The organism is Paenibacillus sp. G34 (assembly GCF_056856875.1).
In genome coordinates this window covers 6,343,863-6,459,205 of record NZ_CM166469.1, presented here as the reverse complement: position 1 = coordinate 6,459,205, position 115,343 = coordinate 6,343,863, and the positions used below count along the sequence as shown (strand labels likewise).

91 protein-coding genes, 1 tRNA gene and 1 pseudogene (2 of these 93 cut by a window edge) are annotated in these 115,343 nt (G+C 44.7%); 84 read left to right on the top strand and 9 right to left on the bottom strand.

Features of this window, described 5'->3' with window-relative positions; all coding sequences use genetic code 11:
* The 7 genes from mnmG to AC1VYS_RS29005 form a co-directional block, all read left to right on the top strand.
* Nucleotides 1-1,030, top strand: partial view of a tRNA uridine-5-carboxymethylaminomethyl(34) synthesis enzyme MnmG gene (mnmG, locus tag AC1VYS_RS29035; RefSeq protein WP_441929754.1) — the 3' portion only. Its footprint begins 860 nt before the window's first position; the window shows 1,030 of its 1,890 coding nt (coding positions 861-1,890); its start codon lies beyond the left edge, outside the window; it ends in the stop codon at nt 1,028-1,030.
* Nucleotides 1,030-1,752 (top strand): 16S rRNA (guanine(527)-N(7))-methyltransferase RsmG, encoded by a 723-nt coding sequence (gene rsmG, locus AC1VYS_RS29030; protein WP_482912526.1) that lies wholly within the window; start codon nt 1,030-1,032, stop codon nt 1,750-1,752. Before mnmG ends, rsmG begins: the two co-directional genes overlap by 1 nt.
* A gap of 771 nt (nt 1,753-2,523) precedes the next feature.
* On the top strand, nt 2,524-3,342 hold the full coding sequence (gene noc, locus AC1VYS_RS29025; protein ID WP_482912525.1) for a nucleoid occlusion protein: 819 nt from the start codon (nt 2,524-2,526) through the stop codon (nt 3,340-3,342).
* Nucleotides 3,343-3,534: 192 nt separating this feature from the next.
* Nucleotides 3,535-4,296, top strand: a complete 762-nt coding sequence (locus AC1VYS_RS29020) for a ParA family protein (protein ID WP_441929757.1) — start codon at nt 3,535-3,537, stop codon at nt 4,294-4,296.
* Entirely contained in the window at nt 4,289-5,134 is an 846-nt protein-coding gene (locus AC1VYS_RS29015; RefSeq protein WP_482912524.1) for a ParB/RepB/Spo0J family partition protein, read from the top strand. The genes AC1VYS_RS29020 and AC1VYS_RS29015 overlap by 8 nt, the downstream gene beginning before the upstream one ends.
* 139 nt (nt 5,135-5,273) lie before the next feature.
* Nucleotides 5,274-6,428 (top strand): aminotransferase class V-fold PLP-dependent enzyme, encoded by a 1,155-nt coding sequence (locus tag AC1VYS_RS29010; protein ID WP_482912523.1) that lies wholly within the window; start codon nt 5,274-5,276, stop codon nt 6,426-6,428.
* Nucleotides 6,429-6,574: 146 nt separating this feature from the next.
* Entirely contained in the window at nt 6,575-7,075 is a 501-nt protein-coding gene (locus tag AC1VYS_RS29005) for a DUF4446 family protein (protein WP_090923593.1), read from the top strand.
* Here AC1VYS_RS29005 and yyaC read toward each other — a convergent pair.
* Nucleotides 7,050-7,655: a spore protease YyaC gene (gene yyaC / locus AC1VYS_RS29000; protein ID WP_482912522.1), complete on the bottom strand. Its 606-nt coding sequence runs from the start codon at nt 7,653-7,655 to the stop codon at nt 7,050-7,052. The two genes, AC1VYS_RS29005 and yyaC, sit on opposite strands and share 26 nt — an antisense overlap.
* A gap of 129 nt (nt 7,656-7,784) precedes the next feature.
* Here yyaC and AC1VYS_RS28995 point away from each other — a divergent pair, with 129 nt between their 5' ends.
* From AC1VYS_RS28995 to AC1VYS_RS28980, 4 genes are all read left to right on the top strand, one after another.
* A complete protein-coding gene (locus AC1VYS_RS28995; protein WP_441929819.1) occupies nt 7,785-8,036 on the top strand; it encodes a putative Se/S carrier protein in 252 nt (83 codons plus the stop codon).
* A gap of 12 nt (nt 8,037-8,048) precedes the next feature.
* Complete coding sequence (locus tag AC1VYS_RS28990; protein ID WP_482912521.1) at nt 8,049-8,993, top strand: mechanosensitive ion channel family protein; 945 nt, start codon at nt 8,049-8,051, stop codon at nt 8,991-8,993.
* Nucleotides 8,983-9,192, top strand: coding sequence for a DUF951 domain-containing protein (locus AC1VYS_RS28985; RefSeq protein ID WP_251508552.1), 210 nt, complete (start codon nt 8,983-8,985; stop codon nt 9,190-9,192). Before AC1VYS_RS28990 ends, AC1VYS_RS28985 begins: the two co-directional genes overlap by 11 nt.
* A 154-nt stretch (nt 9,193-9,346) precedes the next feature.
* Nucleotides 9,347-9,437: transfer RNA gene (locus AC1VYS_RS28980), tRNA-Ser, on the top strand.
* A 453-nt stretch (nt 9,438-9,890) separates the two neighbouring features.
* On the opposite strand, the gene AC1VYS_RS28975 is transcribed toward AC1VYS_RS28980, so the two are convergent.
* Nucleotides 9,891-10,085, bottom strand: a complete 195-nt coding sequence (locus AC1VYS_RS28975) for a YjzC family protein (RefSeq protein WP_342553557.1) — start codon at nt 10,083-10,085, stop codon at nt 9,891-9,893.
* A 215-nt stretch (nt 10,086-10,300) separates the two neighbouring features.
* Between AC1VYS_RS28975 and rpsF the strand changes: the two genes are divergently transcribed.
* The 28 genes from rpsF (at nt 10,301) to AC1VYS_RS28835 (ending at nt 43,572) form a co-directional block, all read left to right on the top strand.
* Nucleotides 10,301-10,594, top strand: coding sequence for a 30S ribosomal protein S6 (rpsF, locus tag AC1VYS_RS28970; protein WP_434748659.1), 294 nt, complete (start codon nt 10,301-10,303; stop codon nt 10,592-10,594).
* Between the two features lie 51 nt (nt 10,595-10,645).
* Nucleotides 10,646-11,131, top strand: coding sequence for a single-stranded DNA-binding protein (ssb, locus tag AC1VYS_RS28965; protein WP_090923588.1), 486 nt, complete (start codon nt 10,646-10,648; stop codon nt 11,129-11,131).
* Nucleotides 11,132-11,188: 57 nt separating this feature from the next.
* Complete coding sequence (rpsR, locus tag AC1VYS_RS28960) at nt 11,189-11,458, top strand: 30S ribosomal protein S18 (RefSeq protein WP_090923587.1); 270 nt, start codon at nt 11,189-11,191, stop codon at nt 11,456-11,458.
* A 250-nt stretch (nt 11,459-11,708) separates the two neighbouring features.
* The gene (locus tag AC1VYS_RS28955) at nt 11,709-12,302 is read left to right on the top strand and encodes a M15 family metallopeptidase (protein ID WP_482912520.1); all 594 of its coding nucleotides are present in this window, start codon (nt 11,709-11,711) and stop codon (nt 12,300-12,302) included.
* A 740-nt stretch (nt 12,303-13,042) separates the two neighbouring features.
* Nucleotides 13,043-14,041, top strand: coding sequence for an ABC transporter ATP-binding protein (locus AC1VYS_RS28950; RefSeq protein ID WP_482915159.1), 999 nt, complete (start codon nt 13,043-13,045; stop codon nt 14,039-14,041).
* A gap of 4 nt (nt 14,042-14,045) precedes the next feature.
* On the top strand, nt 14,046-14,978 hold the full coding sequence (locus AC1VYS_RS28945) for an ABC transporter ATP-binding protein (RefSeq protein WP_482912519.1): 933 nt from the start codon (nt 14,046-14,048) through the stop codon (nt 14,976-14,978).
* A gap of 7 nt (nt 14,979-14,985) precedes the next feature.
* On the top strand, nt 14,986-15,948 hold the full coding sequence (gene opp4B, locus AC1VYS_RS28940; protein ID WP_482912518.1) for an oligopeptide ABC transporter permease: 963 nt from the start codon (nt 14,986-14,988) through the stop codon (nt 15,946-15,948).
* A 28-nt stretch (nt 15,949-15,976) separates the two neighbouring features.
* Complete coding sequence (locus AC1VYS_RS28935) at nt 15,977-16,882, top strand: ABC transporter permease (protein ID WP_482912517.1); 906 nt, start codon at nt 15,977-15,979, stop codon at nt 16,880-16,882.
* A 19-nt stretch (nt 16,883-16,901) separates the two neighbouring features.
* Complete coding sequence (locus tag AC1VYS_RS28930; protein WP_482912516.1) at nt 16,902-18,728, top strand: oligopeptide ABC transporter substrate-binding protein; 1,827 nt, start codon at nt 16,902-16,904, stop codon at nt 18,726-18,728.
* A gap of 221 nt (nt 18,729-18,949) precedes the next feature.
* Nucleotides 18,950-19,846, top strand: coding sequence for a D-alanyl-D-alanine carboxypeptidase family protein (locus AC1VYS_RS28925; RefSeq protein WP_482934448.1), 897 nt, complete (start codon nt 18,950-18,952; stop codon nt 19,844-19,846).
* A gap of 111 nt (nt 19,847-19,957) precedes the next feature.
* Entirely contained in the window at nt 19,958-22,375 is a 2,418-nt protein-coding gene (locus AC1VYS_RS28920) for a S9 family peptidase (RefSeq protein WP_482915158.1), read from the top strand.
* Between the two features lie 276 nt (nt 22,376-22,651).
* Complete coding sequence (locus AC1VYS_RS28915) at nt 22,652-24,241, top strand: MFS transporter (protein ID WP_482912514.1); 1,590 nt, start codon at nt 22,652-22,654, stop codon at nt 24,239-24,241.
* 250 nt (nt 24,242-24,491) lie between these two features.
* Complete coding sequence (locus AC1VYS_RS28910) at nt 24,492-25,526, top strand: LCP family protein (protein ID WP_482912513.1); 1,035 nt, start codon at nt 24,492-24,494, stop codon at nt 25,524-25,526.
* 197 nt (nt 25,527-25,723) lie between these two features.
* The gene (locus AC1VYS_RS28905; protein WP_441929775.1) at nt 25,724-26,149 is read left to right on the top strand and encodes a CBS domain-containing protein; all 426 of its coding nucleotides are present in this window, start codon (nt 25,724-25,726) and stop codon (nt 26,147-26,149) included.
* A 203-nt stretch (nt 26,150-26,352) separates the two neighbouring features.
* A complete protein-coding gene (locus AC1VYS_RS28900; protein WP_090923575.1) occupies nt 26,353-26,655 on the top strand; it encodes a MazG-like family protein in 303 nt (100 codons plus the stop codon).
* A 5-nt stretch (nt 26,656-26,660) separates the two neighbouring features.
* A complete protein-coding gene (locus tag AC1VYS_RS28895; protein ID WP_482912512.1) occupies nt 26,661-27,572 on the top strand; it encodes a DUF2232 domain-containing protein in 912 nt (303 codons plus the stop codon).
* 11 nt (nt 27,573-27,583) lie between these two features.
* Nucleotides 27,584-29,581, top strand: coding sequence for a DHH family phosphoesterase (locus tag AC1VYS_RS28890; protein ID WP_482912511.1), 1,998 nt, complete (start codon nt 27,584-27,586; stop codon nt 29,579-29,581).
* The gene (rplI, locus tag AC1VYS_RS28885; protein ID WP_482912510.1) at nt 29,578-30,021 is read left to right on the top strand and encodes a 50S ribosomal protein L9; all 444 of its coding nucleotides are present in this window, start codon (nt 29,578-29,580) and stop codon (nt 30,019-30,021) included. Before AC1VYS_RS28890 ends, rplI begins: the two co-directional genes overlap by 4 nt.
* Before the next feature lies 1 nt (nt 30,022).
* Complete coding sequence (dnaB, locus tag AC1VYS_RS28880; RefSeq protein WP_434748673.1) at nt 30,023-31,384, top strand: replicative DNA helicase; 1,362 nt, start codon at nt 30,023-30,025, stop codon at nt 31,382-31,384.
* Between the two features lie 443 nt (nt 31,385-31,827).
* Nucleotides 31,828-33,114 (top strand): adenylosuccinate synthase, encoded by a 1,287-nt coding sequence (locus tag AC1VYS_RS28875; protein WP_482912509.1) that lies wholly within the window; start codon nt 31,828-31,830, stop codon nt 33,112-33,114.
* A 246-nt stretch (nt 33,115-33,360) separates the two neighbouring features.
* Nucleotides 33,361-34,017, top strand: a complete 657-nt coding sequence (locus AC1VYS_RS28870) for a hypothetical protein (protein WP_482912508.1) — start codon at nt 33,361-33,363, stop codon at nt 34,015-34,017.
* 404 nt (nt 34,018-34,421) lie between these two features.
* On the top strand, nt 34,422-35,177 hold the full coding sequence (locus tag AC1VYS_RS28865) for a class I SAM-dependent methyltransferase (protein ID WP_482915157.1): 756 nt from the start codon (nt 34,422-34,424) through the stop codon (nt 35,175-35,177).
* A gap of 480 nt (nt 35,178-35,657) precedes the next feature.
* Nucleotides 35,658-37,190 carry a peptidoglycan DD-metalloendopeptidase family protein gene (locus tag AC1VYS_RS28860; RefSeq protein ID WP_482912507.1) on the top strand — a complete coding sequence of 511 codons (1,533 nt, stop codon included), beginning with the start codon at nt 35,658-35,660 and terminating at the stop codon, nt 37,188-37,190.
* A 289-nt stretch (nt 37,191-37,479) separates the two neighbouring features.
* On the top strand, nt 37,480-38,202 hold the full coding sequence (gene yycF, locus AC1VYS_RS28855; RefSeq protein WP_221787661.1) for a response regulator YycF: 723 nt from the start codon (nt 37,480-37,482) through the stop codon (nt 38,200-38,202).
* Nucleotides 38,202-40,052: a cell wall metabolism sensor histidine kinase WalK gene (gene walK, locus AC1VYS_RS28850; protein ID WP_441929782.1), complete on the top strand. Its 1,851-nt coding sequence runs from the start codon at nt 38,202-38,204 to the stop codon at nt 40,050-40,052. Before yycF ends, walK begins: the two co-directional genes overlap by 1 nt.
* On the top strand, nt 40,036-41,316 hold the full coding sequence (locus tag AC1VYS_RS28845) for a YycH family regulatory protein (RefSeq protein WP_482912506.1): 1,281 nt from the start codon (nt 40,036-40,038) through the stop codon (nt 41,314-41,316). Before walK ends, AC1VYS_RS28845 begins: the two co-directional genes overlap by 17 nt.
* Before the next feature lie 699 nt (nt 41,317-42,015).
* Complete coding sequence (gene yycI, locus AC1VYS_RS28840; protein ID WP_482915156.1) at nt 42,016-42,759, top strand: two-component system regulatory protein YycI; 744 nt, start codon at nt 42,016-42,018, stop codon at nt 42,757-42,759.
* A gap of 6 nt (nt 42,760-42,765) precedes the next feature.
* Nucleotides 42,766-43,572, top strand: a complete 807-nt coding sequence (locus AC1VYS_RS28835; RefSeq protein WP_090923565.1) for an MBL fold metallo-hydrolase — start codon at nt 42,766-42,768, stop codon at nt 43,570-43,572.
* Here the strand turns inward: AC1VYS_RS28835 and AC1VYS_RS28830 are convergent.
* Entirely contained in the window at nt 43,541-43,753 is a 213-nt protein-coding gene (locus tag AC1VYS_RS28830; protein ID WP_090923564.1) for a hypothetical protein, read from the bottom strand. The two genes, AC1VYS_RS28835 and AC1VYS_RS28830, sit on opposite strands and share 32 nt — an antisense overlap.
* A gap of 424 nt (nt 43,754-44,177) precedes the next feature.
* On the opposite strand from AC1VYS_RS28830, the gene AC1VYS_RS28825 reads away from it, so the two are divergent.
* The 9 genes from AC1VYS_RS28825 (at nt 44,178) to pyrH (ending at nt 53,598) form a co-directional block, all read left to right on the top strand.
* Nucleotides 44,178-44,324, top strand: coding sequence for a hypothetical protein (locus AC1VYS_RS28825; protein WP_482912505.1), 147 nt, complete (start codon nt 44,178-44,180; stop codon nt 44,322-44,324).
* Nucleotides 44,325-44,346: 22 nt separating this feature from the next.
* On the top strand, nt 44,347-45,624 hold the full coding sequence (locus tag AC1VYS_RS28820; RefSeq protein WP_154890313.1) for a S1C family serine protease: 1,278 nt from the start codon (nt 44,347-44,349) through the stop codon (nt 45,622-45,624).
* A gap of 596 nt (nt 45,625-46,220) precedes the next feature.
* On the top strand, nt 46,221-46,742 hold the full coding sequence (locus AC1VYS_RS28815) for a hypothetical protein (protein ID WP_482912504.1): 522 nt from the start codon (nt 46,221-46,223) through the stop codon (nt 46,740-46,742).
* 722 nt (nt 46,743-47,464) lie between these two features.
* Nucleotides 47,465-47,632: a CxxH/CxxC protein gene (locus tag AC1VYS_RS28810; protein WP_090923561.1), complete on the top strand. Its 168-nt coding sequence runs from the start codon at nt 47,465-47,467 to the stop codon at nt 47,630-47,632.
* A gap of 186 nt (nt 47,633-47,818) precedes the next feature.
* On the top strand, nt 47,819-47,971 hold the full coding sequence (locus AC1VYS_RS28805; protein WP_482912503.1) for a hypothetical protein: 153 nt from the start codon (nt 47,819-47,821) through the stop codon (nt 47,969-47,971).
* Nucleotides 47,972-48,625: 654 nt separating this feature from the next.
* A complete protein-coding gene (gene rlmH, locus AC1VYS_RS28800) occupies nt 48,626-49,105 on the top strand; it encodes a 23S rRNA (pseudouridine(1915)-N(3))-methyltransferase RlmH (RefSeq protein WP_482912502.1) in 480 nt (159 codons plus the stop codon).
* Between the two features lie 583 nt (nt 49,106-49,688).
* Nucleotides 49,689-51,167 (top strand): AAA family ATPase, encoded by a 1,479-nt coding sequence (locus tag AC1VYS_RS28795; protein ID WP_482912501.1) that lies wholly within the window; start codon nt 49,689-49,691, stop codon nt 51,165-51,167.
* Between the two features lie 413 nt (nt 51,168-51,580).
* The gene (locus AC1VYS_RS28790) at nt 51,581-52,438 is read left to right on the top strand and encodes an AraC family transcriptional regulator (protein ID WP_482912500.1); all 858 of its coding nucleotides are present in this window, start codon (nt 51,581-51,583) and stop codon (nt 52,436-52,438) included.
* A gap of 422 nt (nt 52,439-52,860) precedes the next feature.
* The gene (gene pyrH / locus AC1VYS_RS28785; RefSeq protein ID WP_482912499.1) at nt 52,861-53,598 is read left to right on the top strand and encodes a UMP kinase; all 738 of its coding nucleotides are present in this window, start codon (nt 52,861-52,863) and stop codon (nt 53,596-53,598) included.
* A gap of 482 nt (nt 53,599-54,080) precedes the next feature.
* Here pyrH and AC1VYS_RS28780 read toward each other — a convergent pair whose 3' ends face one another.
* The 3 genes from AC1VYS_RS28780 to AC1VYS_RS28770 all read right to left on the bottom strand — a co-directional run bounded on the left by AC1VYS_RS28780 (nt 54,081) and on the right by AC1VYS_RS28770 (nt 57,824).
* Entirely contained in the window at nt 54,081-56,111 is a 2,031-nt protein-coding gene (locus AC1VYS_RS28780; RefSeq protein ID WP_482912498.1) for a hypothetical protein, read from the bottom strand.
* Between the two features lie 229 nt (nt 56,112-56,340).
* Nucleotides 56,341-56,793, bottom strand: coding sequence for a HEAT repeat domain-containing protein (locus AC1VYS_RS28775; protein ID WP_482912497.1), 453 nt, complete (start codon nt 56,791-56,793; stop codon nt 56,341-56,343).
* Between the two features lie 89 nt (nt 56,794-56,882).
* Nucleotides 56,883-57,824 carry a YndJ family transporter gene (locus AC1VYS_RS28770; RefSeq protein WP_482934447.1) on the bottom strand — a complete coding sequence of 314 codons (942 nt, stop codon included), beginning with the start codon at nt 57,822-57,824 and terminating at the stop codon, nt 56,883-56,885.
* Nucleotides 57,825-58,060: 236 nt separating this feature from the next.
* Between AC1VYS_RS28770 and AC1VYS_RS28765 the strand changes: the two genes are divergently transcribed.
* The 20 genes and pseudogenes from AC1VYS_RS28765 to AC1VYS_RS28670 all read left to right on the top strand — a co-directional run bounded on the left by AC1VYS_RS28765 (nt 58,061) and on the right by AC1VYS_RS28670 (nt 84,975).
* Nucleotides 58,061-58,438, top strand: coding sequence for an ArsR/SmtB family transcription factor (locus AC1VYS_RS28765; RefSeq protein ID WP_482915155.1), 378 nt, complete (start codon nt 58,061-58,063; stop codon nt 58,436-58,438).
* A 249-nt stretch (nt 58,439-58,687) separates the two neighbouring features.
* A complete protein-coding gene (locus AC1VYS_RS28760) occupies nt 58,688-60,427 on the top strand; it encodes an ABC-F family ATP-binding cassette domain-containing protein (RefSeq protein WP_482912495.1) in 1,740 nt (579 codons plus the stop codon).
* A 221-nt stretch (nt 60,428-60,648) separates the two neighbouring features.
* Nucleotides 60,649-61,734: a 5-methyltetrahydropteroyltriglutamate--homocysteine S-methyltransferase gene (locus AC1VYS_RS28755; protein WP_482912494.1), complete on the top strand. Its 1,086-nt coding sequence runs from the start codon at nt 60,649-60,651 to the stop codon at nt 61,732-61,734.
* 16 nt (nt 61,735-61,750) lie between these two features.
* The gene (locus tag AC1VYS_RS28750) at nt 61,751-63,241 is read left to right on the top strand and encodes an aldehyde dehydrogenase family protein (protein WP_482912493.1); all 1,491 of its coding nucleotides are present in this window, start codon (nt 61,751-61,753) and stop codon (nt 63,239-63,241) included.
* 334 nt (nt 63,242-63,575) lie between these two features.
* Nucleotides 63,576-69,623: a DUF7601 domain-containing protein gene (locus AC1VYS_RS28745; RefSeq protein WP_482912492.1), complete on the top strand. Its 6,048-nt coding sequence runs from the start codon at nt 63,576-63,578 to the stop codon at nt 69,621-69,623.
* A gap of 22 nt (nt 69,624-69,645) precedes the next feature.
* Nucleotides 69,646-70,422 (top strand): sortase domain-containing protein, encoded by a 777-nt coding sequence (locus tag AC1VYS_RS28740; RefSeq protein ID WP_482912491.1) that lies wholly within the window; start codon nt 69,646-69,648, stop codon nt 70,420-70,422.
* A 254-nt stretch (nt 70,423-70,676) separates the two neighbouring features.
* Nucleotides 70,677-72,452 carry a hypothetical protein gene (locus AC1VYS_RS28735; RefSeq protein WP_482912490.1) on the top strand — a complete coding sequence of 592 codons (1,776 nt, stop codon included), beginning with the start codon at nt 70,677-70,679 and terminating at the stop codon, nt 72,450-72,452.
* Nucleotides 72,453-72,788: 336 nt separating this feature from the next.
* A complete protein-coding gene (locus tag AC1VYS_RS28730; protein WP_482912489.1) occupies nt 72,789-74,294 on the top strand; it encodes a serine hydrolase domain-containing protein in 1,506 nt (501 codons plus the stop codon).
* Nucleotides 74,295-74,368: 74 nt separating this feature from the next.
* Nucleotides 74,369-74,983, top strand: a complete 615-nt coding sequence (locus AC1VYS_RS28725; RefSeq protein WP_482912488.1) for a hypothetical protein — start codon at nt 74,369-74,371, stop codon at nt 74,981-74,983.
* 363 nt (nt 74,984-75,346) lie between these two features.
* Nucleotides 75,347-75,748 (top strand): VOC family protein, encoded by a 402-nt coding sequence (locus AC1VYS_RS28720; protein WP_482912487.1) that lies wholly within the window; start codon nt 75,347-75,349, stop codon nt 75,746-75,748.
* Nucleotides 75,749-76,002: 254 nt separating this feature from the next.
* The gene (locus AC1VYS_RS28715) at nt 76,003-76,707 is read left to right on the top strand and encodes a hypothetical protein (protein ID WP_482912486.1); all 705 of its coding nucleotides are present in this window, start codon (nt 76,003-76,005) and stop codon (nt 76,705-76,707) included.
* An 11-nt stretch (nt 76,708-76,718) separates the two neighbouring features.
* A pseudogene (locus tag AC1VYS_RS28710) lies at nt 76,719-76,976 on the top strand (CD3324 family protein); the annotation flags it as partial.
* 618 nt (nt 76,977-77,594) lie between these two features.
* A complete protein-coding gene (locus AC1VYS_RS28705; protein ID WP_482912485.1) occupies nt 77,595-78,185 on the top strand; it encodes a TetR/AcrR family transcriptional regulator in 591 nt (196 codons plus the stop codon).
* A gap of 66 nt (nt 78,186-78,251) precedes the next feature.
* On the top strand, nt 78,252-78,812 hold the full coding sequence (locus AC1VYS_RS28700) for an NAD(P)H-dependent oxidoreductase (RefSeq protein ID WP_482912484.1): 561 nt from the start codon (nt 78,252-78,254) through the stop codon (nt 78,810-78,812).
* Nucleotides 78,813-78,836: 24 nt separating this feature from the next.
* Nucleotides 78,837-79,547: an SDR family oxidoreductase gene (locus AC1VYS_RS28695; protein ID WP_482912483.1), complete on the top strand. Its 711-nt coding sequence runs from the start codon at nt 78,837-78,839 to the stop codon at nt 79,545-79,547.
* Nucleotides 79,548-79,603: 56 nt separating this feature from the next.
* On the top strand, nt 79,604-80,011 hold the full coding sequence (locus AC1VYS_RS28690) for an SRPBCC family protein (protein WP_482912482.1): 408 nt from the start codon (nt 79,604-79,606) through the stop codon (nt 80,009-80,011).
* 186 nt (nt 80,012-80,197) lie between these two features.
* Nucleotides 80,198-81,031 carry a DUF6544 family protein gene (locus AC1VYS_RS28685; RefSeq protein WP_482912481.1) on the top strand — a complete coding sequence of 278 codons (834 nt, stop codon included), beginning with the start codon at nt 80,198-80,200 and terminating at the stop codon, nt 81,029-81,031.
* 183 nt (nt 81,032-81,214) lie between these two features.
* Complete coding sequence (locus AC1VYS_RS28680) at nt 81,215-82,807, top strand: helix-turn-helix domain-containing protein (protein ID WP_482912480.1); 1,593 nt, start codon at nt 81,215-81,217, stop codon at nt 82,805-82,807.
* Nucleotides 82,808-82,941: 134 nt separating this feature from the next.
* Complete coding sequence (locus AC1VYS_RS28675) at nt 82,942-83,922, top strand: ABC transporter substrate-binding protein (protein WP_482912479.1); 981 nt, start codon at nt 82,942-82,944, stop codon at nt 83,920-83,922.
* Complete coding sequence (locus AC1VYS_RS28670; RefSeq protein ID WP_482912478.1) at nt 83,923-84,975, top strand: NAD(P)/FAD-dependent oxidoreductase; 1,053 nt, start codon at nt 83,923-83,925, stop codon at nt 84,973-84,975.
* A 215-nt stretch (nt 84,976-85,190) separates the two neighbouring features.
* Here the strand turns inward: AC1VYS_RS28670 and AC1VYS_RS28665 are convergent, their stop codons facing one another.
* A complete protein-coding gene (locus tag AC1VYS_RS28665) occupies nt 85,191-85,952 on the bottom strand; it encodes a helix-turn-helix domain-containing protein (protein ID WP_482912477.1) in 762 nt (253 codons plus the stop codon).
* A 266-nt stretch (nt 85,953-86,218) separates the two neighbouring features.
* Between AC1VYS_RS28665 and AC1VYS_RS28660 the strand changes: the two genes are divergently transcribed.
* The 7 genes from AC1VYS_RS28660 (at nt 86,219) to AC1VYS_RS28630 (ending at nt 100,054) form a co-directional block, all read left to right on the top strand.
* Nucleotides 86,219-87,343 (top strand): BMP family ABC transporter substrate-binding protein, encoded by a 1,125-nt coding sequence (locus tag AC1VYS_RS28660; RefSeq protein ID WP_482912476.1) that lies wholly within the window; start codon nt 86,219-86,221, stop codon nt 87,341-87,343.
* Nucleotides 87,344-87,480: 137 nt separating this feature from the next.
* Complete coding sequence (locus AC1VYS_RS28655) at nt 87,481-89,046, top strand: ABC transporter ATP-binding protein (RefSeq protein WP_482912475.1); 1,566 nt, start codon at nt 87,481-87,483, stop codon at nt 89,044-89,046.
* Nucleotides 89,043-90,092 carry an ABC transporter permease gene (locus AC1VYS_RS28650; RefSeq protein WP_251508474.1) on the top strand — a complete coding sequence of 350 codons (1,050 nt, stop codon included), beginning with the start codon at nt 89,043-89,045 and terminating at the stop codon, nt 90,090-90,092. The genes AC1VYS_RS28655 and AC1VYS_RS28650 overlap by 4 nt, the downstream gene beginning before the upstream one ends.
* Nucleotides 90,085-91,020: an ABC transporter permease gene (locus AC1VYS_RS28645; RefSeq protein ID WP_123063838.1), complete on the top strand. Its 936-nt coding sequence runs from the start codon at nt 90,085-90,087 to the stop codon at nt 91,018-91,020. Before AC1VYS_RS28650 ends, AC1VYS_RS28645 begins: the two co-directional genes overlap by 8 nt.
* A 10-nt stretch (nt 91,021-91,030) precedes the next feature.
* The gene (locus tag AC1VYS_RS28640; protein ID WP_482912474.1) at nt 91,031-91,990 is read left to right on the top strand and encodes a nucleoside hydrolase; all 960 of its coding nucleotides are present in this window, start codon (nt 91,031-91,033) and stop codon (nt 91,988-91,990) included.
* 1 nt (nt 91,991) lies between these two features.
* On the top strand, nt 91,992-93,383 hold the full coding sequence (locus tag AC1VYS_RS28635) for an ADP-ribosylglycohydrolase family protein (RefSeq protein WP_482912473.1): 1,392 nt from the start codon (nt 91,992-91,994) through the stop codon (nt 93,381-93,383).
* Between the two features lie 365 nt (nt 93,384-93,748).
* Complete coding sequence (locus AC1VYS_RS28630; RefSeq protein WP_482912472.1) at nt 93,749-100,054, top strand: Ig-like domain-containing protein; 6,306 nt, start codon at nt 93,749-93,751, stop codon at nt 100,052-100,054.
* A 165-nt stretch (nt 100,055-100,219) separates the two neighbouring features.
* Here AC1VYS_RS28630 and AC1VYS_RS28625 read toward each other — a convergent pair whose 3' ends face one another.
* Nucleotides 100,220-100,438, bottom strand: a complete 219-nt coding sequence (locus AC1VYS_RS28625; RefSeq protein WP_482912471.1) for a hypothetical protein — start codon at nt 100,436-100,438, stop codon at nt 100,220-100,222.
* Nucleotides 100,439-100,800: 362 nt separating this feature from the next.
* Between AC1VYS_RS28625 and AC1VYS_RS28620 the strand changes: the two genes are divergently transcribed.
* On the top strand, nt 100,801-102,930 hold the full coding sequence (locus tag AC1VYS_RS28620) for a 5'-nucleotidase C-terminal domain-containing protein (protein ID WP_482912470.1): 2,130 nt from the start codon (nt 100,801-100,803) through the stop codon (nt 102,928-102,930).
* Between the two features lie 208 nt (nt 102,931-103,138).
* Entirely contained in the window at nt 103,139-103,474 is a 336-nt protein-coding gene (locus AC1VYS_RS28615; RefSeq protein ID WP_482912469.1) for a hypothetical protein, read from the top strand.
* Between the two features lie 131 nt (nt 103,475-103,605).
* Here the strand turns inward: AC1VYS_RS28615 and AC1VYS_RS28610 are convergent, their stop codons facing one another.
* A complete protein-coding gene (locus AC1VYS_RS28610) occupies nt 103,606-104,334 on the bottom strand; it encodes a YheC/YheD family protein (RefSeq protein WP_482934540.1) in 729 nt (242 codons plus the stop codon).
* A 242-nt stretch (nt 104,335-104,576) separates the two neighbouring features.
* On the opposite strand from AC1VYS_RS28610, the gene AC1VYS_RS28605 reads away from it, so the two are divergent.
* From AC1VYS_RS28605 to AC1VYS_RS28575, 7 genes are all read left to right on the top strand, one after another.
* Nucleotides 104,577-105,845 (top strand): L-lactate MFS transporter, encoded by a 1,269-nt coding sequence (locus tag AC1VYS_RS28605; protein WP_482912467.1) that lies wholly within the window; start codon nt 104,577-104,579, stop codon nt 105,843-105,845.
* Between the two features lie 433 nt (nt 105,846-106,278).
* Nucleotides 106,279-107,325: a GtrA family protein gene (locus tag AC1VYS_RS28600; RefSeq protein ID WP_482934446.1), complete on the top strand. Its 1,047-nt coding sequence runs from the start codon at nt 106,279-106,281 to the stop codon at nt 107,323-107,325.
* On the top strand, nt 107,325-109,616 hold the full coding sequence (locus AC1VYS_RS28595; RefSeq protein WP_482912465.1) for a glycosyltransferase family 2 protein: 2,292 nt from the start codon (nt 107,325-107,327) through the stop codon (nt 109,614-109,616). Before AC1VYS_RS28600 ends, AC1VYS_RS28595 begins: the two co-directional genes overlap by 1 nt.
* 11 nt (nt 109,617-109,627) lie before the next feature.
* The gene (locus AC1VYS_RS28590) at nt 109,628-111,487 is read left to right on the top strand and encodes a hypothetical protein (RefSeq protein WP_482912464.1); all 1,860 of its coding nucleotides are present in this window, start codon (nt 109,628-109,630) and stop codon (nt 111,485-111,487) included.
* A 236-nt stretch (nt 111,488-111,723) separates the two neighbouring features.
* Nucleotides 111,724-112,269, top strand: a complete 546-nt coding sequence (locus AC1VYS_RS28585) for a 50S ribosomal protein L25 (RefSeq protein ID WP_482912463.1) — start codon at nt 111,724-111,726, stop codon at nt 112,267-112,269.
* Between the two features lie 176 nt (nt 112,270-112,445).
* On the top strand, nt 112,446-113,660 hold the full coding sequence (locus tag AC1VYS_RS28580) for an ATP-binding protein (protein ID WP_482912462.1): 1,215 nt from the start codon (nt 112,446-112,448) through the stop codon (nt 113,658-113,660).
* Between the two features lie 115 nt (nt 113,661-113,775).
* On the top strand, nt 113,776-115,343 hold the 5' portion of the coding sequence (locus tag AC1VYS_RS28575) for a sialidase family protein (RefSeq protein ID WP_482912461.1). It continues 364 nt past the right edge of the window; the window shows 1,568 of its 1,932 coding nt (coding positions 1-1,568); its start codon is at nt 113,776-113,778; the stop codon falls past the right edge of the window.

Here is a 115,343-nt window from a genome sequence, read left to right as displayed (position 1 = left end):
TAGCGATAAGCCAAAGCATCAAATTTTCCTGGAGCCCGAGGGTAAAAATACATCGGAGTATTACGTACAGGGTTTATCTACAAGTTTGCCAGAGGATGTACAACTGGCTGTTCTTCGTTCGATTCCGGGTATGGAAAAAGTGGAAATGATGCGTAACGGTTACGCAATTGAATACGATGCGATGGTTCCAACACAATTGTGGCCATCTTTGGAAACAAAACGTCTGCCAGGGCTGTTCACAGCGGGTCAGATTAATGGTACATCCGGGTATGAGGAAGCTGCTGGACAAGGGGTTATGGCTGGAATCAATGCAGCACGTAAAGTGCAGGGCAAAGAGGCTATTGTGCTTGATCGTTCCCAAGGTTACATTGGAGTACTCATTGATGATCTCGTGACTAAAGGTACTAATGAGCCTTACCGTTTGCTGACATCTCGTGCCGAGTATCGTTTGCTGCTCCGTCATGACAATGCAGATATGCGCCTTACGGAAATTGGTCATGACATTGGACTGATTACCGAGGATCGGTATGCATCTTTCCTGGATAAAAAGGCGAAAGTCGAGCAGGAGATTGCACGTTTGAAAGATGCAAAGGTACGTCCTGTTGAAGTTAATGCCAAACTGGAAGAGATTGGTTCTACACCGATCCAGGATGGAAGCACATTGCTGAACCTGATGCGTCGTCCGGAGATTGGATATGACTGGATTGAGCAAGTATCTCCTTCCGAGGTGGAATTGACTGCTGATATGAAGGAACAAGTCGAAATTCAAATTAAATATGCGGGTTATATTGAGAAGCAATTGATCCACGTGGAACGTTTGCTGAAAATGGAGAAAAAGAAAATTCCAGACACGATCGTATATGATGAGATTCATGGTCTTGCGATGGAAGCCAAGCAGAAGCTGGCGAAAATCCGACCAATCTCCATTGGTCAGGCGTCTCGTATTGCGGGTGTAACGCCTGCTGATATCTCTATCTTGCTTGTCTATCTTGAGCATTATAACCGCGTTACCGCAGCAAGGGGACAATAATGGACGATATTCAACAGCAGTTGCAGCTGCGCTTGAAAGAACATGGTTTAGAAGTAGGAGAACTTCAGCTGGAACAGTTCGAACTATATTATAAAGAACTTGTATCCTGGAATGAAAAAATGAATCTGACCGGTATTACAGATCGGGAGCAAGTGTATACGAAACACTTCTATGATTCAGTATCGTTAGCGTTCTATACAGATATGACAAAAGTAAATAAGCTTGCTGATATTGGTTCAGGAGCTGGGTTTCCAGGATTACCGCTGAAGATATGTTTTCCCCATATTCAGCTTACGATTATTGACTCATTAAATAAACGGATTGGTTTCTTGCAGCATGTAGTCGATACACTTGGTCTTGAACAGGTAGAGCTGATTCACGGTCGTGCTGAAGAGCTGGGACGTAAAGAAGGATACCGGGACAGCTATGATCTGGTTACTGCGCGTGCAGTAGCCAAGCTGGCGGTACTGAATGAGTTCTGCCTTCCTTTTGTACGTAAAAGCGGAATGTTCGCTGCGATGAAGGGCGGGGACCCACGGGATGAAATGAAGGAAGCGGAGTTTAGTTTTAATCAGTTAAAAGGACGGGTGAAGGCTGTTCATCCATTCCAACTGCCAGTGGAGGAATCGGAACGTCATATCATTTTGATTCAGAAATTTGATAAGACACCACATAAGTATCCTCGTAAACCAGGAACACCACTTAAAACGCCACTCGTGTAGAATTAGGGCATAAGGATAAAACAAAATAGTATGTTGAAATATAGAACAGCAATATACAAAGAGGATGTTTCACGTGAAACATCCTCTTTGATTTTTTCGTATATTTCCTCTATTAGCATGGATTTAATTAAGAATAAATCAGAATAGAGATGATCTATAAGATGCGTTAGCTAATGAAGTAAATGACTGTGTTGTTCCAATCGTTGAACGGAGAGGTCAAAAAAGCCTGCAAAGCGAAGCCAAAAGCTTTCTGAAAAAAAGGTGAATTGGAAGCATAGGCTTTTCGTTATCACCAGATTTGTTCTATTGAAAGGGAATCAAACAAATCTAGGAAAATAGCGATTCGAAATGTTTTGATGCTAGATTGTTTCATGTAGAAACCTTTAGTTCCACTGATATGCAATCAGAATAATCAGAATCATTTTGCTCCTTGCAAATAATAGAGCGTAAGGTTGGTATGATGCTTTATTCTTTCTTATTTTCCCGATCAATGTGAAAGAAAAGCAGGAAAATTTGCTGTCTCTAAAGAATAGGTAAACATAGGATTATGGTGAAAAAGATGATAGAATAGAAGTATCGGATTCTGCGTTAACAGTGATCATAGATTAAGTTCATATTAATAGATGGTGAAGTATTTGATGCTGCTACGCAGCAAGTCATACGAATGGCATAACTTATTTCAGGAACGATGGAAGTGTTGTCTCGCTTATGGAATAAGAAGCACCTGCTGATACGCGGGAGCTATTACGAAACTAGGTGGTAATCTACGGAATGAAAGAACAATTTTCGAAGTTGTTTGGTTTGGCGGAGCGCAATAACGGAGATGAGATTAAACAGGTCCCGGTTGATGAAATTGTGAGCAGTCCGTATCAACCCCGTACTATTTTTGATGATGATAAGATTGATGAGTTGTTGCAAACGATCAAAACACATGGTGTCATTCAACCCATTGTTGTTCGTGTTCGGAATGGATCATATGAGATTATTGCTGGGGAACGCCGCTGGCGTGCTGTTCGCAAACTGGGCCTTGAACACATCCCGGCCATCGTACGCGAATTCAACGATTCTCAAGCAGCATCCATTGCTTTGATTGAGAACTTGCAGCGTGAAGGTTTAACCTCTATTGAGGAAGCGGTTGCTTACCAAAAGTTGATTGATCTGCATCAATTGACACAGGAGAGCCTTGCTCAACGACTTGGCAAAAGCCAGTCTACCATTGCCAATAAGATTCGGTTGTTGCAACTTCCAGAAGGTGTGAAAGCAGCTTTGATGGAACGGAAGATATCCGAGCGCCATGCAAGGGCCTTGTTGTCCCTGGATACAGAAGAGTTGCAATTGAAATTGCTGGGCGAGATTATTGATAAGGAATTGAATGTAAAGCAGACCGAAGTTCGTGTTGCTTTTTATAAAGAAGCTTCCAAAATTAAAAAGTCCAAGCGGATATCTTTTACGAAAGATGTTAGGCTCGCACTTAATACGATTCGTCAGTCCATCGATATGGTAACAGGGTCAGGTATGGATATTAAAACTAAAGAAGCTGATCATGAGGATCATTACGAAATCGTTATTCATATTCCAAAACGCAAATAATTGAAGCTTATGGCGGCAATGGCCGCTTTTTCTGTCTATACAGTCAGTTTTGTCATGTGACGTGAAGGGAACAAATCGTTTTGCTAAAGAAACGGTAGTTGTTGTTCGTGTGGACGGGTGGTCGCCTGCTTAGTATTAACTGTAACTCACAACCTACAAGAAAAGACTCCTATTTTATTTGAGGTGAAGGTATTGTCTAAGATTATGGCCGTAGCAAATCAAAAGGGCGGTGTGGGGAAAACAACGACATCCGTTAACTTGGGTGCAGGACTTGCTTCACTTGGGAAAAAGGTACTGCTTGTCGATATTGACCCCCAAGGGAATACAACGAGTGGAGTCGGGATTAATAAAGCAGATGTGGCGAATTGTATATATGATGTTCTTATTAATGATGTGCCTCCCCAAGAAGCGATTGCAGAGACACAGATTGAGGGACTTCATATCATACCTGCAACGATCCAACTTGCCGGAGCCGAGATCGAATTGGTATCCACCATATCACGAGAAGTTCGCCTGAAAAAGGCACTTGCACTCGTGAGAAATAATTATGATTATATTCTGATTGATTGTCCGCCATCGCTCGGTATGTTGACAATCAACTCACTGACTGCCTCTGATTCCGTGATTATTCCGATTCAATGTGAGTATTATGCATTGGAGGGGTTAAGCCAATTGCTGAATACAGTCCGACTCGTACAAAAACATCTGAATACCTCTCTTCAGATTGAAGGTGTATTATTGACGATGTTTGATGCTCGTACGAATCTCGGCATTCAGGTTATCGAAGAAGTGAAGAAGTATTTTCAGCAAAAAGTGTATCAAACCATTATTCCGCGTAATGTACGACTTAGTGAGGCACCATCTCACGGGCAATCCATTATTACCTATGATCCCCGTTCCCGAGGAGCGGAAGTGTATTTAGAGCTCGCAAAGGAAGTGATTTCTTATGAGTAAGCGGCTTGGAAAAGGACTGGATGCCCTCATTCCTTCGCTTTCAATTAATGACGACGATAAAGTCGTAGAAATCCCGATTAGCCAACTGCGGGCTAACCCTTATCAGCCGCGTAAAGCATTTGATGAGGAAGCAATACATGAACTGGCGGAATCAATCCGGCAGCATGGTGTCATTCAACCTATTATCGTTCGCCCTGTACTTCGGGGATATGAGATTATTGCAGGCGAGCGCAGGTTCAGGGCATCACAGTATTGCGGTAACGCGACCGTTCCGGCTGTTGTTCGTACATTCAATGATCAACAGGTGATGGAAATTGCCTTGATCGAGAACCTGCAGCGTGAAAACCTGAATGCAATGGAAGTTGCAGTAGCCTATCAGGGCTTAATGGATCAATTCTCATTGACTCAGGAAGAGCTGTCTGTAAAGGTAGGCAAATCACGTTCCCATATAGCTAACTTCTTGCGACTGTTGGCTTTACCAGAGGAAGTAAAGGATTATGTTTCACGTGGAACATTGTCGATGGGCCATGCTAGAGCCATCGTGGGCGTGAAAGATGAAGTTCTGGTCAAGCAACTTGCTAAACAATCTATTGAACAGCAATGGAGTGTCCGTGAGCTGGAGGAAGCGGTTCAACAATTGGATCGTTCCAAAACAGGTGATAAGGCTAAAACGAAGCTTAAAAAGAAAGATCCTTTTATCGACACCTTGGAGGAATCACTGCGGGAACGGTTCAAAACGACAGTGAAAATCAAACATGGCCAGAAAGATAAAGGTAAAATAGAGCTCAACTACTACAGCAAACAGGATCTCGAACGGTTATTAGAACTGTTGCAATAACACCTTGGTTGGATCATTACAACACGCAGAGCTACTCATGTCATGACATATCGCCTCTGTGTCCTGGAGAAACGATATGTCATTCTTTGTTTGTGGGCAAACCCTGTAATTATTCCTTATAAGCAGAGGTGGTAGGAAGATGGAGAAACTAATCTATCTGGATCATGCAGCAACATCTTGGCCTAAACCACCTGCTGTTGGTGAGGCGATGATGAATGCCCTTGAATTTGCTGGTGCTAACCCGGGTAGGGGTAGTCATCGTATGGCTGTGCAAGCTAGCAGGGTTTTGTTTGAAACGAGAAAAGGGTTAGCAACTCTGTTTGGTATTAAAAATCCCAATGATATTGTATTTGGCTCCAATACGACCGAAGCTCTTAACCTTGCAATTCAAGGAGTTCTCCGAGACGGTGATCACGTCATAGCCACGATGGCTGAGCATAATTCAGTTCGACGTCCCTTGGAATTCCTTCGTAAACAGGGGCGGATTGAGGTTGATTATGTGCCCGTTACTGCTTCCGGAATTATGGATATGAAAAAGATGGAGCAGATGTTTCGGAAAAACACTCGTTTGGTTGTGTGCACACACAGCTCTAATCTGTTGGGTAGTATTATGCCAGTTGAAGAAATCTCACAACTATGCCGAAAATATCAGGCTCTATTACTGGTAGACGCTGCACAAAGCGCCGGAGTCATACCAGTTGATGTAGGACGACTAGGCATCGATCTGCTTGCTTTTCCAGGTCATAAGGGTTTACTGGGACCCCAAGGTACAGGCGGCTTGTATATCGCTCCTGAGCTTGATGTGCAACCTCTGCTTCATGGAGGTACTGGCAGCCAATCCGAAGCTGTTGAGCAGCCTAAAGTGCGTCCAGATCGCTATGAAGCAGGCACGCCTAATACGGTAGGGATAGCTGGATTGGGAGCAGGGGTGAAACATGTACTTGCTATGACACCCAATATAATCTACAAGCATGAATGGGAACTCTCACAGCATATAATGGACGGGTTATCATCCATTAAAGGCATTCAAATGTTGGGCCCAGCCATTGGACAACCACGAACAGGATTAGTATCCTATATAATTGAGGGATATGATTCAGCTCAGTTGGCATTTCAGTTGGATCGGAACTATGGTATTGCTGTCCGTTCAGGCTTCCACTGTACTCCACTTGCACATGAGGCTGCCGGTACAACGGCTACCGGAGCTGTTAGAGCAAGCGTAGGATACAATTCTACCCATGAAGAGGTCGATGAACTTATTCGGGCCATAACGGAGTTGACAGCAGTGAAGTAGGAGTTACAAAAAGTTTTCAACATTCTGTTATTTAAAATGGAAATATATGATTAATTCCTTGGATAACGGGTTGATTTATAATAAAAGCTAAGGACTACGGACAGACGTGAATCTGATCAAAAACATAGAGGGGTAGTTGCACTTACATGGCTGAATTAAATGAGCTGATTCTGGAACAGCTATTGTGGATTATTGGCGGATTGGCATTGCTTACGGTGATTTTACTGATCGTGAGTATTGCTCAAGGGGCAAAGTTACGGAAGTTTAAACGTAAATACGAAGCCATGATGGCTGGCAGTGGCGTGGAGGATCTGGAGTCTCTGCTAATCAATCTGAAGATTCAGATGGATAGCATTGAGGATGAACACAAGCTGCAAACGAATCAGTTGCAAACAGCATTGCAGAAGCTGGCTCGTATTCAGGGCAAGGTCGGTGTGAAAAGATATAACGCGTACGGAGAGCGTGGCAGCGACCTGAGCTTTTCGATAGCCATGATTAATGAAAGCCAGGACGGTATGATCCTTACCGGGTTATTTAACCGTGACGGTTCATATGTATATGCAAAACCTCTAAAAGGGGGAGAGTCAACGTATACACTTTCCCCAGAGGAAAAGGAAGCCATTACTCTGGCACAGCAAGCAGAGTAGACCGGGTATGCCACTCCCGAATTGCCGAATAGAGACTGCTTGCTATAATTTCAGACATCCGCATAACGAGACTTAGTCGTGTGTTCTGAAGCACAAAGTATTCCATAAAACCGCCGACGTTAACGATACCTGTCAGATGGATATCGCCGACCGGCGGTAATTCTTTATTCACCCCTGCGCCAGGTTTAAGCGGGCCGTTAACCACCTGAATGCAACCGACACTTGCGGATTGACCGAGACAGGCATCAATACCTATCACATATGGATTGTGATGGGTGTTGTAAATGTTGTGCAGTGTATCTTGCAGATTTACAGCATGAACAGGCTCATCCAATGTGCCATACAGATGGAACAGGGGGCTGTCCCATTTGGCGAGTGACGTCCCTACCAGCGGTCCGAGACAGTCACCTGTGGAGCGGTCTGTACCGATGCAGACAATCACTACATTTTGCAAGGAATGAGCTTTGTAGAGATGGAACATTAAACGATGTACAATGGCGGAGTGTACGCCTGGATCAGTGTGAGGAATTTTCAAACTGGTCATATCTTGCGACGAAAAGGAACGCGAAGTAGGATTCATAGGATCTATCCTTTCCCTTGGAATAGTAGTATCAGTATATGGAAAGGTAGAGTGTTTTATACTTCGCAAGGACAGGCTTTTTGCCTGAGAGCCGCTGATGGGTGAAAGGAGCAGGACATGGACGAATGGATGGACAATTGGATGCTGATTGCTTTTGATTCAACACAGCAGGCACTGCGCGCGGAGATGCTGCTGGAGTTTGCCGAGATCGAAATCGATCTGTTTCCAACACCTAAGGAGATTACGGCGGGATGTGCACTGTGCATTCAGTTTCCGAAAGAGGATCTGATGCGAGTACAGAAAATTATTCGTGATGAGTTTGTTGAGATTCGTGGCCTCTATTTCAAAACCGAAGACAGCTATGATAACATACCGATGTAGAGGGGTGATCAAATGTCATTTTATTTTGCCCAAGGAAGTACTTCTGGTAATGAAACGCCTCAACAGGCAGTGACTAACGCCATCCGTTGGACGGATCAAGTGTGGGCTAAAATTTCGGATACGGATATGTGGCTTAACATCATGTTCAGTTCGATTCGCATCCTCATTATTTTCATTATCAGCCGTATTGTGATTAAAGTGGTGTCCCGGGTTATTGATCGTTCGATGGCACGGAAGCAAGAAGGCAAAATACGTGTGAATCCGCGAAGGTTTATAACGATTGGTGAGTTGCTGAAAAATGCGACGTCGATAACATGTAATTTTATTATGATTCTGCTACTGTTATCGGAGATCAATGTTCAAGTTGGTCCACTGCTGGCCAGTGCCGGGGTCTTGGGACTCGCGATTGGTTTTGGCGCACAGGGATTGGTGAAGGATGTTATCACGGGATTTTTCATTATATTAGAGGATCAGTTCGCTGTAGGAGATGTGATTCAGACAGGGACGTTTAAAGGAACGGTTGAGGTTATCGGTCTACGAACAACCAAACTGGTAAGCTGGCAAGGGGAAGTACACATCATTCCGAATGGTACGATTGCAAGTGTGACTAACTATTCGATGTCTAATTCGCTCGCTGTAGTGGATATCCCGATGAAGGCTGATCTGACACTGGATGAGTCCGTACATTTGGTGAAGCAATCACTCGCAGGCATTGAAGAACGAGATCTGAATATTGTGAAGGTGCCGGATGTGCTAGGTATCCAGTCGATGTCCACTTCTGATTATGTCATTCGTGTGGTAGCAGAATGTATGCCGAACTCCAGGTCTTCGGTGGAGCGCCAAATTCAGGGAGATGTAAAGAAAATACTCGAGTACCATGAGAGAAGCAAACTGGCTGCATTGGAGCAGGCGGCTGCGATGGATAATAATGAGGGAGATGGTGCAGGTGGAGCGTAAAAGTTTCCAGCTTGGAGATATCGTACAGATGAAAAAGCAGCATCCCTGTGGAAGCAATGAGATGGAGATCATTCGTATGGGGATGGATATCCGGATCAAGTGTGTTGGCTGTAAGCATAGCGTGTTGATTCCCCGGGCCAAGTTTGAGAAAAACATGAAAAAAGTGCTTCGTTCGGTTGAAGAGGATGCGGAGTCCTGAGGATAAGGTAGAAGAGGAAAACAGATCCCCGGTTTGAGCCGCATGATTTATCCAGATAGGTGTGCTGAAATGTACTGGGGGAATAGCGTTTACATGCAGGCAGGGCATAGGTGTTGATTTCCTTCTACAAGCGTGATATAATCAATTTTGCTGCGGAAAGGTACCCAAGAGGCCCAAGGGGGCTGACTCGAAATCAGCTAGGCGTGTCACAGCGTGCGTGGGTTCGAATCCCACCCTTTCCGCCACTTCAGTCTTTATTGTTCAGTGAAAGATATAATGTACATAGCTCCATGGAATGGAGTTCTTATAAAAAATGGTTAAGGGGCTTCCCAATGGGGAAGTCCTTTTTCATGTGTAATTTACTCATATGGCATGTTATAAAAATAGTTGTCCAAAAGTAAACAAAAATAAAGAAGTAAAGAAACAAAGAGCCCCTAAGGGCTCTTTATCCGGCGGCACATGTTTAGTTAGATCACAATCATCAGTCGTAACGACAGAAACGCTGGCTGTACTGCTTGCAGCAATACCCGTGCTTCAGACAAAGGTCTTACACACCCACAAGCTTCTTATATTACGTGATGCATCCCCAACAGCGAAAAATCGGCTTCGTTGTCCAACGGAACCACACCTCTCTCGTGCACCGCCTGATTGTATTATGTGCTAACTGACGTTTTATATACGCGGTCATGAAAAAATATTTAGTGGACGCGTGCTTTGGTAAGCTTTTTCCACTTGCGGTTTTGATTGCTCGTTTCCGGAAAGGCTTCGCCTTTTTTCAAGGTTACTCGCTTGGGGTCATTAATCTCCGTGTGAAAACTTTTTTCTCCCACTTCAGTATACTCTCCATCGTTTGGCGCTTTGTCTCCCGGTTCAAACTCGGTTCTTTCGCCCATAATAAGCAGCCTCCTCCACAGAATGAGATCATTGTTACTTCTATAGTCTGTTCCAGCAGAGGGCTATTCATGTTAGAGATTATGTACCAATATGCACAGGGAACGTTTGCTTGCATTTCGTCAGCGTATTTGTTATATTAATATAGTTCGAGTTTGTGCTCGTTCCTTGCTCTCAACCTGGATTGAGGGCCAGAGTCCATAAGGAGGTGAAAATTATGCGCAAATATGAAGTGATGTACATTATTCGTCCTGACGTTGAGCAAGAAGTTGTTCAAGCTACAGTCGATAAATTCCAAGGCATCATCTCCAACGGCGGTGGTGAGATTACAGCTCACGACGTTATGGGTAAACGCCGTCTTGCGTATGAGATCAAGAAATTCCGTGATGGTGTTTATGTTCTGGTACACTTCACTGCTGAACCAGCAGTAGTTACTGAGCTTGAGCGTCTCATGAAGATTTCTGACGAAGTAATTCGTTATCTCATTACCAACGACGTTAAGTCTGCCTAAGACGATAACTCGTGATTATCGCACCAATACGCTCAGAAGGAGGGGATTACATTGTTGAACCGTGTCATTCTGATCGGCCGGTTAACCCGGGATCCTGAGTTGCGTTACACTCCAGCAGGAGTAGCCGTGACACAATTTACTTTGGCCGTAGACAGACCGTTTACAAGCCAAGGAGGAGAGCGGGAAGCAGATTTTATTCCGGTCGTAACCTGGAGACAGCTTGCTGAGACTTGTGCAAATTATTTGCGTAAAGGTCGTCTGGCTGCAGTCGAAGGACGCATTCAAGTACGGAACTACGAGAATAACGAAGGAAAGCGTGTATACGTGACCGAAGTCATTGCCGATAATGTTCGTTTCTTGGAGTCAGCTAACCGCGAAGGCGGTGGCGGCGGGGGACAACCTATGCGTGAAGAGCCTTCTTATGGAGGCGGCGGCGGACGTGCCAGCAATAATAATGCTGCGCGTAGCAACAATCAGGATCCTTTTTCCGATGACGGAAAACCGATTGATATATCGGATGATGATTTGCCATTTTAACGTGGGCCGATACTCCTTAGGAGATATGGGTTACATGATAGGAAAGGACTGAAAAGCATGGGCTTCAAGCAAAGAGAAGGCGGAGACGATAAAAGACCGGCACGTCGTGGTGGTCGCAACAAACGTCGTAAAGTGTGCTTCTTCACAGCGAACAAAATTACTCACATCGATTATAAAGATACGGACTTGCTTCGTAAATTTATCAGCGAACGTGGAAAAATTTTGCCACGCCGTGTAACAGGTACTAGCGCTAAATATCAACGCATGCTGACGATTGCAATCAAACGCTCCCGTCAAATCGCATTGCTGCCATACACAACTGAGTAGTCTTTACTCAGTTTGCATACAAGAGCAGTCGGCTTATAGCCGGCTGCTTTTTTATTTTTTCTATAAATGCTACGACTCATGATAAAAAAAACATGAAATTTAAAGGAAAATGAAAACGTATAATCATGTAGTTTTACAGAAGAAGCTTTCAAAGCTAAGATGAATTATAATAGAATGTAGTCTGCCATAGATGAGCCTATTCGTATAGCGAAGAAAGTGGTTCATCAATAGATTAGACCTGGGAGAGTATATGAATTCATCACAACGTAAAGAAAGACAGCGAAGGAAGAAAAGCTTAAGGAACTGGATAATCGCAACGATGATCCTATCGGTTGTATATGTATGGCTGCAACAAAAGGGAGACTTGGGAGAGCTATGGAAAGAAGAGACAATCCCTGAGCCTTTACCAATTACAGGTTTGCACCCGGTTGTTGCTGAAAGTGAAGGCGTATTAGTCCGGATGGCTGCCAGACGCGGCATAAATGTTGTGGTTACACACGGATACCGAAGTGAGGAAGAACAGGATACTCTGTTTGCTCAAGGACGATCGTCCTCTGGTAATATTGTTACGAATGCACGAGGTGGGGAATCTTATCATAACTATGGACTTGCCATTGATTTTGCATTGAGGACTCCGGACGGAGAGATTGTATGGGATATGGAGCGAGATGATAATGGCAATGGTAAATCAGATTGGATGGAAGTTGTTGATTTAGCGAAAGAACTGGGCTTTACCTGGGGTGGAGACTGGACTAATTTTCCGGACTATCCGCATTTGCAGATGGATTTTGGTTTAAGCATTCGTGACTTAAAGCGTGGTAAAAGACCCCCGGTTGAACCATAAAATGAATAGTATATATGCATATTTATGAATAATTATTAGAAAAGTCCTGCTTGTTGCAGGACTTTTTTCTTTCTTTTGTAAAATAAATGTTCAAAAGTGACAATTAACTCTTTACAGCAACAATTAAATAAAACTATACTATAATAACTAGATTTTTACGCACACCATACAAACCTTGAATAACTGTATATAAATCGGGTTTGTATGACTTCTTATATATATAAATTTTAAACGACATAATCCCCGTAAATATGACACGATATTCACACCAACTAACTTTTTCTCACGTTAATTAATATTGGAATTACACTTCATGTAATAGGCATGTTATATATGAATCTATAATGATTAATACAAAATACCTCTTATAATTATGAAACATACCCAAATAACCTTACGTTTTACGCAAAAACCTTGGCAAGTATAGCTTTTAAACATAACTATTACCCAGAACTGTAGTTTAGTAAACATTTATTCCAAAAATCTCAAAATAATGATTGACGTTAACTAAAATTACACGTATGATTACAGTAATTATTTGTATGTATAATTCCTGTAGGAATTATCAACATTAATTGACCAATGGTTTAAATTGAAGACTATAATCTTGATTCTGTTAACGATAAGGTATGTTGTATACACTTTTGTTCAATTTATTGAAGAACATGGAAATATACAGTGGATGCATTCTTCTACTTACGAATACAGTCTGCGGAAATAACGGGGTTAGGGTGATTGATTTGAATAATGAGCTATTGGAAGTCAGAGATTTAACGACATCATTCAGAATTGAAGATAATTATTATGCAGCAGTTGATCACGTTAATCTTAAGGTTAAGAAGAATGAAGTATTGGCAATTGTGGGCGAATCAGGATCAGGTAAAAGTGCGTTTGCATTTTCTCTAATGGGATTGCATAACAAAGCCAAAATCGAAGGCCAGATTCTCTACAAAGGGCAAGATATCGCGAACATCTCCCCTAACAAATTAAACAAACTACGCGGAAAAGAAATGGCCATGATCTTTCAGGATCCACTATCCGCACTTAACCCTCTAATGATCATAGGTGAACAGATCGAAGAGATTCTTACACTTCATCAACCGAGGCTGTCCTCCAAAGAAAAGAGAGACAAGGTTATTCACTTATTGAACCAGGTAGGGATTCCACGTCCCGAACAAATATATAAGCAATATCCCCACGAATTATCTGGTGGCATGAGACAGAGAATTGTCATCGCGATTGCGATTGCCAACAAACCAGAACTATTAATTGCCGATGAACCAACGACAGCACTCGATGTTACCATCCAGCTGCAGATCCTGGAGCTAATCCGAGACCTGAAGAAAGAGATTAATGCAGGTATTATCTTGATCACACACGATTTAGGTGTAGTGGCTGAGATGGCTGACCGCGTAGCTGTTATGTATGCAGGTGAAATTGTTGAAATTGCAGATATCGTCACGTTGATGAGCAATGCCAAGCATCCGTATACACGTTCATTGCTTAATTCCATTCCCACTCTCAGTGAAGAAAAATCTAAATTACATGTCATTCAAGGCATTGTGCCTTCTCTTAAAAATCTTCCTCGGCAGGGGTGCCGATTCAAGGCTCGTATTCCATGGATCAGTGAATCAGCTCATGAAGATAACCCGCAGATGCATGAAATTGCACCAGGACACTTTGTAAGGTGTACCTGCTATCAGCACTTTCATTTCCCTGATCAAGCGGAGGAGGAATAACATAATGGCACTACTTGAAGTAGAAGGACTCAAAATACACTTTCCGATTCGCGGAGGATTACTGAAACGGGAGATAAGCAGTGTCAAGGCTGTTGATGATGTCAGCTTCTCCATTGAGGAAGGCCAGACTTACGGGCTTGTTGGAGAATCCGGTTCGGGCAAGACAACAACAGGCAGAGCTGTGATTGGTCTGAATCATGTGACGGGTGGCAAAATTTTATTTAATGGCAGGGATTTGACCAAAGAACGACGCAAAGATCGCCAGCTTCAGCGGGATGTACAGATGATTTTCCAAGATCCTTACTCGTCTCTTAATCCGAAGAAGCGTGTTATGGACATCATTGCTGAGCCTCTCCGAAACTATGAGCGACTAACGGCAACAGAAGAGAAGAGACAGGTTGGTAACTTGCTAGAGAAGGTAGGATTAAGTCCGGAGTCTATCTACAAGTATCCGCATGAGTTTTCGGGAGGACAGCGCCAACGGATTGGAATTGCTCGTGCGATTGCACTCAAGCCAAAACTGATCATTGCTGATGAACCTGTATCTGCACTTGATGTGTCTGTACAAGCCCAAGTGCTCAACTTCATGCAGGAGATCCAGAAGGAACTGAATCTGACTTATTTGTTTATTAGTCATGATCTGGGCATTATTCGCCATATGTGCGACCAGATCGGAATTATGTATAAAGGTCGATATGTGGAACAAGGGACAACAGATGATATTTTTGAAAATCCCCAACATATCTATACTAAACGTCTTATTGCAGCGATTCCGGATATGGACCCGACCAAACGTGAGGAAATGATAGCTTTCCGACAGCAGATCAAATCCGAGTATGAAAACTCATACCGCAATTTCTTCGATGAGGAAGGGCTTGCTTATTCGCTCCAATCTATTTCCGATACTCACCGGGTAGCTTTACCTCAGAAAGGTTGAAAGCCATATGTGGAAAACTATTGTACGCCGAATATTTATAATGATTCCTCAAGTTATTTTGCTCAGTATTCTGGTCTTCCTGATGGCCAAAGCCATGCCAGGTGATGCATTAACGGGTTTGCTTGATCCAAGTATTGATCCCAAAGCGCTAGAAGAACAGCGTGTACGACTGGGGCTGAACAATCCATGGTACATACAGTACTGGGACTGGATCAGACATGCTGCAATGGGTGATTTCGGACAATCTTTCCGTTTCAAAATGCCAGTAACAGATCTTATTGGTCAACGAATTGCCAATACTTTCTGGCTTGCTTTGGCAACACTCATTCTTACGTATCTTATTGCTATTCCACTCGGTATTATCAGTGGTCGTTATAACGATACTTGGTCTGACCGTTTGATCACAGGATACACGTATCTGGGTTTTGCAGCACCGCTCTTTATTTTCGCTCTGTTCATGGTCTGGATTTTTGGTTTCCGTTTTGGCTGGTTCCCGACCGGGGGAAGTGTGGCTCCAGGGCTTACGCCAGGAACATTTGAATATGCCATAAGTAAGATACACCATTTGCTTCTGCCAGCCTTATCGATGGCGTTAATCTCCACCGTATCCACGGTACAATATTTACGCAGTGAGATTATTGATATCAAACACAAAGAATTTGTACTCACAGCAAGAGCCAAAGGTGCTTCGGAATCCCGGATCTACAACAGACATATTTTGCGAAACTCCCTGTTGCCGATTGCTGCATTTTTCGGGTATGAAATTACGGGGCTAATTGGCGGGACCATCTTCATTGAAAGTATATTCAGCTACCCAGGTATGGGACAGTTGTTCCTGAATTCCATCTTATTACGGGATTTCAGTGTAGTCACAGCGCTCGTATTATTATACGGAATTGCTACGATTCTAGGCTCACTGCTGTCTGATATTATTCTGGGATTGGTCGATCCGCGTATTCGCATTAAGTAAGAACTTGAAGATTTCGGGGTGAAAACAGATGAGCAAGGCCAATGATGTTGTTGTAACTTCACAGAAAGTTGATAAAAGTCCTTCCAGCTTAAATATCTTATGGCGAGAACTGGCCAGGGACAAACTAGCCCTCGTTTCACTCATATTTCTGGGGCTTGTCATCCTTCTTGTATATGGATCCTCTATGATTCTGAATCAGGACGACATTGTTAAAGTCGACTTGTTTGCACTATATGAGCCGCCATCCGCGCAATACTGGCTGGGAACAGACTATGGTGGTCGAGATGTATTCGGTCAGCTTGTCATTGGAACGAGAAACTCGTTAACCATTGGTATTTTAGTTACTATAATGACTGGATTCATCGGTATTCTGGTTGGTGTACTTTCGGGATATTTCGGCGGCATGATTGATAATATGTTCATGCGTGTGGTCGACTTTTTCATGATCCTGCCTTTCTTAATGATGGTTATCGCCTTTGTAACAGCTGTACCGAAATATAACATCGTTTCATTCTCGCTCATAATGACCGCCTTCCTATGGATGGGAATTGCCAGGTTGATTCGATCCAAGGCACTTCAGGAGGGCGAACTGGAGTATATTAAAGCATCCAAAACACTTGGATCTTCTCACTTTAAAATTATTGTATCTCAGCTTCTTCCTAATCTGAGTTCAATAATCATCGTTACGATGACATTGAACCTCGCAGCCAATATTGGACTTGAATCCGGGCTGTCTTTCCTGGGATTTGGTTTTCCGGAAAGTACACCAAGTCTTGGAACACTCGTAAGTTACGCACGTAATCCGCAAACCTTGGAATACAGATGGTGGATTTGGCTACCTGCATCATTACTGATCCTGGTATTGATGTTGAGTATAAATAATGTCGGACAGGCCTTGAAACGTGCGACGGATGCAAGACAAAGAAGAGGTTAAAAAAAGGGAGGAAAGGTTCATGAAAAAGGGATTATTTTCACGAGGACTATTTTTCACGATGATGCTGGTCTTTGTATTGGCGCTTGCGGCGTGCTCCGAGAAAGAGGCAGCTAATCCTGCACCGGGAGCAAAAACAGAAGAAGGAAAAACGGAGGAGAAACCCACAAAAGAAGAGGGCGTTTACTCCATTGAAGATTTCAGCAATGTCAAAACAAATGAAGGTACAGCTATTGAAGGTGGATCACTTACCTTTGGTCTCGTATCGGATACAGCTTTCGAAGGAACATTGAACTACAACTTCTACTCTGGTAACCCGGATGTACAAGTTCTGCAATGGTTTGACGAAGGTTTGCTGGCTTGGGATAAAGACTATGTCTACACCAATGATGGTGCTGCGACATACGAAACATCTGAAGATGGCAAAACGTTTACACTCACGATTCGTGACAATGTAAACTGGCATGATGGCAAGCCGGTAACGGCTGAAGATTTGCAGTTTGCTTATGAAGTTATTGGTAGCAAAGGCTATGATGGTCCGCGTTATGATTCCAACTTCACAAGTGTTGTAGGTATGGAAGATTTCCATGCTGGAAAAGCAAAAACAATCTCTGGTATTAAAGTGTTGAGCGACAAACAAATCAGCATTACGTATAAAGAAGCAACGCCATCCCTGCTGACAGGCGGCGTATGGACATATCCATTAGCGAAACATATCTTTGGTGGCATGGATGTAGCGAAAATGTCTTCTTCCAAAGAGGTACGTGAAAAACCAATCGGTTTTGGTCCGTTTAAAGTAGAGACCATTACTCCAGGTGAGTCTGTAACGTATGTTAAAAACGATGACTACTGGCGTGGAGCTCCAAAACTGGATAAAGTGACACTGAAAGTAATCAACCCGAAAACGGTTGTTCAAGAGCTGAAATCTGGTGGAGTAGATCTGGTAGATGCCTTCCCGACAGATCAGTATAAAGATAATGCTAACCTCTCCAATGTAGAATTCCTGGGTGCAATTGACCGTGCGTATACGTATATCGGCTTCAAGCTGGGAACGTGGGACGCTGAAAACAATAAAGTTAAATCCAATCCTGACGCAAAAATGGGCGATAAAAACCTGCGTAAAGCAATGTGGATGGCTGTAGATAATGACCAAGTAGGTAAACGTTTCTACAACGGTCTTCGCTGGAATGCAACAACATTGATTCCACCTTCTCACCCTGAATTCCATGATTCCAACAATCCAGGTGTGAAATATGATCCGGAAGCTGCAAAGAAATTGCTTGACGAAGCTGGCTACAAACTGGACGGAGAATTCCGCACGAAGCCAGACGGTTCACCGCTTGAAATCAACTTTATTTCCATGACAGGTGGCGACACTGCTGAGCCGCTCGCACGTTACTATGTTCAATCTTGGGCAGCAATCGGTCTGAAAGTAAACTTGGAAATGATCGAGTTTAACAACTTCTATGACCGTGTAGGTAACACAGGTAAAGATGATCCAAATGTAGATGTGTATCAAGCGGCTTGGGGTGTTGGTATTGACGTAGATCCATCAGGTCTGTATGGACGTGATGCACTCTATAACTTCCCGCGTTTCTCCAGTGAAGAGAATGACAAATTGCTGGCACGTGGTGTCTCTGCTGAAGCATTTGATGTAGATAAACGTAAAGAGATCTACAATGAATGGCAACAATACATGGTGGATGAAGTTCCAGTATTCCCAACGTTGTATCGTGCCGTGGTAGCTCCTGTTAACAAACGTGTAATGAATTATGCGATTGGTGATGGAACAGGCGTCTACCTGAGCGATCTGGCTGTAAATGCCGATAAACCAGTGGTTGCTCAGTAATCAATTAATCTCTTCATCTGACTTATGTTAAAGTGCCTTCCATTCAGAAAAAGGTTACTTTAAAATGATGATCGAAACATGGATTCCGACACTCTGGCATGGGGTGTATGGAGTCCATGTTTTTTTGTAACCAAAAAATAAAAAAAATTTAACTTTTTTTCAAAAAAGTGCAGACAAAATGCCTCTTCGCTTCGTCTATATAAGTAAGAGGTGATGAATCGATGAAAATATGGTGGAAACGGGCAGGAATGCTGTTCACTTTATTAATAATAATATATTTGGGAGTAAAACCGGACATGCTGGTTGGTAAACCAGGCATTAAAGCGGAATCGGCCGTTTTAATGGATATGAATTCGGAACAGGTACTCATGGAGTATAACGGCTCTGAGGAGATTGCTCCTGCAGGTGTCAGCAAGTTAATGACCGAGTTACTCGTGATGGAAGCCGCAATGAAAGGTGATATTCGTTGGGATGACCCAGTGAATGTAAGCCTGTATGCCAGCTCAGTTGGGGGCAATCAACTTGCGCTCAAACAGGGGGACCGATTCACTGTTCAGGAGCTATTCCAAGTGGTGGCAGTATACTCTGCTAATGATGCTGCAGTTGCTTTGGCAGAGCACATTAGCGGTTCAGAGCATCAATTTGTACAACGGATGAATCAGAAGGCAGCTGAGATAGGCTTGTCAGAGGATACCTATTTCACCAACTCCACAGGCCTAAGCGAGACTCTGCTCGGTCCTAACCGCCCGCAGGATATCCAAGGACAAACATTGATGACAGCAATGGATGCTTGCAAGCTTGCAAGGTATTTGCTCAACCATCACCCCGAGATTCTTAAGATCTCTAATCAAATGCAAGTGTCCTTGCACCAGAAAGGCATCTATATGAGCAATACAAACTGGATGTTGTCTTCAATTGGCGGTCCTTATGCTTATGATGGCAATGACGGATTAAAGACCGGGTATGATGAGGACAGCGGTTACCACTTCGTTGGAACAGCTGAGCGGGATGGCAAGCGGCTGATTTCAGTTGTGTTTGGGACGGATACACGAGAAGGTCGTTTCATTGAAACACGCAAGCTGATGAATTATGGGTTTTCGAACACGAAAATGAACTAGAATACTCCCCATGTCAAGGAAAGTTGCCGCTGTTGGAGTTTGGATAATTATAGTAAAATAGGATATGGATATCACGTAATTCACTTTTAAGGGGGAAATCTTTTGAACTCAATGAGTAAAAGAGTATATGCACTCACGCTGTCCATGGCAATGTCCATCGCTTTGATTCAGCCTGCGGTGCAGGCAGCCGAAGCGGTCAAACCTACGGCGGCAGTCTCGGAATCGATTGTTTCCAAAGCAACACAGACCCTGCAACAACTGGGATACATAGACGGTACCACGGACGGAATGAAAGAAGCAGCAACACCAATTACACGTGCAGAGGCTGCAATCATTTTGCAACGTGTGCTTGAACTGGATGCCCCGGCAACTCTAACAGGCTTTGCAGACGTTTCGGCAGATGATGCTGCCGCACCAGCCATCTATTCGTTGAAACAAGGCGGACTCATTCAAGGTAAAGCTACAGGTTATGCTCCAGATGCTCCGCTCACACGTGCCCAGATGGCCTCTTTGTTCACACGTGCATTTGAACTGAAAGATAATGGGATCCAGGTGGTTTATAGTGATGCTGACCAAATCCCGGCTGTACATGTGAATGATGCTGTTCGAGTTAAACAACATTTTATTATCGAAGGTAGTGCATTTCATGCGAAACAAGCAGTGACACATGGGGAATTTGCGAGTGCACTGTATCTTGCGCTGGGCCTTGATGTGAAGAAAGCAGGGCTCACACCGCTTGAGGACTTCTTCAAACAGCCTGCTCAGGCAGGTTTCCAAATGTCTCCAGATGGCAAACGTTTGGCTTACATGGAGCCGTGGAACGATCGGATGAACATCGTGGTTACGGCAAATGGTCAAGATAAGCCTGTACGTATTACAAGTGAAACGGATCGGAGTATTGCGGGGTTTGCATGGGCAACCAATGACAAACTGCTGTATTTCAAGGATGCGGCCGGAGATGAGAATTATCACCTGTATGTTACAGATATCGATGGCAAAAACAGCAAAGATCTGACGCCTTATCCAAACACAAGAGCTATGCTCGTCGATTCTTTGGAGAATATTCCAGATGAGATTTTGGTGAGCATGAATAAGCGTGATCCGAAAATTTTTGACGTATACCGTATCAATATCAAAACAGGTGAAGCAGTGCTTGCTGCCGAGAACCCGGGTAATATTACAGGCTGGATGACAGACCATGAAGGGAAAATCCGTGTGGCCGTATCCAGTGATGGCAATGTATCTTCCTTGATGTACCGTGAGGCCGAGAATCAGCCGTTCCAGCCACTGATCACAACGGATCTGGGAGATACTTTTGCCCCCTTCATGTTTACCAGCGACAACAAAAACATGTATGCCGTCTCTAATCTGGAGCAAGACAAAATGGCTATTGTGGAGTACAATCCAGCAACCAAGAAGGTGATCAAAACCCTTTTTGAAAACAAGGATGTGGATGTGAGCAATGTTATTCCTTCCAAGGAAAAAGGGAAGATCCTTGCAGTAGTCTATGAGACAGACAAGGTCAACTATGAGTATTTTGATAACAATTTCAAGACACTAATGCAAGATATCAAAGCCAAGGTACCTGGTAAAGAGGTCAGCATTGTAAGCACAAGTGATAATGGGCAGGTACTCTTTATTGCTTACAGTGACAAAGCGATGGGCACGTATTATTTCTACGATTCAAAAACAGGCAAACTCGATAAGCTGGCGGATACGGCTCCGTGGATTGACGAGACCAAAATGGCAGATATGAAACCAATTACATTCAAGTCTCGTGATGGTCTGGACATTCAGGGGTATCTAACGCTACCACAAGGTGCCAAAGCTTCTGAAATTCCACTGGTCGTTCTTCCGCATGGCGGACCGTGGGCCCGCGATTCATGGGGATATATTCCAGACGTTCAGTTTCTGGCGAGTCGTGGATATGCTGTACTGCAAGTGAATTTCCGAGGATCGACAGGTTACGGCAAGAAGTTCTTGGAGGCAGGTAATAAACAGTGGGGTAAAGCGATGCAGGATGATCTCACGGATGGTGTAAACTGGCTGGTAAAAGAAGGTACAGTTGATCCGAAACGAGTAGCGATCTATGGTGGTTCGTATGGAGGTTATGCAGCTCTGGCTGGCTTAGCCTTCACGCCTGATGTATATGCTGCCGGGATTAGCTATGTAGGTCCATCCAACATTTTTACACTACTTGACTCACTCCCGCCTTATTGGGAATCGATGCGCACTTTGTTTTATGAGCGTGTAGGTGATCCTGTGAAGGATAAAGAGCTGCTTACCGCAATCTCACCACTCTTCCATGTCGATCAGATGAAAGCACCATTATTGGTTGTTCAGGGTGCCAATGATCCGCGTGTCAAACAGGCAGAGTCTGATCAGATTGTCGAAGCGTTGCGTAAACGTGGAGTAGATGTACCTTATATGTTGAAAATGAATGAAGGTCATGGCTTCGCCAATGTGGAGAACCGACTGGATCTCTACCGTGCTATGGAGAAGTTCCTGAACCGTCATTTAATGCAGTAACAAGAGCTGAGGTTGTTCTCTGATTCCCATAGGGGATTGGGGCACAACCTCTTTTTTCGGATCAACAGACAGAGAAATTCATCATTAAAATGAAATGCCAATGTTATACATGGTAAGCATCTAAATATATTCATCAATTGACATATAGACTCGCTTTATTTTAAAATGACCAGTGAGTCATTACTATTCATTCGGGTTTATATAAATATCATTGTGAGCCGACAAATGTGTACCGACAAGAGGGAGAAACAAGATCAGACTTAGGAGGGACTTCGAATGCAAAAAGAAATGAAATGGCCATTGATTCTCTTTGCTGTAGGTGTATTTATGGCTGCACTGGATAACGGAATTATTACATCGTCGCTGACCACGTTAAATGCTTCGTTTGGTGTATCCCCAACGTGGGGTGCATGGACGATTACACTGTACACACTTGGACTTGCCATCAGCGTACCGATTGCGGGCAAGCTGTCGGACCGTTTTGGACGCAAGAAACTGTTTCTCATCGAGGTTGCTTTGTTTGGAATTGGATCACTTCTTGTTGCACTCAGTACTTCGTTTACATTTTTCCTGATTGCCAGAGTCATACAGGCACTTGGCGGTGGCGGGATATTCATCATTGCAAGCTCTTATGTACTTAGCAAATTTCCTGCTCAGCGGCAGGGTACCGCTCTTGGCCTTCTGGGAGGTATGAACGGCATTGCAGCTATTCTTGGACCCAATATCGGTGCGTTTATTCTTGATGTTACCGGGAACTGGCACTGGTTGTTTCTTATCAACGTACCGATTGCAATCTTGCTGTTCATTGCCGGCATCCGTTATATCCAGGAAGAACAGGAGCTCAGCCGGGCAGCTGTCGATTGGAGCGGTATAGCGGTCTTAACGTTGGGCGTACTGAGTCTGATGTACAGCTTCAGCAATCTGGACGGTGTAAATATGCTTCAAAGCTTGGCTTCACCGATGTTCTATAGCTTCTTTTTGGCGGGTGTAGCTGTGCTCGTGATCTTTTATTTTATGGAAAAAAGGTTGGAAGGGTCCGACCGTGAACCGGTCGTTTCCACAAAGTTGCTTGGCATTGCGTCCTTCCGCTGGACGTTGCTTATTGCCTTTTTCTCAGGTGCCATTCTGGCCTCCGTCATATTCATTCCAGGTTTTGTCGAGCAATATCTGGGTGTATCGAGCACAGCCTCTGGATATTGGTTTACGCCGCTTGCGCTGGCCTCGGGCATTGGAGCAGGTGGAGGGGGATACCTCGTTGACCGCAAAGGTCCGATCTGGACGTTATCTATGGCAGGCTTGCTCTCTGCGATCGGATTCCTATTGTTCCCGCTGTGGGTAGAGCATATCTGGCAGTTTGTCATTGCGAGTACCCTTGTCGGTATAGGTTTTGGCATGATGCTAGGTGCACCAGTCAACGTGCTGGTGACCGAACAGGCAGGTGAGAACAATAAAGGTATTGCGGTAGCAACAAGCTCCCTGTTCCGCCAGATGGCTATGGCTATTGCACCGACGATCTTTGCCGGATTTCTCGCACGTTCGTTTACTAACCTCGGTTCAAATATCCAATCAGGTTTGGCAGATCGGGGAATTGATATCCCGCCAGCCATGCTTGAGCAATATTCTTCTGGAGGAGCATCGGGAAATGATGTCTCCAGTCTGATGGCCGGATTGTCGAGGATTCCAGATGCAAATATACGAGAAACGTTGCTTCAGGCTGTACATCAAACGACAGGGCAAGGTTACAACGGGCTGTTCTGGTCGGCGGTTATTTTTAGCGTGCTGACGCTAGTCGTTGCCCTTGTGACTGGACGTCTTCGTCAAAAAGAGAAACAGCAGAATGCCGATGGGGCGCTAGGGTCATCGTAACATAAGGAGAAATACGAGAGTATCAGAAGAACAGTGAACCTTTTGTAACCAAAAAAGGAGTTGCTGTTCTTTTCAATTTAACCCGATTGTAACTTTTCACGATGCAGGAATGATTACAATAGAACGAGCATCAGCGGTACTCCAGCTCAACGAGAAATAAAAGTTTGGAGAACGGCGTGTCATCAGACGTCACCCAAGTTTAATGGGTAGTAAAGAATTTCAATTTCGAGAGTGAAGAAGGAATCGATGGATGAAAAGCAGAACTAAAGAAAAGAAGAAGAAAAGTCGCAAAGGCCTATATATAGCACTCATATCCCTTGTCGTTTTGATCATTGGCGGTTATGTTTTCCGTCAGCAGCTCGCTGTAGCCGCATTTGACCTGTTTCTGGCTGATACGGTGGAAGCACAGCTGACACATTCGTATGTGCCGCAGGAAGGCAATAAAACGCCTGATCCAACGGTATATCGCAAAGAACCATTCTCTGTGTTGCTTCTGGGCTCCGATAAACGAGACTATGAGAAGTCACGCGGACGTTCGGATGCAGTCATCTATGCTGTTATTCGCCCGAAGGAATCCCGAGTGCTGCTTGTATCTATTCCGCGTGACACATATGTACAGATCGTAGGAAGAGATGCGGATAAGGATGGGACGGATGATTACGACAAAATTGCGCATGCTTATGCCTTCGGCGGGGAGAATATGTCCATCAATACGGTGGAAAAGTTCCTTGATGCCGACGTAGGTTATTACGCAACGATTAACTTTCAGGGGATCAAAAAGGTGGTTGATGCCCTTGGGGGCATATCACTGCCAATTGATAAGGATATCGTGAACAAAGATCCAAATCATGAGCAGTTCACGATTAAAGGCGGCAAACCGATCTATGACGGACAGGAAGCACTTTATTACGTAAGATACCGTGAAGACAGTGATTTTAACCGTACGAATCGGCAGCAAATTTTCCTGAATGCTTTTGCAGACAAGATGTTGAATGTAAACCAGATCGCGAAGATCCCTGAGCTGTTTCAGATCATGGGGGATAATTTTCAGACCGACATGCAGCCTACTTTTATTATCGATCTGGCGAAGCAGGTTCTGACACAGGAGAAACCGCAGGTTTCCAGCTTCACGATTTTGAGCGAAGGTATGCGTAAAAACGGCATTTATTATGGCCGTGCAGATAAGAAAGATGTTGAATATGCCAAAGAACTGATTAAAAACTGGATGGATCAATCGACCCCAGCCGGTGAAGTCATGATTCCTGAGCGGCAAAAGATTGAATAGTTAACTCCATACAGATGGGTTGTCTTACACAACAATCAGCAGTACGTTTAATGAGCGGGCTGCTTTTTTTTCTTTGTGTGAGACTTTTCATTGTGTAAGAACTTCATCCTTTTGGAACATCCTTCGTTCTATAGCGTATAATATAAGTTGAGCGAGCATGTTGGAAGTAGAAATAAACAAGGAGGACATACAAGGGTATGAACATCGCATTTTTTTTGCTGCCCAAACAAGAGGTTACATGTGTGACGTCGGACTCTACACTGCGGCAAACGCTGGAACGGATGGAGTATCATCGGTTTACAGCAGTGCCTATTTTGAATAAGGAAGGCAAATATATTGGTACGGTTACAGAAGGCGATCTATTGTGGTATATGAAAAATGCGGAGGGAAAGATATCATTTGAAAACGCTTCAAAATTCCTGCTAAAAGATGTTCCGCTAAGGCTCGATATCAAGCCGGTATCTATTAATGCCAATATGGAGGACTTAATTAATCTGGCTAAGGTGCAGAATTTTGTGCCGGTCGTGGATGACATGGAGCGTTTTATCGGCATTGTGAGACGTAGTCAGATCATCGAATACTGTGAAGGAATTGTAGCCAAGGAGTCCATGAAGGCAAAATAAGTTGAACTCTTTTCAAAATGATGAACGGACAGGGATAATCACAGCGATTATTACTAATATATAAGAATAAGACGTGCGGGGCTCGGCATCGTACCTGACATGGAGTTTCGGAGATTTCTGCGCTTTTTGGGGTAATTTTGCCAGCCCCCTTTTTATGCTATAATCGAGAATAAAGCTTTTTCGGGGAGAGTGACTTTCGCCAAATGCCTAAAGAACTGGATGTAGCCAAGCGTGCTAAAGTGATTGAATGGCTGAAAACCGAAGTACTTGATCAGGTATCCCGATTATTCAAAGCATTATGGGAAGGCAGCACGATTCGAATCGGAGATAGTCTTGCCAGTTTAATGATGAGCAGTTACATATTGGGCCGAAGGCTCGGTATTCCGTTTAAGGATCTGGATGCACTGCTGGTTGAGAAGTTGAAAAAGCACAAACAGGAAGGTCACCAGCTTGAAGACTGGTACCAGGATATTTCCGCGCTCGAAGATCATATGCGTAAGAGGTGAATTTGTTGAAATTTAGCTTTAAATCAGCTGTCTGGAGTGTAGTACTTTTACTTCTGATACTTTCGCTGTTAACTCCGTTATCGGTACTCTCTATATTTTTTGTGATGATTCCGGGAGTTATTTTGTATGCCTCACTACCTGTAAGATCCTTTATTTTGCATCTTGCGCCTGTTGCTATTATTTTGGTTATGGTTCACCCGATTTATCTGTTATTTTTATTGATCTTAATATTGCCGGCCATCGTTATGGGGCACGCATATAAGAAACAAAAATCGGCATTGTTTGCTTTAATGACAGGTGCCGGAACGATGCTGGCTGAGTATCTGCTGTTACTTTTGATAGGAAGTCTGATTTTCCAATTCGATCTGTCCAGTTATATCAAAGATGTGGTTCAGTTAACTATTGAACCGCTCACTAATTCATCAAGTCAGATGATTAATGGATTTGTGTGGACCCCTGAGATGACTGAAGATGTTGCCAAACAAACCCAGTTAATGATCCCTTTTGCGCTGGTCGTTACATCGATGGTCATGGCATTCATTACACACATCATTGCTCGTCCAATTCTTAGTGTTATGGGCTTAAACGTATCCAAACTTCCACCTGCACGAGAATGGCGTATGCCACGTGCATTGATCTGGTATTATTTCCTCGCATTGATTATCGAGGTCGTATCCAGACAAAATGACGGATCATATTGGAAGATGATTGCGATGAACTTGTCACCATTAATTAATCTTGGTTTCATGATTCAGGCCATCGGTTTCTTCTTTTTCCTCTCATATACAAGAAAATGGAATCCGATTATCCCATTTTTATTGGGAGCGGCAGTGTTTTTCATTGGTCCACTTCGCATTGTCGGCATTATTGATCTGGCGTTCCCGATCCGTGAGGCAATATCGAAATCAAAACGATAGGGTGATGAGTCATGCCTAAATTTCTAAAGAAACGCTGGCACGGCTATTATACCGTATGGGCGTTCATACTGCTGTTGCTACTCGTGATGTTAGTTACTATCTATAACTGGACGCTTGGTTTGATTAGTCTGATACTGGCTTCGGCGCTGGGAATCGTCATGATCAAGGCAGAGCTCGTTTTCCGACGCGAGCTTAACGACTACATTAATGGTCTTACCATTCGTATTAAACGTATGGAGGGCGAGGCAGTCAGCATGCTTCCATTCGGAATTGTGCTGTACAGCGAAGACCGTACAGTAGAGTGGCATAACCGCTTTGTTGCGGAGATGTTTCATGAGAAGACCGTAGTCGGGAATTCACTGCTTAACCTGTTTCCCCATCTTCCCCAACCGAAGGAGAAGAAGGATAAGGATGGATCGAAAGAGCCTTCACCCAAGGAATTTCATGATGAGTTTCAACTGGATGATCGGTATTACGGCGTGATCCACAATCCGCAGGAGCGGTATGTATATGTGTATGAGATCACGGAGTTAGCTATACTTCGGGATAAATATGAGAACGAACGTATCGCGTTGGGTATTCTCGTCTTGGACAATCTGGATGAGGCTGCTCAAGGTATGGATGACCAGCAACGTACAGCGCTTATCGCACGAGTCGCCAGTGAGATTACAGCTTGGGCGAAGCAGTATGGAGTTTATCTCCGTCGTCTGTCATCGGATCGTTACTTGATGATGCTTAATCACAGGTCCCTGCAGGAGCTTGAGCAGAGTCGGTTTGTTATTCTGGACGAGGTTCGGGAGATGACAGCCGACCTGAAAGTGCCGATGACACTAAGTGTTGGACTTGCATCTGGTTCGGACAGTATCAGCGAGATGGGAGAACTGGCGCAATCAAGTTTGGATATGGCACTTGGACGCGGCGGGGATCAAGCAGCCGTGAAATCGGGCCAGCGCTTGTCCTTTTACGGTGGAAAGTCGAATGCGGTGGAGAAGCGAACGCGTGTCAGAGCGCGAGTTATTGCTCATGCACTCCGTGACTTGATGCAGGAGAGTGATCGCGTACTCATCATGGGGCATAAAATGCCGGATATGGACGCCATCGGTGCATCCATTGGGGTGTGGAAGGCCGCAAGTCTGTACAATGTAGAGGCTCGCATTGTACTAGACGGGGTGAATCCCTCTATTGAACGGTTGATGGAACAGGTAAACAAGGACGAGAAGCTATCCAAAGCTTTGGTATCGCCAGAGATGGCCACGCAGATGATGACAGAACATACACTACTGGTAGTTGTGGATACCCATAAGGCATCGATGACGATGGAACCTAAGCTGGTGCAATCCGCAACGCGTGTGGTCGTGGTGGATCATCATCGCCGTGGTGAGGAATTTATTAATGATGCAGTATTGATCTATCTGGAGCCTTACGCGTCATCTGCCGCTGAACTTGTGACAGAACTTCTTCAATATATTCACGAAAAGGTACAGTTTACTCCGCTTGAAGCAACGGCTCTTCTTGCCGGTATAACGCTGGATACGAAGCATTTTGCACTGCATACCGGTTCCAGAACGTTTGAAGCAGCTGGCTTCCTTCGTCGTAGCGGTGCAGATACCATTATGGTCCAGAAGCTGATGAAAGAGGATCTGTCAGAATATATTGCTAAGGCAGAAATCATAAAGCATGCTAAAATGGTATATGGGAATATTGCGCTGGCGGTCACTGGCCCCGGCAACAAGATCTCACAGATGATGATCGCCCAAGTGGCGGACACATTGCTGAACATGACCGACGTGGTCGCTTCATTTGTCATCAGTGAGCGAACGGATGGATTGATTGGCATCAGTGCAAGATCACTGGGCCGCATGAATGTTCAGGTTGTTATGGAACGATTAGGTGGCGGCGGTCACTTAACCAATGCTGCCGTGCAGCTTGAAGGAACGCTGGGAGAAGCGGAGAAACGGCTGATGAACGTCCTGGCTGAAATCGAAAAGGAAGAGGGGTTATTCGAATGAAAGTCATTTTTATAAAAGATATGAAGGGTCAAGGCAAGAAGGGGCAAGTGAAGGAAGTATCTGAGGGTTATGCACAGAATTTTCTGTTGCCACGGGGAATTGTACGTCCGGCAACGGAGGGTAACATGAAGACACTGGACAATCAGAAGGCGGCTGAAGAAAGAGTTAAGCAGGAAGAGAAAGCCGAAGCTGAAGCACTTGCGAAGAAGCTGGAGGCAGAAGTAACGGAGCTCAAGGCTAAAGCGGGTGAGGGTGGCCGTCTGTTCGGTGCGATTACGAGCAAACAGATTGCGGAAGCTTTGTCCAAAAAGGGCCTGAAAATAGACAAGCGCAAAATTGAGCTGGATGATCCGATCCGTACGCTCGGTGTAACGCAAGTGACCGTCAAGGTTCACCCTGAAGTGAAGGCAACCTTGAAGGTACAGGTAACGGAGGAGTAAGATGGGCGGCGAAATGTTATTCGACCGGGTTCCCCCGCAGAACCTAGAGGCCGAACAGGCTGTACTGGGTGCAATCCTGTTGCAGGGCGAGGCTCTGATTACAGCGATGGAACGAGTGCAGACCGAGGATTTCTACGATAAGCCCCATCAATTGATCTATGAAGCGATGATTCAGCTGGGTGAGGAAAATCAACCGATTGACCTTGTCACACTGACTTCGCGACTGAAGGATAAAGGCGAGCTGGAGGACATCGGTGGTGTTAGCTACCTTGCCAAGCTTGCTCACGGTGTGCCTACAGCGGCCAACGTGGATTATTATGCACAGATTATCGAAGAGAAATCGATGCTTCGTCGTCTGATTCGTACAGCAACACAGATCGTGAGTGAAGGATACACAGGTGGCGAAGATGTCGCTGGTATGCTCGGTGAGGCTGAACGGCGCATTCTGGAAATTTCCAATAGACGCTCCAGCAGTGGTTTTATTGCGATCCAGGATGTACTCATGGAAGTATTCGATAAAGTCGAAACGTTGCATCAGAACCGGGGGACAACAACCGGGATTCCTTCCGGCTTTATCGATTTGGACAAGATGACAGCTGGATTCCAGCGCAGTGACTTGATCATCGTTGCGGCACGTCCATCCGTAGGTAAGACAGCCTTTGCCTTGAATATCGCTCAGAATGTAGGCATCCGGGCACAAGAAACAGTAGCGATCTTCAGTCTGGAGATGTCCGCTGCACAGCTCGTGCAACGGATGATCTGTGCGGAAGCCAATCTGGATGCCGGAGTTCTTCGTACAGGAGAATTCAAAGGGGATGAAGATTGGCAGAAGCTGACGATGGGCATCGCCGCTCTCAACGAAGCAAATATCTATATTGATGATACACCTGGTATCACGGTAGCCGATATCCGTGCCAAATGTCGTCGTTTGAAGAAGGAGAAGGGTCTGGGTATGATCCTGATCGACTACCTTCAATTGATCAGTGGACGTGGTAAAGCCGGAGAGAACCGTCAACAAGAGGTATCCGAGATCTCACGTACACTGAAGCAGATTGGCCGCGAACTGGAAGTTCCGGTTATTGCCTTGTCTCAGCTCAGCCGGGGTGTAGAGCAACGTCAGGATAAACGTCCGATGATGAGTGACTTGCGGGAATCGGGTTCGATCGAGCAAGATGCCGACATCGTAGCGTTTCTGTACCGGGATGACTATTATAACCAGGATACCGAGAAAAAAAATATTATCGAGATCATTATTGCCAAGCAGCGTAACGGTCCGGTAGGTACGGTGGAACTGGTCTTCCTGAAAAACTTTAATAAATTCGTCAATTACGAGAGGGCGCATAATGATGCCTTCGCGATGTAAGGGATAGACTGCGATACGATGAAAAGAGGTATGCAGGCTATCCGGTACAGCCAGTAATCGGAGAATAGCACAGTTAAATATCTGGATTTACAGCATATATAACGTGAATGAATAGCAAATGTAAAAGTACCGGTGAATGCAGTCAAGGTGAACAAGACTGGAATCACCGGTTTTTTACTGTGAATTCCGGCCATAATTCCGAACATTAAACAAATGCCATTTATAATTGTTCGCCATTTCATTTGACTTTGAAAAAGGGGACTGGTACACTAATATTGCTGCGTTAAAGCAGCGCAAACCTTCCCTTGAATGTAACGGAAGGACATTCTTTACTGTCCGTTAGCACGCTTCTCAGTCGGTTTATTGCGTAACATGCCTGCCGGGATAGAGGACGGACAGACCAATACAAAGGTGCGCAAGGCACCCACGGAGGTATGTTAACTATGTCAACGGTAGTTGTAGTGGGAACGCAATGGGGAGACGAAGGAAAAGGTAAAATCACGGATTATTTGGCGGAGAGCGCTGATGTGGTTGCTCGTTACCAAGGAGGTAACAATGCAGGCCATACGATCCTGATCGATAACAAAAAATATAAATTGACGATGATTCCATCGGGTATCTTTTACACAGACAAAGCTTGTGTGATTGGTAACGGTATGGTTATCAACCCGAAGGCACTTATCGAAGAAATTAATTATATTCATGATAACGGATTTACAACGAAAAACTTGTCCATCAGTGAGCGTGCACATATCATTTTGCCATATCATATGGTTCTGGATGCACTGGAGGAAGAGAGCAAAGGCCCGAACAAAATTGGTACAACGGGTAAAGGGATCGGCCCTTGTTACATGGACAAATCTGCTCGAATCGGTATCCGCATGGTAGATCTGCTGGATGCAGAAGACTTCGAACTGAAGCTGCGCCATTTGGTTAAAGAGAAAAATCGTGTGATTGAGCAGGTGTACCAAGGTACTCCGGTGGATGTCGAAGAGATTCTGAAGGATTACCTCGGCTATGCAGAAATTCTTCGTCCTTATGTGAAGGATACATCGGTTGTGCTGAATGATGCCATTGATGACAATAAAAAGGTATTGTTTGAAGGTGCGCAAGGTGTGATGCTGGATCTTGACCAAGGTACGTATCCTTATGTGACTTCATCCAACCCGTCTGCTGGCGGTGTATGTATCGGTTCCGGTGTTGGCCCGGCGCGTATTCAGCAGGTTATTGGCGTAGCTAAAGCATACACAACTCGTGTAGGTGACGGCCCGTTCCCGACCGAATTGCATGATGCGATTGGCGACCAGATTCGTGAGACAGGTCATGAGTACGGAACCGTAACTGGACGTCCACGTCGTGTGGGCTGGTTTGACAGTGTGGTTGTTCGTCATGCTCGTCGTGTAAGTGGCATCACAGGGTTGTCCTTGAACTCTTTGGACGTTATGACAGGTCTGGATACCGTGAAAATCTGCACAGGTTACAAATTCCGTGGTGAAGTTATCACTCACTATCCGGCAAGCCTCAAAATGCTGGCTGAATGTGAAGCGGTATACGAAGAAATGCCAGGTTGGAGCGAAGACATTACAGGAGCGAAGAAGCTGGAAGATCTGCCAGTGAACACACAGAACTATGTAAAACGTGTATCTGAGCTGACAGGCATTCCGATCGCGATCTTCTCTGTAGGTCGTAACCGTGAGCAGACAAATCCGGTTCTGCCAATCTACGTATAACATGAGATTTGAATGATAGATATACCTCCAGTTGTTGCTAATCAGTGGCGACTGGAGGTTTTTTGTGTCTGTTTCGATATAATCCCGAGATTTCCGTCAATACTGGCTAACAGATATACGTTGAACGAATGATATGTATACGAGCATTACGATGCAAAGTATGCATGGATTCAATCTGTATAAAGTCGGTTATCCCCCAAAATCCACTTGGATAGGGGAGAGCAAATTGGAGGGAGAGAAACAGAGATGAAGGTGCTGATGTGGTTGGTCAAAATGGTGCTTATCGTGTTGCTGGTCAGTTCACTGACATTGCTTACGACAGGTCTAATTGTGCAATCGTATGCCAAGTCATTACTTGCCAGCTTTAATATACAGTGGGAAGGTCAGCCTATGGGTCTGATGGGCATGTTTCAGGGGGCCTTGGGTGGCAAGCAGGGCAAGCAGTCCAGTGAGGGAGATAAATCCGGGAATAAGCCTACAGATCAGCCAGCTGGGTCGGAAGAGGAAAAAGCTCCGGAGAATTCAATTTCGGTGATGGGCAATGGTACGAGTGAGGGGAATGCCGGAGTAGACAAAGGTAAGGAGGATACTCCAGAAGGATCGAATCCGGCCACAGAAAAGACGAACTCCGGAACATCGAGCAACAATGAAACGGGTAATGATACAATCGTTGTTACACCAGATGATATTACAGGCGCCAAAAACAAACTACCGACAGAGGAAAAAGAACGTATTTTCACTCTGTTGATGAACAAGCTACCGCAAAAGGAAATGCAGCAGATCTCAGGAGCGATGGAGGGTGGACTGACCGAGCAGGAGCTACGAGAGATTGAACAGGTTATCTCGAAATACCTCACGAGTGAAGAGTACGATGATTTGATGCAAGTGCTGCAGGCAGAATAAATAAGGGTTGTTGTGTGTTGTTAGCCCCGCATTCTCCAAGTGGTCGACAATCTAGAGTGGAGAAATGTTACATCCATGTTGAAATGCATGACTCATTTCCATATAATTGCATGAAATAGTAGAGAACGTACCTATCCAGGAGGAAGAGCATATGAGAATGAACCGTAAAGAACACGATATATAACAACAGAACCGCTCATTATTACAGGCTCCCAGGCCGCGGAGTCGTGGCCCTCCGTTCATGCCTTTGTACTAGAGGTACGCTGTACCGATATTGGTGAAGAGTATGAAAATGGACTATGGGAGGCCTAATCAATATGAATACATTTAATACTACAGGTTCTAATAATAAAACAAATACAACGAATACAACGTCAAGGATGTCGGCTGAACAGCTTGGTGAAATGAAGAAGCGGTTTGAACAAGGATTACAGGAAGCAGAACAGCCCTTCCGTGGTTGGGATTTTGGATATATTACGGGTAGCAAGCGAATGCAGAGTGGCGGGCTACCTTGGTCTTACGGCGAGATGGCACGGCGTTGCATGCAGGATTCGAAGCGGATGCTGGATATGGGTACAGGCGGTGGCGAGCTACTGTCGAGTTTACATCCTTTACCCTCATACACTTGTGCAACCGAAGGATACCCTCCAAACATAGCGGTTGCGAAGGAACGTCTGAGCCCTTTAGGTGTAGACGTGTATCCTGTAACGGATGATTCCCAGCTTCCTTTTGCAGAGGGGACATTTGATTTAATCCTCAATCGGCATGAATCGTATGATCCACGAGAAGTCCGGCGCGTGCTTTCAGATGGTGGAGTGTTCCTGACGCAGCAGGTAGGCTGGTCTGATTGCCGAGAGATTAACGATCGATTAGGCATTCCGATGCCATCTGATTATGCTGGATGGGAGCTGGATTTTGCGGCTGATCAATTGTTGAAAAGCGGGTTCCACATCTGGGAGCAGGATGAGTCTTCACCAGTCCAACGTTTCCATGATATTGGAGCATTGGTGTATTATCTAAAGACAATTCCTTGGCAGGTACCTGATTTTACAATAGACCGATTCCGCGAACCGTTATGGCAGATCCACCTGGAGATGGAGCAGCATGGATGCTGGGAAGTGCAGCAAAAACGATTTATCCTGGGTGCAGTCAAGAAATAAATGAAAGATAAATCGGAATGATGAGTCATTGAAAGTGTACCACAGCGAAAATAGAATAGAATTATTATCAAAATCCTTCATTAGAGTTGATCTGATGGAGGATTTCTTTTTGTATATACATGAAAAAAGAATGTAATTTAGTAGGTCTTAGAACCTAGTCCTAGATTGAGATAAAAAGTACATAGTATACCTGGAGTTGAGGCATAATGGGTGATGGAACAAACGCTCTAATCAATGGATATATCAGGAAATCCAGATAGGACGCGGCTTTGTGATGTGAGGATAAAAGTTGAAATGACTGTAAAACCTGTGTTAAAGTATACGGGTGTGATAAAAGGTTAAAATTTTGACACTTTTACGAGCACAGCTAAAGTCCTGCTTTTACAATAATGATAACATTGAGCTTACTTGCATAAGACTCACCTGAAGGTGATGTCTGATAGAACATGCGGATTAAGAAATGCTGAAAAGGAGAGAATCATGAAAGGTTTCAGAGGCAAACGCCAACCGGATCAACACCGGGTACACGAACAATCCGGAGAACACCGGACGGCCGAAGACAAAAACAGCATGAGTATGTCCAACTTCAGTTCAAATAAGAAAAGAATTCTGTCATCGCGCAAATGGATCATTACCGCAACTTGTGGCATTCTGATTGCAGCATCGGTTGGATTCGGAGTGAAGCAATATGTGGCTTCCAATACGGTTCCTTATTATAAGGTTATAGTCAAAGGCACTGAAGTTGGAACCATTGCCAATGAGGCACAACTTCAGCAGTTGTTTGCGAAAAAAATCGAAGAATACCGGGAGAAGTATCCGGATGCAGAGATGGTGCTGAACACAGACGGGATCACAACGGAAACGGTACGGGCATATAAACCCGAAGTGAACAGCGAGCAAACGCTGGACAAACTGGGCAATATGTTAACGGCATATGCCAAAGGCGTAGAGCTTAAAGTGAACGGTGAAGTCGTCGGCATTGTGAAGGATCAGGAAACGGCAGACAAGATCCTGCAACAAGTACAGAGCAAATACATACCGGCATCGGCTGTGCGAAGCTCACTGAAAACCAAGTCGGTATCGGCTAATTCTTCTAAAAAAGATAACGGGCCAAGTACAACGCTAAAATCTGTAGACATCAAAGAAGATGTGACAACAGACACAGTGAAGGCGGACCCGAATAAAATATGGGATGTATCCGAGGCGGTTAAAGCTTTAACCGTTGGTAAAGACGCGCCTGTAACCTACGTGGTGCGTGAAGGAGATACGATCTCTTCCATCGCAGCCAAATATGAAATTACGCAAAGCGAGATTCGCAAACATAACCCGGGCATCAAGGAGACATCACTCCAGATTGGACAAGAGCTGACTCTGACTGTACCGAAGCCGGCGATTACTGTTAAATCTGTGGAACAAGTGGTAGAGCAGATTGAAGTGAAACCTCAGGTTGAGGTGCGCAAAAGTGCTGAGTTGAAGGCAGGTACGACGAAAGTGGTTCGTCCAGGCCAAAGCGGGTTGAAAAATATGCAGTATCGTATCACCAAAGAAAATGGCGAAGTCGTTCGTGAAGAATGGCTGGGTCAGGAAGTTCTCAAAACAGCCGTTACTGAGGTTGTACTGAGCGGAACCAAAGTAGTTGGCGAAGGTTCAGGACAGTTTGCATGGCCTATATCCAATGCAACGATGAGCAGTAGCTTCGGTCAACGTTGGGGGCGTCAGCACAAAGGTGTCGATCTGGTCGGTAATCGCGATGTGAAATCTGCAGATGAAGGTGTAGTTACTTTTGCAGGACAAAAGAGGGGATATGGGAATGTTATCATTATTAACCATCGCAACGGATATGAAACACTCTACGGTCACTTGAATAGCATCGGCGTTGATGTTGGCCAAGTGGTGGAGAAGGGTGACAGCATTGGTGTGATGGGCAATACCGGACGTTCCACAGGAACGCATCTGCATTTTGAGATTTTGAAAAATGGTTCAGCAGAAAATCCGATGACCTATCTGAATTAAGGATAGAGCAGGAGATTACGTATAGATACAAGGCACCGCTTGACGATGCTGAGATAAGACAAGGCCCGCTGTAAAGCTGGCCTTGTTTTTTGATGTGAAATATTTTTACAGGAAACGGCTTCCAAGAGGGGGATCGGGATGTGACGGTAGCTCAGGTATGTTAAACTAGAGAGTATAAATCGTTGATTATATTCAATGCACAACATGATATGGACTATAAGCAATAAAAATAGATTAGAGAGACAACGCCAGTGGCGGATTAAGCAGGATATAGGGGTGAATTCAGCCGATGCAGGGAAAGATTTTGGTGGTGGACGACGAGCAGCCCATCGCAGACATTTTGAAGTTTAATTTGGAAAAAGAGGGATACGAGGTCATCTGTGCGTTTGATGGTATTCGTGCGGTCGAACTGGCGTTATCCGAGAAACCGGATCTGATGCTTCTGGATCTGATGCTTCCGGGCAAGGACGGGATGGATGTGTGCCGCGAGGTGCGCGCTCATCTGGAGGTTCCGATTATTATGCTGACAGCCAAAGACGGGGAGATCGACAAAGTGCTCGGTCTGGAACTAGGCGCAGATGATTATGTGACCAAACCTTTTAGCACACGGGAGTTGCTCGCACGGGTTAAGGCTCAGATGCGCAGACAACAGAAACCTGCAGCGATTGTAGAAGCGCCGGAGGAAGAAGGAAAGCAGATATTGCGACTCTTTGATCTGGCTTTTGATATGGACATGTATACGGCATACAAGGGCGGGGAACCACTTGATCTGACGCACCGGGAGTATGAGCTGCTCTATTATATGGCCAAGCATTCAGGCAAGGTCATGACGCGCGAGCATCTGCTGCAAGCCGTATGGGGATACGAATATTTTGGAGATGTGCGTACAGTAGATGTGACGATCCGCAGGTTACGGGAGAAGATAGAAGAAAATCCGAGCAAACCGGAAACGATTCTGACTCGCCGGGGGCTTGGTTATCTCGTGCGTAGTGCCAAAAGCGTGGGGATATAATGGGCCGTTTCTCGCAATTTTCGTTCTTTCGAACGATTCAGGCGAAGTTAATTATTATTTATGTACTGCTGATCCTGATTGCGATGCAATTGATCGGCGTTTATTTTGTAAGTGCAATGAAGAACTCGCTTACCAGTAACTTTACGGAGGATTTGCAGGCACGGGCAGAAATGCTGTCAGTGTTGGTAGGCCAGACGATGGCTGGTGGAGAGGCAGAAGCTGGAGAGGACAAAACAGAGAGCCTGCGTGTCCTGGTTAACAATCTGTTTAACATCAACGGTGCCGAGATTCAGGTGCTGGATGCCAGCGGCAAGGTGCTTACCACCTCGCTAAGTTCACATTCCGATTATATTGGGCGAAAAAATACTCAGACTGTTGTCAGCCGTGCGTTACAAGGCATTCGGGATAATGAGGAATATATCGTAGACGAGGATAATGTTCGCAAAAAAGTCGTAGCTAAACCGGTATTATCCGGCAGCAAAATTATTGGTGCGGTCTACATCGCCGCTTCGATGAACGAACTGTACGCGACGATGGAGGGCATTAACAAGATTTTTATCTCGGGTATTCTGATTGCCCTCGTGTTAACCGCAGTGCTCGGTGTTATTCTGTCTCATACGATTACCCAGCCAATTAAGGAAGTGACAAGGCGGGCAACTGCGGTGGCAGAAGGAAACTTTGACCAGCAGACACCGGTTTTTGGCACAGATGAGATCGGACAACTCAGCCGTGCATTTAACTATATGACTAGCCGGCTGCGGGATGCCCTCTCTCAGAACGAAGAGGAGAAGGAGAAGCTGACATCCATTCTGACCAATATGAGTGATGGTGTTGTTGCGACGGATGAGTATGGCAAAGTCATTCTGGTCAACCGCCGTGCCAGCAGCATTCTCGGCATGCGTCCATCCGATATTGAAGGCAGGCATTTAGCCGTCCTGCTGGGTATTGATCCGGAAGATGCGGAAGCGCTGGCGAGTGGTTTTACCGGCTCAACGCTTCTCCAGATTGCTCCGGCAGGTCAGGAGGAGCCCGTCGTCATTCGCATGACGTTCACACCGGTTCATCGGCGTGAGCTGGGGATCACCGGCACGATTGCGGTGCTTCAGGATGTAACGGAGCAGGAGGAGCTTGAGGCCTCACGGCGTGAATTCGTGGCGAATGTATCACATGAGCTGCGCACACCGCTCACCACGATTAAAAGTTACGCGGAGGCACTGGATGACGGGGCATTGGAAGACCCGCAACTTGCGGAACGTTTTGTGGGTGTGATTCAGAATGAGACGGAGCGCATGATCCGTTTGGTAACGGATTTGTTGCACCTGTCCAGGCTGGATTCCAAGGAAGCTTTGTTGCGCAAGCAGCCTATTGATATTTTGGAGATGCTGGAAGAAGTGACGGATCGCTTCTCCTTCCAGATGCATCAGAAGGATATTCAATCTGTCCTATCTGTGGAGAATGATATTCCGGCAGTGCCCATGGATCGGGATCAGATTGATCAGGTTCTGGACAATGTGGTGTCCAATGCATTGAAATATACGCTGGAGGGCGGCACCATCACGATTGCAGCTCGGCGTAGCGATGAACATACGCTAGCGATCTCGGTATCCGATACAGGAATGGGCATTCCACAGCGTGATCTGGATCGTATATTTGAACGCTTTTATCGCGTTGACAAAGCACGCTCCCGCAGCATGGGGGGCACAGGGCTCGGATTGTCCATTGCCCGGGAAATTGTAAAAGCACATGATGGTAGCATCTCGCTGGAGTCTGAGGTAGATGTTGGCACAACGGTAACTTTTACATTGCCGATGCGTGATAAAGGGGGTGAGCACCTTGAAGGAACGGATTAAATCTCTGGTGCTTGCTTCGCTGGTTGCAGCCAGCCTGATTCAAAGTTACTTTTTGATCTACCGTTTGCCTGGGGGCGGTGACTCTGTTGTGACCTCCGAGACAAACTACGTGAAGACCGAGAATATGGGTCAGGAGCGTAATATTGAGGAGTTAATTTTTCCGGATCAGATGATTATTCATCTGGGTCAGGACAAACATACCGTGTTTTATCCTGGAAACACATTCTATCAGTTGATCTATTCCAGGTTAAAAGGCCGGACGTTCGAAGATTTCCAGCGCCGCAGTGTGCAGTCGGTGAACTGGGATCAGATTCGCAAGGAAAGTCCCGGCTTTGAGTTATCGTTTAAGGAAGGCATGCCGGTGACTTTATTGCAGCGCGTGATGCGTCTGGGCACGGATTCTCTTTTTCAGGGAGAGACCATCAACCGCATTGCTATATATACAACTCCGAATGAGACGAAGGCTCATGCACTGTTTTTCAGTGCGAAGGGAGATGTCGTCTATGAGGCTACACAGGCGGATTTAACAGTGCAGGATGTGAAGCAGCATGTCGACTTTGGGACGAGCTGGACACCGTATACGCTGATGTCAGGTGGATATTATATTCCCGTGCAGGCCCTGGATGCGATTGAGGCGAGTGTGCCGACAGGACAGTTCACGGTGGAGCAGATGCAGCGCAGTCTATTCACAGATCCAAGCATGACCCGGAACATTCGGGAAAAGGATGGCTCAGAGATCTATACCGACAGCAAACGTAGTCTGCAAGTGAAACAGGAGCAGCGCTGGATTAGCTATACAGACCCGGCAGCACCACCTGCGGGACAGAGTGATTCGTCCAAGGATGCCCTGTCTGCGGTTGATTTTGTCAATCAGCATGGCGGCTGGAAAGGGCGATCACGCATGATGCTGAGATCGGCTGACAACAAAACGCAGTTGCAGTTCCAGCAATATTACGGCAGTTTTCCAATTATGGATTTGATGCAGTTCCGCTTCGGCACAATCAACATGGAGATGCAACAAGAGACCGTGTCGAGTTATGAACGATCCTTGGAATATTTGAACGAAGGCACGGAAGCCAAAAAGTCGATCAAACTGCCTGGTGGGGATAAGCTGAAAAATCTGATTCGCAAAGTGGCGGGCGAAAACCGCAAAGTTGTGGACGTGTATCCGGCGTATCGTCCATCGGCGATAGAAGATGGGTTGAAGCTGATCCCGGTCTGGGTGATCCGCTTTGGCAACGGTGAGGAAACGACCGTGTCTTAATAGTAGGGACGTTTACGTAGTAGTGGAGACGCTAAAGGAGCGAGTGAAACTCTAACGATTATCAGAGACGTTAAATGTGAAGCAATGTCTAAGTGATAGCAATATCTGAAAGCAGCATTGGTATCATTAAAGCTTGTGGCTAACGGTGGATTGATATCCTCGGCTGGAAATGTGGGGGATCGTCCAATCCGGTGTCGCAAGCTCTCTCGAATTTGAGTAACCTTCTCTCAACAGGATTTGCGAAGTTCAGTGTAATGCTAACTGGGATAACCAGAGCTAGTGGTGCGGGTGAAATTCTAACGATCACCAGAGACGTTAAATGCCAGATTTATGGCGTGTTGAAAATCTAACGATCACCACAGACGCTATTTCAGTGAATTGGGCTAATTGTGGCTGAAAAGTCTGAATTTACACGAAATAAGGTTTCTCATGATCGTTAGAATTAAAATGAGCCTGAAATGGGGCGAATAAGCTCTGTGGTGATCGTTAGGCCTGAAGAGGCCACGGGTATAGAGGTAAGCAAGGCCAAACACAGGTTAAACAAGCTGAAACAAGTCTAGGTGGGCGAAACATGCGCTTAGCACCTGAACAAGAAGGCAAAACTTGTGACTGGCCATGGGTTATTAGGATACGAGGCTGTGTTGGGAATGTGAACGCAAGGTTCTATTAGATGATTACGTGAATAAGGAGGTGAATGTTCTGGATTGGGGACGGGCGAAAAATGTATTAATTTATGCATTTCTGCTGCTGAATCTGGTGCTGGGATATCAGATCTGGATGGATGCGCGCGAGACAGCTGGAGCCAATCTGGACTTCACCTCGCTTGCGGATAATACACAGCAGGCCATGGAAGAGAAGGGCATTCAGGTGCTGGCACCGATTCCAAATGAGACGCCGAAGCTGCCGAAGTTGTCCTATGAGTTCACCGAAGAGGACAAGTCGGGTGTTGAAGTGCAGCTGGAGGAGCCGGTGGACAGCAAGCTGATCTTCTCGCCAAGTGAGCTCACGGACGCGCTGGAGGCGGAGATTCCGCAAATCAGCACGTACCGGCTGGATCAGCTGATGGCGGAAGATGGGGCTTTTGTGCTCCACCCGCTGGTGGACGGCAAATGGCCGCTCTTTAACGTGAGTCTGGAACTGTTCTACAGCGATCAGAAAATCACGGGTTATCATCAGACTCCTGTGCGGATTACAACCGCCGAGGAGAGCGATCAGCAGGTACTTCCGGCGCCAAAGGCGCTGGGAACGCTGATCGAAAACTTTTTGCCAAACAATGCAATTGTGAAAGACATACAGCTGGGCTACTACGGGCAGTTGTTCAATTCAGATATACAGGTAGCGATGCCGGCATGGCGGTTCGTGCTGGAAAGTGGCGAAGTGTTGTACGTGCAGGGCATCAGTGGGGATGTATTTAGTCCCAAGTCAGATAAACCAGGGGAGTAATGCGTTATGGGGATATATTTTACGGTGTTATCCAGTGGTTCGACAGGTAATGCTACAGTCATTCAGCATGGGGGCACTTCACTCATGATTGATGCGGGTCTTAGCGCGAAGCGGCTGGAGGCATTGTTTCTGGAACGGGAGATTTCGGGAACGGAACTGGACGGCATTCTGGTGACACATGAACATTCGGATCATATTAAAGGACTAGGCGCGATGTCTCGGAAATATAATTTACCGATCTATGCAAATACGAATACGTGGGCGGCTTTGGAGAAGTCGGTCGGAGCGATTCCGGAGGAGAACCGGCGGATTTTTGAAACGGGTGAAAAGCATGATTTTGGCTCACTACGCGTGGAGTCCTTCGGCATTTCGCATGATGCGGCTGAACCGGTAGGTTATACGTTCGATGATGGGAGCGAGAAGCTGTCCGTGGCGACAGACCTCGGATATATGAGCGACAAGGTTCGCGATGCGATCTCGGACTCGGATGTGCTCGTGCTGGAGGCGAATCATGATGTCGAATTGCTGCGCATGGGGCGGTATCCGTGGAACACCAAGCGCCGGATTTTGAGTGACATCGGGCATTTGTCGAACGAAGCCGCAGGTGCGGCGCTTAGTGAACTGATGAACGGACGCATCAAGCGTACGTATCTGGCACATCTCAGCCGGGATCATAATATGATGGATTTGGCTAAAATGTCGGTGCGTGATGCGATGGAAAGCCGCGGTTGTTTCTATCGGGATCATGAGTTCAAGCTCTGTGATACGTATTATGATCGTCCTACACCATGGGATAGGGTGGGTGAGCCATAAAGCTGTCCAGTTCGGCGGCTTTGCGCTCCACTTCCTCGCGTGTGAGGATGCCTTTATCGATAAGCAGTTCAATGATAGTGCTGAGTGCCAGTGTGTTCCGGTAATGTTCTTCTTTGAGATCGGCCAGCTTGGCCGCCATATGAACTTCGTCCATAGCCGTGAGTGTTCGCGTGCGTTCCATTGTGGAATCCTCCTTCATTCTATGAAGCTTTGAATTGTTCTTTTACTATTATTGTAGTCAGGCTGGGTGAAAAACATTCCTCTTTTTGCCGCTAACATTCTCCTGGCAGGATGTGTATGCTGAAACTGTAGCTATTCTGTCTGGAACGTAGAATGAAAACGGACTGAAAAAGTTTAATGAATTCGAGAGATTAGCGCTTAGCGTATCCCCTTTTGTGGTGATAAATAGTATGAACCTTTATTGTTAAGGGAGTTATCGCGAAAATTTACGTTTATTTACGTAATTATGCAACTTTTTGGGATCTAAAGTGTTTAGTATATAAGGAGTAATATGATTTTGGCTGTTTTTGCGTAGGAAATGGAATCTCGAATCTCGCAATAGTCGAGAGCATGATTGATAGAACACGGGATGGAGTGCCATTCTGTTGTATATAAACGTCGGTTCCCGATTTGGTTCGGGAGGCGGCGGTGTGCAAGGCTATATTGTGAACATGCAACAAGCATGGGAAACGCGAAGTACCATCGGTCTTCCATGTGATAACTTGGGCGGCAGTCAGGGTCTTGATGCGTGACAACGAAGGGGAGAGGATCACGATGGGATTGTTTGGAGACGATTTTTATTCAACCAAGGTATCAAGACGCGCCGAACCTGAACAGAAAGGCAAACTTCAGATCATCCGCCCGGGAGGCGGAAAACGCGCACGTGATCGCTGGAGCAATCCGCGTAGATCACGCTCGGAATTCAGTTCTACCGTCAAGGTAGCTGTGATCAGTTCGGTGATTAGCTCCATCGTGACGGTTACGCTGTTCAGCTTCATCAGCCAGCCTGCAACGCAATTACCTCTGGCGAATGCGGCAGGTCAAGGTAGTGGAACTGCACAGACCGCACAGGTCGCTGATCCTTACGACCGCATCATCAACGCGGCGGCAGAAGTACGTCCTTCTGTTGTCAGCATCGTGAATCATAAAACAGGCAGTAGCCTGTCGATGGAAGATTCCGCGCTGGGGTCCGGGGTTATTTTTAAAAAAGAAGATGGCAAAGCCTACATTATGACCAATCACCACGTCGTGGAAGGTGCCAGTGATCTGGAGATCGTGACGGTCGACGGGGAAACACATAAAGCCAAACTGGTAGGTAAAGACCGGGTGAGTGACATCGCGGTACTGTCAACGGACGACAAAGGCCTCGGAGCGGCGGCAGAAATCGGTGATTCCAGCAAGTTGCAACGCGGCCAAACGGTACTGGCAATCGGTAATCCACTGGGTCTTGGCGGTACGCTGACATCGGGGATCGTTAGTTATACGGATCGGATTTTGCCCGTATCGATTAATCAGGATGGGGTATACGACTGGGAGCAAAACGTTATTCAGACGGATGCAGCCATTAATGAAGGAAACAGCGGCGGAGCACTGGTTGATCTGAACGGCAAGGTTGTAGGCATCAACACGATGAAAATTTCGGATACCGGCGTTGAGGGTCTCGGCTTCGCTATTCCGATGAACGAAGTGATGAAAACGGTGGATTCCCTTTTGCTGAACGGCAAAGTATCTCGTCCTTATCTTGGCGTGTACACCGTTGATCTGAGCAATCCATATGCTCCACTGGATGATGATCAGCGCAAGGACCTCAAACTGCCATCCCACGTGGATAGCGGTGTAGTCGTACTGGAAGCTTCCGGCCCGGCATCCGAGGCAGGCATGAAGCTGAACGATGTGATTACGGAATTTGATGGGCAAAAAATTACCTCCACGCTGGACCTGCGGAAATTCCTGTACGATAAGAAAAAGATCGGCGATTCAATAGAGGTCTCGTTCTATCGGGATGGCAAAGCGGAGAAAGTGTCTGTGAAGCTGACGGATAAGCCGGAGTAAGGCTTGCGGAGTTTATGAAGTTTGTGGGGCTGTGAGAGTGGGGTATGATGTGCAGATTGTTCACTGGAATGATCATATGTCATAGAACATGGTCATACTGATAAGGTGATCATGAGATAAGATGAGAGTAGAGAGAGTGATCAGAATATATCTGACCACTCTTTTTATGTTCATGGGGCATGAGGTAGAAGCTGAAGGTAGGGACAGGATACAACTATATAAGTTGAACTATTCTTTTACACGTTAACGAAGAGGACAGAAAAAACCTGGAAAAGCGAAGCGCTCGCCTGAAAGCTTTCTGCAAGAAAGCTACATCGGAAGCATACGCTTATCACCGGATTTTCCCTTTGGAAAAGAGAATTAAAAAAAATCTGGGGATAACCGCTACTCTCCAGGTTATTCTGTCATCGGAGTGGACTGTGTAAAATCTTTAGTTCAATTTAAATAGACAGAAAGACTTGGAGCGAAAGGCGCAGATACATTTGTTCGCCTGTATGGTAAACTGTTCTTAATGTGTTTACATAGATCGTTGTTGCAAATAACAGCTGGATAACGTGTGATCTGGCTAGCTAATCTGAAAATGGAGGGATTCGGAGATGAATCTATTGAAGAAAAAGGTACTTGGCGGAACAGGGTTGGCATTATCGATGCTGTTGCTATCGGCTTGTGGATCGGAAAGCACACCTGCTGCATCTGTAGATACGAGCGCGTTGCAGGAGAAGATTGCTGGGCTGGAGAAAAAGCTGACTGAACAAGGAATCAAAAGCGATGAGCAGGCACAGAAAATTGCTGCACTCGAGAAAAAGTTGAATGAATTTGATACAGCTGGCGTTGTCGGACAAGGTACAGGTGGCAAGGCACCAACAGCTGTAGGGAACAACGGTTCTGCTGGAAAAGGGGACGGTGTGCTGATTACATTTGCCCAGTATGAGAAGCTGGAGGTCGGCATGAGCTTAGAAGATGTCATTGACATCCTTGGCGGCGAAGGTGAAGCACTGAGTGAAGCGGAGAACATGGTCGTGTACAACTATAAAGGTACAGCTGGTAACGGCGGCAACGCGGTAATAGCTTTTCAAGGCGGCAAATTGCTTACGAAGGCTCAGTCAGGATTGGAGTAGGCTGGGAGCTGAGGGGTAGTGGTAAGTATACGGACAAGATCAGTGATCGAGCAAAGGTAACGACAAGGGTAGAGTAAGGATATTGATGGCCGCATGGCTGATTGAGCATCTTGATGCATCAAACTACACCACGCGCCAGGCAAAGCAGATAAGGATAGACAAGTACGAAGAGTGGTAGGTAAAACACTTAATGTAAGGATCAGGGACAAGGTTAGGATAGAGCAAAAGCGTGGGATTAGCTTAAATTTAAAATTAAAGTCGAAGCATTCCAGCAAGGATACCTGACTGAGGTGGGGATCGTTGAGGGGATGCTTTTTTATATGCGGTGGTGTGCCTTGATAAGGTGGATGAGCGGGATTTAGTTAGAAGCTAGGCTGAAGGCAATGAGAGAACGTGGGTGATATAGAGCAAGAATAGCAGGGGATTAGATAAGTCGGAGTAACATTCTTAAGTGTGTGCATGTACATGTGCATTGCTATCTAGGAGTTGTAGGTTAAATTTTGGGTTTTTGTGTTTGGTAAGACAGGAAAGGGAAAGATATATCTGCCTATGCTAAGAGGAAGGCCATTTCAGTGCAAGAGAGGCACGTTTTTGCACGGATCTGCGAGGTGGGGGTTTCTTTTCCGCGGCAGGTGTGATAGAACTGAGAAGTGGCTATCCTGTAATGGGATAAGCGGTTGTGAATCGGGAACATAGCTGGTGACAGAAAGGATGCTTGACGGATGTACGTTGTATGCAAAGAACACGTGGACATTGCCATCGACATGTTTGTGGATGAATATGAGGACGCTCCGGATATCGTGGATCTGAAGGAGACGGAATTTGCCGACTGGGACCCGCCTGCCAAATGCGCTGAGTGCGATCAGCACGCGGAATTCCTTGTCGTTTAGCGTACTGTAGAGCAAGCCGCCAGGGGTGCTATTGGATGTTGCTATGAGATGTCGTTGTGCATGGCGTAGTAGCGTAGCGTTAGTGCTTCTAGCGTTAGACTTGGTTCGATCCGGTATGAACATCACAGCAAGGTACAGAAAGAGCGTGTTGAGCGCTCTTTTTGCATTTGTGGGAAGTGAGCGGCTGTGGCGTGGGAATTTGTGCTGGCGCGCGAATGGGCTGGGACAAGAGGTAGAGCGCAGAGAATGAACGTGGTAAGAGAACAGGCAGCGGGAAGGCTGGAATCCACTCGAATGAAAGTGACAAGAGAATCGCATGGACTTGAAATTGAAAATTAGCGAGTTTTGAGTGGTAAGAGAAAGGGTGACTGCAGAACTTTGCTAAGGTAAGTGTGGAGCGGCAAGGCGTAGCGTAGGCATCGGCATGTAAGAGCTGGGGAGCGGTAAAAGCAGAATAGGATAGAGCTTTGGGTGGTGATTGAGGGCGTGGTTGGCGAGTGCGAATTGTAACGATCATGAGAGAGCTTATTTGGGGAGAATGAGCATGGTTGAAATTCTAACGATCCGTAGAGAGCTTATTTTGATAAAATTGCTTCAAACAGGGTGAAAAATGCACAGTTTGTTTGGCGGAAATAGCGTCATCTGTGATCGTTAGATTTTAAAAGTGGGCAATTTGTGCGAAATAAGGTTTGTGGTGATCGTTAGAGTTTTGTGCGTAATAATGGAGTGGCTTTGCTTGATGCGGGTAACTTTATGCGGCATTCTAAAAGCCACCAAATATAAAGAGGTAGAGGTGTATACTAACGATGAATGCAAACGATGCTTAACCATTGTACATAACGTGCAAGGAAATGCAGAATATGCTGTGAGTGAAGTATTTGAGGTTTAGAGTAACTTTAGCTAAGCATATGAACCATGATGAATGGTGCGATTGAAGCATTTGGATTAATAGATCGGTTGTGTGAGAGAACAACGACTCGGGAGGAATATCATATGTTGATTCAAATTATTGGCGTAGGCAAATTGAAGGAAAAATATTTAACGCTGGGCATTCAGGAATATGCCAAGCGGCTCGCCCCGTACATCAAGTTTCAGATGATCGAGGTCGCAGACGAGAAAGCGCCCGATACCCTGAGCGAAGCTGAGGTAAGGGCGGTAAAAGAGCGCGAGGGCGAACGCATCCTCGCGCATGTGAAGAGCGAGGCGCATGTTGTCGCGCTCGCATTGGATGGCCAGCTCTGGAGTTCCGAGGAGCTGGCTATGGAGATCGACAAGCTCGGTACGTATGGGACGAGCCATGTCGTTTTTGTCATCGGAGGAAGCCATGGGCTCTCCGATGAGGTGCTGCACCGCGCGAAGCAGCGCTTGAGCTTCGGGCGCATGACCCTGCCGCATCAGCTTATGCGGCTGGTGCTGGTGGAACAGATTTATCGCGCAGTGAAGATAAATCGGGGTGAACCGTACCACAAGTAGGGCGAAAGGTGGATTTGTCAAGTATTAAGGTGCTTTTTACCTAATAGAGATAGTAATTAATTAATTATCTGTGTTAAAACGAGTATTGTAAAAGCAACTTCAGTTTTTGGAAACCCAATCGGTTACGATTGGGTTTATTTTATTTTAAAGGACAAATTTCAACATTTTATGGTAAAATTAACTTACGCAAATCACTAAATAAACATGAGTAGCATGTATTCTTCCAGCATTTATATTTTGATTAGGAAAAAATTAAGTATGAGTAAAATGAAAAGGAAAAAAATCCATTTTCTTGATCGTTCAGATTTCATGAAAATTGCTGAATTTTAGAATGTACAGAAATTTAATTGTATATAAAGACTAAATAATATTGGAGGTAACATTATGTATTTAAAGAGTTTTAGAATCAATAACAAGTAGGGCGAATTTCTGTTGATTTATTATCGATTGATAATTTAATATTTAACAGTAATTTCTTTATATGTTAGAAAGCTAGAGCAAAAAAATTAATACAGAATCAGAGATTTAAAGCGATATACTCAAGATAAGTTAAAAAGATTAGAAAGAGGGTATAACTGAGAAAATGAAAAAACTATTAAGAATAATTAATTACAGTACTTTTAAGAACTTCACTCTAAGAAATACAGACTGGGATGGATCGTTTAAGAAAGTAAATTTAATATATGCACCAAATGGTAGTGGAAAAACAAGTTTTTCACTATTATTTGAGTCCTTAAAAGGGAATAATGAATTGATCTTAAAAAAGAGAAATCTTGATGCTGAAAGTAATCCTGAGATCGTTTTTTTAAGTGAAGATAATAAGGAAATTAAATTTGAAAATGAAACGTGGAACACAAAAATTGATAATCTAGAGGTCTTTAACAGCTTCTATCTAGAAGATAATGTATATAAAATATCTCTATCAAGTAATGATAGTAATCAGGCATTAATACATAATATCTTCGAACTTGAAAAACTAGAGGAATTAAAATATGAAGTAAGCTTGGTAAATAAGGAACTAAAAGAAACCTCAAAAAACGTCAATCAATCGATAGAGTTATTAAGAATAAAAAAGAGAGAACAGAATATAAATATTGAAGAGTATATTAATAAAGCTAACGAGAATAAAAACAAGCACTCAGAAGTTAACTTGAAACTAAAAGTAACTTTAGCCAAAGCTAATGAGGTTTTTCGAGATGAGTTGGCACTATATAAAGATTCAATTAACAAATATTTGATTAAATTTAGTAATCAATTAAAGATAAGATCTGTAGGGATTATAATTGGTGTTAATTTTAAAATTAGACATTTTATTTATGATATAGAGATTAACGGTAAAGTGATAAGAATCAGCGATAGAAACCATGTTTCTTTAAAATATTATTTAAGCGATGGAGATAAAAATGCATTAGCTTTATCATTCTTCTTATCTAAATTTGAATTGATGGATAATAGTGGTGATTATATAGTAGTTGTAGATGATCCATTTACAAGTTTCGATACTCACAGAAGATTAACTACAATTAAGGAGCTAGTGAAACTTTCACGAAAGGTCAAACAATTACATATACTTACACATGATTTACACTTTGCCAATGAGTATATAAATAACGACAGAACAGAAGTGCTGAAACTGCAAATAAAAACAGAGAATGGAGATAATGTATTAAAGTATATTGATTTTAAAGCGGAGCTGTTAACAGGTCTAATGAGGGATGTGATAACGTTGCATAACTTTTTAGATCATGGAACTACCGATAACTGGCATCGCATTCAAATAGCTCGTTCTATAAGGCCTTCAATTGAAGGAATATTTAGGATAAAGTTTTTTAAGAATATAGGACCTAACGATTGGCTGGGAAATTTCATTGAATACATTAGAGATTCGGAAGAGCATTCACCTTTTTATAGATTAAAGTCACACTTAAGTAAAATAGAAGACATTAATGATTATTCGAAAGGTTTTCATCATAGCAATTCTCCGTATGAGGAGGAACAAATTAATGAACAAGAATTAAGAGGTTTTGTACAACAAACATTACAACTTATTGAAATAATTTAGTTAAAAATATCGCATGCATTGTTTATTGTTGATAAAGTACTTAAAATCAAAATAGTTGAAAATTAGAAAATTATTCATTATAATTTTGTTTATGAAGACAATTGGACTCGATTCCTGAACCTTGCTTACATGCAAGGGCCTGGTGGCTTACCGATCTTGATCGGGATTCGGGTCCAATTGTCTTCTTTATTATTTCAATCGGAATATCGAAAATAAATGAGAAGTAATGTTGTAAAGGTTCATGGATTGTGAGAATTTAGCGTAAATCATCGTTTGAAAAGAAATTCGCTTTTAAGATGATACCGTGAACCGTATCATAAATAAAACAAATTTCTTACTGACTTTTTCGTGCAGAAATTGCTAGGTATACATTTTTCATCTTCGATAAAATCAACTTGAAGGGAGGGAATACGATGGATTGGTTGGATAGGATGAATCGTGCCATGGAATATATCGAGACAAATCTGGCAGACACGATTTCATTTGATGAAATTGCACGTAGAGCCTGTTGCTCTACCTATCATTTTCAAAGAATGTTTCCATTTATTACGGGCGTATCGGTATCGGAGTACATTCGACGTCGGCGATTGACATTGGCGTCATTTGAGCTACAGACAACAGATTTCAAGGTGATTGATGTTGCGATGAAATATGGATACGATTCGCCGGAGGCGTTTGCACGAGCCTTTAAAAATCTTCATGGTATAATGCCTACATCTGCAAGAGATACAGGTGTTTCTCTGAAAGCCTATCCTCGAATGTCCTTTCATATTTCAATTAAAGGGGATGTCGAAATGAACTACCGTATTGAGCAAAGAAAGTCTTTTGAGATGTTTGGAGTGTATGGATTAATAAATGCAGATCAGAAAACAGCATTCTCAGAAGTTCCTCAATTCCGTAATCAATGTGACGATGATGGAAGCGTTGAGCTTATGAACGATTTGCTGGGGCGTTTTGGTGACACTATGTTACACGCCGCCCTTTACGATCACACTAAAGAATCTTTCAAATACATGATTTGTTATCATGTACCGAAAGGTCTTAAAATTCCGGAAAGATTCACAACACTTTCTGTCCCTGCATTAACATGGGCAGTTTTCCCAGAGCCTGAATGTGATGATCTGCAAAAACTATGGGTACGTATCTATTCGGAGTGGTTTCCGACATCTGAATACGAACAGGTGGAGGGCCCGACTTTCGAAATGTATTACGGAATGGCACGACATGGGAATACTTCAGGAGAGATTTGGATACCTGTGAAGAAAAAATAGCACTCTTATGCGAGTGGAATTCAGGGTTGACGGAGATGACAACATAAAAAATCTTGATCAATAAAGGGTCATCCCCACAAAGGATGGCCCTTTAACTTGTCGTTAAAAACAGCACGATGAACCGTATTATAAGTAGGTCGAAGTTTTGGGCTGAGAAGACTACAGAATTAAAAGTGATTGTTTGGTTTTGGTGCGCATAAACAAATGAAATGAAACTATCTAAAATATGTTGGTTAGGGTAATTGCAATTTGCTTTTACGTAATGTAAAATTACTCGACGGTAAAAACATGGAAGGGGTGGGAGTATGAGGTGGAAACAGGAGACTTACATTCAGTCGACTTGCGTAATTTCATATTTCCATTCCATTAGAACACTAAAGCATTTATTGCTTTAGTGTTTTTATTTTATGGGGGTGTAAAAATTGTCAAGGTACAAGAGGGTTCTCGTTAAGCTAAGTGGTGGAGCAGTAGCAGGTAACTCTGAATTTGGTTTTGAGCCGGAGATGTTAGATCATATTGCAGATGAAATCATGTCAGTTGTAAACTTGGGTGTTGAAGTGTCGCTGGTTATAGGTGGGGGCAACATTTTCAGAGGTAATATGGCAGAAAGCTGGGGGATAGAAAGGGCAGAAGCTGATAACATTGGGACGCTTGCGACTGTAGTAAATAGTTTAATGCTTCGTGGAGTTCTTAAAGCCAAAACCCAAAAGGAAGTACGAGTAATGACGGCAATACCTATTACTTCAGTTGCAGAACCATATATTCGTCTAAGAGCAGTCCACCATCTAGAAAAAGGCTATATTGTAATTTTTGCAGGGGGGAATGGTCAACCTTACGTTACAACAGACTATCCTTCAGTACAAAGAGCCATCGAGGTTAATTGTGATGCTTTATTAGTTGCAAAGCAAGGGGTTGATGGTGTTCTTAATGCAGATCCTAAATTGGATAAAGATGCAAGGAAATTCCGTTCACTTCACTACAACGATGTATTAAAACACAACTTAAAGGTAATGGACCAATCGGCTTTCATTTTAGCAAGAGACTACAATCTGCCCATGCACGTGTTTAACTTCGATCAACCAGGATCGATGAAAGAAATTTGTGAAGGTAAGAATAACGGTACGATAATTAGTGGCGAATCAGTATTAGAGCTGGAATGAAGGATGTTAGAAATGCTACTCCCCTTGATGTAGCGGAATGATATTTCCATAAAGGAAAAAGATATAAACACAAGCCCACTCTATCCAAGGAGTGGGTTTGTGTTTATATTGATTTGTATATTTGTGGATTTGTCTTCCTCACAAGGTATGTCTGGTACATTGAGTATAGATCAGGGAGCTGATCTAAATAAAATAAAGAATTTATGAATCGTCTCGAGCGTCAACCATATAATCGGGATATCTATAGATTAAAGTCATTTAAGCTGGCACAAGTGCCAGCTTATTATTTATTAAAACTAAGTTCCAACAACCTAAAGAAGACATCGGTGAACTATCTTGACGTAACTGCTTTTTTGGTTTAACTAAGGTATAACTACCACCCATGTAAATCAATCAAAGCCTCTATACCGCTCAGTGGAAAAGAGGCTCTTCACACAAAAAAAGATCCAGTCACCCAAACGAACTGGACCCTCAACAACAAACTAAATCACAAACTCAACACTACCATTCTCGCTTAACTCAAACGGACCTGGTGTAACACCTGCATCGGATTTCTTTGATCCGAAAAAGTCGGAGTCCAAGCGATAGGGAGTGCTGTCGGGTTCCTCGTACTTCATATCGGCGTGATACGTTTTTCCGAGCAGGTCGGTGGTAATCACGATCGCAGAGGTGCCCCGAAGCAATTCGGGCTCATTGATCTGAACGTGCACCTTACCTAGTGCAGGATCAACCTCAATGTTTATGCTCTTCTGTGAATGTATCTTCGCATCGGATTCGTGATGACTTGGAACCGCATGATTGAGATATACATTGCCACCCATAGCTACTGGAAGAACGGCGTTTCCTATAAAGAAATCCTTCGCGGCATCACCAAGCTCCATAAGCTCCTCTTTGGTGTATTCCCACCACTTTTTATCTTTCACATTCGGATGTTGATCGTAGCCGCCAAGTCCCACAGTATGCAAATAACAAATGGAATCGTCCGGCACACCATCCATGGCCGTCTTCCCGTCCTCTCCAACAGTATCCCTTGGTTTAAGGGGAAGATGCTCAAAGAAGGTGATCGGAATAGGTTCCTTATTTACATCGGCGTCGTTATCACCCAAAAAGATATTGTTGTAATATCTGTCATCGCCCCCCGTGATATTGGAGTATCCAGCCATGGCTGTCTCGTGAGGGAAATGATATGGCGTGATTCTGGTAATCTCGGAACGAACAACAAATCGGCCTGCAAATAAATTATGGGCAAACGCTCCGCCCTGGGCCATATTTCTGAAATTCATAGGGGAGAGAAATAGATTGTGATCGACCATATATGGACCATGACACACCTCAACGAAGAGGTCTTCTGAAATGTTGTCAAAAAATACATTGCGGCTGATCCGGGTGCCCTGTGCCTGCCAGTCAAGCCAAAGCGCGCGGTAACAGCTGTACATTATGTTTTCGTTAATTTGACTATCCAGTGCAGCATGAAGTTTAATCCCTGCAACTTCAGCACCGTGTCTGAGCCGTTTGTGATGAATATTATAAATACGGTTTTGATAAATGTGGCTGAAAGCCGCTCCCATATGACCCACAATACCTGCCTGCTCACAATCATGAATTATATTCCCTCGAACGATGTGACTACCGACTCGATCTTTATGCCAGCCGGAGCGTAATGCGCGTAAAATAACCTCCTGCTCCCGTTGGGTCCCGCCTTTACTACGCTTTTCCATAGCGTTGGTGTGACCTGTACCCATTTCGGTACCCAGGCTAATACCAACACATTTGGATTCACTGATTATATTGTTTTCAATAATCCATCCCTTGCTCCAGTGAGGTCCGACCAAACCTTCTTGGTAGTCCGTAGGTGGCGCCCATTGAGGTGAAGCTTGACGAAGGGTGAAGCCACTTACGGTTATGTAGTTCAATCCTGGCTTCTCAGGCCAGAAGCAATAAGGACGCACATTAATCTCTACATTTTCCTTACGAGGATCTTTTCCGCCAAAATTAGCCCAGATTTTTGTTGTGGTAGAATTCACTTCGGCGTACCATTTCAACAGCGAATCCTCGGAATACTTGGCTTCAGGCCAAACCTCCGGATTGTGAACGCTTTCAATACTATTGCATTCATACAATGATTTTCTATCCAAATATACATCGCCGAGGTGAACCGGAAACGGCCCGTCGAACAACCAGTCCCCACTGAGTTCCACCTCAAAGGGATTACGAACGGAAAAGATGGAATTCAGTACTTCTGTGCTCCAGACGTCATTTCCTTCAGACTCCCAATCGGTAACCCGCTCAGCGCCTGTAATGACGACTTCCCCGTCTCCTGCGGATCGATACACGATTCGATGCTCTGCTGTCCCTCCATTCGCAGGGTTAACCCATTCCCTGTATACTCCCGCATGAACAATAACTGTATCACCAGCCATGGCATGTGCCGCAGCGCGTGATATGGTACGAAGGGGTTGATCGGCTGTTCCTTTTCCTTGATCATTCCCATGGTTGGATACATGATATTCCATAACAACTCTCCTTCTATTTTAAAATTATTGTTGTATTCCGTTATTATACTAGAAAATTAATGTAATGGGAGAGACAGGAAGATGGATGTTTTATGAACAGCTGCTCTGGTGACAATGATCTGATGGAGATGACCCTGAAGAAATAGAGAAGCCACTCCAATCTTTGGAGTGGCTTCTTACTTGGCTATTATGTTGCATTCGTCTATTCATATGGTGAACCGCAACCATCTTATCTTCTGCCTAGTGTCTCCCAAATTCCTTGGAGCCAGGAGTCGAACTCAGCGTCCTTGTCGCCCTCGTAAGTATCATAGAGATCCAGACGTGTCTTTTGCAGTTTTTCCTTGAATTCCTCAAATGTGTGACCTTCGGGAAGGCTTTTTTTGATCCGCAGCAAAATTTTGTTCGTACCTTTAAACAGCTCACCTTTGTTTTTGGCAGGCATTTGTGCATCTTCACCCAAATGTTTGAGCTTGAGATATGCGGCCTCGCGCACTTGAAACACTTGATCATTTTTCAAAACATTCTGCAGTAACTTAATGGTAGGTTCTGTGTCCCAGTTCCCCAATTCGTTCACCGCGTTCAGTCTGTCTCTCCAGCTTGACGTTCGATTAGCCGCTCGTTTGAGCTCTTCAAAGTTCTCTGGTAGTCCGTTAACTGCTTCAATATCATGGTTGTTCGTCAAAATTCAATCTCCTTAATCATCGCCATCTGGCAAATGATGAATGTTATTTATGTGATCACTATTATAGCACGAACCTGACTAAACTACTCCTATGAAGCCGATTGCTTAGCCATATTATTAACCATGTACACCCAACCAATCAATCCACATAAGACAAATCCGAACGCGTGTAGAGCTCCATAAATGGGAATAAAGTCGAGTATGGTTAAGGAGTACATATTTTTCAGTAACGGATAGAAGATGGAAATGACAACAACCGTGTAAAAGGATAGACAAGAAAGGCCTAGGAAAAAGGATGCCTTCATATTTAAAGCGTTTTTTCTCAAGTAAGCCAGGAGATAAGCGGTATAAACCACAATATTACAGGCGAACAAAGCGACACCAACGTACTCTATTGGCTTGGAGAAAATCATCCCAAAGGCAATCAACAAAGGTCCGATAATATCGATGGCAACCACCCAGGGATACCAGCTTTTTTTCGTCATAATCCGTCCCAGTGCGCCAATGAAAATCGGAACAATCGCAGATGAGAAATGAAAGTGAACCGAGCTTAACGCGTGTGTTGCCACATTAGCATTGAAGAGATCCACTTGATATTGATATAACGTAAACCACATGCCTCCGATAAAAAAATAAACGAGTCCTGCACCAATTGCTATTTCCGCTGCTTTTCCTTTTGCCATCATAATCGTAATCAAGCCATAGATGCCAAGCAGTAATGTGAACAGTAACCAACCTAGGGAGAGCAAGCCTGGTGTCGCCGTGCCTGCGAATCCCCGCATCTTATTGCTCATGACGGAAAATAGGGTAAGAAGCGCGGCCGGATATTGAAGCCACTGCATAAGAACATAAACCACTCGTTGCTGTCTATTCTTTGCATCATATCTCAAAAGCAAAATCACAAGAGGTACAATGACAAATGCCGCAAACAGCAGAAATTTTTCAACAAGCTGGAATTGGAAGTAATCCAAATAAAATATAAGAATTGTCATGATTCCACCGGGAATCACAGGCATTAATAATGGCATCATTCGTTGCTTCAGAGAACGATTCATGACGGCCCCTTTCTAAGCTAAGTTTTTCGTATATAAGGCCCACATTCGGTTATGTAGCATTCTTTAGGATAGACAGGCAATGCTCGTTTAAGTTTAACATATATATTTGCCAATATATTGTTCTTGGATTTCTTTCCCGAAGTACTGCTGTGTCTGAGATCGTGGTATCTTATATTCGTCCAAAGAATTAAACGGTTCAACGAAAAGGGGAGATTTCCGTCGAACAGCAATTTTTGAATACAATCGCGATCGAATTTAAGAACAACCAGAAGGTGCTGAATGCCATCGGAGACGAGACTCGGCAGGCGATCTTAATGGCCTTGATCAAAGGACCGCAGAAACCCGGCATGCGTGTGGGTGAGATCAGAGTGCAAACACACCTCTCCCGGCCTGCTGTATCGCACCATCTGAAAATACTGAAAGAAGCGCAGATTATTAGCGTTCACAAAGAAGGAACGCGTAACTTTTATCGGCTAGATGCCGGAAGCAAGCTGAAGTCGTTGAAAAACTTAGTGAGCGAGATTGATAAACTGTTTGAATATTGCGAGGAACCAGGCACAGAATCATGCGGAGAAATGTACCACAAGTAAACACAAAGTCATCGTTAACTGAACCCTCTAGTAACAATTGAACGTTTTGGGAGCTGGTTTACTGGTTCGTTTTAAGCAGTGATCTGACACAGCCAAACTTTGGTTCGTACCTAGAAATACAAATCAATTGTACTTGACCTCAATCGGTGTTACGCTGAGAATCGACAACTTCAGGCTTATTCAAACTTACGTTCTGCAACAATCCCACATCATAATTACACTATTTTAGATACCAAGAAAGGTAACACCATGATTAAAGCCCAAAATCTATCCTTCTCGTTTCCACAAAAAGAACTCTACAAAGACATTTCATTTACCCTCGAAGAGGGCCAACACTGCGCTTTTATCGGCACAAGTGGTAGTGGCAAAAGTACGTTGATTGAAATCTTGATGGACCCGGAAAGGCATCTGTTCGAGGGAAAGCTGGAGATCGATCCGGATTGCACAATCGGTTATATGAGTCAGTTCTCAGAGGTAGACCGAGCGACTGAGATGACGGTTTTTGAATATATCGCAGAAGAATTTATCAAGCTTCAGGATGAGATCACTGCAATCTATGCGGAAATGGCCAACACATCGGATATGGATTCACTAATGGAAAAAGTCCAATTGGCTTTGGACGCACTGGAGGCCATGGGCGAAGATGATTATGAAAACACCATTCATAAACAGCTAAACCTGGCCAACCTCATGAAGCTGAAGGATGCGAGCCTATCGTCCTTAAGCGGCGGGGAATTCAAGCTTATTCAAGTCATGAAGGAAATGCTTCGCAGTCCGGATCTGATGATTATGGATGAACCGGATGTATTTCTAGACTTCGAAAATCTCAATGCGCTTAAAAAATTGATTAATTCCCATAAAGGCATGTTACTGGTCGTTACGCATAACCGCTATCTGTTGAATCATTGTTTCAACAAGATCATTCACCTTGAAAACATGGAGCTTCAGGAGTTCGACGGACGTTATATCGAGTACAATTTCTCCTTGCTTCAGACGAAGATTGAGCTGCAAGAGATCGCGGTTGCTGAAGCGGAAGAGATCGAGAGATATGATGGTGTCATCGAGAATCTCAGAGCGATCGCAACGATTAATTCGGAAGCTTCCAGGGGAAGAGCGCTTAAAGCGAGAGTGAAATTTCAAGAACGGTTGGAAGCACGCAGAATCAAAGCACCGTTTGTCGATATTAAACAGCCGAATATTCGATTTGATCTGGATCATCAAGTCGAAGACAGCGTCGCGATCAAGGTCGATAACTATAGCGTTTCCTTCGATGAGCTGGTTCTGCAAGATGTGAGCTTCGAGATCAAATCGACAGATAAAGTGGCCATCATCGGCCCCAATGGTACCGGAAAAACAACGTTGCTTCGGGATATTTTCAAAAATAATCAGGATTCCATTGAGATCAATGAGGATCTCAAATTGGCTTATTTATCACAGCTTCAAGGCGAAACGCTCAAAGATTCGAATACGATCCTGCATGAATTCATTGATGCCGGCTTTGAGACGTATGATGAAATCAGGGCCTATCTTGTAGACTATGGATTCGAAGGCGAAATCCTGGATCAAAAGATCGGATCACTGTCCGGCGGCGAAAAAAACATGCTTCAATTGGCTAAAGCTGCCGGGGTTCAAGCTGACCTGTTGCTTCTTGACGAACCGACAAGCCATCTGGATATCTATTCGCAGATTGCACTGGAGAAAGCCATCGAAAAATATCAAGGCGCGATCCTCATGGTTTCGCATGATTTCTATTCGGTCGTTAACGGTATGGATTATGTACTTATCATTGAGAATAAGTCGATCAGAAAAATGAGTATGCGCAAGTTCAGACAGATGATTTACGCTAGCCATTTCAATAAAGACTATTTGCAAAATGAACAAAATAAAAAGGCCGTTGAAATGCAAATCGAATTGGCTTTGAAAAATACTGATTTTGAACGTGCAAAAGGCTTGGTCGATGAGCTGGAAGGCATTATCAAGCAATTATAATCACAGTGATTGAGGACAGATACAATTTTATTAAAGAAAGATGATTTAAAAATATGGGTACACCCTGTAATCCATGACCCTATGCGGTTGTGGATTTTTTGCTTTCTAAGGTCTTTTAGTTATTGCTAAAAGCTATGACCAGTCATGCTTTTTTCATATAACCTGTAACCATTTTGATCATGCTATACTCAGGAAACTAAAAGTTAGAAGGAGATTTTTCTATGATACCATTTCGTAACGATCATGTTGGAAGCTTCCTACGTCCTGCGAACTTGAGTCAGGCACGTGAACAATATAAAGCTGGGACAATTACATATGAGGAACTAAGGGATGTCGAAGATCAAGAGATTATCCGATTGATTGAGAAACAAAAAGAAAATGGCGTACTCGCGATTACGGATGGTGAGTTCCGCAGAAGCTGGTGGCATTTTGATTTTCTGGGCGGCTTAGATGGTGTAGAGCTGTATGAGGAAATTGACGGACCTCAGTTCCATAACATGCAGACTCGCAAGGGTGGAATTCGGGTTGTAGGTAAGGTCGATTTCTCTACGCATCCCTTTGTGGAGCACTTTAAATTCGTGAAAAAACATGCAGGTGATGCTGTCGCAAAACAAACCATTCCAAGTCCAAATATGCTTCTTTATCGATTGGAAAACGGCGCCAACAGCTATACAGATCGGGAGCAATTCCTCCAAGATACAGTTGCAGCATATCAAAAGGCCATTCAAGCCTTCTATGATGCGGGATGTAGATACCTGCAATTAGACGATACAGCTTGGGCAGATCTTTTCTCAGAGGCTGGTCATGATAAACTGCGCGCTAAAGGGTTGGAACCGGCAGTAGAGTTGAAAACGATGCAACGCATGATTAATGAAACTTTGGCTCATAAACCGGTGGATTTAGTTGTAACGATGCATATTTGTCGTGGTAACTACAAATCCAACTACTTCTCAACGGGTGGTTATGACTATGCGTCTGAAGTTATATTTGGAGGCTTAAACGTAGATGGCTTATTTTTAGAATTTGACGATGAGCGCTCAGGTAGTTTCGAGCCATTAAAATATGTGAATCGAAAAGATTTGAAAATTGTGCTTGGTTTAATCACATCGAAAACTGGCGAGTTAGAAAATAAAGAACAGATTAAAGCACGGATTGCAGAAGCGGCAACTTACGTTCCCCTTGATCAACTTTGCTTGAGCCCACAATGCGGCTTTTCTTCCACGGAAGAAGGCAATATCTTAACCGAAGAACAACAATGGCGTAAACTTCGTTACGTTAAGGAAATTGCAGGGGAAGTATGGAATTAACGGGAGGGGATTTCATATGACAATTCAAGCAGATCAAGAGACAGTTACAGTTGAAGCCTTTATTAACGGTCAACATATAGAATCCCTTTCGCAGTTAGCAAAAGAAAATCCGGCTAATCCAACTGAAACCGTGGGTTATTTCCCTGTCACGACCAAAGAACAAGCGGCCACTGCCATTGAAGCGGCTGCAGGAGCTTTTAAAACATGGAAACAGACTCCCGTTGACGAACGCATTACTCGGATGCGCAAGGCGATAGAGAAAATCAGAGTAGCAGAGAATGAGATTGTGCATTTGCTGTCTAGAGAGCATGGTAAGCCTCTATACGATGCACATGGTGAGATTTATGTGTCATTAATGTGGATGGAGTTTGCTTGTAATGAAGCGAAGTTGGCTCTACAAGAAGAGATTCAAGAGCATGATCATGGAAAAACGATTCTTTCTTACGATCCAATCGGTGTAGTGGCAGCGATTAGTCCTTGGAACTACCCGATTGCTCTATCTACAATCAAGATTGCTCCTGCCTTGCTTGCGGGCAACACGATCGTGCTTAAACCGAGTCCATATGCACCACTGGCAGCGGCGAAGGTGGCCGAGATCATTGCGAGTGAGTTCCCTGCGGGTGTAATCAATGTCGTATATGGTGATGCGGATGTGGGCGTTGAACTGACCAGTCACCCTCTGGTTACGAAAATTGCCTTTACAGGCGGAACTGCAACAGCGAAGCATATTATCAAAGCCGCTTCCGAAACGATTAAAGATATGACGCTGGAGCTTGGTGGGAATGACGCGGCAATCTTCTTGGAAAGCTTTGATGTTCATGATGAGCGAGCGATGCGCAGGATTGTCATCTCTAATTTCCTGACAACAGGCCAAATCTGTATGATCGCCAAACGCGTATATGTACACCGTTCGATTTATGATGCTTTTGTGGAAAAGTATATAGAGGCAGCAAATCGCTGGATTCGAATTGGTGATCCGTTTGATTCCAATACGACGGTAGGTCCCGTCAATAATTTGAAGCAGAGAGATTATGTGCAGGGCTTGGTTGAAGATGCGCAAAAGCGCGGGGCTAAGGTCATCCCTCTCGGTCAAATCCTTGATCAAAATCAGTTTGAACAAGGTTACTATCTGCAACCTACGCTTGTTTTGGATTGCGATGTTCATGATCCGATTGTGGTGGAAGAACAGTTTGGACCAACCGTTCCGATTCTGCCATTTGACGATGAAGAGCAGGTTATTCATTTACACAATGAAAGTATATATGGACTGACGAGTTCTGTGTGGGGGAAAGAAGAGGATGCGATCTCCGTTGCACGTCAACTCGAAGCTGGAACGACCATGATTAATACAGCTGCTGTGCAGGGACTCGATGTACGATTCCCATTCGGTGGTTTCAAGCAATCGGGTATCGGCCGTGAATATGGCGTGGAAGGGATCCGCACGTATACTGAAAAGCATGTGATCAACGTTCCGAAGACGCTGGATCTTCCGTATATACCCGAATAGATTTTAATTTAGGGTCTCCATTTGCGCTTTGTTTACTGATTGTTAAATCAGTAGACAGGGCGCTTTTTTGCTTTCATATAGGATTGGTGATCCATATTATCGCTAAAATGTAGCACATATTTAATGGAGGCGACTTCGTACGAAACATGTCTAAAAGGGCATATATACCCGTGGTCAGAATTTGGTTAGACCTCTAATTTATAATGGTCAGGTATGCCATACAAATGTGATGAGATCTTTCATCAATTTCCTAGCGTAAGGAGAAAAGCGGGTAGGGGGAGAGAAAAAGTCTTTCGGTTCCGCCAAAATTTTAGAAATGGAGGAGATTCTCGTATTGAAGCAAAGACGCAATGTAGGTAAACCGTTATTGTCCTTATTTCTGGCAATTATACTTGTTATGCAGACAGTGATGTTCTCCACTGCTGCATATGCAGAGAGTGTGCCTAACGATACTGAAGTGGAAGCGGTTAGCGAGCCCGATTCGCCAATTGTGGACGAACCATCCGAGGAAACAGTTAGCGAGCCTGACTCACCGATTGTGGATGAACCGCCCTCAGTATCTGAGGAAGTGCAGGATGTACCTGACAATTCCATAATGATGACAGCAGTCCCAACGGACAAAACAGCGGTATTTATGGGATCTAATTCATCATTTCCGTTGGAAGTGAAGCAGGGAGATGCTGTTGTTGATCCGAACGGTGTTATTAAGGGGCGACAGCCTTTTACGCTTAAATCAGAAGGGCTCAAGGTACCCGTGAATGGTGATGACTCCAATCCAACGAATGCAGATGCGGAGCAATACATTCAAAAGGGTGACTGGATTGAACTGAAAAGAGAAGATTACTTCAAGGAAGTAATACTGCCAACAGCGACTAAAGAGCTGATGGCACAGACAGAATCAGGTACAAAGCAGCTAGGCACCGCCTATTTCACTCCGAATAGCATTCGGATTGTCTTTGACGGTGATGATAACTTCTTCAATGGTGTCCGAAGAGGAATTGTCATCAGCTTGGAAACTACCGCCGAAGCAGATGTAAAGGGATTGGCGTATGGCGAGAAAAAGCCTGTCGACATCTTTGGGAGCACATATCAACTGGAGAATCCGGATGTTACAGCGGAGTATAGTATCAATCTGATCTCACCTGGAATGGTCAAATGGGATCAGTATAGTTATCGCGTACTTCAACTGGCTCAGTTCGTAGAAGGTGCGGTAACTTGGCAGTCAACCGTAACCGCGTCTGACAAGTTCGATAAAACGATCAAATTACCATTAGACGGGAAGACATTTTATACGAATCCCTCAGCATATAATACGGGCTCAGGAAATTCACGCGGTATTTATGTGGAGGGTTCCTTCAAAGTTAACGATCAGAACGTAACCCCAGACGTTGGGGCAGACGGATCGCTGACTTACATTTTCCCATCGGAAACAGGTCCGGAACCAAAAGTGGAATATAAAACCTGGATTCCTAAGGAATCGTATTATTACGAGTATCGGAACCCACCAGGCAACCTGGGGCGTAGCCACCGGGATATGAATGGTAAAGTGGAACTGAGGCAAGACAATAGCACGCTGGTACAGGCTGGACTGGAGATAACGTTTGCTCCCGACTGGATTCAATCCAGTGCCTCTTACGATCATGCGAGTGAAACTATTGCCTGGAAAGTTACAGTTAACCAATATAACAAAAATGGATTGAAGGACTTAACGATTACCAATGTTCTACCTGCCGGACTGAACTTTATATCGGCTGAATGGCAAGAGGAGGGCTCTGAATCTGGAGTAACATCCATTACACCAGATGCAAACGGCGTATATTCTTTTGGAAATATTAACGGTAAAGTGGAATTGGTTATTAAAAGCAAAGTGATAAGTGGTTCCAACTTCCAAATTGATCCTCGTGCCAACTGGAATTTGGATACACCGGCTGGCATACAGAACAACGATGTGAAGGCGGGTAAATTTCCGGTAGCAGTAACGGACGAGGCTATCGTCAACATCGGTGCACATGATTTCACCAAATCAAGTGCTGTTTCAACAGAGGATTATAACCAAGGCAGCATCACGTGGACGGTTAACCTTACTCCGCAATATGCTCTGCCGAATGCGGCAGTATATGATGTTCTCGTACATGGCGGTGATTTGGACGTCTTGGACAACGCCTTAGATGTAAGTGGTGAAGTGAGTGCAGAAACTATTGCGAAGATCAAAGCAAATGTAACTTCCTCGCAGCTTTGGAAACAGTATAAGGCAGGAACGCTGAAGACGAGTGCAGCCAATCTGACGATGAAGGCAATCCCTTTAACGGTAGACGGTAAAGTGGTAGCGGATTTGATTAAGGTGACTGGATATACGGATAGTTCCGCATCCTTCAGCTTCCGTTCACTAGAGATGAACCCTGACATCCTTTTCAGACAGGACATCAACGCAGGAAAAACCAGTTGGAATCGCGCATTGCTCATTGATGGCGAAAGTGTAAGACAAGCACAAATCAGTGCCAATCTACACCTACGTATGCTGAACAAGGATATGCTTTTTGCCTCGAGGCCATTCAAAGTAGATGGCACACTTGAAAATGTAAGTCCAAATCATGTTAACAGTTACATTAGAAACGATAACAATGAAGCATGGACGATTTCTGGTTATGACAGGACAACCAAGACGGTTACCTTCCGTTTAGGTGTGAATATGCCTGGATATAACACAGAAGAGATGGCCAAGGACGGCGGTAATCGAGTCATTAGCAACATCAAGCTGGTGGATACATTGCCGGAAGGCTGGGAGTTTGTTCCTTTTTCTGAAGGTAAAGATTATGAACTGTGGAAGGGACTTTCCGACAACGGCGCAGGTGCAGAATACGGTACGAAAAACGATGCTAAATCGGTAATTGAACCAGGCACGGCTGCTCATGTTGTAAGCTCCTTCACCCGTAATGGCAACGTAGGAACGTTTACTTTCTCTAAATTGGAAAGTTCTTATGTAATCTTAGTGAAGGCAAGACCTTCTAACGCAGCTCTAGAGGAATATTTGAACGAATACACGACGAGTGGCACGGACCAGCAGGTGTTATATAACAAAGCTAAACTCCATATGTCTTGGGGTGGAGTCGAAAAGACTGTCTCTGAACAGCGTAAAATTATCGTACCTATTCAGACCCTGGGCAAGTCGGTAACTAAACCTGTTCCAGGTGTGTTGGAATGGACAGTAAACTATACTCCGCCATTTAACATGAAGCAGGGCGTTTATCTGGAGGATACTCTGGGTGCAGGCATGAACCTGCGTTATGAAGAAAATGGAGATCTGGTGCTGTCTTCACCTAGTATGGCGGTCTATCCTGCTACACTGACTGCCAGCGGTACTCTGGAACGAGGTGAAGCCCTCGACCTGAGCGACCCGAATGCTGAAGTTCAAGTAGAAGTTGCACCAGGCGCAGAAAGAACTACGGTTCTGAAATTCACAATGAAAGACCCTGATAAATTTTACCAGTTTGTGTACCAGACAGAAGTTGATCCGACTACAGCGAAAGCCGGAGAAAAAATGGGCAACGAGGTCAAACTGAAGGGCGATGACAGTCTGAGTGCTGTCAGTGCCAGAAGTGAAAGTACGCTGGACAGTTCAGATGTAGCAGGTAGCTCAAGCTCTAACGCCCTACTGCCTTTGATAAAAGTAGATCCGAATGGGAATCCGCTGAAAGATGTAGAATTTACACTCTTTAAAAAGGACACAGGAACTATAGTTGTCAAAGGGAAAACCGATAGTTTAGGGAAACGTAATCTGCTATTCCCTGACCCAGGATACTATGAGCTGAAGGAAACCTATATTGACACAAATACTTGGTTGCCAACGACAAAAGTTTATCAAGTATATGTAGGTAATACACCGGGGAAACCGATCTGGGTAGACGGAGTAAAAGTAACCTCGGATCAACCGCTGATTGTGCCTACACCTGCCCAAGGCAAGCTAACCATTACCAATAAGGTAGAAGGCAACGGCAGTGATCCGAACAAAGGGTTTGTATACACCGTGACCTTCACTGGTGAAGGTAAAGACGGAGAGTATAGCTATAAGAAATCGGATAATACGACTGGAACGCTCAAAAATGGAGACAAGATCACCCTCAAGCATGGGGATTCTGTAGTTCTTCCGGCTTTGCCGGCGAATCTGGGTTATACCGTAACCGAGAATGATTATACGACCGTTGATGGCTATACAACCACTCCTGATAAGAGAGAGTTGTCAGGCTCTATTGTGAACAAAGGTGATCATAAAGCGGACTTCGTCAACGAACGAATCGTTAACAAGCTGACCATTAGTAATACGGTCATGGGCAACGGTGGCGATAAGACGAAGGAGTTTGAGTACACCATCCGGTTTGAGGATACAGGCCGGGATGAAAGTTACTCCTACATGAAGTCGGATGATAGTACAGGTACGATCAAGTCTGGCGACACTTTCCGCCTCAAGGACGGAGAAACACTGAATATTTCAGGTCTTCCTAAAAATCTGAAATACACCGTTACTCAAAAAGATTACACAACCGATGAATACATGACTACTCCTGAGGAACGGTATTATACCGAAGTGATGAAAGGCAAGGATGAAGAAGCTCCGTTCACGAACGTTCGTGTATTGAAGGGCGGACTACTCATCAGTAACGTCGTTAAAGGCAAAGACGACGACAAGAAGAAGCTGTTCAAGTACACAGTTGACTTCACAGGCGAGGGAGCGGACGAATCCTACGTCTACGAGAAGTCAGATGGTAGCAAGGGCATGATCAAGAACGGCGATACCTTCGAGCTTACAGATGGCCAGACGCTTGTTGTACAAGGACTGCCGACATCTCTCGAGTATAAGGTAACCCAAGACGATTATACGAAAGATGGTTTTGTGACCGATCCTGAACGTTTTGTTCGTACGGGTGTGATTCCGGAGAAAAAAGCGGCGGAAGCTAAATTTATGAATACTCGCCCTTATCTGGAAGGTGTACTGCGTGACAACAATACAGGAGAAGTCATTCCGAATGCATCCATTACCGTGACCGATCTGAATACAGGCGAAGAGCTTCAGATCAAGACGAACGAGAAGGGTGAATATGCGGTTCCAGCCGTAGCTGATACGGACTACACGATCACATATACGAAGTTGTATCGAGTAGGCGGGAAAGATGTGCCTGTCAAGTTCACACAAAAAGCGAATGTGAACAGCAGTGTTACAGACGAGACCGTTCCAGCGGATATTACGGCTGTAGGTATCATTCTGCTCAAACAAATGGACGGAACAACAGAGTTATTTAACAACTTGTATACCAGCCATATGTATATCTACCTGAAGGATAGAGACGGTAATTATATTACGGAAAATGGTAGCCCTAAAGCTTTTCCAATGGCTTCGAACGGAACCTTCTCCGTGGAAGGGTTAAGCGAACAGAAGTACACCATGGAAGTTCGTTATCAAGTAGAGACTGGTGAGGAGCTGCTCCTCAAAGTGACGCAACTTGATGTGAAAGCTGATGGAGAGCTCAATATCTCTGAGGAATTAGTTGACCCTTACGGAACGGTCTATGATGAAACTACAGGAAATGCGAGCACGGGCAAGAAGATTGAAGGAGCCAAAGTTACACTGTATTATGCGGATACACAGCGGAATAGAGATAAGGGCCGTATTCCGGGTACAAAAGTAACACTTCCAGCGGTTCCGAATTTCCCGCCGCACGACAACAAGAGTCCAGAGCAGGATAGCGATGCCAATGGATTCTATGCGTACATGGTGTTTCCAGAAGCGGATTACTATCTGATCGTAACGAAGGACGGATACGAAACGCACACAAGTGGTACGATTTCGGTAGATTTTGACATTGTCAAATACGACGTGCCAATGAAGCCAATCCGTTCAGGTGGTGGCTCTGGCGGCAACAACGGTGGCAACAACGGCAACAGTGGAACCGATAACGGTACCCCAGGAACGAACACAGGAACTCCAGGAACGAACACCGGCAACAGTGGAATGAACACGGGTACTCCAGAAACAAACACTGACAACAGTGGAACGAACACGGGTACTCCGGAAACAAACACTGACAACAGTGGAACGAACACAGGAACTCCAGAAACAAACACTGACAACAGTGGAACGAACACGGGTACTCCAGAAACAAACACTGACAACAGTGGGACGAATACCGGAACTCCAGAAACGAACACCGGCGACAGTGGAACGAACACGGGTAGCAACGAAACAAGTAATGGCAACAATGAGCTGGACGATGCTCCGAAAACAGGAGACAACGGCATATCGCCAATGTCCTATATGATTATGGCACTGATGTCCTTGATCACGATTGTTTTCTGTCTGCTCGGTAACAAGAAGAAAAAGCGTATTTAATGACCGGAAAGGCGGTAAGAACATGAGCAAAACTAAAAAAATTCTTATCGCCATTTCCTCCCTTGTGTTAATATTTTCTCTCATCGGTGTTTCGAGAACGCTGCTGCGAGATTATGCTGAGCAACAGAAAATGAATGAGTTGACGAGCATATGGGAGGAAGGGTCGAATAAAAACGGAGGGGATGCAATCCCCTCTTTTTTGTTCAATAAGACGAATGAGCGAGTTATGCTTCCTGAATTTCGAGCGCTTTACGAGCGGAACTCCGACATTGTCGGCTGGCTGAAGATTGATGGCACTCGAATTGAGTACCCGGTCATGCAAAATCCACAGGATGGGGAGTATTATCTTAATCATGATTTTGATAAGAAGGAAACTCAAGGTGGCCTTCCTTTTTTGGACAGGCATAGCCAGATCAATGGTTCAGATATTTTGCTGATTCATGGACACCATATGAAAAGTGGCTGGATGTTTAAAGATCTCATGAAATACAAGAGCGAAAGCTTTTATCAAGAGCACGCTACATTCGAGTTCAGTACGCTTTACGAAAAGGAAGAGTATGAGATTGTTGCTGTTATTCTATCCAAAGTCTATCGTAAATCAGATGACGTGTTTAAGTACTATCAAATTGAGAATGTAAAGACGTCCGCTGAGTTCGATGCATATGTTCAGAATATCAAAAAACTCGCTCTTTATGACACAGGTGTAACAGCTCGGTATGGTGATAAACTTGTTGTACTGTCCACATGTGAATACTCGACTGAAGATGGCCGACTAGCGGTGATTGCTATAAAGCGTTAAGATCGTTGCCAAAACAAGAAAATAATCGAATGATCATCCTTCCATCATCATTTTGAGGGGCCATCTAAAACTTAGAAGTACCTCAAAGGCTGCAACAATTGCGATTGACAGGAATATGTAGTGCTAATAGACTTAGGAAGAGCTGAGCATCGTGTTTGGAAGAGAGATCTTGGATAATCACTCCAAGGTCTCTTTTCGTATGTAATTGTCGCGGCTATAAAGCTCAGTTCAATAAAACACAGGAGGAAGACAAATTGAAAAGAATATTTTCCAGTTTACTGGCCATCGTGATGGTACTCACTTTTGTACCAGTCGCGGCGTTTGCTGATGGTTCTCTACCCGCCACGAAGAATGCATCAAATGTTACGATCGATGGTATGGAGAAATCGTTTGATGGTTATAACATCGGGGGCAACAACTATTTTAAACTGCGTGATATTGCTAACATACTGTCTGGTACAACAAAGCAGTTTGATGTAGCATGGGATGGAGAAAAGAATGCAATCAGTCTTTTAAGTAGCAGACCGTACACTGTTATTGGTGGGGAAATGGCCAAGTTACCGTGGGGCAGAACAAAGAGTGCAATACGTTCAACATCAAAAGTGTATCTTGATAATAAAGAAATCAACCTGACGGCTTATACGGTCGATGGCAGCAATTATTTTAAACTTCGAGACCTGGGCAGTACTCTTGATTTCTATGTTAATTGGGATGAAAGAAACAATACGCTCGAAATAGAATCCATGTTTAATTATGTTTCGGAAAATTCGATTGATACCACAACGTACATAAGTAATATTAAAGTAGATAACTCACAAGAGGATTATTTAAGCAATTGGGCTAGAATTTCACCAGTACAGCAGTTTTCCTATAAAAATGAAGGCTTGGCATATGCTTATGTCGAGGACAGCACCCTTCAAATGGTAACACCTAGTAAAAAGTTGAGCATAGAGATGAAATATCCCTTATTGGGGGATGTGATATCTGATGATGATGGGAATTTTTACGTGGTATGGGGAAAAGAAAACGATAATAATGATGTAGTGGAAACGGTGTTTATTTCGAAGTACTCATCGGATGGTCAGCATATTCAAACAACGGGCTTTGAAGGGAAATCATCTCCTTGGCGTGACAGCAGCTCCGCCAAAACGAAGTCACCCTTTCGACATGGTAACAGTGTTTCTGTGATCGCAAATGGGATCTTGATCAATTATCATTCCAAGTTAAGATATGACGGTCATCAAAGCGATAATGCAATTGCTGTCAATATATCAGATATGTCAGCTTATTCACTGCCTAATGATACCTTCAGCGGCCACTCATTTAATCAGAGTCTCATTTATAGTAAGCTGTCTTCAAGATTCCTTTTTGCCAGTCAAGGTGATGCATATCCGCGTGGATTCAGAATAAATGATAGTCATGGGAAATATGGAGTTAACGATGAAATTATATTCCATTTCTATCTAGGAGCCAATGCAAACTATGATATGGGAATCGTAAATAAAACTTTCGCGCAGCTTGGTGGACTTACCGAGACAAGCAAAGGAATTGTACTTGTAGGGGCATCTGCCAAGTCGATCAGCGAGGCAGCCAAGGGTGAAAAGCAAAATCTGTTCATACAAATCTTTGACCCGCGTGCTCCCCAAATATCCTCATCTTCTGCTATCGGAGGTACTAATCGCAGTGGTGCAACCTCGTTTGATATTAATGATAGCAAGAGCAAACCTTTATCAGAGGTGACGGATCGTGGAGTAATCTGGCTGACCGACTATACAGACAAGGATGTTATCGCACCTCAGGTGGCCACAGCGGATGACCGTATTGTGATCATGTGGACGGAAGAAGATCAGAAATCAGAGTTCAAATCCTTTTATATGGTGCTTTCTGCGGAAGGTGATGTGATTACACCAGCAACCTCTATTGGAAGTATGCAGTTAAATTCATATGAAACGCCGATATACCATGACGGCCTTGTCTACTGGGCTTACACGTATAATGGAAGGTTAAGAGTTGTTAGTATCAAACCTTAAAGCAAGTTTTGGTGCTGATTAACCAACCTGATAGCAGAATAAATCAATGAAGCCAAGCTGGATGGAAAATGTGCTGTTTTCCGTTCAGCTTTTTTGTTATTTCATGGCACACTGCAAGTTTAGTTTTACTATCGGAGAGCGAAATCATTTTTCCAGGCTTAGGTCTAAGAACAAATCAGTCTCAAGCCTGTGCGATCAGGCAGAACCTTTAACTACAATAAAAAGTATGGACGATCAAGTGTGAAATTTAGTGCAGTACCCTCATGATTTCCATGGTTACATAGAATTACACGAAGGGTTACACAGCAAAATTAAATTCGATGAAGGAGAGGCGGCATGAAAAAATATATTGAATCAGGGATAGTTTTAGCCCTAGTAGGAATAATAATATACGGTTTATCAGCCTTTCCAGTCGATGCCGAGCCAAACAGCAAAGTACATAACATTGAGAAATATATTGAGGAGCAGCAAAAAATCAGTCAAATTCCTGGTATTTCACTCGTTATCGTGGAGAAAGGGCAGACGGTTTATCAGCAAGGGTTTGGATATGCGAATCTGGAGACAAAGCAGCCGGTAACTGCAGAGACTCGTTTTGAGATTGGATCAACAACAAAGGCATTTACGGGTCTAGCTATATTGCAGTTGGAAAAGGAAGGGATGTTAAAACGAACGGATGATGTCCGGTCCTATATTCCCTGGTTCAAACTGAACTATAAAGGGAATCCACAGACAATTACGATTAACCAACTTCTGTATCACACCAGCGGTATTGCCTTCCAATCCATAGCACATATTCCCGAGAGTAACGAAGAGAACGCGCTTGAACTGACCGTCAGGACGCTCGTAGGTCAGGAGCTGGATCGTGAACCAGGGAGTTCTATGCAATATGCAACCATTAATTATGATGTGCTTGGTCTCATTATAGAGGCAGTAACCGAGAAACCTTATGACCAATATATCAAACAGAAGATTCTAGAACCGATCGGAATGAACGATTCTTTGGTCGGAAGACATCAAGTACAGTCTGCTGAAGTGGCGACGGGATACAAACTTGGATTTATGCAAGCACAGGCTTATGAAGCACCCATCTATAGAGGCAACATACCTGCCGGATATTTGATCAGCAGCACGAATGATATTGCAAAGTGGATGAATTTCCAGTTAGGAGTGGGCTCTGATCATGAGACTGATCAACAAATCGTACAATTATCCCATATCCCTGATTCATCTGTAGAACCTTTTGATAAAGACAGCTATTATGGTAGTGGCTGGGTTATTCATAAGAAAAGAGACAAGACATATATACTGCACGAAGGAGCAAATCCCAACTTCACCTCCTACTTTATCTTGCAGCCTGAGGAAAAGGTGGGCATAGCCATTTTATCCAATATGAATACATCCTATACAACAGCGATAGGTCAGGGTGTACTGGATCTTTGGGAAGGAAATGACGTCAATACGCACCATACCGACATGTTTCAAGAATTGGATAAAATATTAACTCTCGTATGTATCGTTCTTGGCTGCTGCAGTGCGTTGTTTATTGTTTTCATTGTCAGCATGATCCGAAACCTTACCAAGAAGGAGCGGATGTGGAATTCGTTGAATGTTAGGAGGAGCAATTCTTTTCTTGTGCATACGATAGCAGCGGTTGCTGTAACAGAATGTATAATTATATTACCACCTATTTTTATGGGGGGCCTATCGTGGTCATTTGTGAAAGTTTGGGCTCCAACAACGGTAAGTGTGTCACTTTATAGTACGTTCATTACAATCAGTATTTATTATCTGTACGTTATATTACGTAGTTTCACCCATAAGACAACGTCTCAAAATAAATGAAATGATCAACCGGATAACATCTCTCCAGTTGCTTGAGAAGGAGTTGTGAAGTGACTATGGATAAGCAAATAGACATGTTAACGAAAAGAGTAGACTGTATTCTATATCATGCACATCTGGGCAGATCATCCGAACACCAAGTGGGTTGGATCGGCGGCAATGCCCCCGAATTTTTCGATAATCGATCAAACGACCTTCATGAAGGAGGTCAAGCATATGTTTTTTATCTAAGTCTGATTCATCCCTTTAATCCAGAACGTATGATATCAATTTTCATCCCTGAAGACAGTGAGGTACTTTGGGAAAACAACATCTATCCTGATTGCTCGGTCAAGGTCATTGAGCATCCCGTTTCATCGGAAAGCGTTAAAACTACCTTCAGGAACTCCAATCTTATCAAACACTGCATCTCAAGTGGTCAGCTGATTAATGAGGAAGAGTCGATGGATCAGTCTTTTTTAATTAAAGTGGGCGGACATCCAAGACTGATTCAAGATGAAGACTATTATTTCACGAAGCTTCACGAAGAGTCATTATCCTTCTTTTTGCAAGTGGATGAGGATGGATATCCCGATACATTGATCAAGGAGGACGGCAGTTATCCTTTTCATTTTGGTTCGCTGTATATTTATGCTCAGATCGGCACGAATGTTCAACATCCCAGAGCAGGTTTTTGGCAGTTCTCATAAGTAAACGAGATGATATAAGCGAACGCTGAACAAAGTGCAAGTGATGAAAGGAAGAGTGATTACCGTGAGATATACCGAATACGTCCGTATGAAAACAGGCAGCGCCCAATCGGTAGGGAAGGAATAATAAAAAACTTTATGAAATCCTTGGCCGTCCTGTCCTCTGCAGTGGTTATTTGGGGAGAGGGGAATTGGATACCTCGTTGCTTCGTGAGATGTAAGTTCAGAACCATGCCTATAAACGCTACTGACATAACGTTGTCAGTGGTGTTTTTTTATAATCAGATCAGTACAGCAAAGGAGACAGGTAAGTATCAAGACTTAGGGAGAAATAATAAAGAAGATTAGGAAGGATGATCTGTTGTGAAATTTGCTTCTGTACGTATGATTACTGACGATGTAGATGGTCTTGTGGCGTTCTATGAGCACATTCTTGGGGTTTTAGCGGAGCGCCTTGCGCCTGTATTTGCACAATTTGTTTTACCATCATGCACGCTTGCCATTGGTCACACCCAGACCACAACATTATTTGGAGTGGACTTTGCAAATGCAGCCGGGGTCATGAATCATCCAGTCATTCTGGAGTTTCATGTTGCCGATATCGAAGCTGAGTATCTGCGCTTAGAAAGCTATGTTGATCATTGGATACAGCAGCCGACGACGATGCCGTGGGGGAACCGTTCGATGCTGTTCCGCGATCCGGCGGGCAACCTCGTGAACTTTTTTGAGCCAGTAACCGAGGAAGCAATTCAACGATTAAAATGAGGGACATCGATCCATAAATAAACACATAAAAAAACAGCTCATCATTCGAGGAGTTCCCAGATAGGTTTGCAAAACTAGAAGTCCCCGCAATGACGTGGCCCGTATTCGAAGCGTTCGGACCGTTCCGGAAAACGTTGCTATGTAAAGTTTACTTAAGGTATTCATTACCTATATCCCGCACCATTCGAGTGGTATCCTTTTCCTATGTCAGATGCGCACCTGATGAATCTTAATTGAGAAAAGGAGAAGAAGAGATGAGTAAGGACCACATGATTCGTTCGATGCTATCTGAAAACGTAAATATGACGCCGAATGGACGTATCGCTGATCAATTAAACCCGGAAGAGTTTGCTGCGTGCCACGAGCTATTCTTCGACAAGATTATGGAAATTCATGTATCTGATATTCAGGGAATCGAGGGCTACGGTGAATTTGATGAGGAATGCAAAACAGAATACGGAAGCTGTAAAGAATTTCTGATCGAAACATTCGCAGAACCTCAAGAGGGCTATTGGTACAATTGGCAGGAGATGTTCGAGACAACGATACTTGATCGTGAATTTTTTGAAACATATTTGCAGGAAATGAAGGATAGAATCCCGTATTGTGAGGGGAAACGTTATTTGGTCTATAACAATACATTCTTCGTTAATATGATCACGGATGGCAAAACAACGGTTGGATTCCCTGACTGGAGCAGATCCGGCATTGGCGATTTCCTTCTCGATTTTGTTATTATGGATTTGAATAAGCCATACTTGCGTATTCCAGAATTATTATTCGATTACTGCAAAAAAAGGGATATGGACATACCAGATTTTCAGGAAAGATTTCTATGTATGGCTTATTATAAAGGCATTGATGTCTTGCGCTGGCATGCATCCATTGATGATACGGAGTCCTGCCGGTCCATTATGAAGTCCATTAGTGAACTAAAAGATCGAATCTACGCCTTATAGATGGTGATGCTATGAAATATATCAATGCTAGCGATGTTCTTCCTGATGAACTGATAAAAGAAATTCAGAAGTATGCGGCAGGCAAACTATTGTATATTCCTTCTGGAGAGGAAAAAAGGGCCTGGGGAGAAACATCCGGTTACCGAACCCAACTAAAAAAGCGTAATCGAATGATCCGAACTAAGTACGCTCATGGGCGAACCGTCTCAGAACTTGCGGACGAGTATTATTTATCCTTGGACTCCATTAAAAAAATCATCTACTCGAAGCAAACTGATGCACAATTAACGTATTCTCCGACACTAGGATCAGCTGTAAGCTACGCCAATAGCGGCATGCTTGAAGAATGGATTCAATGCTATTTGCTGCTCACCCGGCAAGCCTCTCCCGATGAGCAGGAGCTCCTAGGAGAGGATGATTTATACTTTGGAGTGGTTAAGTTTCCGTTACGCCTCATTCAGCATGAAGAATTTGATAACGTGGAGAACGTAGCAAGCGAAAGTAGTGATGATGATCCATCGATGTCCCCACCGCTTCTTATTCAGTATACGGACGAAAAGTTTCATTGTATGATGCAGAAGGAACTGCTTGCTTCGTTGAAACAAAGCAAGGTAAACGCCTATCCCTCCATCGTTGTTTTGAAAGAAAATGCCGCGTATAAAAGATTTATGAAACATTTCGGCAATGTATTTATTTTTGTTGATAAAGTTTGATTTAACGCATAGGCCATCCTGTAAAGGATGGCCTACAGATGTAATTATACAAAGCGGATTGCCGTGCAATATTCGCTATAATGGAAACAGAATTTATAATGAGAACGATCAGTAAAAAATAATTCTTTACTGATCGTTCTCATTCTGATAAGATGTTCTCGGGAGGCAATAACAATGGCTAGAAGCAAGGAATTTGAAGAGAGTGTTGTTCTGGAGAAGGCGATGAGACTTTTCTGGGAACAAGGCTATGAGAAGACATCAATGAATGATCTGGTTGAAACGATGGGAATTCATCGACGAAGCCTTTACGATACATTTACCGATAAGCATACATTGTTTCTTAAGGCAATGGATCGTTTTGGAGAGCAAATTGCTGCTCGCTGGGAGGCAGGTATCAAACAAGCCGCAACAGCAAAGGAAGGCATTTGGTTTATTTTCTGTTATGTCATCGAAGGTGAGGGAGATACGCCTGCTGGTTGCATGATGGTCAATTCCGCAGTTGAATTAGCAAACCGGGATCAGTCTGTAGATCATAAGACTTCGTACGTCTTTGCTAGGTCGGAGCAATGCCTGACCGATCTCATTAGGAAAGGCCAGCAGAATGGTGAATTCGCTAATCGGTCCGAGGCCAAAGATCTGGCCGAACACCTTCATAACACTTTACTTGGTTTAAGGGTTATGTCTCGTACATCAGCGTCCAAGGAGAAGCTTTACCGGATTGCTGAACAGTCAATAGATATCTTAGAAATTCAAAAGAAGAATTAAAGAGGAAATCCTCTTTTTTTTATATATTTTAGAACGATCGTTCTCAAAAAGGAAGGGGTTTATTATATGAAAACTTTGATTATCGTTGCCCATCCCAATCTGGCGGAATCCCGCATCAACCGGACTTGGACAGAAGCGCTGAGAGCAATGCCGGATGTGACCGTACATTTACTTTACGAGGAGTATCCTGACCACCAAATCAATATTATCCGTGAACAGGATTTGCTGGACAGTCATGAGCGAATCATTTTCCAGTATCCCCTCTATTGGTACAGCACGCCATCTCTCTTGAAGAAATGGATGGATGAAGTGCTCGAATATGGCTGGGCTTTTGGGCCTGGTGGTGAACATCTCAAAGATAAGGAGATTGGCATTGCCATCTCGACCGCAGGTACAGCTGCTTCATATCAACCTGGTGGGTATAATCTCTTTACGATTCGAGAGATCGCTAAGCCTGTCGAGGCACTTGCCAATTATGTCAGTGCCCACTATCTCCCTCCATTTGCTCATCATAACGCAAACCATGCAACAGAAGAGCAGATAGCGGAGAACACTACAGCTTACATACAACACTTGGAGAGCGTTCGCCACATTCAAACATCAGGACTAGTCACAATCAATAAGTAAGTTAATTCGAGGAGGAGAAGACGTATGACAAACAAAATTGCATTGATCACCGGAGCCAGCAAAGGAATTGGTTTTGAAATCGCAAGGCAGTTGGGGCAATTGGGAATAACGGTTCTCGTTGCTGCTCGCACACAAGCTGCGGCTAACGAGGCAGCTGAAGTATTGCTGAAGGAGGGTATTCAGGCCATTGCATTGGAATTGGAAGTAACGAACTCTGAGCATATTGCAAGAGTTGCCCAATTCCTAGAGCATAAGTATGGTTACCTGGATATATTGGTTAACAACGCTGGTATCTCGGTGGAGAACGGGGATTATGAAGGGGACTCTTTCCGGGATACATTCGAGGTCAATACATTTGCACCATATTACCTTACCGAAGCTCTGCTGCCTCTCCTGCTCAAAAGTGAAGCTGGTCGCATCGTCAATCAAAGCAGTGCTCTCGGATCAATTCATTTTCAGCTGAGCAATGAGCTTGTCCAGCGGATATCCACCCCGGCATACGCAGCTTCCAAAGCGGCTCTGAACATGCTAACCGCGTATTGGACACAACAGTCGAAGGGAACTAACCTGAAGGTCAATTCCGTCCATCCGGGTATTGTTCGAACACGTATGGGGGGCGAGAAGGCAGAGTTATCGCCAGAAGAAGGAGCCAAAACAGCAGTTCGTTTAGCTACGATATCCCAAGATGGCCCAACAGGTGGATTTTTCTATATGGATAGCGAGTTACCATGGTAAAAAAAGATCATTCATTGGTCTTTTGAACATTATTTGACGATAAGGAGAAGATGACTATGCCAACCATTCATAAAACAACCTTAATTAACGTCCCACCTGAGCAAGCATGGGATGCAATCAAAGATGTAGGTGCCTTCCATCTTCGTCTCGTTCCGGGACTAACAGCCGATACTCGAATGGACGGAAATGAAAGAACACTGATTCTGGGTGATGGTAGTACTGTAAAAGAAGCAATTGTGTCCGTAGATGAAGAAGAACGGCGTCTGGTATTCGCGGTGAAAGAGGGGCGTATGCCGCTATCTCACCACAATGCTTCTTTTCAGATCATTCCTGATCCGCAGGGAGGCAGTCAATTCATTTGGATTACTGACTTTTTGCCAGCAGAGCTGACAGAAGCAATCCAGACCCAGGCAGATCGTGTTTCAACTGTCATTAAACAAACCATTGAAGCAGCATCGAAATAACAGACTTAAGCAAAAGGCTGGATAGAAAACCATATCGTTTTCTGTCCAGCTTTTTTGAGAGGTAAAGTAAAGCTATGTATAACTTCCCTCACTGAAGGAGAGATAACGAAGCAGTAAGATTAGACATGTGATTCGTTAAGACATTCAAGGAGGGAGCAGAGCAATGACTTTGAAAAGTGAGCACTCATGTTAATTGGATTGGTGTTGCTGGTTTTTATCCTTGTGGCTACCGTCGTTTATTGGTTAATTCCGTATTCACCGCTTAAGGCAAAATTCAATCGAGATACTGAGGAATGTATCCAACGTTCCAGCCAGGCAAAAGGCATTCTGACAGATAGAGATGTCCAGGTTTTACCCGCACCCGTCCAGCACTATTTGAAGACCTGTGGTTATATGGGGAGATCGAAGAGTTCGTACATGAGAATCGATTTTGAAAAGGCAAATTTTAAGCTATCACTGGAAAAACCGATGATTCCTATTGGTTACTCACAGATGAATTTTGTCCAGAAACCGGATCGAGCCGCATTCATTGCTGCCAAAATGCATGGTATTCCGTTCCAAGGTTATGACTCTTTTCGGGATGGTAAGGGAAGCATGAAAGGGGTTCTTGCCAAGGCCATACCTTTGTTTAACGAAAGAGGAGCGGACATGGATCAGGCGTGTTTGGTCACCTTTCTATCCGAATCCTTATTGATTCCCGATGCCGCAATACAAAGCTACATTACCTGGGAAGAGGTCGATCACACCCATGCTAGAGCAACTATTGCCTATTGCGGTGTAAGAGCCCACGGTATATTTACTTTCAGCGAAGACGGTGAACTATGCTCCTTTACAACGGATAATCGAACCTATACTTCGATGAATGGCACACGTCAGCAGGTGAGATGGTCGGCGTTATTTAGCGACTACCAAACAAGGAACGGCATGAAGCAGCCCTCTCGTTTACAGGCGATATGGCATGTTCCAGAAGGCGACATCCTTTATTTTGACAGCAGTAACTTTCACATCCGTCGGTTTTAGTGTGTAATCCCGACATGGTATAGCAGAGAATAATGTGTGCACTTACACTCGTCACTCCGCGTTCCGTTTACGGTTTTCAGCAAACCAGTAGACAGGGCGTTTTTTGTTCGTTAAGTTGGACGTAGCACATGAGCGATCAGTTTCATGATCACAACAACGATCTAAAGAATAAAGGAGTACACCATGCTTGATTTTAATCCGCACGAGCTTGCACAGTGCACAGAAATTAGGGATTTGGCGAAGGTGTTATCGGCACAATCCAGTCTGCAGCTGGATCACACCTCTCTTCTTTTGGTGACGGATGGACAAACTACGCTTTCGATAAATGGTCATGAAGAACATATGGTTTTTGGTCATGTGATTGTCGTGGAAAAGGGTACAGTTATCCAACTAAGCGATACATATCACCTCGATTTTTTGGGCTGTTTGATAAGCTTCCATATGTATGATACAAAAACGAACACACGCTTTGACTACCTTGTAAATACACCGACAAGGTATGACGTTCATAAAGTGCCTAAAACGGTCGCTGCCGTTACACGAAACGCACTCACTGAAGCGACAGCTACGGATGGGCTGAGTGCTACGATGAAGCAATTCATTTTATATAACCTGCTTAAGGAGTTGGAAGAAGAGCGAAAGAGCGAAGACTATACACTGGAACAACGGATGGAGCGCACAGTTACCTATATGCAGCAAAAATACAATCAAACGATAACCCGAGAGGAGCTTGCAGCGCTGGCTGGATATAGCCCATCTTATTATTCGAGGCAATTTATGCAGTTCTACGGTCAGACCCCGATAGAGTATTTGATCCGCTACCGTATTTTTCGTGCGCAAGAAATGCTGTTAACCACAGGGGAGTTATCTAAAAATGTAGCCAAAAAAGTGGGGTTTGAGGATGCTCAGTACTTTAATCGACAGTTCAAACGCACGGTTGGCAAAGCACCCAAGCAATTCAAACAATCCATTGCAGCGCATCGAATATGCTTTCTCTCAGCCGCACACGCCGAGATTGCCATCGCATTAGGGGTTATTCCCTATGGTGTGACAGTGGTCAGCTCATTAACACCCAAATATCAACAAGATCTGTTTCAGCAGCATGGTGTGATCCTAATTGAGATGCCCCAGTATGTTTTCCAGCCAGAGAATATCTTGCAGCTACAACCTGACTTAATAATCGGCGACAACGTAACGGAGGAGATGAAGCAATGTCTTCGAGCTATGGCTCCCCTCATCATCAGTCTGCCTCATGAGCTACATTCACTTATTCTTTACTTTGGTGAGCTGTTTAACAAGAAGAGTGAAGCGAGGCAGCTTATTCGTGAGTTAAATGTACAAGTCGATCGTTTAAAGGACAAGCTTCGGAATGTGATTAAGGATAATTTCACCGTCCTCCACCTGCGTGTAGAACAGTCGGGTTACCGTTACGTGGGTGAATCCTCCTGCGACACGGCAATCCTTTTGTATAAAGAATTGGGCCTGCCCATGCCTGAAGCATTTCATACAAATGGAAGAAGCTTCAATACATGCTCGTTAAGACAATTAGCAGAGGCCAATCCTGCGTATCTATTTGTGGAAAAGCGGATTATGGACTATTACAATGCAGACGAAAGTCTATCTACGCTACAACAGAGTGAGGAATGGGCGAACCTGGATGCGGTCAGAAACAATCGTGTATTTTATGTAGATACGGGCCTATGGATTAATAATTGCAGTGTGTTTGGGAAAAGAGAGATTTTGCAGCAAATTGAAAAAGTGATGCTTAGCGACTAGAGATGTTGATTAATGACACAATAATCCACTTTTTAGGCCGCTTTACGCTATAGAAGGTTGTCTCATTATTCCTTATAATTTGATAGTGATAATCATTATCACTAATTGAAATATAAAAAAGGGGAAATAAAGTAATGAGAAAAAGCATGCTATATATTATTTGTACGCTAGTTATTGTAGCTTTAACAGCTTGCTCAACTACAAATCAAAAAAACGGAAAGGAAACCAATGCCTCGGCAGGAGCCCAAAGTGAGCCAACTACACGTGTTGTCCAAGATGCTTTTGGTGAAGTCTCGATTCCCACGGCGCCTAAAAACATGCTGGTGCTCAGTTCCAATTTTGCAGAGAACATGATCGAAATCGGAGTGATCCCGAATGCGGTTACGCTTGTTAAAGAAATTGAACCCGATTATCGCCCGAAACTATTCAACGATCACCAGGTGAAAATGATTCCGGTCGAACAATATGAAGATAACTTTGAACTAATCATTGAGGAATCTCCTGATCTCATTATCGCTCAAGCTGGAGCCATCGATGCCAAAAAGTATGAGGCTTTAAGCAAAATAGCACCGACAGTGGCTGTGGATGCTGGCAATGCAATCGAAGAATATGTTCCTGCATTGGGTAAGCTTTTTGGAAAAGAGAAAGAATCGGAGCTCGCGCTCCAGAAATACAGTGAGAAGATCAAAGACACAAAACAAAAACTTCACAATGCTATCGGTGATGCCAAAATTCTCGTTATTCGTGTAGAACAGAAGCAATATCGCGTGCTTGGCCAGGAAAAGGACAGCCCTGGCAGTGATATGTTATATCACAAGCTCGGATTGAGCATACCGACCAAACTGAAAGATAATAACGAATGGTTCACGCCGATCTCTCTGGAAGTGTTGCCTGAGTTAGACGCCGACCATATTTTCGTAGAACAACGTCAGATGCAAAACTACAGTAGTGAGCAGTCCATGAAGGATCTGGAGAACAGCCCGTTATGGAAAGGGATGGATGCCGTGAAAAAAGGACATGTGTACCCGCTCAAAACTGCTGATTTTGTAGTAGGTGAAGGTCTGGTCGGAACCCCGCTCTTCATGGATTATCTCGTAGAAAAGTTGGTGGAATAGATGAAGCGTGATATCTATGACGTTATTATTATTGGCGGGGGCCCTGCGGGCATGTATGCAGCTTTTTATAGCGGAATGCGTGAGATGAAAACCAAAATCATCGAGGCAAAGTATGAACTCGGGGGATTTATGCGAACATACCCGGAGAAGCTGGTTTGGGATGTTGGCGGCATTGAGCCTGTCAGGTGCGAGAACATAATTCAGTCTTTGATCACACAAGCCAAAACCTTTGATCCGACGGTAGTATTTGGACAAGAAGTGGTAGGTATGGATAAAGGGGAGGACGGAATATTTATCCTCACAGCCAAAACCGGAGAAAAACACTATACGAAGACGATTATACTGGCTACTGGCCGGGGGATTACGAACATTCAGAAATTAACCGTTGAAGGCGCGGATCGTTATGAGCTGAACAATCTTCACTATACCGTAACCAACTTGAACAGATTTAAGGATAAACGTGTGCTTATATCTGGAGGTGGCGACTCCGCAGTCGACTGGGCTATTGAAATTGCAGAGCTTGCCAAGGAGGTATGTGTGGTTCATCGACGGGATGACTTTAGTGCGTTCGAGTCCTCTGTAACACGCATGAAGACGGTAGCGAAGACGTATGTCCCATATAGCGTATCCCGTTTACACGGCAATGAAAATAAAATTGAGCATGTCACGCTACAGCATGCGGAGTCCCAAGAGGAAATACGTCTTGATGTGGATGAAGTGCTGGTGAATCATGGCTTTGAGCGAAATTTTGGTGGGGCCATTCTGGAGTGGGGCTTAGATTCGGAAGAGTGGGGTATTGCCGTGACACCGAAAATGTGCACGAGTATGCCAGGCATATTTGGAGCAGGTGACATTATCACAAATGAGGGAAAAATCAGATTGATCGCAGGTGCATTTAATGATGCAGTCCTTGCAGTAAACAGTGCTAAACTGTACATCGATCCTAGCGAATCAAAGATGGCGGGTGTTTCTTCTCACAATGATCGTTTTGCTGAAAAAAACGAAGATTTGCGCCAGAAGAACAAAAACAGTATGGGGATACCTTTACAATAGGAGAAAGTGCAGGGAACGAAACAGAAAGCATGACATCCATAGCACAACATAGAGAATAACATAGTTGAACATTTCAGATGTAAAAAGCCGAATGCACCTTTAGGAGCACTCGGCTTTTTGGTGTGCCCATGTACATAACAAGCGCAGTCGTATTCTCTATCCTCTTCTATTATTCTCCCCAAGTTAAAAAGTCTAGGATGAAGGTTCACGGTACGCTAGATGTTCTTGATCTGCAAGTTTTTGCGATAGGAACGCGGGGTTATGCCGGTCTCTCTTTTGAACATGTTGCAGAACTGAGCATCGTTCACGAATCCGGCTTCGGCTGAGACATCCGAGATGGACATCTGTGTGCTGGCAAGCAGATGCTTTGCGTAATCCAGGCGTTTGATCAGCATATATCGAGAAGGCGAGGCTCCGTATTTCTCTTTGAACAGATGCCGGAAGCGATCATAGCTATATCCGGACATGTTGGCTAACATCTCGATGGAGAGACGTTGTGTGAAGTGTTCATTTATATAGGCAAGCACATGTTGGAGTCGATCTCCGGAGAACAGAGGGTACATACTGTTACCTCCACGATGGAGCAAGTGCAGTAACATATGGTGTAGACGGTCGTTCAGGTAGTCCTGAGCGCCTTCACCCCTCCGTGTATATTCCGTGTTCAACTGCAGCATGTAGTTATGAACGCTTCGCTCACGGTCATCCTGATGCATACCTTGCAGCTCGGCAATTTCAGATAGATCCGTCTGAAATCCAACAAAAAGTACCTCAGCGTCCCCCCGATGATCCTCATCATGCTGTTGATGTGGTGCAATAAGTGCATAGGTCCCAGCTTGAAATTGGTAGTTATGCTCTCCAATCATGGATGTCCCGTTCCCTTTAAAATAGTAAACCAGCTCATAACATTCATGGTGATGAGGGATGATATGTGTGAACCGGGCATGTTCGGCTCTGACAACATATAGAACTTGATCCATTAATGTTTCCCCCTAATTTCGACAATTAGCCGAATCGTACAAAAAAGCGACCGAAATCATATAAATATAATGGCTTGATTTTGTTATGATCATACTCATAAACGAATGTTAAACGCAATTAATAGTTAATACGTTCGGTTATAGCAGTAAAGAAAACGCATTACAATTCAGAATTAGGTTGTGAATTGCCTGATTTATAAAGATGGGCTGCAAGCACAACGGATTATCCATGATTTTAACAACAAACAGGGGTGTGAGTAAAGAACATGAAGAAGAATGCGTTGGTAATCTGTATGGTAGCGTTGTTGTTGCTTCTGTCCGCATGTGGAGGCACAAAGGGTACAAATGGTGAAGCGGGTTCAACAGGAACGGAAAATGGAGAGCAGACCGATCAACTGAAAGTCGTATTGCTGATTCCAGGTACACTGGGAGACAAATCCTTCTTCGACGCTGCTAATCATGGTCTGGAGCTAGTTAAGTCCGAATTGGGCGCTAAAACCAAGGTCATTGAAATGGGTACAGACAAAACGAAGTGGGAGCCAACGTTTAACGATATTTCTGCTGAGGACTGGGACATCGTCATTTCTGGTGGCTCTGAAATTACAGAAATGTTTAATGCGGCTGCGGAACAGCATGCTGACAAAACGTTTATCAACTATGATACGGATATCGAGGACGCCCCGGCTAATGTTTATAATATGTCCTATTCTACTAATGAAGTATCCTTCCTGGCAGGAGCGGTTGCGGCGCTCGCGACCAAGTCGGACATGCCAAATGCTAATAAGGATAACCTGATCGGCTTCCTGGGCGGTATGGATATTCCGGGGATCAATGCTTTTCTCGTGGGTTACATTGAGGGAGCCAAATACGTAGACCCGGATATTAAGGTCGCTGTATCCTATGCAGGAGATTTCGTTAATCCAGCCAAAGGAAAAGAACTTTCGCTTATTCAATATAACTCGGGAGTTGACGTGATTTTCAACGTTGCAGGTGGAACAGGGCTGGGTATTTTCGATGCAGCGAAGGAAAAATCCAAGTACGCCATCGGCGTAGACTCGGACCAGGCTGCACTGCTAAAAGATACAGATCCTGCCAAAGCCAATCTAATCATTACCTCTGCGATCAAAAAGATCGACACAGCGATTCTGGAAGCGGTGACCCAAGCAAAAGAGGGCAAACTGCAGACAGGAAAACGCCAAGTGATGGGCTTCGTAGAGAACGGTGTCGGCATTGCAGAGAACGACATCTATACAAGTGTATTCCCTGCGGATTTGCAAGCGAAGGTAGAAGAGATCAAGAAGAAGCTCGAAAACAAAGAGATTACTGTATCTAATGCGATGGGCATGGAGACTTCAGAGATCGAAGCCATCCGTAATAGCGTGAAGCCTTAAGCTTTCGTTTTCTAGATAGATCATCGGAGAGAAATAACCGGGTTTATGTTGTACAGCTGGAGATGTAGTCATGATCATTGATGCATTTTCGGCTGTACATTTTTTGTGCAAACTGCTAGTAGAGGGGAGAAACGTACATGTCCGGCGCACTGTTGGAAATGCGATATATTTCAAAGGTTTACCCCAATGGGGTGGTCGCTAACAAGAATGTTCAGTTCTCCTTGCAGGAGGGAGAAATCCATGCCATCGCAGGGGAGAACGGGGCGGGCAAATCTACACTGATGAAGATGATGTTTGGTATGGAAGAGCCGAGCGAGGGTGAGATTCTGTTAAAAGGAAAACAGATCAAGCTAGGCAACCCGCAGGATGCCATTGCGCTCGGAATTGGTATGGTGCATCAACATTTCATGCTCGTTCCTTCCTTCACCGTCGCTGAGAATATGGTGCTCGGCATGGAGCCGAGACGCGGCGTTAGTATTCATTATGCAGAGGCTGTCCGCATGACGGAGGAAACCGCTCGCAAGTATAACCTATCCGTGAATCCCCGGGCCAAGGTTGAGGATTTGAGCGTAGGGATGAAGCAAAAGGTAGAGATTTTGAAGGCTCTGCTACGCGGTGCAGAAATACTCATTCTGGATGAGCCTACAGCCGTATTAACTCCGCAGGAGACAGAAGAGTTGTTCCGAGAGTTGAAACTGCTCAAAGAAAAGGGACATACCATTGTATTTATCTCGCACAAGCTGAAAGAAGTGAAAGCGATCTGCGACAGAATCACCATTTTGCGCGGCGGACGTACAGAGGGTGTGTTTAACATTGCAGATGTTACAGAACAGGAAATATCACGGCTGATGGTTGGACGGGATGTTGTGCTCAAGTATGACAAAACGCAGAAGAATTATGGCGAACCTGTACTGTCTGTACAGAATTTAGGGGCAGTTGATCCGGAAGGCAAGGCACTGTTGTCAGATATCAGCTTTCATGTTCGTGCAGGAGAAATTGTCGGGATCGCCGGCGTGGAAGGCAATGGGCAAAGTCAGCTCGTTGAAGCACTAACCGGAAGTTTGGGGAACCGCTATGCAGGCGGTAAGGTCGAGATGAAGGGAAGGGATATTCGTTCGTTAGATATCCGTGAGATTCGCAGGCTCGGTGTCTCCTACATTCCGGAAGACCGAATGCGTCAGGGGTCAGCTGGTGAGGCAAGTATTGCAGACAATCTGATCTCCACCCGTTATCGTTCGAAATCGCTGAATAGAGGGCCGCTTCTTAGCATGTCATCCATTCAAAAGCTGGCAAGTTCTCTGGTGGAGGAATTCAAGGTCCGGTGCTCCGGCCCGTCACAGCCAATCGGTATGTTGTCTGGGGGGAATATGCAGAAGGTAGTCGTTGCCCGTGAATGCTCGACTGAGCCGGATCTGCTCATTGCGGAGCAGCCTACGCGTGGGGTGGATATTGGAGCGGCACAGTTTATCCATCAGAAGTTGCTGGAGCTGAGGGATGCAGGTTCTGCAATTGTGCTTGTATCGGCTGATCTGAATGAAATACTGGAAATGAGTGACACACTGCTTGTGTTATATGACGGAAAAATTGCCGCACGGCTGGATTCGCCGTCAACCGTAAGCGAAGAGGAGCTGGGTCTCTACATGCTTGGAATTCGTGAGCAGCAGGAGCAACAGGAGCAGTATGAGGAGGAGGCTTCGCCATGATCCGCTTAAAATATTTTGAAGTATACCGCACGGCCGCAGTCATTCTGATCTCTTTAGCTATTGCATTTATTATTATCTCTCTTGTAAGCAGCCAGCCTGTAGAGACTATTCGTATCTTCCTGTTTGAGCCGCTGTCCACCTTAAGCCGTATGGGCAACGTTGTGGAAATGGCAATCCCGCTCATGTTTACAGGGCTGTCGGTGTCACTTTTGTTTAAGACGAACATGTTCAATTTGGGTGCTGAAGGTATCTTCTATATCTCGGGCATTGTTGCAGCTATTCTGGCAATACATTTAAGCATGAACGGCATATTGCACCCGATTGTGGCAATTGGAGCAGGTTCTATCGTAGGTGCACTGCTCTCGGCAATTCCGGGTTATCTCAAGGCCAAATGGAACGCTAATGAACTGGTGACATCACTGATGTTTAATAGCATCTTTTTTGGAATTGGCTTGTATCTGTTGAACTATCACCTGCGGGATGCCAAGGCATTTTCGAATGTATCTTATAAATTTGCAGAGACGGCACAGCTGGATAAAATATTGCCAGGCACACGGCTGCATACTGGGCTAATCATTGTTCTGGTGTTGATTGTTCTGGCTCATTATTTCATGTATCGCACGAAGTGGGGATATGAACTGCGCATGACGGGAGCCAACCGCGAATTCGCTGGGTACTCCGGTATGAAAACAGCAAAAGTCATCATTCTGGTGCATTTAATTGCAGGTTTTATCGCCGGTATGGGTGGATCGGTCGAGGTACTCGGCATGTATAATCGCTTCCAATGGACGGCACTTCCGGGATATGGACTGGATGGTGCGCTTGTGGCGATGCTTGCCAAGAACAATCCTCTTTCCGTCATTGGTGCCGCGCTCTTCCTGGCCTATATTCGTATCGGTGCGGATCTGATGGCTCGTTTGTCGGATGTGCCTTCCGAGATGATCTCCATTATTCAAGCGGTCATTATTTTGCTAATCTCTGCGGAGCAGTTCTTGAAATTCTGGAAGAATCGGATGCTGCTGAAGGAGGCCAAACTGCATGAATAGCCTGCTGAACGTCATTTTAACGACGGATTTCGCCTTCTCAGTTTTACGGGTTACTACTCCCATTTTGTTCGCAGCTTTAGGTGCGTTGATCTCCAATCGAGCAGGGATTATCAACATCGGTATGGAGGGCATTATGCTAGTATCTGCACTGGCGGGAGTTGTGGTCAGTTCCTACACGGCTAGTGCCTGGATTGGGTTACTCGGAGCCGTCCTCTCAGGTACGGCGATTGCCGGTATGCTTGCATTTTTCACACTTAAATTCAAAACGCATATTATTCTCGGCGGGGTTGCCATAAATATGTTTGCTTCAGGAGGAACGGTATTTTTACTGTACTTGCTTAGTGGGGACAAAGGTTCATCTACGTCTTTGCCAAGCAAGGTGCTACCTAGTATAGATATTCCACTGTTGCAACAAATTCCGGTGCTCGGCCCGATTCTGTCAGGTCACCATATTTTGACTTATGCTTCCATTCTAGCTGTTATTGCCGTCTATTATTTATTGAAACGTACGCCACTAGGTCTGCAGATTCGTTCCGTCGGTGAGAATCCGCATGCGGCACAGTCGGTAGGTGTCAGTGTCGTAAAAATTCAATATATGGCTTTGCTATTGAGTGGATTCTTCGCCAGTTTGGGCGGGGCTTACATGTCGATGGGATATCTGTCTCTGTTCACCAGAGATATGATTGCTGGTCGGGGCTGGATTGCCATCGCAGCGGAGTCCATGGGACGCAGTACAACCGTAGGTACAGCCCTGACCTCACTGTTATTCGGTGGAGCGGAGGCACTGGCTAATGCATTGCAGGTGCTTAAGATACCAGCTGAGCTAATCGGCACATTGCCTTATGTGGCTACCGTGATCGGGCTAATTGTTTATGCGATTGCTGAGACACGCAAGAAGAGACGGAAGCTCGCACAAAAAACGAACTGAGGAGATAACGATGACGAAACCTATTATTATTGACTGTGATCCAGGACACGACGACGCAATTGCCATTTTGCTGGCACTTGCCCACCCAGAGCAGCTGGAGATTAAGGGGATCACCACAGTGGGTGGTAACCAGACCTTAGAGAAGATTACGAATAATGCACTCAAAATCCTCAGTTTTGTTGGAGCTGACGTCCCGGTAGCAAAAGGTGCAAAAGGGCCGTTGCTCGGTGCCTTGGTAACCGGAGAGGAAGCTCATGGCGAATCGGGAATGGATGGCCCTGTACTGCCGCCAAGTCGTTTCCGTGCAATCGAGGTAGGTGCTGTAGAGTTTATCCGCGATCTGTTGTTGTCTTCGGATGAGCCAATCACGCTTGTGCCCATTGGCCCGTTGACCAATATTGCTACCTTGATTCGGGCGTATCCTGAATTGAAACCACGGATTGCTGGCATTTCCATGATGGGTGGAGGCATTGCCTATGGAAATGTGACACGTACAGCAGAGTTTAACATCTACGTTGATCCGGAAGCAGCTCAAATTGTATTTGAATCAGGGATTCCGATCACGATGAGTGGACTGGATGTAACGGATAAAGCGGCTATTTTTGACGAAGAGATTGAAGCTTTGAAAACACGCGGCCCTGTATCAGTTATGGTTGGGGAACTGCTGGACTTCTACTCGATTTACGGTAAAAAGATGGGTTACCATGGCAATGCACTGCATGATCCTTGTGCCATTGCATGGCTACTACAGCCCGAGTTGTTCCATAGTAAAATGCTGGATGTGACGATTGAAACACAGGGAACGTATACACGCGGAATGACCGTTGGTGACTTGCGCACCAAGACAGAACGTGAGCCTAACGTGAATGTGCTGCTGGATGTTAACCGTGATGCTTTCATTCGTCTCATCTATGATGCACTTGCTATTCTTGACGCTCGTGTACAGCAATCTCCACAAGGGGATTCGTAATATGGCAGGCTGGACTGACCTGCGAGAGACGGTGCGACTTGAACTGCTTCAACGTGGTGAGGAAGGCTGTGACACTCAGGGATTTATGCAAAAGTGGGACGAGGCCGCTGATGATGAGAGCAAGCTGTTGCAACTCTACCAAGAACTGATGGAACTCCAGGTATCCGCTGATTTTCCTTTTGCAGAACCTTCGGATCTCGAAGATATTCGTGCCTTGCGCCCAGAGGGGCCACGTGAGCTTCAAGCTGACTGGAGTGAGCAAGTATGGCGGGATAAATTCTACGGGGCTTGGCTCGGGCGGAGTGTTGGATGTGCACTAGGAAAGCCACTGGAGCACCCGGATTATCTCTACGGTAAGGATGGACGCCCAGGATGGGAGAATATTGAGCTATGGTTCAAGGGAGCGGATGCTTGGCCCATTCGAGGGTATACTCCGGAACATTCCCGTGCGGAGCAGGAGTATGGCTTGAGTCTGACGGATCTGGGACCCTTAAGTGTCCGGGAGAAAATTCGGTTTATGGAGAGCGATGATGATATTCGATATACCATACTGGGCTTGCTGTTGTTGGAGGAAAAGGGGCTGGACTGGGATTCCTGGGACATCGGAAAGCTGTGGCATCATCGCTTGACCTACAGCCAGGTATGTACAGCGGAGACACAAGCATACATGAACTTTGCCCAGGAGACTTCGCACCTGAAGTCGAATAAACCTGCGGATTGGGTACTACGCCAGGAACGTGTACGTATGCATCTCAATCCATATCGCGAGTGGATCGGAGCTGCAATTCGCGCTGACGGCTTGGCATATGGTGTAGCCGGGCGACCTGAACTGGCAGCCGAACTTGGCTGGCGAGACGCTTCCTTCTCTCATGTCAAGAACGGTATTTATGGTGAGATGTTGAATGCAGCGATGATCGCTACGGCATTTGTGGAAAATAATAGCGAGCGCATTGTGGAAATCGGACTCAGCGAGATTCCGCACACAAGCCGATTGGCCGCAGATGTGCTTCAAGGCATGGAGATCGGACTCTCGGCTCGCAGTGAGCGGGAACTGGTAAGCCGGATCTGGGATACGTTCAGTCATTATGATGCGGTGCATACCAATAACAATGCTGCACTGGTAGCAGCATCGCTGGTGTATGCTGGCAATGATTTTGAGAAGGCAGTTGTCACGTCTGTTTATGGTGGGCTCGATACGGACTGTAATGGAGCTACGGTTGGGTCGATCATGGGTGCAAGCCTTGGGGCGGCACAGTTGCCCGAATCCTGGACAGCTCCACTAAACGACACGCTGTACGCCGATCTGGTTGGATTCGATCCGGTGTCGATCTCTTCCTGTGCTGAACGCAGTTATCAGGTGTTTTTGAAGCTTCGCGACCAATCGTGTAACTAATTGAAGAGGAAACAGTTTCCACCGAGCTTGATTGGAACAATCATTCTGAACCAAAAGAAGTGTTGAAAAATTGAAAAAAAGAGTCTTCAAATCAAAAAAGAGCCTTAAACTTCTAAGGCTCTTTTTGTTGTTCAGTATTTGTTTAGAGACAGAGGTTATACTAATCCTCGCTAATCATTTTGATATAGAAAGTAGGTCATAGACAATAATAGATTCAGTAGATTGCTTGCTAATGTGCGTTTGTAGATCGGACATAGGAATTCCCTATAGCAAGTTAACTGGGTTGCATATATGAAAGGGGATTCACAATCATCTACAGCAAAAGAACCAGTTACATTTTAATTTTATATGGAGGCAAAAAGGATATGACCAAAGGCATCAAAAAAATCATTTCTATTGTGCTAACGGTATGTTTAATCCTGGGAGGGAGTGGTCTATCTGCATTATTCGGTTCAGTAGCCTATGCAGATAACGCTCCAACCACAGCAGAGGCAAACTACAAGCAATATCGGGTGAAGTTAACGGCCGATCCGGTCACAGATACAGCACCTGATGGTTTCGGTACAGCTGCCTCAGATGGACGGATCTGGACAGACAAGAGTGTTACGGCAGAGAGCGATGGTACATTCAACATCCAGTTATCTGCCCTAGCACAAGAATATATGACAACCAACTCGACGAATCCAGGCGTTGGCGGGACCGATAATGCTAACGGTGCTATCGCAGATGTGACATTTATTTTGGATATGAGTTCTTCCATGGGCGGTTCCACTAGAGAGATAGCATTGCAGGAAGGTGGTCCAAAACTCTATTTCCGCGTACAAGCCATGGCCATCGCTGCGAATGAAGCGATTCGTACCGTTATGAAAGCAAATCCCAAAAACCGCGTAGCGGTATATTGGTTCGGCGGATCAGCTGATGCTAACCATCTTGGTACATTTATGGAACTGGGACATTACGAATTCAGTTCGGGCCATGAAACTGAAGATTATCTGGTTTACAACAAAGATAATAGCAATAACCATACGGTTACTTTGAACCATAATCTAACCAAGGACGGAAGCAGCGTTGGAACACCATCTGCAGTTAAGCTGGGACCAGGAACACCAACTCAGGATGGGATCATGTATGGCATCTCAAAGACAATGAGCAAATTAGGAACGAGAGGATCGGCTTCCAAACACCAGCCTTATCTATTCCTTCTGTCGGATGGGGCAGCGATTCATGCGAAGAAAGCATGGTATTTTTCGCCGAAAGGAAGATCATTTGAGAATGATTTTGCTAATGCGATAGCTGATGCTACAACGGTTCCAAACTATAATCAGATTGGAAAAGATGCTGACAAGTATGTGCCCGATGTAGCGAGCACCAGTCTGGCAAGTACAGGCGATCCAGATATCGCGGCTTTGACCATTCTCACCGGTGCATACATGAAAGACCTTATGGATCATAAATATACGGAATACAACGAAGGGGAAACTACCCGAACCAAAGTATACACCGTGGGATTAGGCCCGAATGTGGCTATTAATGGCCCGAATAGCAGTAATCAGCCCGTTTACGCATGGGCAGGGCTCGATCCGCAGAGTGTCAACGAAAACAAAGAGAATATAAATTATAGAAATGGTACGGCAAAAAAAACGTATGACAGCCTGAGAACATACGCGGCTGCTGGTCCTAATAATTTGAATTATGCAGATGCCTTTGTGTATAGCAATTATTATACCTTTGCCCCAACCTATGACCTTGTGAAGTCAGCCTTCGCCGGTTTAACCAACGATGTTGAGGCTAATACAACGATACTTCCGCTTCTCAACATACCGGAAACCACGGATCTTGGGGGGACAGAAACGGCAGATATCGCTAGTGCTATCGTTGTTGCGGACGAAATCAGCAATGATTTTGCGGTGGACCTATCTACATTAAAAATTGGGGATGCCATTGCCACAGTAGATTCAAATACGATCATAAACGGTGGTACAGCTTATAAATTTGCTGGTTATGAGAGTAAGGCGGTCATTAAAACCATCGCAGGCATTAGCAGTCTTACATGGTATATTGACGCAGATGATATGCAATCGCATATTTACCGCTTCAAGAACCGAACAAGTCCGCAGCGTGGAGATTATAGTGCGCCAGCAGGCGGTTCTTTTAAAATCAGTTATAAAGTAAAACCGGCATTTGAGGCAGCACCCGATCAGGTCGGTGATACAACCCGTTACATCAATGCAGGCAATGCGACGCATGGTGCCAAGACGGCAGCGTACTTCCTCCCACCTGCAGACAGCCCCTATTATCAGGCTTTAACAAGTGAGCGGACCATTTCCAAAACGGGTGGAATCGGCGCAACGTATGTAACCGAGGAATCGCTGAATAATGGCAAGGCCATCATGAGACTTGGAAACAACGGGAAGCTTGATTTGCAGATGGGGATTATGAAGACAGGGCCGGTAACCGTTCCGATTAACGGGTCTATAGATTATAAAGTTACGCTTTATAACTATACAAATACAGCTATCACAGGCCTCAGCGTCACTAGCGATGGCCAAAACCAGACAGGGATTGATGTTCCTGCCAATGCTAACAAGGTGCTTACTTTTACGAAGACTGCACCCGACACGCCACAGACATTAGATAGCGATTCTGCTGTAATTACGGGAATTAACCTTGTATCGAATACGGTATCCACCGATGTAACCAACGTGACTACAGCTGAGATCAATACCCATGTTATCAGAGATGTTGGTGGCACGACCACAGGAGATGGCACCTATAACATTGGTGAATCTGCAACCATTACAGCCGTTCCGATTGACGGCTTTGCATTCGCAGGGTGGTATGACAATCAGGGAGGAACGGGGACCCCTGTAAGTACGGATGCAGCCTACACGTTCACAGTTCAGAACGACCAACATTATTATGCAAAATATACATTGTTGCCATTCGCTTTGGATGATACGTATAGCGTTGTAAGAGGAACGACACTTACGATTTCAGCAGCAGAGGGCATTTTGCTCAATGATACGGATAGCGAGGGTCGTGCACTTACTGCTGTAAATATCAGTTCGATTAGTGATTCAACCAAGGGCACACTGAGTGTGGATCCCGAGGGATCATTCACCTTCGCGGCTGAAGCGGAAGCATCAGGCAGCGTGACGTTTACTTACCAAGCTGATAACGGATCTAGCCGGTCTAACGTAGCAACGGTAACAATTAACATTACACCACCTGCGCATAAGCCAACCGCAAATAACGACAGCTACAATGTTCAGAGTGGGGACACACTGAACGTTCCGGTTGAGGGTGGCTTGCTCTCTAACGATACCGATGATGAGAATCATCCACTTACAGTGGACCATGTCAGCTCGATTAGTGACACAAGCAAAGGTACACTGAATGTGAACCCGGATGGATCATTTACCTTTGTTGCGGAGGCAAATGCATCTGGTAATGTGACGTTTACTTACGAGGCCTATGACGGGACTGTCTACTCGAGCTCAGCTACCGTTACGATTACTATTAAAGTGCCGATCACGACTTATGTCATTGGTAATGTTGGGGGCATGACAGACGGTGACGGCGTCTATGCACTTGGCGAATCGGCAACGATTACGGCAAATCCAGCTTCAGGTTATGCCTTCGCAGGATGGTATGACAACGAGGAAGGCACAGGTACACCTGTAAGTACGGATAAAGTTTATCCATTGACGGTTTCCTCAGCGGGAGACTATTATGCAAAATTCAGTAAGCTGTCTATAGCTGAGAATGACAGCTATCAGGTAGTGAAGGGCCGTACGCTGAACGTTCCTGCGGCAACCGGTATTCTATCGAATGATACCGTTGTAGGGAACGGTACGCTTACTGCCGTGAACATCAGCTCCCTGAGTGATCCAAGCAAGGGTACACTGAATGTTAAAACCGATGGTTCATTTACGTTTGTGCCTGCTGGAGAAATATCTGGCAGTGTGACGTTCACTTATCAGGCTTTTGATGGAGTAGGTCATTCCAACGAAGCTACGGTAACAATTACATTTATCAACCCTAGCATTGATGGAACAATCAGAGATAAAGAGACCCAAAATCCGGTATCTGGTGCTACTGTAATTTTGCGCGACCTTGCAGGTAAAGAGAAGGGGCGTACTACCACCGATACAAATGGGAAGTACAATTTCGAAGATGTCATCATCAATAATTATATTTTGGAAATTGTGCGTGATGGATATAGCCCGGCGCATAGAGAAGTCTCTGTGTCTACAGCAAATGTGAATGGAAACGGACATATCACCGAGGATTTTGAACTTGTCGATTACGATATTACATTAACAGCCAACCCCTCATCCATACTTGGTAATGGCACGTCTACATCCGTATTTAAGACGGTAATAACCGATAAAGAGGGACGCCCTCAGGCAGGCGTTGAAGTTGTATTTGAAGTACCGAATACAACATACGGTCATTTTACCGGAAACACGAATACGATAACGGTTCTGACGGATGCAGAAGGCGTTGCAAAGACAACCTTTACCGCAGCGGTTCTTGGAGGTACGGGATCTGTATCTTTACCGCTGACGGCAACGGTTGATGATAGCCAAAAGGGTATCCAGGTTAGTGACACCATCTATATTACGATTACTCCTGGCGTTATTACAGGTGTTGTCACAGACCAAGCAGGACAACCACTAGCCGGTTCCTCGATCAAAGTGAGTAAAGATTTTGACGGAGACGGCATTGCTGATTTTCATGCCGTTGCCGTTACAGGAGCTGACGGAGCATACACCATTGCTATACCGCAGGGGAATGTAACCTACGATGTATCGATTACAAAGCTGGTTGAAGTCAGCGGTCAGAAGAAATCGGTCACATTTAATCAGAGCGTACCTGTAAACGGAAGTGTGGATGGCCGTTCCTTTGATGCGAATAAAACGGTATCCGGTGTTGTCCTGGTTGGTAAAACACAAGGGGCATCCGCAATGCTCGATGGCACTGTGGGTGGTGGCTACAACGTGTTGATCAATGATGGCAATGGTGATCATACAGGTCAAGTTAACCAGAACGGAACATTTAATATCGACAGCGTGCTCAAGGGCAACTATACGGCAAAAGTTGTCTATAACATTCCGCTTCCAGGAGGCGGGACACAACCTATCGTTGTGGGGCACATGAACACCCAGATTAATGCGGACGGACAGATCAGCATCAGTGAAGTACTCATTGACCCATACGGTACAATTACGGATTCTGTGACAGGTCAACCGATAACTGGTGCTGTTGTTACACTTCATTTCAGTAACGGAACAGTTGTTAACTTGCCAGCGGTGAATAACTTCCCACCAGCGGATAATGCCAACCCGCAGACAAGTGATGCGACAGGGCAGTATGCCTTTATGGTATTTCCGCATACGGACTATTATTTAACTGCGAAGAAGGCAGGATATAAGGATTTCGATAGCAGAGTTGTTGATCCAAGCCAACCGCTGATTCATGTGGGTACGGATATTGTGCTTTATAACTTTAGCATGACACCTCTGACAACATCGAATGGAGGGGGAGCAGGAGCAGGAGCAGGAACGAGTACGGGTGCATCAAACCCACCGACAACTTCATCTCCACCAGCAACTGTCCCAACAACTACAGTACCGACAGAATCGATCGACCTTGCTACAGCGATCCTAGTCGACAAAATGAAGGGTGGGGAAGGTGATACACTGACCTTCACCGTGATCTATGCTAATAAAACCTCGGCCGATGCCGATGGTGTGTACGTCAAAGCTAAGATCCCCACAGGATTAAGCTTGGTTGAAGCGAACGGTGGTACTGTAACAGGTCAAGAAATCAAATGGAATATTGGTAAGCTATCGGGAGGAACGCAGGGCAAGCTGACGTTCAAACTCAAAGTTAACGATATGAACGAAGGCGAAGATTTTGGGACTATAACGGCTAACATAGGAACAGATCACAAGCTTACGCTCACCAATACACAAGATGATGTATCCTTGATCAAGGTGATGTTATATTCTAACCGCTATGAACATAAGCACGCCCGTTACATTATGGGATATCCAGATGGCAATGTTAAGCCTGGACGACTCATTACGCGTGCAGAGATCGCTGCTATCTTTGCCCGTACACTGAAATTGCAAGATGAGGTTCGTCACGTACAGTTGTTTAGCGATGTTGCTACAAGTTACTGGGGAGCGGACTATATCGAAGCAGTTGTAAACAAAGAGATATTTAAAGGTTATGCGGATAACACGTTCAAGCCGGATCAACCGATCACACGGGCCGAACTGGCAACAGCGATTGCCCGTTATCTGGGAGTTGCAAGAGAGCTGAAGATGAACAATGTATTGAGAATCAGCTCATTTACCGATATCAGCGGAAGCTGGGCGGAGCAGTCTATCGATGAGGTATACCGTTTTGGATTCCTATCAGGATATAAAAATGGCTCCTTCCAACCCAACAGTCAGCTTACCCGAGAGGAAGCTGTCAAAATGATCAATGGGATGTTGTACAGAGGTCCCTTGACCGGGGTTGAAGCTTCTTATCCAGACAACCGTTTGGGCAGATGGTCATTCGGACATCTTGAGGAAGCAACAAGAACGCATACGTACAAAATCAATGAAGATGGCTCCGAAATGATGATTCGTTACATTCCAGAGGATCTGTGGTAAACTTCGCTCCAATAACATGTTCAAGCAGATGAAGTGTATCCTTCAGGAATACTTCATTACAGAAAAAACGAAAAGAAGCCGAGGCAGGGTGAACCCCTTCTTCGGCTTTTTTACATAACCTCGCAATGATTTAACATACTCCTGAAGCCATGATCATCAATCCTCTTAGCGACCGCCTGTATTGGATGCCCAAACGGGAATCCCGCTATTCGGATAATTTGCGTTGGTTAAGGTAGTGTTGTAGAGTACCAAGTTACCATCATTTTGCATGATAAGAGTATCACCCGGTGTATCAACTGGCAGCGTGTTGCCATGGTGGCCGGGAATCCATGCTTCCTTATTCATAGCCCAGACAGCTACTAGTTTGGATGTGTTATCATTCATGGGACAGCCATATGTACAGAGCTCTCAGGGTCACCTCCTTTAAAGGAAAATGAAGTGCTAGAATAGATGGTTTATATCGTTATGAGTGTTAAGATGTATTTAGAAGTCAGAGGAAGGCGTAGTGGTAGTAAAAGAGGGTAGTTTATGCATGTAACAGAGTTGGAAGGCAATTACAAAGAGAATATATAACATTTTATTCCATTATAGCAAGTGGAAAATATAAAATGTAACATTTTCAATATGAAGAGTTCTATCTTTTCTATAATTTTTTTACATAGATTTAATAGAATTAACCCCTTTTATGAATTGAACTATGGTAAAATATCTCAGGATCTGAAATTGGAGAGGGGTTTTGTTTACTCATGTCTTGGAAAAAAGTTTTGGGGAAAAGCACCATTCGTGTGGCTGCTGCTACATTATTACTCACTCAGCTATTCGGTGCAGCAGGTTCCGTTTCTGCCGCAGGCAAAGATGTAGAAGTACATTTGATTGGAATCAATGACTTTCACGGCCAGCTAGATACAACATCCATAGTTGGTGATAAAAAGGCAGGATCGGCTCCAATTCTAGCAACCTATCTCAAAGAAGCTAGGGCCAAGTATGAGCATTCTCTGTTGTTCCATAACGGGGACTCGGTTGGCGCATCGGCTCCAGTGTCATCTCTTGATCGGGATGAGCCCACGATGGAGTGGATGAATATGATGGAATTTGATGTGGGTTCCTTGGGTAACCACGAATTTGATCATGGGATCGCTGCTTTGAAAGCACAAATTTTCGGTGGTCTTGATCCAAAAGAAGGTAAAGTCACTCATTCTGGAGCAAAGTTTGATTATGTGAATGCTAACGTGATCGAAACGGCAACTGGCAAAACGCTTATTAAACCATATGTCATTAAAGAAGTAGGTGGCGTCAAAATCGGATTCATCGGTCTCGTGACGAAATCAACGCCGAACAAAGTATCTCCAGCAGGTACAGCAGGCGTACGTTTCTTGAGCGCTGAAGAAGAGGTTGAAGCTGTTAATAAATATGCAAAAGAATTGCAAGACCAAGGCGTTGAAACGATCATCGTTCTGGCACATGATCCAGCATCGACCAAAGAAGGGGTAACGACTGGAGAAGCGGCTGACTTGGCAAAAGCTTTGCCTGCGGACTCTCCTGTTGATGTCATCGTTGCGGGTGACAATCACGCTCTAGCGAACGGTGTCGTGAATGGCAAGCTGATCGTACAAGCGTACTCGTATGGTACGGCGTTTGAAGATATCAAGCTGATGATTGACCCTGTTACCGGGGATGTAACTGAAAAATCGGCTACCGTAACAACAACGTTCCAAGAGGGTGTAAAAGAAGACCCTGAAACACTCGCTATCATTAAAAAGTCTTTGGACAAGCATCCTGAGCTGACCAAGCCAGTAGGTACAACAGATGGCTCCGTTTTGCGTACAGATGCTTACAATAACGAAGCTCCGCTGGGTAACCTGATTGCGGATGCGATGCGCCAAGCGGACTTTGGAGATAAAACAAGCAAGGCTGACTTTGCGTTCATGAATCCAGGTGGCATCCGTGCAGACCTGCCAAAAGGTGATGTGACTTTTGCGGATTTGGCTAAAATCCAGCCTTTCGGCAATACACTTGTGAAGCTGGAGCTGACAGGTGAGCAAGTAAAAACATTACTGCAACAGCAATGGGGAACGAATGCAGACGGCACACCAAACACAAAAACGTTGCAAATCGCTGGTTTGAAATACACGGCTGACTTCAGCAAGCCGGTTGCTGAACGTGTGACGGCTCTTACACTGGAAGACGGCACACCTGTTGATCCTAAAAAATCATACACCGCTGTTGTGAACAATTTCATGGCTACAGGTGGAGATAACTACAAAGTACTTCTGGATGCGAAATCATCTTTGGCTGGTCCGATTGATCTGGATGTGTTCTACAAATACATCACAGATACCTTCAAAGGCGGCGATATCGAAGCTAAGAAAGAAGGACGTATCACAAACCTGGCTGTCGCTACAGAGCCAGCAGAAACACCAGCACCAGTTAACGATGAACCTATTACTCGTGCTGAATTTGTAACTGCACTCGTGGATCTGTTGAAGCTTAACGAAGTATCTACAGCACCTGCTTATCAGGATGTTTCTCCTAATGCTGCATATGCAGATGCAATTGCAGAAGCTTCCAAAGCCGGATTTATTCAAGGTTACGGCGGCAACTTCTATCCTGAGCGTGATATTACTCGGGAAGAGGCAGCAACAATTTTGGCCAAATTGGTAAACAGCCCGGCGTCCGAAGCGAAGGCAGCAACCATTATTGCTGGTTTTGAAGATGGAACATCGGTATCTGCTTATGCGGTGAAGCCACTGGCGAAACTGATTGATAAAGGTATTTTCAGTGCTACAGACAAAAAAATGCTAGAGCCTAAGCAAGGTCTTTCGATGAATGATGCCAAAGCAATCATTGAAAAAGCAGCTGCGGCGAAAGCTTCTTAATCCTCACCTGCAAGCAAGGAATGATCGAATCAGGATCATCATGTGCCGAGCATTATACATGGCTACAACAGTTAAAAACCACTCGCTAATCCAGCGGGTGGTTTTTTTGTAAGGCAAAAACACTTTTTTCTGCCTTGTCCACATCTATCCCTCACCAAAATTCCTCTACTGCATCTAATAAACTATCAACAATAAGGAGGTTTTGAGAATGGGAAATCGTAGACCAACAGGTGGGTATGATCCAGTTCAGATTTATAACTCTACTTCGTTTAATGCGTATGGAACAGTCGAGTATGCGTCTATCTTCTGTAGCAATGACCGTTACAGTGTTCAACGTGAAGGGACTTGGCAGTCATCGGGGCGTGGAGTTTGTCTGGTGACTCGAATTACTGCAACTGTGGTCACACCGAGTGGAAATATTGAGGCCGAACCGTACACGTCATCAGGGACATCATACAGCCAATTTGCTATTATCCAGGTTGGTCCGAACCAGTTCCGGGTAACCCGTGTGGTAAGTTCGGCTAGACGTCGCCGGAAATGTTAACGTTATCGGCATGCATGGAGCAAGTTGAATTCCAGCCAGCTGCATGAGATGCAGAAATGAATGGGTAGGTAGAACAAGAAGCGACTCTCCAGATTCACGGTGAGTCGCTTCTTTGCGTCGTAAAACTGGAATTAATGCTTTTGATACCACAGGATTCGGCGATACATCGAGGCATCTTTCAAGCGCCGGAAAGGACGAAGGTCGGGTCGATAATTACCTTCAATAATCCAGATTCGGCCTTTCTTATCGATGCCGATATCAAAACCGATTTGTCTCAGATCAGGGTAGTGCACTTCGAGACTCTTGGCAGCCAGCAGAGCAGTGCGCTCCACTTGAAGGAGTAACTTTCGTCCACCAACACGTGCTAAGTGTAACGCTTTAAGCACAGGAATGGTGCGGTTGGTCACATTAGTCACCAGATATCCGCGTGACGCGATCTTGGCATAAGAGCCGGTCACACGCCAGACTGAAGAGGTTGCCTTCTGGCGTTGAACCATAACTCGAAGATCGAAAGGCCTTTGCTGAATACGAGCTAAATATAGACGCTGCTGAATGATATACTCACGATCCTTGCCGATATGATCAAGCCAATCCTGTAATTCGTCTTTGTTTTGCATCGAAATAGTTTTATTCTCATTTTGGATTTGGTAGGTGCCCGTCTTCAGACGCCGGATAAACATAATATCTCTGCCATAACGTCCGTCGCAGGGTTTCAGCACGACATTTGAATGCTGTAGTAGCATTTGGTCTAAGGTTTCTTGCTCAAGCAACTGTGTTTCTGGCAATCGCCTGGCGAGTAAAGGGACACTGCTAAAGGCCCGATACTGTAGCCATTTGTCCCGTTGAAATAACATTGACATCACAGCCTTTAATCAGGGTCAAATCAGGGTCTACGACTCTCACCTTATTTTAATTCAAACCTGTTTCTGGCATAAGCTTCCATTCGTCTAAATATGAGAATCTCTCCCGTGTCAGGTAACTACAAAAAATCCTTGATAAAGCTATACATGTTGTCATAGATGGATATAAAAAGCTGTGCTACACTTTATCGCATAAGTTAGTGAATTATTTCACAATACAATCATGAGGGGAAAAGATCTCAGTGGAACTGACAAAAAAGAGATGGATTATTCTGATTGCAAGTTGCTTTATCAATTTATGTATTGGCTCCATTTATGCATGGAGTGTATTCGCTGCTCCGATGGCAGCATATCTAAGTGGTCTCACAGGGCGTACATTAACACCAGGAGATTTGGCCATTGCGTTTACGATCTGCAATTCGGTGGGGCCTATTACAATGATATCGGGTGGATGGATCAATGACAGGTTTGGACCCAAGAAGGTCATTCTGGTTGGAGGAATCCTATTTGGGGGAGGTATGATTTTATCCAGCTTTGCAACGTCTGTAGGTTTTCTGGTATTTGCTTACGGGATTGTACTTGGTTTGGGAACGGGAATGGTTTACGGATGTACGATCAGCAACTCCATCAAGTTCTTTCCGGACAAACGCGGATTGGTTGGGGGCGTGACCACAGCGGCCTATGGGTTAAGTTCTGTGATCATTCCTCCGGTTGCCAATATTTTAATCAGCAACTCGGGAGTAACCTCTGCATTCTTGATTATCGGCATTGCCTTTCTCCTTATTATTTGCGTAGCTTCGTTCTTTATTGAGAAATGTCCTGCTGATTTTGCTCCGTCAGGATGGACACCGAGTGCTGTCCAACTTGGCCGTTCTCCGCGAGAAGATAAGAACTGGAGAGGCATGCTTGCAAGCCCGATCTTCTACGTGATGATCTTGCTGTTAATCAGCGGAGCTTTTGCCGGACTCATGTGCACTTCTCAAGCTTCACCTATCGCTCAGAAAATGGTTGGTTTGTCGGCTGCCGCCGCAACAACAGTTGTATCGATCCTGGCGTTGTTTAATACAGGTGGCCGGATTCTGGCCGGATATATTTCAGACAAAATTGGCCGAATCAATACACTTGCCATTACGTCTCTCTTATCCGTGGCCGGCCTGATCATGCTTTATTTTTCAGGAGAGAGCAGTGTAGGTACATTTTACATGGGGATTTCCATGATTGGTTTGAGCTTTGGTTCTTTAATGGGAGTATTCCCCGGCTTCACCGCAGATCAGTTTGGGGCCAAAAACAACAGTGTGAATTACGGGATCATGTTTATCGGATTTGCACTGGCGGGTTATTTCGGGCCATCCATTATGAGGAATGTATATAGCGCGGATGGCAGTTATCAGAGAGCCTTTGTTATTGCAGCAATCTGTGGTCTGACTGGATTTGTTCTGACCTTTGTATACAAGTGGGCCATCAAATATCAGAATAAAGGCGCGAGTAACAACCCAAAACTGACGGTCTAACCGAAAGATATCCAAAAGAAAATCAATAGTATCTGCAATCATCACATTAATTTATCAAGCGAATCATCCTGCATTTGATATCAAAAATTCTTTCATTTGACCAAGCTGTTGTTTAAGTCATACGCTGTCATCCGAACCCCCGTTTAATAGACGGGGTTCTTTATTATTTATGTGGCATCTGCAAGATTAATACGTCAGAGTGATATAGTCTGTTACGACTAGTATATGTACATGAAAATGTAAAACTTTTTTACCATTAGATTACAAAAATGCTCGTTTACGACCTACCCTTTCAATGGTATACTCTCATATATTCAAGGAAGATACTAACGCTAATGTGCGACAAAATTTTCATGAAAATATGTCGAATTGGGGCTCATTTCGGATGATTATAGCAAAAGAAAAGGACGAAACAATCATCCTTATTCCTTCTTTGGAACCAGATGATAGACTTTTGTCCTATGTGCGTCAGTTGCGAGACTACGGGTTCACGAATGTGGTCATTGTAGATGATGGTTCTGGTGAAACCTATCAGCACATTTTCGAAGAATTAGGAGATATTGGATGCGTTTTGCTGCGACACGCGGAGAATCAGGGGAAAGGTGAGGCGCTGAAGACCGGATTTCGTTACATATCACAGCATTACGGCCAGGCTCACTACGTCGTTACTGCGGATTCTGATGGTCAGCACGCTGCGGAGGATGTGTATCGTATTGCCCAGGAAGCCAAACTTCATCCCCATAACTTGCTACTCGGTGTGCGTGATTTTAGCGAAGGTAGTATTCCGCCCAAATCCTTGTTAGGCAACCGCATGACCTCGTTTATTTTTGCCCTGTTATATGGAAAGAAACTGTCGGATACCCAGACGGGACTTCGTGCCTTCAGCACAAAGTTATTGTCATTTATGCTGGACGTGCGCGGCAAGCGGTTTGAATATGAGCTGCAGATGCTGATTTCCTGTATTCAATCCGGGATTGCCATTCACACAGTGCCTATTCAAGTGATCTATGAGAACGGCAATGCAGGTACACATTTCAAAGCGATTCAGGATAGTGCCCGGGTGATGGGTGTACTATTCTCTAATTTCTTTCGTTTTATTTCATCGTCAGTTGCAAGCTCTGTGGTTGATTTGGGCATTGCCTGGTTTTTGATCGATTTCCTGCGTCCTCTGATGGGGGATCAGCATTATTTAAGAATTCTGCTCGCCACCGTCATTGCCCGAGTCATTTCTATTGTTGTGAATTATGTACTGAATCGATATTTTGTGTTCCGGAAGGAGGACAGCCGGGGGAGTCTATGGCGTTACTTAACGTTGTGCGGCCTGGTTATATTGTTGTCGAGTACAGGCGTGTATTTATTCCATACCCTATTCCTCGTGGATGAGAAGGCAGCGAAATTCGTCTGTGATGCCATCCTGTTCCTGCTAAGTTTCCAACTGCAGCGGAGGTGGGTATTTGCAGCAAGGAGGAAACAGCTGTAGTGCAAAACGAGAAAAGACAAAATGTTTTTTTCATCATCACCATGATCCTCATGACGATTTATCTGATCTGGCGTATGTTCTTTACGCTACCATGGGGAGAAGGGGTGCTGAATGTTATCTTTGGCATACTGCTCATTATGGCGGAGGCAGTCACGGTAGGCACGACCTTCGAGTTGTTTTTTCAAAAGATGCAAAAGAAACGGGCACAGCTCGATTTTCCGGTGATCCCGGATGAATATTATCCGCATGTCGATGTGTTTATTGCCACACATAACGAACCTGTTGACCTTCTATATAAAACGGTGAATGCCTGTACGTTCATGGATTATCCGGATAAGTCGAAGGTACACATTTATCTGTGTGATGATGGAGCGAGACCTGCAGTGGAAGAACTGGCGAAGCAGTTTGGCATAGGGTATCTGGGATTCCCAGGCAACAAGGATGCCAAGTCCGGTAACCTGAACAATGCGCTGAGCAAGACGTCTTCTCCGCTGATCGCCACTTTTGATGCAGACATGATTCCGCAGCATACATTTCTGATGAAAACCGTCCCGTATTTCCTGCTCTCCACGTTTACCGAGGAAAATGGAGAATGGCGGCTTCGCCGTGAGGACGAGATGGATCCGACCTTTAAGCTGGGGCTGGTTCAGACCCCGCAAAGCTTTTACAATCCCGATCTGTTCCAGTTCAACCTATATGCGGAGCAAGGGATTCCGAATGAACAGGACTTCTTCTCGCGTGAGGTTAACATTCTGCGCAATGCGTCCAATGCGGTTGCATATACGGGCAGTAATACGGTGATTTCCCGGCAGGGTATGGTGGATATCGGTGGATTCCCGCTGAACACCATTACGGAAGATTTTGAGACAAGCATCCGGTTACAACAAGAAGGATATATCACGTATGCTACCCAGGAAGTACAGGCAGCAGGGCAGACCACGACTACGATTCCGAGCATGATCAAGCAGCGGATTCGCTGGGCGAGGGGCATTATCCAGAGTTTGCAAAATACGCGTGCACCGATCTCCAGGAAGCTGCCTTTCTGGACCAGGATAACCTATGTAAGCAGTTTTCTGTACTGGTGGTCTTTTTTCAATCGACTGATCTTTATCCTGTCTCCTATTCTGTTTGCCTTGTTTGATTTCCAGATTGTAAATACGACCTTCTGGCAGATTCTAATCTTCTGGCTGCCTTCGTATTTCTTTTACAGTCTGTCGATGCGTTATCTGTCGAGTAATATACGAAATCAACGCTGGAGTCAGGTCATTGATACGATCTTCATGCCTTATCTGATCTGGCCGGTCATTCTGGAGACGGTGGGTATCCGTGAGCGCAAGTTCAAGGTGACGAATAAAAACCGTTCGACCGGACGTGAGTGGATTGCCTCGATGAAATATGCACTGCCGCATATTTTCCTGCTGATTCTGTCCATCGCTGCGATTATTCGGTATGTGAACGGCAAATACGGCATCGCCTTGTTCTTCAGCAGCATTATCATCTTCTGGCTCGTTCACAATATGATTGCCTTGCTCTATGCCCTCTTCTTCATGATCGGGCGCCGGGCATATCGGGAGAATGAGCGGATACGAGCGCAGGAGGATGTTATCATTGGTTATCCGGATAGCACGCTACAATATGAGGCCAAAACCGTTGATCTATCGGAGAATGGCATCGCATTTTACGTTCCGTACCCTATTTATTTGCCGGAGCAGAAGACGATCTCTCTGATGGTCAAATCGAGTCGATATGAAGCCAAACTGGATGCTGTTATTGTATATGTTAAAGCCGATGGCGAGGGATGGCGCTATTCCGCAACGGTTAAACCGCTCAGTGAGACGGATAATCGGCAATACATGCAGCTTATCTATGACCGGAAGCACTCGCTGCCAGAGCAGATGAATCTATGGGATACGGCATACGATGACATGCTTCGCAATGTGAAAAAGCGGATCATCCGGCCTAAGTCGGATCAGCGGAAAATGCCGAGGCTGTCCCTTCATCTTCCCGTGACGTTCACAAACCATGCAAGCTGTACACTGCTCAGCTTCAATTATCGTTTCTTCTCTGCCACGAATCTGCAAGGTAAGATAGCAGAAGGGGCAGAAGTTACCTTTTACACTGAAAGCAATATTGAAGTGGTCTTAAAACATACAGGAAAAACAACGGCGAACAAACGTGAAGTGCTTCTCTCCGTAGAGAATATCGATGAGATCTTGGGGCGTGGTCTGATTGATCAGTTGCTGAGTGATTTAATCCGTCCACAAGCTAAGCGGTTCACCAAAGAGGGTTAGGAGAGATAGAAATGCTGTTTTTGCTTCAACTTGTGATGGGCATGTTACTCATAATATCTATGGTTGGTTATATGCAGTTTGTCCGTAAAGTCATGTCCATCCGGTGGGAGTTTGTTCCGATATTTGTGTTCTCGGCTATCGCCTGTATCGTCTATTTCGCCGGATTAGCAGGACAGCTCTTCACGGGCAGCATTGTTGTGCTGGTCACGGGTCTACTGTTATTCAGAGGCAGAGTGATTCAAGCTTTGTACCAGAGCAAACGGGGCGCATGGTCTTTTTCATTTTCGTTATTTCATTTAAGTTTTCTGGGCGGGGTTTTCGTATTTCTGCTCATTCTGTTCCAGACAGAACTGACGCACTACGATAATTTCTCCCATTGGGCCATTGTAGTGAAGCAGATGCTAAGTACCAATGCATTTCCGACGCCGAATTCGGACCTGATTGAGTTTAAAAATTACCCGCTCGGCACGTCGTCGTTTATCTACTACATCTGCCGATTCATGGGACATGCTGAGCCGATCATGTTACTGGCGCAGGGGCTGCTGATCTTTTCCTGTTTCTATGCCATGTTTGGCGTGGTGTCAGAGAAAAAACGGTTTTTGCTGTATGCTTTTCTCGGGTTAGGTTTGTCGACACTGTCCTTCTTCAACCTGACGATTCGCATTACAAATCTACTGGTGGATTTCCTGCTTCCGATCTACGCGCTAGCGATTATGGCAGCGATATACCAGTACCGTCATGATCTTAAGCGGGCTTGCATCATTATTCTGCCGCTGGCGGGTCTGCTGACGGTAATCAAAAGTACAGGCATCATTTTTGCGGCCGTTGGCCTGATTTTTCTCGTCTACATCTGGCTTGCGAATAAGCAACGTGCCAACTGGAAGATTGGACTCGCTGTGCTCGGTACGATTATAGGGGCATTGTTGCCGTATTTCAGCTGGAGCTGGCGCATGGCAACGGTATTCCAAGGTGTGAATAACAAGTTCGAGGGTGCCGCCGCCGCGCTAAAGTCTGGTAAAACAGCGGAGCAAAAGTGGGACATTCTGGTGCTTTTCTTGAAATCTAGCGTAGATATTACATCCAGACCTGTGCTAGGCATTGTCATTTTTGAGATCGCTGCAATCGCTGCTTCCATCGTCGCCTATGTCGTGCTCAAGAAGAAGTGGAACCTGTGGAAAGTGCTGATTGCACTGAACGTGGTCGTTGTACTTTACTATGCCGGAATTCTGGCATTATATCTCTTCTCCATGCCTGTGGATGAGGCTGTCCGACTGGCAGGTTTCGAGCGTTACGCATCAAGTATCGTTGTACTCTTTGCTGGTGGATTGGTACTTTGTGCAGCCGTTGACATTGAGCGTACGTTCCATTACCGCATTGGTGAGGTTCCCGATTTTCAAGCGTTCAAGACGGTTCAGACCAAGAGGCATTATCAACAGGGAATTATCGGCTGTATGGCGCTCGCAGCAACCACACTTTTGTCGGAGTATAACGGGATGATCTCGATCACCAAAACATATGACAAGACCCTTCCCTATGAGGTGCATACGGTGACAGGGGATCGGTGGTATACGGGCGGTAAGGAGGATATGAACAAGTATCTGTTCTATGGCTCCGACCGGGATCAACAGGTCACCAGTTATTACATGCAATACGTGGGTAGATACTTCTTATATGCTCCCAATGTGGACGGTATCGTGCTGTTCTATGAGGATAACATGGACAATTTGCTGAGTAACTATGACTATCTAGTGGTGATTGAGCCGGATCTCGATGCCAAAAGGTTGTTAAAAAAACACTACGGCATTGATATGCAAAAAGGAATCTATAAAATCACCCGATCCGGTGACCGGATTGTGTTGACGTTAACTTGAACCTCATCGACAAAAGTAGGTTTCTATGATAGGCTGAGCATATCCCAAGGGCATTCTACTTTTCCAAGTAGAGTGCCTTGCTGTATATTATGGGAGTTTACATTTAATGTATTTAATATGAAAGCATGTGGAGGTGGTGATGCTATGTTTCTCTCTTTAGCCCCCGTAGGGGAATGTTGGATGATGGAAAGTGAATGTATACAGAAAATCATAGAATACAGAGGAGCGAACATAGCATGACTACTCTTATACAAGCGGAGACCCGTATCAAATTAAAGCCGTCCAAACTTCAGAATTTGCGCCAATCTGGCCGCCTGCCAGGTATTGTTTTTGGCAAAAATACAGAGAATGAGATGATTCATATCCCGTCGGTACCCTTTCAAAAATGGTTGAAACAAGGTGCGTCCGGGTTCATCGAACTGCAATTCGAAGAAAAACCTTCACTTACCGTGTTGCTGGAAGACTTGCAACGTGACCCCGTTACACGGGATTTGCTCCATGTTGATTTTCAGCAGGTGCAGAACAATGAGGTACTACGTACCAAAATTCCGGTCAAGTTCAACGGAACCCCAGCGGATGCGAAGTACGGCGGGGTTGTGCAGATTCAGTTAGCTACGATTGAAGTGGAGGCGCTGCCTCGTCACCTGCCAACCGTGGTCGAATTTGATATTAGTGCAATGAAAATTGGTCAAACCCTCCATGTTGAGGATGCCAAGTTCGCACCGGAAGTAACGGTGATCTCAGAGGGCAACGAGTCACTTCTCTCTGTGATTAAACCTTAACGATGTCTTTATGTTGAAAAATGTTTTGAAATGCTGCATGGGCGACTAGCCCATGCAGCTTGTTTTTGGTTGCAGTCAGGAGTGGGAGAAATAAAATATTTCTCATCCATGGAAGGTGATACAGGAAATAAGCTACAATACTATATATAGAAATTCACGAACAAGGTGGTGAATATATGAAGGAATTGCATAGTCCAATGAACCGGAAGACCTATTATATATCGATGTTTCTAATGATCCTTCTAATGGCAGCCGGATTAGTAGTATCGACCGCGGAGCTTCAGGGTATGACCATCGGATATGTCATTCATTTGTTATGTGTTGTGACGATACCTGCCTGTTTACTTATTTACCCCCGCTATGAAACGTTTGCGTTTCGATTGAGCATCATTTTGCTCGGGTTTGTCTATTTCTACACCCTTGCTTTGATATATCCTCAGACGTGGACAACGTACATTATGATCTGTTTGCTTCCAGCACTCGCGATTCTGTTCTATGATTTCAAGCTGTTTTATATTTCGCTCAGTTTGAATACGATCTTGCTGGTGGTTGTGACGACTTATATTCATAAGCAAGATAATGTCTACAAATATATACATATAGATTTGACTGGCAATCTGATTAATATTTTGGCAAGCCAGCTGCTCCTGTTTCTCATTTTCTATCTGACCTTTGATCGCATACGAAAGCAAGAGTTATATCTGGAACAGGTGCAACAATCTGAACGCCTCAAAATGGTAGCACATCTGACAGCAGCGGTTGCTCACGAAATTCGTAACCCGGTGACCGTAGTGCGAGGGTTCCTACAGTTGTACCAACAAAATCCTGCCTTCGACACTGCAGATCGATCCAAGTTTGCGCTGATGATTGATGAGTTGAATACAGTGGAACAGGTGACCTCTCAATTTTTGTCCATTGCCAAACCGAACAGAGAGATACCGGTTGATGAGAATGTGAATGTGCAAGAGGTGCTTGAAGGGGTAGCCAGTCTATTGGGCTCCTACGCCATGTTGTCGAATAAACATATCGATATCGAGATCGGGGAGGGCTGTGTCATCCTCATGAATGCGGTTGAGTTCAAGCAGGTGATCATTAATCTGATCAAGAACGCCCTTGAAGCTTCGGATACGGGGGCCATGGTTCACGTAACAGCCAAAGTTGTGAAGCAGAAGGTAGAGATCAAGATTGTGGATCAGGGCTGTGGGATGACCGAGGAGGAGGTGAAAGCTTTGGGTACGCCGTTTTACTCGCTCAAAACGAATGGTACAGGACTGGGCCTGATGATCTGCTTCAACATTGTGGAGAAGGTTGGCGGAACCATCAAGTATGTGAGTGAGAAGGGCGTGGGTACGACGGTGATCCTGACATTTCCGGCTGCAGACCGCAGCTGAGTCGTACGAATAGTAGATTCTACCCGCCTGCGGCCAACTTAGCTATGTCTGGGTTAATCCGAAGTAATATCTAATTTTGCGTAAAACTGTAATGTACATCATGAAGGAGGTACGTATGATTCGTAAACAATGGGGTTCAACGAAAAAGGGTTTTATGCCGTGGATAACAGCTATGCTATTTGTACTGCTTTCCGTTTTTGCTACATCTTCCTACGCGGCAGATGAGGAAAGTAACCTGAATGGGGGTGCCGTAGAAAGCCCACTGCAACTGAATTGGTCATCTCTGGACGAGTTGAATGATCACTTTTCCCGTTCCGTTGCTTACGGCAACGGTACATATGTTATGCCGGCTGTCGGAGGTAATGTGAAGACGTCAAAAGACGGGATGTCCTGGAAGACAACCTATACAGGTTATCCAGTAGATTTTAGTTTGATCATATGGGGCAAGAATCAATTTGTAGGTTTTCGTCAGGAAGCACAATTCGTCAGTGTGTGGACATCCAAGGATGGTCTCGCTTGGGAGAAATCTGATCAACCAATACATATAAATTTTCCGAGAGGCGCAGCATGGAATGGAAAGAGGTATGTCGTAGTTGGCGGCACGTCATATGACGGGCAGATTTTTTCTTCCGAAGATGGTGTGAAATGGACAGAGCGAAAAACAGGGATTGAAACCAACTTCACGGGTGTAGCTTGGGGCAATCAGATGTTTGTGGCTCAAGGATATGAGGGAGGAATAACCGCAGTATCCAAGGACGGGATCACATGGAAAAAGGTGAAGACGAATCAGCCAAACTTTGAGCAGATCTGGAATATGACCTATGGCGGTGGAGCTTTTGTTGCCGTAGGAGACGCGACGATCATGACCTCCAGAGATGGGCAGAAGTGGAGTTTTGTATCATCCAATGTGTTTTGGTCGCGTGCTCATTGGGCAAAGGATCGATTTTACATTACAGGTTTTGAATACGTCGATAGAAAGAAGCATATTCTGAAGCAAATCAATTGGACATCTAAGGATGGGAAGAACTGGAGTGAAGCGGGTTTTGTATCCAAACCCGAACAGTATCCTTACGTTACCCTTCATAACGGGAAGCAGTATGTCACGATTACAGATGCGGGTATACAAACCTCGTCAGATGGACGAAAGTGGAAGATGGCCAAACAGCATTCTTTTCAAATCCCAACGAATGTATATGGAGCCGCAGTAAGTCAGGATCGACTGGTTATTGTAGGTGGGGATCATAGTCGGTTGAATGATTTATTCACCAGTTCTCAGGGCTCGGCTCGGATGAATACCGCTGGAAAGTGGGCATCTGCGCAAGTAAAACAGACATTTCCTCTTCGGGATGTAGTCTGGTCTGGTCAGGATTTCTTCGCTGTAGGGGATGATGGGAAGATGATGTCTTCCGTAGACGGACTTACGTGGAAGAGTATTAAGTCTCCTACTACTCGTTCTCTCACAAGTGTGGTATATAGTCGTAACACGTATTACGTAGCGGGTGAGGCAGGCACGATTCTTTCGTCCAAAGACCGTAAGACGTGGAAGACGTTAAATACGAAGGTGAAGAAAAAAGTAAATGCCATGGCATCGGATGGCAAGACGCTGGTTGCCGTAGGAGATAACGGGCTTCTTCTAGCATCCCAAGATGGGGTGACATGGAACGAGATTCGGGCGCTGTTTCC

Bases quoted from the DNA above. Each gene is read 5' to 3' on its own strand.
- AC1VYS_RS28910 (WP_482912513.1), top strand. From the start codon at position 24,492: ATGAAAAGCAGAACTAAAGAAAAGAAGAAGAAAAGTCGCAAAGGCCTA.
- rpsR (WP_090923587.1), top strand. From the start codon at position 11,189: ATGGGCTTCAAGCAAAGAGAAGGCGGAGACGATAAAAGACCGGCACGT.
- AC1VYS_RS28925 (WP_482934448.1), top strand. From the start codon at position 18,950: ATGAAAATATGGTGGAAACGGGCAGGAATGCTGTTCACTTTATTAATA.
- AC1VYS_RS28865 (WP_482915157.1), top strand. From the start codon at position 34,422: ATGAAGAAGCGGTTTGAACAAGGATTACAGGAAGCAGAACAGCCCTTC.
- AC1VYS_RS28725 (WP_482912488.1), top strand. From the start codon at position 74,369: ATGTTAACGAAAAGAGTAGACTGTATTCTATATCATGCACATCTGGGC.
- AC1VYS_RS28780 (WP_482912498.1), bottom strand. From the start codon at position 56,111: ATGGAATATCATGTATCCAACCATGGGAATGATCAAGGAAAAGGAACA.
- AC1VYS_RS28655 (WP_482912475.1), top strand. From the start codon at position 87,481: ATGTCCGGCGCACTGTTGGAAATGCGATATATTTCAAAGGTTTACCCC.
- AC1VYS_RS28790 (WP_482912500.1), top strand. From the start codon at position 51,581: ATGGATTGGTTGGATAGGATGAATCGTGCCATGGAATATATCGAGACA.
- AC1VYS_RS28815 (WP_482912504.1), top strand. From the start codon at position 46,221: ATGAATCTATTGAAGAAAAAGGTACTTGGCGGAACAGGGTTGGCATTA.
- AC1VYS_RS28875 (WP_482912509.1), top strand. From the start codon at position 31,828: ATGTCAACGGTAGTTGTAGTGGGAACGCAATGGGGAGACGAAGGAAAA.
- AC1VYS_RS28715 (WP_482912486.1), top strand. From the start codon at position 76,003: ATGAGTAAGGACCACATGATTCGTTCGATGCTATCTGAAAACGTAAAT.
- AC1VYS_RS29010 (WP_482912523.1), top strand. From the start codon at position 5,274: ATGGAGAAACTAATCTATCTGGATCATGCAGCAACATCTTGGCCTAAA.
- AC1VYS_RS28610 (WP_482934540.1), bottom strand. From the start codon at position 104,334: ATGTCAATGTTATTTCAACGGGACAAATGGCTACAGTATCGGGCCTTT.
- AC1VYS_RS28695 (WP_482912483.1), top strand. From the start codon at position 78,837: ATGACAAACAAAATTGCATTGATCACCGGAGCCAGCAAAGGAATTGGT.
- AC1VYS_RS28930 (WP_482912516.1), top strand. From the start codon at position 16,902: ATGAAAAAGGGATTATTTTCACGAGGACTATTTTTCACGATGATGCTG.
- AC1VYS_RS29015 (WP_482912524.1), top strand. From the start codon at position 4,289: ATGAGTAAGCGGCTTGGAAAAGGACTGGATGCCCTCATTCCTTCGCTT.
- AC1VYS_RS28945 (WP_482912519.1), top strand. From the start codon at position 14,046: ATGGCACTACTTGAAGTAGAAGGACTCAAAATACACTTTCCGATTCGC.
- AC1VYS_RS28905 (WP_441929775.1), top strand. From the start codon at position 25,724: ATGAACATCGCATTTTTTTTGCTGCCCAAACAAGAGGTTACATGTGTG.
- dnaB (WP_434748673.1), top strand. From the start codon at position 30,023: ATGGGCGGCGAAATGTTATTCGACCGGGTTCCCCCGCAGAACCTAGAG.
- AC1VYS_RS28660 (WP_482912476.1), top strand. From the start codon at position 86,219: ATGAAGAAGAATGCGTTGGTAATCTGTATGGTAGCGTTGTTGTTGCTT.
- AC1VYS_RS28755 (WP_482912494.1), top strand. From the start codon at position 60,649: ATGATACCATTTCGTAACGATCATGTTGGAAGCTTCCTACGTCCTGCG.
- AC1VYS_RS29005 (WP_090923593.1), top strand. From the start codon at position 6,575: ATGGCTGAATTAAATGAGCTGATTCTGGAACAGCTATTGTGGATTATT.
- AC1VYS_RS28630 (WP_482912472.1), top strand. From the start codon at position 93,749: ATGACCAAAGGCATCAAAAAAATCATTTCTATTGTGCTAACGGTATGT.
- AC1VYS_RS28920 (WP_482915158.1), top strand. From the start codon at position 19,958: ATGAGTAAAAGAGTATATGCACTCACGCTGTCCATGGCAATGTCCATC.
- AC1VYS_RS28585 (WP_482912463.1), top strand. From the start codon at position 111,724: ATGACTACTCTTATACAAGCGGAGACCCGTATCAAATTAAAGCCGTCC.
- AC1VYS_RS28975 (WP_342553557.1), bottom strand. From the start codon at position 10,085: ATGGGCGAAAGAACCGAGTTTGAACCGGGAGACAAAGCGCCAAACGAT.
- AC1VYS_RS28915 (WP_482912514.1), top strand. From the start codon at position 22,652: ATGCAAAAAGAAATGAAATGGCCATTGATTCTCTTTGCTGTAGGTGTA.
- rpsF (WP_434748659.1), top strand. From the start codon at position 10,301: ATGCGCAAATATGAAGTGATGTACATTATTCGTCCTGACGTTGAGCAA.
- opp4B (WP_482912518.1), top strand. From the start codon at position 14,986: ATGTGGAAAACTATTGTACGCCGAATATTTATAATGATTCCTCAAGTT.
- AC1VYS_RS28795 (WP_482912501.1), top strand. From the start codon at position 49,689: ATGAAAAAACTATTAAGAATAATTAATTACAGTACTTTTAAGAACTTC.
- AC1VYS_RS28730 (WP_482912489.1), top strand. From the start codon at position 72,789: ATGAAAAAATATATTGAATCAGGGATAGTTTTAGCCCTAGTAGGAATA.
- walK (WP_441929782.1), top strand. From the start codon at position 38,202: ATGGGCCGTTTCTCGCAATTTTCGTTCTTTCGAACGATTCAGGCGAAG.
- AC1VYS_RS28615 (WP_482912469.1), top strand. From the start codon at position 103,139: ATGGGAAATCGTAGACCAACAGGTGGGTATGATCCAGTTCAGATTTAT.
- AC1VYS_RS28680 (WP_482912480.1), top strand. From the start codon at position 81,215: ATGCTTGATTTTAATCCGCACGAGCTTGCACAGTGCACAGAAATTAGG.
- AC1VYS_RS28625 (WP_482912471.1), bottom strand. From the start codon at position 100,438: ATGAATGATAACACATCCAAACTAGTAGCTGTCTGGGCTATGAATAAG.
- AC1VYS_RS28955 (WP_482912520.1), top strand. From the start codon at position 11,709: ATGAATTCATCACAACGTAAAGAAAGACAGCGAAGGAAGAAAAGCTTA.
- AC1VYS_RS28640 (WP_482912474.1), top strand. From the start codon at position 91,031: ATGACGAAACCTATTATTATTGACTGTGATCCAGGACACGACGACGCA.
- yyaC (WP_482912522.1), bottom strand. From the start codon at position 7,655: ATGAATCCTACTTCGCGTTCCTTTTCGTCGCAAGATATGACCAGTTTG.
- AC1VYS_RS28705 (WP_482912485.1), top strand. From the start codon at position 77,595: ATGGCTAGAAGCAAGGAATTTGAAGAGAGTGTTGTTCTGGAGAAGGCG.
- AC1VYS_RS28810 (WP_090923561.1), top strand. From the start codon at position 47,465: ATGTACGTTGTATGCAAAGAACACGTGGACATTGCCATCGACATGTTT.
- AC1VYS_RS28635 (WP_482912473.1), top strand. From the start codon at position 91,992: ATGGCAGGCTGGACTGACCTGCGAGAGACGGTGCGACTTGAACTGCTT.
- noc (WP_482912525.1), top strand. From the start codon at position 2,524: ATGAAAGAACAATTTTCGAAGTTGTTTGGTTTGGCGGAGCGCAATAAC.
- AC1VYS_RS28890 (WP_482912511.1), top strand. From the start codon at position 27,584: ATGCCTAAATTTCTAAAGAAACGCTGGCACGGCTATTATACCGTATGG.
- AC1VYS_RS28760 (WP_482912495.1), top strand. From the start codon at position 58,688: ATGATTAAAGCCCAAAATCTATCCTTCTCGTTTCCACAAAAAGAACTC.
- rplI (WP_482912510.1), top strand. From the start codon at position 29,578: ATGAAAGTCATTTTTATAAAAGATATGAAGGGTCAAGGCAAGAAGGGG.
- AC1VYS_RS28995 (WP_441929819.1), top strand. From the start codon at position 7,785: ATGGACAATTGGATGCTGATTGCTTTTGATTCAACACAGCAGGCACTG.
- AC1VYS_RS28750 (WP_482912493.1), top strand. From the start codon at position 61,751: ATGACAATTCAAGCAGATCAAGAGACAGTTACAGTTGAAGCCTTTATT.
- AC1VYS_RS28675 (WP_482912479.1), top strand. From the start codon at position 82,942: ATGAGAAAAAGCATGCTATATATTATTTGTACGCTAGTTATTGTAGCT.
- AC1VYS_RS28830 (WP_090923564.1), bottom strand. From the start codon at position 43,753: ATGGAACGCACGCGAACACTCACGGCTATGGACGAAGTTCATATGGCG.
- AC1VYS_RS28690 (WP_482912482.1), top strand. From the start codon at position 79,604: ATGCCAACCATTCATAAAACAACCTTAATTAACGTCCCACCTGAGCAA.
- AC1VYS_RS28590 (WP_482912464.1), top strand. From the start codon at position 109,628: ATGCTGTTTTTGCTTCAACTTGTGATGGGCATGTTACTCATAATATCT.
- AC1VYS_RS28740 (WP_482912491.1), top strand. From the start codon at position 69,646: ATGAGCAAAACTAAAAAAATTCTTATCGCCATTTCCTCCCTTGTGTTA.
- AC1VYS_RS28835 (WP_090923565.1), top strand. From the start codon at position 42,766: ATGGGGATATATTTTACGGTGTTATCCAGTGGTTCGACAGGTAATGCT.
- AC1VYS_RS28870 (WP_482912508.1), top strand. From the start codon at position 33,361: ATGAAGGTGCTGATGTGGTTGGTCAAAATGGTGCTTATCGTGTTGCTG.
- AC1VYS_RS28620 (WP_482912470.1), top strand. From the start codon at position 100,801: ATGTCTTGGAAAAAAGTTTTGGGGAAAAGCACCATTCGTGTGGCTGCT.
- AC1VYS_RS28935 (WP_482912517.1), top strand. From the start codon at position 15,977: ATGAGCAAGGCCAATGATGTTGTTGTAACTTCACAGAAAGTTGATAAA.
- rlmH (WP_482912502.1), top strand. From the start codon at position 48,626: ATGTTGATTCAAATTATTGGCGTAGGCAAATTGAAGGAAAAATATTTA.
- rsmG (WP_482912526.1), top strand. From the start codon at position 1,030: ATGGACGATATTCAACAGCAGTTGCAGCTGCGCTTGAAAGAACATGGT.
- AC1VYS_RS28685 (WP_482912481.1), top strand. From the start codon at position 80,198: ATGTTAATTGGATTGGTGTTGCTGGTTTTTATCCTTGTGGCTACCGTC.
- AC1VYS_RS28665 (WP_482912477.1), bottom strand. From the start codon at position 85,952: ATGGATCAAGTTCTATATGTTGTCAGAGCCGAACATGCCCGGTTCACA.
- AC1VYS_RS28900 (WP_090923575.1), top strand. From the start codon at position 26,353: ATGCCTAAAGAACTGGATGTAGCCAAGCGTGCTAAAGTGATTGAATGG.
- AC1VYS_RS28650 (WP_251508474.1), top strand. From the start codon at position 89,043: ATGATCCGCTTAAAATATTTTGAAGTATACCGCACGGCCGCAGTCATT.
- AC1VYS_RS28670 (WP_482912478.1), top strand. From the start codon at position 83,923: ATGAAGCGTGATATCTATGACGTTATTATTATTGGCGGGGGCCCTGCG.
- AC1VYS_RS28820 (WP_154890313.1), top strand. From the start codon at position 44,347: ATGGGATTGTTTGGAGACGATTTTTATTCAACCAAGGTATCAAGACGC.
- AC1VYS_RS28580 (WP_482912462.1), top strand. From the start codon at position 112,446: ATGAAGGAATTGCATAGTCCAATGAACCGGAAGACCTATTATATATCG.
- AC1VYS_RS28860 (WP_482912507.1), top strand. From the start codon at position 35,658: ATGAAAGGTTTCAGAGGCAAACGCCAACCGGATCAACACCGGGTACAC.
- AC1VYS_RS28770 (WP_482934447.1), bottom strand. From the start codon at position 57,824: ATGATGCCATTATTAATGCCTGTGATTCCCGGTGGAATCATGACAATT.
- AC1VYS_RS28645 (WP_123063838.1), top strand. From the start codon at position 90,085: ATGAATAGCCTGCTGAACGTCATTTTAACGACGGATTTCGCCTTCTCA.
- AC1VYS_RS28990 (WP_482912521.1), top strand. From the start codon at position 8,049: ATGTCATTTTATTTTGCCCAAGGAAGTACTTCTGGTAATGAAACGCCT.
- yycF (WP_221787661.1), top strand. From the start codon at position 37,480: ATGCAGGGAAAGATTTTGGTGGTGGACGACGAGCAGCCCATCGCAGAC.
- AC1VYS_RS28700 (WP_482912484.1), top strand. From the start codon at position 78,252: ATGAAAACTTTGATTATCGTTGCCCATCCCAATCTGGCGGAATCCCGC.